The 113192-nt window shown below is 65.9% G+C and carries 110 protein-coding genes and 1 other RNA gene (2 of these 111 only partly in view); 70 read left to right on the top strand and 41 right to left on the bottom strand.

The window, feature by feature from the left end; genetic code table 11:
• Positions 1-254 carry the 3' end of a DNA-3-methyladenine glycosylase I gene (locus DYQ94_RS05855; protein WP_126965875.1) on the top strand. 292 nt of this gene lie to the left of the window's left edge, so 254 of the gene's 546 nt are visible here — the last part of the coding sequence; its start codon lies off the left edge, out of view; its stop codon occupies positions 252-254.
• Positions 255-390: 136 nt separating this feature from the next.
• Here DYQ94_RS05855 and DYQ94_RS05850 read toward each other — a convergent pair whose 3' ends face one another.
• The 3 genes from DYQ94_RS05850 to DYQ94_RS05840 form a co-directional block, all read right to left on the bottom strand.
• On the bottom strand, positions 391-1065 hold the full coding sequence (locus tag DYQ94_RS05850) for a YitT family protein (RefSeq protein WP_054591432.1): 675 nt from the start codon (positions 1063-1065) through the stop codon (positions 391-393).
• Between the two features lie 285 nt (positions 1066-1350).
• Positions 1351-2481, bottom strand: coding sequence for a PilT/PilU family type 4a pilus ATPase (locus tag DYQ94_RS05845; protein ID WP_016902355.1), 1131 nt, complete (start codon positions 2479-2481; stop codon positions 1351-1353).
• A gap of 112 nt (positions 2482-2593) precedes the next feature.
• Entirely contained in the window at positions 2594-3631 is a 1038-nt protein-coding gene (locus DYQ94_RS05840) for a type IV pilus twitching motility protein PilT (protein ID WP_003489919.1), read from the bottom strand.
• A 322-nt stretch (positions 3632-3953) separates the two neighbouring features.
• Here DYQ94_RS05840 and DYQ94_RS05835 point away from each other — a divergent pair, with 322 nt between their 5' ends.
• The 7 genes from DYQ94_RS05835 to DYQ94_RS05805 all read left to right on the top strand — a co-directional run bounded on the left by DYQ94_RS05835 (position 3954) and on the right by DYQ94_RS05805 (position 8952).
• A complete protein-coding gene (locus tag DYQ94_RS05835) occupies positions 3954-4646 on the top strand; it encodes a YggS family pyridoxal phosphate-dependent enzyme (RefSeq protein WP_126965874.1) in 693 nt (230 codons plus the stop codon).
• Positions 4647-4707: 61 nt separating this feature from the next.
• Entirely contained in the window at positions 4708-5553 is an 846-nt protein-coding gene (gene proC / locus DYQ94_RS05830) for a pyrroline-5-carboxylate reductase (protein ID WP_102251600.1), read from the top strand.
• Positions 5554-6128: 575 nt separating this feature from the next.
• The gene (locus DYQ94_RS05825; protein WP_026064288.1) at positions 6129-6554 is read left to right on the top strand and encodes an HU family DNA-binding protein; all 426 of its coding nucleotides are present in this window, start codon (positions 6129-6131) and stop codon (positions 6552-6554) included.
• Between the two features lie 133 nt (positions 6555-6687).
• Positions 6688-7308, top strand: a complete 621-nt coding sequence (locus DYQ94_RS05820; protein ID WP_160954510.1) for a M23 family metallopeptidase — start codon at positions 6688-6690, stop codon at positions 7306-7308.
• 92 nt (positions 7309-7400) lie between these two features.
• On the top strand, positions 7401-7709 hold the full coding sequence (locus DYQ94_RS05815; protein ID WP_024940752.1) for a DUF3861 family protein: 309 nt from the start codon (positions 7401-7403) through the stop codon (positions 7707-7709).
• A 270-nt stretch (positions 7710-7979) separates the two neighbouring features.
• Positions 7980-8300 carry a hypothetical protein gene (locus DYQ94_RS05810; RefSeq protein WP_080639692.1) on the top strand — a complete coding sequence of 107 codons (321 nt, stop codon included), beginning with the start codon at positions 7980-7982 and terminating at the stop codon, positions 8298-8300.
• Between the two features lie 55 nt (positions 8301-8355).
• A complete protein-coding gene (locus tag DYQ94_RS05805) occupies positions 8356-8952 on the top strand; it encodes a YceB family lipoprotein (protein WP_104568185.1) in 597 nt (198 codons plus the stop codon).
• 144 nt (positions 8953-9096) lie between these two features.
• Here the strand turns inward: DYQ94_RS05805 and DYQ94_RS05800 are convergent, their stop codons facing one another.
• Both DYQ94_RS05800 and DYQ94_RS05795 read right to left on the bottom strand, forming a co-directional pair.
• Positions 9097-9639 (bottom strand): type 1 glutamine amidotransferase domain-containing protein, encoded by a 543-nt coding sequence (locus DYQ94_RS05800; protein ID WP_046343621.1) that lies wholly within the window; start codon positions 9637-9639, stop codon positions 9097-9099.
• Between the two features lie 106 nt (positions 9640-9745).
• The gene (locus tag DYQ94_RS05795) at positions 9746-10213 is read right to left on the bottom strand and encodes an SET domain-containing protein (protein WP_016902346.1); all 468 of its coding nucleotides are present in this window, start codon (positions 10211-10213) and stop codon (positions 9746-9748) included.
• Between the two features lie 174 nt (positions 10214-10387).
• Here DYQ94_RS05795 and DYQ94_RS05790 point away from each other — a divergent pair, with 174 nt between their 5' ends.
• The 15 genes from DYQ94_RS05790 (at position 10388) to DYQ94_RS05720 (ending at position 26105) form a co-directional block, all read left to right on the top strand.
• Positions 10388-10846 (top strand): SUF system Fe-S cluster assembly regulator, encoded by a 459-nt coding sequence (locus DYQ94_RS05790; protein WP_016902345.1) that lies wholly within the window; start codon positions 10388-10390, stop codon positions 10844-10846.
• A gap of 16 nt (positions 10847-10862) precedes the next feature.
• The gene (sufB, locus tag DYQ94_RS05785; RefSeq protein WP_024938771.1) at positions 10863-12320 is read left to right on the top strand and encodes a Fe-S cluster assembly protein SufB; all 1458 of its coding nucleotides are present in this window, start codon (positions 10863-10865) and stop codon (positions 12318-12320) included.
• A gap of 109 nt (positions 12321-12429) precedes the next feature.
• A complete protein-coding gene (gene sufC, locus DYQ94_RS05780; RefSeq protein ID WP_039519836.1) occupies positions 12430-13194 on the top strand; it encodes a Fe-S cluster assembly ATPase SufC in 765 nt (254 codons plus the stop codon).
• Positions 13194-14456: a Fe-S cluster assembly protein SufD gene (gene sufD, locus DYQ94_RS05775; RefSeq protein ID WP_126965872.1), complete on the top strand. Its 1263-nt coding sequence runs from the start codon at positions 13194-13196 to the stop codon at positions 14454-14456. Before sufC ends, sufD begins: the two co-directional genes overlap by 1 nt.
• Positions 14453-15697, top strand: coding sequence for a cysteine desulfurase (locus tag DYQ94_RS05770; RefSeq protein ID WP_102253733.1), 1245 nt, complete (start codon positions 14453-14455; stop codon positions 15695-15697). The genes sufD and DYQ94_RS05770 overlap by 4 nt, the downstream gene beginning before the upstream one ends.
• Before the next feature lie 206 nt (positions 15698-15903).
• A complete protein-coding gene (locus tag DYQ94_RS05765; RefSeq protein WP_102581297.1) occupies positions 15904-16443 on the top strand; it encodes a GNAT family N-acetyltransferase in 540 nt (179 codons plus the stop codon).
• The gene (locus DYQ94_RS05760) at positions 16440-16769 is read left to right on the top strand and encodes a non-heme iron oxygenase ferredoxin subunit (protein WP_024938766.1); all 330 of its coding nucleotides are present in this window, start codon (positions 16440-16442) and stop codon (positions 16767-16769) included. The genes DYQ94_RS05765 and DYQ94_RS05760 overlap by 4 nt, the downstream gene beginning before the upstream one ends.
• 563 nt (positions 16770-17332) lie before the next feature.
• Positions 17333-19651, top strand: coding sequence for a TonB-dependent receptor (locus tag DYQ94_RS05755; RefSeq protein ID WP_126965871.1), 2319 nt, complete (start codon positions 17333-17335; stop codon positions 19649-19651).
• Between the two features lie 48 nt (positions 19652-19699).
• On the top strand, positions 19700-20386 hold the full coding sequence (locus DYQ94_RS05750) for a Fe2+-dependent dioxygenase (protein ID WP_104561035.1): 687 nt from the start codon (positions 19700-19702) through the stop codon (positions 20384-20386).
• Positions 20379-21137 carry a tetratricopeptide repeat protein gene (locus DYQ94_RS05745; protein WP_126965870.1) on the top strand — a complete coding sequence of 253 codons (759 nt, stop codon included), beginning with the start codon at positions 20379-20381 and terminating at the stop codon, positions 21135-21137. The genes DYQ94_RS05750 and DYQ94_RS05745 overlap by 8 nt, the downstream gene beginning before the upstream one ends.
• Before the next feature lie 5 nt (positions 21138-21142).
• On the top strand, positions 21143-21781 hold the full coding sequence (locus tag DYQ94_RS05740) for a PepSY-associated TM helix domain-containing protein (RefSeq protein ID WP_104646065.1): 639 nt from the start codon (positions 21143-21145) through the stop codon (positions 21779-21781).
• Positions 21782-21803: 22 nt separating this feature from the next.
• Positions 21804-22319, top strand: coding sequence for a DUF2271 domain-containing protein (locus tag DYQ94_RS05735; protein WP_039519819.1), 516 nt, complete (start codon positions 21804-21806; stop codon positions 22317-22319).
• A gap of 171 nt (positions 22320-22490) precedes the next feature.
• Entirely contained in the window at positions 22491-23294 is an 804-nt protein-coding gene (locus DYQ94_RS05730) for a DUF4198 domain-containing protein (RefSeq protein WP_126965869.1), read from the top strand.
• Positions 23295-23361: 67 nt separating this feature from the next.
• Complete coding sequence (locus DYQ94_RS05725; protein ID WP_160954511.1) at positions 23362-24336, top strand: FAD:protein FMN transferase; 975 nt, start codon at positions 23362-23364, stop codon at positions 24334-24336.
• Complete coding sequence (locus tag DYQ94_RS05720; protein ID WP_184429065.1) at positions 24333-26105, top strand: flavodoxin domain-containing protein; 1773 nt, start codon at positions 24333-24335, stop codon at positions 26103-26105. Before DYQ94_RS05725 ends, DYQ94_RS05720 begins: the two co-directional genes overlap by 4 nt.
• 170 nt (positions 26106-26275) lie before the next feature.
• Here DYQ94_RS05720 and xopAW read toward each other — a convergent pair whose 3' ends face one another.
• The 3 genes from xopAW to DYQ94_RS05705 form a co-directional block, all read right to left on the bottom strand.
• Complete coding sequence (xopAW, locus tag DYQ94_RS05715; protein WP_102251588.1) at positions 26276-26941, bottom strand: EF-hand domain-containing protein; 666 nt, start codon at positions 26939-26941, stop codon at positions 26276-26278.
• Positions 26942-27093: 152 nt separating this feature from the next.
• On the bottom strand, positions 27094-27936 hold the full coding sequence (locus DYQ94_RS05710) for a HutD/Ves family protein (RefSeq protein ID WP_184429067.1): 843 nt from the start codon (positions 27934-27936) through the stop codon (positions 27094-27096).
• A gap of 362 nt (positions 27937-28298) precedes the next feature.
• Positions 28299-28673 carry a ComEA family DNA-binding protein gene (locus DYQ94_RS05705; RefSeq protein ID WP_308409822.1) on the bottom strand — a complete coding sequence of 125 codons (375 nt, stop codon included), beginning with the start codon at positions 28671-28673 and terminating at the stop codon, positions 28299-28301.
• A gap of 157 nt (positions 28674-28830) precedes the next feature.
• On the opposite strand from DYQ94_RS05705, the gene DYQ94_RS05700 reads away from it, so the two are divergent.
• The 4 genes from DYQ94_RS05700 (at position 28831) to murU (ending at position 32551) form a co-directional block, all read left to right on the top strand.
• Complete coding sequence (locus DYQ94_RS05700; protein WP_126965866.1) at positions 28831-30324, top strand: M20 family metallopeptidase; 1494 nt, start codon at positions 28831-28833, stop codon at positions 30322-30324.
• A 169-nt stretch (positions 30325-30493) separates the two neighbouring features.
• Positions 30494-30766 (top strand): GlsB/YeaQ/YmgE family stress response membrane protein, encoded by a 273-nt coding sequence (locus tag DYQ94_RS05695; RefSeq protein WP_006452367.1) that lies wholly within the window; start codon positions 30494-30496, stop codon positions 30764-30766.
• A gap of 55 nt (positions 30767-30821) precedes the next feature.
• Positions 30822-31844 carry an aminoglycoside phosphotransferase family protein gene (locus tag DYQ94_RS05690; RefSeq protein ID WP_126965865.1) on the top strand — a complete coding sequence of 341 codons (1023 nt, stop codon included), beginning with the start codon at positions 30822-30824 and terminating at the stop codon, positions 31842-31844.
• Positions 31841-32551 (top strand): N-acetylmuramate alpha-1-phosphate uridylyltransferase MurU, encoded by a 711-nt coding sequence (murU, locus tag DYQ94_RS05685; RefSeq protein WP_126965864.1) that lies wholly within the window; start codon positions 31841-31843, stop codon positions 32549-32551. Before DYQ94_RS05690 ends, murU begins: the two co-directional genes overlap by 4 nt.
• A gap of 381 nt (positions 32552-32932) precedes the next feature.
• Here murU and hda read toward each other — a convergent pair whose 3' ends face one another.
• Genes hda through DYQ94_RS05670 form a run of 3 tightly spaced genes read right to left on the bottom strand, consistent with a single transcriptional unit; the run spans position 32933 to position 35915 of the window.
• Positions 32933-33643: a DnaA regulatory inactivator Hda gene (gene hda, locus DYQ94_RS05680; protein WP_102581288.1), complete on the bottom strand. Its 711-nt coding sequence runs from the start codon at positions 33641-33643 to the stop codon at positions 32933-32935.
• Complete coding sequence (locus DYQ94_RS05675; RefSeq protein ID WP_016904627.1) at positions 33640-34806, bottom strand: AI-2E family transporter; 1167 nt, start codon at positions 34804-34806, stop codon at positions 33640-33642. Before DYQ94_RS05675 ends, hda begins: the two co-directional genes overlap by 4 nt.
• The gene (locus DYQ94_RS05670; RefSeq protein ID WP_046343651.1) at positions 34803-35915 is read right to left on the bottom strand and encodes a DUF2066 domain-containing protein; all 1113 of its coding nucleotides are present in this window, start codon (positions 35913-35915) and stop codon (positions 34803-34805) included. The genes DYQ94_RS05675 and DYQ94_RS05670 overlap by 4 nt, the downstream gene beginning before the upstream one ends.
• Positions 35916-35937: 22 nt before the next feature.
• Here DYQ94_RS05670 and purM point away from each other — a divergent pair, with 22 nt between their 5' ends.
• The 5 genes from purM to DYQ94_RS05645 all read left to right on the top strand — a co-directional run bounded on the left by purM (position 35938) and on the right by DYQ94_RS05645 (position 39802).
• Positions 35938-37071 (top strand): phosphoribosylformylglycinamidine cyclo-ligase, encoded by a 1134-nt coding sequence (gene purM / locus DYQ94_RS05665; RefSeq protein WP_179465435.1) that lies wholly within the window; start codon positions 35938-35940, stop codon positions 37069-37071.
• Positions 37072-37085: 14 nt separating this feature from the next.
• Positions 37086-37544 carry a hypothetical protein gene (locus DYQ94_RS05660; RefSeq protein WP_160954516.1) on the top strand — a complete coding sequence of 153 codons (459 nt, stop codon included), beginning with the start codon at positions 37086-37088 and terminating at the stop codon, positions 37542-37544.
• A gap of 36 nt (positions 37545-37580) precedes the next feature.
• Positions 37581-38234 (top strand): phosphoribosylglycinamide formyltransferase, encoded by a 654-nt coding sequence (gene purN, locus DYQ94_RS05655; protein ID WP_126965863.1) that lies wholly within the window; start codon positions 37581-37583, stop codon positions 38232-38234.
• 65 nt (positions 38235-38299) lie between these two features.
• Entirely contained in the window at positions 38300-39115 is an 816-nt protein-coding gene (locus DYQ94_RS05650) for a DUF3108 domain-containing protein (protein ID WP_126965862.1), read from the top strand.
• 3 nt (positions 39116-39118) lie between these two features.
• The gene (locus DYQ94_RS05645) at positions 39119-39802 is read left to right on the top strand and encodes a DUF3108 domain-containing protein (RefSeq protein ID WP_016904621.1); all 684 of its coding nucleotides are present in this window, start codon (positions 39119-39121) and stop codon (positions 39800-39802) included.
• A gap of 210 nt (positions 39803-40012) precedes the next feature.
• On the opposite strand, the gene DYQ94_RS05640 is transcribed toward DYQ94_RS05645, so the two are convergent.
• From DYQ94_RS05640 to DYQ94_RS05630, 3 genes are all read right to left on the bottom strand, one after another.
• The gene (locus DYQ94_RS05640) at positions 40013-40336 is read right to left on the bottom strand and encodes an EF-hand domain-containing protein (RefSeq protein WP_126965861.1); all 324 of its coding nucleotides are present in this window, start codon (positions 40334-40336) and stop codon (positions 40013-40015) included.
• Complete coding sequence (gene murA, locus DYQ94_RS05635; protein WP_039526178.1) at positions 40333-41607, bottom strand: UDP-N-acetylglucosamine 1-carboxyvinyltransferase; 1275 nt, start codon at positions 41605-41607, stop codon at positions 40333-40335. Before murA ends, DYQ94_RS05640 begins: the two co-directional genes overlap by 4 nt.
• A 119-nt stretch (positions 41608-41726) precedes the next feature.
• On the bottom strand, positions 41727-41954 hold the full coding sequence (locus tag DYQ94_RS05630) for a BolA family protein (RefSeq protein ID WP_016905061.1): 228 nt from the start codon (positions 41952-41954) through the stop codon (positions 41727-41729).
• Positions 41955-42007: 53 nt separating this feature from the next.
• Here DYQ94_RS05630 and DYQ94_RS05625 point away from each other — a divergent pair, with 53 nt between their 5' ends.
• The 15 genes from DYQ94_RS05625 to DYQ94_RS05555 all read left to right on the top strand — a co-directional run bounded on the left by DYQ94_RS05625 (position 42008) and on the right by DYQ94_RS05555 (position 55035).
• On the top strand, positions 42008-43009 hold the full coding sequence (locus DYQ94_RS05625; RefSeq protein WP_024938742.1) for a KpsF/GutQ family sugar-phosphate isomerase: 1002 nt from the start codon (positions 42008-42010) through the stop codon (positions 43007-43009).
• Between the two features lie 49 nt (positions 43010-43058).
• Positions 43059-43607 carry a KdsC family phosphatase gene (locus DYQ94_RS05620; RefSeq protein WP_160954517.1) on the top strand — a complete coding sequence of 183 codons (549 nt, stop codon included), beginning with the start codon at positions 43059-43061 and terminating at the stop codon, positions 43605-43607.
• Entirely contained in the window at positions 43604-44179 is a 576-nt protein-coding gene (gene lptC / locus DYQ94_RS05615) for an LPS export ABC transporter periplasmic protein LptC (protein ID WP_039526175.1), read from the top strand. The genes DYQ94_RS05620 and lptC overlap by 4 nt, the downstream gene beginning before the upstream one ends.
• Positions 44157-44717 (top strand): lipopolysaccharide transport periplasmic protein LptA, encoded by a 561-nt coding sequence (lptA, locus tag DYQ94_RS05610; protein WP_102251576.1) that lies wholly within the window; start codon positions 44157-44159, stop codon positions 44715-44717. The genes lptC and lptA overlap by 23 nt, the downstream gene beginning before the upstream one ends.
• The gene (gene lptB / locus DYQ94_RS05605) at positions 44717-45436 is read left to right on the top strand and encodes an LPS export ABC transporter ATP-binding protein (protein ID WP_126965860.1); all 720 of its coding nucleotides are present in this window, start codon (positions 44717-44719) and stop codon (positions 45434-45436) included. Before lptA ends, lptB begins: the two co-directional genes overlap by 1 nt.
• Before the next feature lie 40 nt (positions 45437-45476).
• Complete coding sequence (locus DYQ94_RS05600) at positions 45477-46916, top strand: RNA polymerase factor sigma-54 (protein ID WP_039519777.1); 1440 nt, start codon at positions 45477-45479, stop codon at positions 46914-46916.
• Between the two features lie 87 nt (positions 46917-47003).
• The gene (gene hpf / locus DYQ94_RS05595) at positions 47004-47321 is read left to right on the top strand and encodes a ribosome hibernation-promoting factor, HPF/YfiA family (protein WP_016904608.1); all 318 of its coding nucleotides are present in this window, start codon (positions 47004-47006) and stop codon (positions 47319-47321) included.
• Positions 47322-47342: 21 nt separating this feature from the next.
• The gene (locus DYQ94_RS05590) at positions 47343-47801 is read left to right on the top strand and encodes a PTS sugar transporter subunit IIA (protein WP_026064839.1); all 459 of its coding nucleotides are present in this window, start codon (positions 47343-47345) and stop codon (positions 47799-47801) included.
• Positions 47798-48748, top strand: a complete 951-nt coding sequence (gene hprK / locus DYQ94_RS05585; RefSeq protein WP_016904610.1) for an HPr(Ser) kinase/phosphatase — start codon at positions 47798-47800, stop codon at positions 48746-48748. The genes DYQ94_RS05590 and hprK overlap by 4 nt, the downstream gene beginning before the upstream one ends.
• Positions 48745-49617: an RNase adapter RapZ gene (gene rapZ, locus DYQ94_RS05580; RefSeq protein ID WP_024938736.1), complete on the top strand. Its 873-nt coding sequence runs from the start codon at positions 48745-48747 to the stop codon at positions 49615-49617. Before hprK ends, rapZ begins: the two co-directional genes overlap by 4 nt.
• Before the next feature lie 522 nt (positions 49618-50139).
• Positions 50140-50532 (top strand): PTS sugar transporter subunit IIA, encoded by a 393-nt coding sequence (locus DYQ94_RS05575; RefSeq protein ID WP_016904612.1) that lies wholly within the window; start codon positions 50140-50142, stop codon positions 50530-50532.
• Positions 50525-50794, top strand: coding sequence for an HPr family phosphocarrier protein (locus DYQ94_RS05570; RefSeq protein ID WP_016904613.1), 270 nt, complete (start codon positions 50525-50527; stop codon positions 50792-50794). Before DYQ94_RS05575 ends, DYQ94_RS05570 begins: the two co-directional genes overlap by 8 nt.
• A gap of 58 nt (positions 50795-50852) precedes the next feature.
• Positions 50853-52583 carry a phosphoenolpyruvate--protein phosphotransferase gene (ptsP, locus tag DYQ94_RS05565; protein ID WP_054591463.1) on the top strand — a complete coding sequence of 577 codons (1731 nt, stop codon included), beginning with the start codon at positions 50853-50855 and terminating at the stop codon, positions 52581-52583.
• A 143-nt stretch (positions 52584-52726) separates the two neighbouring features.
• The gene (mgtE, locus tag DYQ94_RS05560; RefSeq protein WP_024938734.1) at positions 52727-54088 is read left to right on the top strand and encodes a magnesium transporter; all 1362 of its coding nucleotides are present in this window, start codon (positions 52727-52729) and stop codon (positions 54086-54088) included.
• A 107-nt stretch (positions 54089-54195) separates the two neighbouring features.
• A complete protein-coding gene (locus DYQ94_RS05555) occupies positions 54196-55035 on the top strand; it encodes a carboxylesterase family protein (protein ID WP_160954518.1) in 840 nt (279 codons plus the stop codon).
• A gap of 37 nt (positions 55036-55072) precedes the next feature.
• Here the strand turns inward: DYQ94_RS05555 and cydB are convergent, their stop codons facing one another.
• The 9 genes from cydB to DYQ94_RS05510 form a co-directional block, all read right to left on the bottom strand.
• The gene (cydB, locus tag DYQ94_RS05550) at positions 55073-56089 is read right to left on the bottom strand and encodes a cytochrome d ubiquinol oxidase subunit II (RefSeq protein WP_039519768.1); all 1017 of its coding nucleotides are present in this window, start codon (positions 56087-56089) and stop codon (positions 55073-55075) included.
• Entirely contained in the window at positions 56089-57486 is a 1398-nt protein-coding gene (locus DYQ94_RS05545; RefSeq protein WP_024938732.1) for a cytochrome ubiquinol oxidase subunit I, read from the bottom strand. The genes cydB and DYQ94_RS05545 overlap by 1 nt, the downstream gene beginning before the upstream one ends.
• Before the next feature lie 185 nt (positions 57487-57671).
• A non-coding RNA gene (locus tag DYQ94_RS05540) (sX9 sRNA) lies at positions 57672-57748 on the bottom strand.
• A 210-nt stretch (positions 57749-57958) separates the two neighbouring features.
• A complete protein-coding gene (locus tag DYQ94_RS05535; RefSeq protein ID WP_241235247.1) occupies positions 57959-59128 on the bottom strand; it encodes a dipeptidase in 1170 nt (389 codons plus the stop codon).
• A complete protein-coding gene (locus DYQ94_RS05530) occupies positions 59017-59448 on the bottom strand; it encodes a hypothetical protein (RefSeq protein ID WP_241235250.1) in 432 nt (143 codons plus the stop codon). The genes DYQ94_RS05535 and DYQ94_RS05530 overlap by 112 nt, the downstream gene beginning before the upstream one ends.
• Before the next feature lie 26 nt (positions 59449-59474).
• A complete protein-coding gene (locus DYQ94_RS05525) occupies positions 59475-60863 on the bottom strand; it encodes an amino acid permease (protein WP_024938730.1) in 1389 nt (462 codons plus the stop codon).
• 257 nt (positions 60864-61120) lie between these two features.
• Positions 61121-62182 carry a pectate lyase family protein gene (locus DYQ94_RS05520; RefSeq protein WP_046343682.1) on the bottom strand — a complete coding sequence of 354 codons (1062 nt, stop codon included), beginning with the start codon at positions 62180-62182 and terminating at the stop codon, positions 61121-61123.
• 823 nt (positions 62183-63005) lie between these two features.
• Positions 63006-63947, bottom strand: coding sequence for a proline iminopeptidase-family hydrolase (locus DYQ94_RS05515; protein WP_039813374.1), 942 nt, complete (start codon positions 63945-63947; stop codon positions 63006-63008).
• 246 nt (positions 63948-64193) lie between these two features.
• Positions 64194-64958, bottom strand: coding sequence for a LuxR family transcriptional regulator (locus DYQ94_RS05510; RefSeq protein ID WP_016904441.1), 765 nt, complete (start codon positions 64956-64958; stop codon positions 64194-64196).
• Positions 64959-65153: 195 nt separating this feature from the next.
• Between DYQ94_RS05510 and DYQ94_RS05505 the strand changes: the two genes are divergently transcribed.
• From DYQ94_RS05505 to DYQ94_RS05490, 4 genes are all read left to right on the top strand, one after another.
• The gene (locus DYQ94_RS05505; protein ID WP_126965857.1) at positions 65154-66539 is read left to right on the top strand and encodes an APC family permease; all 1386 of its coding nucleotides are present in this window, start codon (positions 65154-65156) and stop codon (positions 66537-66539) included.
• 450 nt (positions 66540-66989) lie between these two features.
• A complete protein-coding gene (locus tag DYQ94_RS05500) occupies positions 66990-68387 on the top strand; it encodes a trypsin-like serine peptidase (RefSeq protein WP_024938725.1) in 1398 nt (465 codons plus the stop codon).
• Positions 68388-68614: 227 nt separating this feature from the next.
• Positions 68615-69019: a hypothetical protein gene (locus DYQ94_RS05495; RefSeq protein ID WP_054591468.1), complete on the top strand. Its 405-nt coding sequence runs from the start codon at positions 68615-68617 to the stop codon at positions 69017-69019.
• A gap of 248 nt (positions 69020-69267) precedes the next feature.
• Positions 69268-70275, top strand: coding sequence for an MBL fold metallo-hydrolase (locus tag DYQ94_RS05490; RefSeq protein ID WP_126965856.1), 1008 nt, complete (start codon positions 69268-69270; stop codon positions 70273-70275).
• A 468-nt stretch (positions 70276-70743) separates the two neighbouring features.
• On the opposite strand, the gene DYQ94_RS05485 is transcribed toward DYQ94_RS05490, so the two are convergent.
• From DYQ94_RS05485 to soxR, 6 genes are all read right to left on the bottom strand, one after another.
• Positions 70744-72261 (bottom strand): tryptophan halogenase family protein, encoded by a 1518-nt coding sequence (locus DYQ94_RS05485; protein ID WP_126965855.1) that lies wholly within the window; start codon positions 72259-72261, stop codon positions 70744-70746.
• Between the two features lie 175 nt (positions 72262-72436).
• On the bottom strand, positions 72437-73474 hold the full coding sequence (locus DYQ94_RS05480) for a cupin-like domain-containing protein (protein ID WP_160954519.1): 1038 nt from the start codon (positions 73472-73474) through the stop codon (positions 72437-72439).
• Between the two features lie 4 nt (positions 73475-73478).
• Positions 73479-74240: a SapC family protein gene (locus tag DYQ94_RS05475; protein WP_126965853.1), complete on the bottom strand. Its 762-nt coding sequence runs from the start codon at positions 74238-74240 to the stop codon at positions 73479-73481.
• A 445-nt stretch (positions 74241-74685) separates the two neighbouring features.
• Positions 74686-77844: a TonB-dependent receptor gene (locus DYQ94_RS05470; RefSeq protein ID WP_024938719.1), complete on the bottom strand. Its 3159-nt coding sequence runs from the start codon at positions 77842-77844 to the stop codon at positions 74686-74688.
• Between the two features lie 793 nt (positions 77845-78637).
• Positions 78638-80629 carry a M1 family metallopeptidase gene (locus DYQ94_RS05465; protein WP_160954520.1) on the bottom strand — a complete coding sequence of 664 codons (1992 nt, stop codon included), beginning with the start codon at positions 80627-80629 and terminating at the stop codon, positions 78638-78640.
• A 201-nt stretch (positions 80630-80830) separates the two neighbouring features.
• On the bottom strand, positions 80831-81277 hold the full coding sequence (gene soxR / locus DYQ94_RS05460) for a redox-sensitive transcriptional activator SoxR (RefSeq protein WP_065032607.1): 447 nt from the start codon (positions 81275-81277) through the stop codon (positions 80831-80833).
• Between the two features lie 100 nt (positions 81278-81377).
• Between soxR and DYQ94_RS05455 the strand changes: the two genes are divergently transcribed.
• Positions 81378-82748 (top strand): MFS transporter, encoded by a 1371-nt coding sequence (locus DYQ94_RS05455; RefSeq protein WP_126965852.1) that lies wholly within the window; start codon positions 81378-81380, stop codon positions 82746-82748.
• A gap of 571 nt (positions 82749-83319) precedes the next feature.
• Here the strand turns inward: DYQ94_RS05455 and DYQ94_RS05450 are convergent.
• The 9 genes from DYQ94_RS05450 to pdxH form a co-directional block, all read right to left on the bottom strand.
• Positions 83320-84486, bottom strand: coding sequence for a glutathionylspermidine synthase family protein (locus tag DYQ94_RS05450; protein WP_126965850.1), 1167 nt, complete (start codon positions 84484-84486; stop codon positions 83320-83322).
• A 1-nt stretch (position 84487) separates the two neighbouring features.
• Complete coding sequence (locus DYQ94_RS05445) at positions 84488-85063, bottom strand: DUF1190 domain-containing protein (protein ID WP_016904951.1); 576 nt, start codon at positions 85061-85063, stop codon at positions 84488-84490.
• A 12-nt stretch (positions 85064-85075) separates the two neighbouring features.
• Positions 85076-85480, bottom strand: coding sequence for a DUF350 domain-containing protein (locus DYQ94_RS05440; protein WP_005995053.1), 405 nt, complete (start codon positions 85478-85480; stop codon positions 85076-85078).
• A 37-nt stretch (positions 85481-85517) separates the two neighbouring features.
• Positions 85518-86195: a YjfK family protein gene (locus DYQ94_RS05435; protein ID WP_039813384.1), complete on the bottom strand. Its 678-nt coding sequence runs from the start codon at positions 86193-86195 to the stop codon at positions 85518-85520.
• The gene (locus tag DYQ94_RS05430; protein ID WP_126965849.1) at positions 86192-87274 is read right to left on the bottom strand and encodes a potassium channel family protein; all 1083 of its coding nucleotides are present in this window, start codon (positions 87272-87274) and stop codon (positions 86192-86194) included. The genes DYQ94_RS05435 and DYQ94_RS05430 overlap by 4 nt, the downstream gene beginning before the upstream one ends.
• Positions 87275-87299: 25 nt before the next feature.
• Positions 87300-88070: a PspA/IM30 family protein gene (locus tag DYQ94_RS05425; RefSeq protein ID WP_005995047.1), complete on the bottom strand. Its 771-nt coding sequence runs from the start codon at positions 88068-88070 to the stop codon at positions 87300-87302.
• A gap of 12 nt (positions 88071-88082) precedes the next feature.
• Positions 88083-88499, bottom strand: coding sequence for a YjfI family protein (locus DYQ94_RS05420; RefSeq protein WP_005995044.1), 417 nt, complete (start codon positions 88497-88499; stop codon positions 88083-88085).
• Positions 88500-88631: 132 nt separating this feature from the next.
• Entirely contained in the window at positions 88632-89087 is a 456-nt protein-coding gene (gene aac(6') / locus DYQ94_RS05415) for an aminoglycoside 6'-N-acetyltransferase (RefSeq protein ID WP_054591477.1), read from the bottom strand.
• The gene (pdxH, locus tag DYQ94_RS05410) at positions 89084-89683 is read right to left on the bottom strand and encodes a pyridoxamine 5'-phosphate oxidase (RefSeq protein ID WP_005995039.1); all 600 of its coding nucleotides are present in this window, start codon (positions 89681-89683) and stop codon (positions 89084-89086) included. The genes aac(6') and pdxH overlap by 4 nt, the downstream gene beginning before the upstream one ends.
• 340 nt (positions 89684-90023) lie before the next feature.
• Here pdxH and DYQ94_RS05405 point away from each other — a divergent pair, with 340 nt between their 5' ends.
• The 17 genes from DYQ94_RS05405 (at position 90024) to DYQ94_RS05325 (ending at position 102244) form a co-directional block, all read left to right on the top strand.
• Positions 90024-90566 carry a shikimate kinase gene (locus DYQ94_RS05405; RefSeq protein ID WP_005995037.1) on the top strand — a complete coding sequence of 181 codons (543 nt, stop codon included), beginning with the start codon at positions 90024-90026 and terminating at the stop codon, positions 90564-90566.
• Positions 90563-91675 (top strand): 3-dehydroquinate synthase, encoded by a 1113-nt coding sequence (gene aroB / locus DYQ94_RS05400; RefSeq protein ID WP_126965848.1) that lies wholly within the window; start codon positions 90563-90565, stop codon positions 91673-91675. The genes DYQ94_RS05405 and aroB overlap by 4 nt, the downstream gene beginning before the upstream one ends.
• A gap of 188 nt (positions 91676-91863) precedes the next feature.
• Positions 91864-92115, top strand: coding sequence for a WGR domain-containing protein (locus tag DYQ94_RS05395; protein ID WP_006449079.1), 252 nt, complete (start codon positions 91864-91866; stop codon positions 92113-92115).
• 13 nt (positions 92116-92128) lie between these two features.
• Positions 92129-93193, top strand: a complete 1065-nt coding sequence (gene hemE, locus DYQ94_RS05390; RefSeq protein ID WP_024938707.1) for a uroporphyrinogen decarboxylase — start codon at positions 92129-92131, stop codon at positions 93191-93193.
• 792 nt (positions 93194-93985) lie between these two features.
• On the top strand, positions 93986-94273 hold the full coding sequence (locus DYQ94_RS05385; protein ID WP_024938706.1) for a RebB family R body protein: 288 nt from the start codon (positions 93986-93988) through the stop codon (positions 94271-94273).
• 35 nt (positions 94274-94308) lie between these two features.
• Positions 94309-94578 carry a RebB family R body protein gene (locus DYQ94_RS05380; RefSeq protein ID WP_024938705.1) on the top strand — a complete coding sequence of 90 codons (270 nt, stop codon included), beginning with the start codon at positions 94309-94311 and terminating at the stop codon, positions 94576-94578.
• Positions 94579-94608: 30 nt separating this feature from the next.
• Positions 94609-94875 carry a RebB family R body protein gene (locus tag DYQ94_RS05375; protein ID WP_054591479.1) on the top strand — a complete coding sequence of 89 codons (267 nt, stop codon included), beginning with the start codon at positions 94609-94611 and terminating at the stop codon, positions 94873-94875.
• Between the two features lie 52 nt (positions 94876-94927).
• The gene (locus DYQ94_RS05370) at positions 94928-95206 is read left to right on the top strand and encodes a RebB family R body protein (RefSeq protein WP_022973268.1); all 279 of its coding nucleotides are present in this window, start codon (positions 94928-94930) and stop codon (positions 95204-95206) included.
• 106 nt (positions 95207-95312) lie between these two features.
• Positions 95313-95648, top strand: coding sequence for a hypothetical protein (locus DYQ94_RS05365; RefSeq protein WP_024939222.1), 336 nt, complete (start codon positions 95313-95315; stop codon positions 95646-95648).
• 23 nt (positions 95649-95671) lie between these two features.
• Positions 95672-95917 carry a RebB family R body protein gene (locus DYQ94_RS05360; RefSeq protein WP_024939223.1) on the top strand — a complete coding sequence of 82 codons (246 nt, stop codon included), beginning with the start codon at positions 95672-95674 and terminating at the stop codon, positions 95915-95917.
• Positions 95914-96576, top strand: a complete 663-nt coding sequence (locus DYQ94_RS05355) for a RebB family R body protein (protein WP_080689427.1) — start codon at positions 95914-95916, stop codon at positions 96574-96576. Before DYQ94_RS05360 ends, DYQ94_RS05355 begins: the two co-directional genes overlap by 4 nt.
• Before the next feature lie 79 nt (positions 96577-96655).
• Positions 96656-97003 (top strand): hypothetical protein, encoded by a 348-nt coding sequence (locus tag DYQ94_RS05350; protein ID WP_054591492.1) that lies wholly within the window; start codon positions 96656-96658, stop codon positions 97001-97003.
• Positions 97004-97022: 19 nt separating this feature from the next.
• Positions 97023-98093, top strand: coding sequence for a hypothetical protein (locus DYQ94_RS05345; RefSeq protein WP_104553730.1), 1071 nt, complete (start codon positions 97023-97025; stop codon positions 98091-98093).
• Between the two features lie 275 nt (positions 98094-98368).
• Positions 98369-98710 (top strand): hypothetical protein, encoded by a 342-nt coding sequence (locus tag DYQ94_RS05340; protein WP_226427262.1) that lies wholly within the window; start codon positions 98369-98371, stop codon positions 98708-98710.
• A 173-nt stretch (positions 98711-98883) separates the two neighbouring features.
• Positions 98884-99570, top strand: a complete 687-nt coding sequence (locus DYQ94_RS05335; RefSeq protein WP_054591483.1) for a glycoside hydrolase domain-containing protein — start codon at positions 98884-98886, stop codon at positions 99568-99570.
• Between the two features lie 609 nt (positions 99571-100179).
• Positions 100180-100803: a hypothetical protein gene (locus DYQ94_RS05330; RefSeq protein WP_223293132.1), complete on the top strand. Its 624-nt coding sequence runs from the start codon at positions 100180-100182 to the stop codon at positions 100801-100803.
• Positions 100804-101026: 223 nt separating this feature from the next.
• A complete protein-coding gene (locus DYQ94_RS05325; protein ID WP_065032612.1) occupies positions 101027-102244 on the top strand; it encodes a hypothetical protein in 1218 nt (405 codons plus the stop codon).
• A gap of 402 nt (positions 102245-102646) precedes the next feature.
• On the opposite strand, the gene DYQ94_RS05320 is transcribed toward DYQ94_RS05325, so the two are convergent.
• Positions 102647-104170, bottom strand: a complete 1524-nt coding sequence (locus DYQ94_RS05320; RefSeq protein ID WP_126966162.1) for an AraC family transcriptional regulator — start codon at positions 104168-104170, stop codon at positions 102647-102649.
• Between the two features lie 445 nt (positions 104171-104615).
• Here DYQ94_RS05320 and mdtD point away from each other — a divergent pair, with 445 nt between their 5' ends.
• On the top strand, positions 104616-106037 hold the full coding sequence (gene mdtD / locus DYQ94_RS05315) for a multidrug transporter subunit MdtD (RefSeq protein WP_102580883.1): 1422 nt from the start codon (positions 104616-104618) through the stop codon (positions 106035-106037).
• A gap of 75 nt (positions 106038-106112) precedes the next feature.
• On the opposite strand, the gene DYQ94_RS05310 is transcribed toward mdtD, so the two are convergent.
• Both DYQ94_RS05310 and DYQ94_RS05305 read right to left on the bottom strand, forming a co-directional pair.
• The gene (locus tag DYQ94_RS05310) at positions 106113-109655 is read right to left on the bottom strand and encodes a hybrid sensor histidine kinase/response regulator (protein ID WP_425519001.1); all 3543 of its coding nucleotides are present in this window, start codon (positions 109653-109655) and stop codon (positions 106113-106115) included.
• Between the two features lie 237 nt (positions 109656-109892).
• On the bottom strand, positions 109893-113192 hold the 3' portion of the coding sequence (locus DYQ94_RS05305) for a hybrid sensor histidine kinase/response regulator (protein WP_126966165.1). The gene runs 267 nt beyond the window's last position; the window shows 3300 of its 3567 coding nt (coding positions 268-3567); its start codon lies off the right edge, out of view — the gene reads right to left on this strand; it ends in the stop codon at positions 109893-109895.

Here is a 113192-nt window from a genome sequence, read left to right as displayed (position 1 = left end):
ACAATGCGCAGGTCATCCAGCAGTTACGCGCTTCGCACGGCAGTTTCGCGCAATGGCTGGATGCACAGCATCCGCTCGACAAAACCGCCTGGGTCAAGCTGTTCAAGAAGACCTTCCGCTTCACCGGCGGCGAGATCACCGGCGAATTCCTGATGAGCCTGGGCTACCTGCTAGGCGCGCACCATGCCGATTGCCCGGTGTTTAAGCGCATCCAGGCGCTGTCGCCGCCGTGGATGCGCAACGGCACCGTCTAGCGGCAACGTCGGCGCGCACACGCCGGCAAGCAGCCGCACGGCGCATGGCGGCAGCGGCAATGCGCAACATGCCGCCTCGACGTGCCGCGTAGCGGCCGAGCGCAGCTAGATCAACGGCGCCCGATAACGCGCTGGATCACACGCCCATATAACGATGCGGGCGGTGATTGAACATCAGCACCAGGCTCAGCATCAACGCACCCAGCGCCGAATACAGCACCTTGTCCGGGGTGAGGACACTGAAGGCGACCAGCATCAGCATCGCATCGAAACTCATCTGCACCTTGCCGGCGCTCCAGCCGCGCTCGCGCTGCAGGTACACCGCCAGAATGCCGATGCCGCCCAGGCTGCCGCGATGGCGAATGAAGAACAGGATGCCCAGGCCCGCCAGCGCGCCGCCGACGATCGCCGAAAACAGCGTGCTGATGTGCGCGTAATCGGCCCAGCGCGGCAGCAGGTCGGTGAGCGCACCGCAGGCGCCTACCGCGGCAAAGGTCTTCAGGGTGAATTCCCAGCCCATGCGGCGCACGCTCAGCCAATAGAACGGCAGGTTGACCAGCACGAACACCAGGCCGAAGTTCCAGTGCAGCGCGTAATGCAGCAAAAACGCCACGCCGGCCATGCCGCCGATCATCAGGCCGCCCTTGGCGAAGATCGCCAGGCCCAGCGAAGCCACCAGCGTCGCCAGCACCATGCCCTGCACATCCTCGGCCACCGAGTGATGAAACGCGTGGTCGTCGGCCGAAGTGCCGGCCGAATCCGGTGGCGGCGTCAACGGACCGGAAGTCATCACTGTGCCGTCGTCGGGCAACGGCTGTTGCTCCGGACGGAGATCGGAATCGGGAAGGCTCACGGGCTGGGCACTGCGGTGGGGTGCGGATATTAGACACTATCGGCCCGCCTGGTTACATCTGAAACATCACCCCACGCGCGCGTTGCGCCGCTGCACGTTCATCGGCCATGGCGGCGCCCGCCGCCGGCATCGCGCGCGAAACAGCTGCAAGCAGCACGCTGGATCGGATTCAGCGCAGACCATCCCGCTTCCTTCCATGCACGCCTGGCCATCCGCCACGGCGTGCAGCGCTCCTGCAGGCGCTCAGCGAACCTCGGCGATCTCCACGCCATCCAGGCCCTGCGCCAGGGTCTTGGCGTCGCCACCCTGCGACAGCTTGATGCGCAGGCGCACCTCGTTCTGCGAGTCGGCGTAGCGCAGCGCGTCTTCGTAGCTGATCTCGCCGGCCTGGTACAGCTCGAACAGGCTCTGGTCGAAGGTGCGCATGCCCAGGTTGGTGGACTCCTTCATGATCTCCTTGAGCTTGTGGATCTCGCCGTCGCGGATGTAGTCCTGCACCAGCGGCGTGCCCAGCATGATCTCCATGGCCACGCGGCGGCCGCGCCCATCCGGGGTCGGAATCAACTGCTGCGCGACCACGCCCTTGAGATTGAGCGACAGGTCCATCAACAGCTGGTTGCGCCGGTCTTCCGGGAAGAAGTTGATGATGCGGTCCATCGCCTGGTTGGCGTTGTTGGCGTGCAGGGTGCACAACACCAGATGGCCGGTTTCGGCGAAGGCCACGGCATGATCCATGCCTTCGCGGGTGCGCACCTCGCCGATCATGATCACGTCCGGCGCCTGGCGCAGGGTGTTTTTCAGCGCGTTTTCCCAGCTGTCGGTATCGATGCCGACTTCGCGCTGGGTGATGATGCAGCCCTCGTGCTTGTGCACGAATTCGATCGGGTCTTCGATGGTGATGATGTGCCCGGTGGAATTCTGGTTGCGGTAACCGATCATCGCCGCCAGCGAGGTGGACTTGCCGGTGCCGGTGGCGCCGACGAAGATGATGATGCCGCGCTTGGTCATCGCCAGCGTCTTGATCACCGGCGGCAGGCTCAACTCTTCCACCGTGGGGATGCGCGTTTCGATCCGGCGCAGCACCATGCCGACCTGGTTGCGCTGGTAGAAGCAGCTCACGCGAAAGCGCCCGACCCCGGACACGCCAATGGCGAAATTGCACTCGTGGGTCTTTTCGAATTCTTCGCGCTGCGACGGCGTCATCACGTTCAACACCAGATCGCGGCTCTGTTGCGCGGTCAGCGGGGTCTGGGTGATCGGACTGATCTTGCCGTGCACCTTGATCGCCGGCGGCATCCCAGAGGTGATGAACAGATCCGACGCCTTCTGGTGCGCCATCAGCTTGAGGAAGGAGGTGAAGTCGATGGTGCTCATGGCGTGCTCCTCGGGAGCAGGGATTCGGGATGGGAGATTCGGGATTCGCAAGAGCGGGGTCCGGTCCGGGAGCCGCCGTTGCGAATCCCCGATCCCGAATCCCGAATCCCGGCTACTCGAATATCCGCTTGTCCTTGGCGTACTCGCGTGCCTGGTTGCGCGTGATCAGGCTGCGCTTGACCAGGTCCTGCAGATGCTGGTCCAGCGTCTGCATGCCGTACTGCTGGCCGGTCTGGATCGAGGAATACATCTGCGCCACCTTGTCCTCGCGGATCAGGTTGCGGATGGCCGGGGTGCCGACCATGATTTCCCAGGCTGCGGTGCGTCCGCCGCCGACCTTCTTCAGCAGCGCCTGCGAAATCACCGCACGCAGCGACTCGGACAGCATCGAGCGCACCATCGGCTTTTCGCCGGCCGGGAACACGTCGATGATGCGGTCGATGGTCTTGGCCGCCGAGCTGGTGTGCAGGGTGCCGAACACCAGGTGGCCGGTTTCGGCGGCGGTCAGCGCCAGGCGGATGGTCTCCAGATCGCGTAATTCGCCGACCAGGATGATGTCCGGATCTTCGCGCAGCGCCGAGCGCAGCGCCTCGTTGAAGCCGTGCGTATCGCGGTGCACTTCGCGCTGGTTGATCAGGCACTTTTGCGAGGTATGCACGAATTCGATCGGATCCTCGACCGTGAGGATGTGGCCGTATTCGTTCTTGTTGATGTAGTCGATCATGCCGGCGAGCGTGGTCGACTTGCCCGAACCGGTCGGGCCGGTGACCAGGATCAAACCCTGCGGCTGGTCGATCAACTGGCGGAAGATCGGCGGGCAGCCCAGGTCTTCCAGCGTCAGCACTTCGGAAGGAATGGTACGGAACACCGCACCGGCGCCGCGGTTCTGGTTGAACGCATTGACGCGGAAGCGCGCCAGCGACGGAATCTCGAACGAGAAGTCGACCTCGAGGAATTCCTCGTAATCGCGACGCTGCTTGTCCGACATGATGTCGTAGACCAGCGCGTGCACCTGCTTGTGGTCCAGGGCCGGAATATTGATGCGACGGACATCGCCATCGACACGGATCATCGGCGGCAAGCCGGCCGACAGGTGCAGGTCCGATGCCTTGTTTTTGACGGAAAACGCCAATAGTTCAGCGATATCCATGCGCTGCTTTTCCCCTAGGCTGCGATTGGAAGGTACTCCCCGAGCGGCAGTATAGCGTTCTGGCTGCTGGCGGGAAGCGGCGCGCGGCCGGTTCAGGCCGGCGCCGTCGGGCGCGCCTGAAGGCGTTGGTTTGGGCACGCGGTGCGGGCACGGTCCTTGCCTGGGCCAGCGCCGCGCCGATCGCCAGCTCGCCCCGCCTGTGGGCAGGCTCGCCGCGGGCTGGCGCCACTGCAGCGTCATCGCCGGCCCGATCCGGCGCGCCGGCTGGAAGGACGCAGCCGGGGGCGGCACTATAGCGTTCCTTTCCCGCCTGGATTGCCACGTGCCGGCTTCGTCGCTGCAGCAGATTCTCGATGCCATCCACGCCGCCGCGGCTCGGCACGCGCGCGCCGATGTGCGCCTGCTGGCGGTGTCCAAGACCCGGCCGGCAGATGCGGTTGCCGCGCTGGCGGCGCAGGGCCAGCGCGCATTCGGCGAAAACTACGTGCAGGAAGCGCAAAGCAAGATTGCCCAACTGCAGACGCTGGGACTGGAGTGGCACCTGATCGGCCACCTGCAATCCAACAAGGCCGAACTGGCCAGCCAGTGGTTCGACTGGGTGCAGACCGTGGACCGCGCCAAGCTGATCGCGCCGCTGGCCAACCACCGGCCGGCCGGTCGCGCACCATTGAATGTGCTGATCCAGGTCAACATCGACGACGAGGACAGCAAGCACGGTTGCGCGCCGGCGGCGGTCGACGGCCTGGCCACGGCCATCGCGCTGCAGCCGCGGCTGCAACTGCGCGGCCTGATGGCGATCCCCGCGCCATTCCCCGAGCAGGCGCGCCGCATGGCAGCGTTTACCCGCATGCAGGCACTGTTCGAAGAACTCAAGCGCGGCTACCCGCAGGTGGATACCTTGTCGATGGGCATGAGCTCGGATTTTGCCGAAGCGATCGCGGCCGGCGCGACCATGGTGCGGGTCGGGACTGCGTTGTTCGGCGAACGCGGCTCGTCGGCTGCCGCGGCGTCCTGACCCCCGGTCCCGATCGGCCTCGCGTAGCACATCGCCGTTTCCTCTTACTTAAGGTGTCGCAATGACTCTGCCCTCTTCGCCCGCGCCTTCCACTGCAATCACCGCATTCGTCGGCGGCGGCAACATGGCGCGCAGCCTGATTGCCGGGCTGATCCGCCAAGGTGTGCCCGCGGCCAGCATCCGCGTCGCCGAGCCGGTGGCCGAACTGCGCGATGCGCTGTCGCGCGACTTCGGCGTGCATGCGGTGGAGCAGGCGCGCAGCGCCGTGGAAGGCGCAGCCATCTGGGTGCTGGCGGTCAAGCCGCAGGTGCTGCCAGCGGTATGCGCGCAGCTGGCCGATCTTGCGCAGGCGCAGCAGCCGCTGCTGCTGTCCATCGCCGCCGGCATCACCGCTCCGCAGCTGGAGCGCTGGTCCGGCGGCGAGCTTGCGGTGGTGCGCGCAATGCCCAACACGCCCGCCCTGCTCGGTGCCGGCGTCACCGGCTTGTATGCCAATCCACGCGTCTCCGACGCGCAACGCGCGCAGGCAACCGGCCTGCTGGAGAGCGCCGGCGTCACCGTCTGGATCGACGACGAGGCGCAGATGGATGCGGTGACCGCGGTCTCCGGCAGCGGGCCGGCCTATGTGTTTCTGCTGGCCGAAGCGATGGAAGCCGCCGCGCAGGCGCAAGGCCTGCCAGCCGACACCGCACGCACGCTGGTGCTGCAGACCCTGCTCGGTGCCTCGCGCATGCTGACCGAATCGGGCGAAGCACCGGAGCTGCTCCGCCGCCGGGTGACCTCGCCCAACGGCACCACGCAGGCGGCAATCGAGACATTTCAGGCCGGCCAGTTCGAAGCGCTCACCGCCAAGGCGATTGCCGCAGCGACCGAGCGCGGCCGTAGCCTGTCGGCGGCCAATGATTAGTCGACCGGTGACGGGACATCGTCCAAAGCAGGAAGGTCTCGCAGCGGCCAGCCGTGCCGCGCGCGGGAGTACCACGGCGACCGTGCAGTGGAACCGTCACGACACGTCGCGCATCGGCGCCTGCCAGGTGCAGGAAAAAACCCGGCTCACGTGACTGGCGCAGATGGCAGCAACAGCGCGAACGCAGCGGGTCGACGGATCGAAGCCGGCAACGCCAGACGTCTCCTGCAAGGCGTAGCCACGCAGCAACGCTGATCGCGGCAGCGAACGCCACCGCCAGCTGCACGCCGTAGCCACTCCTCAGCGGCGAGCGCGATGCAAAACGCACACAGGGCTTCGCGCAAACGATCTGCTGCTATGCGTCAGACACCGCATCGCCCTGCGCCTCGCAGCCGTGTCGACAGCGCTTTCGCGGAGGTTTTCTGCCGCCGGTGAACGAATCCCCGTCAAAAGACGCTTTTTTTCGGTTGTTTCATCGTTTCCCTATTGGCGGCGCGCAGCAGTTGCCCTACATTTCGCGTTGCCGACTGGGTCGGCAGACCCAACACCACCAACGATCACGGAACACATAACTCATGGCAAAAACCGCCGCTAAGAAGGCTGCCCCCAAGAAGGCAGTGAAAAAGGTCGCCGCGACCAAGACCGCAAAGCCGGCCAAGGCCGCTGCTGCCAAGTCCGCTGCGCCGAAGCCGATCAAGGAAGCGCTGAGCAAGACCGGCCTGGTCGCGCACATTGCCGAATCCACCCAGCTGGCTCCGAAGGACGTCCGCGCTGTTCTGGCCACGCTGGAATCGGCCGCTCATTCGTCGCTGAGCAAGAAGGGCGCCGGCTCGTTCACCCTGCCGGGCATGCTGAAGCTGACCAGCGTCCATGTGCCGGCCAAGCCGAAGCGCAAGGGCATCAACCCGTTCACCAAGGAAGAGCAGACCTTTGCAGCGAAGCCGGCCAGCTTCAAGGTCAAGGCTCGCCTGCTGAAGAAGTTGAAGGACGCCGCGCTCTAATCGAGCACGCCTGCGTTGTCACGAAGGCGGCCTGCGGGCCGTCTTTTTTGTGCGCGCGTGACCGCCCGCATCACTCCCCACATGCCGCTCATCGCCGCTTGCCTACCCTGTACGCTGATTTGCAACGCAGCAGGTGCATGTGACCGATCCGTCGTCTCCTCGCCCACCCACACCGCCGTCATCGGCAACCCGCAGCCCCGCGCGCCGCCTGCGCCGGCTGCTGGTGTCGATTGCGCTGCTGTGCGCCCTGGGTGTGGCCGCGCGCTGGGCATGGCAGTTGCCGGTCGCCGAACAACTGCGTACCAGTTGGGAGCTGTCGCGCATGCCGCCACCCGTGCAATTGTCGGTTCCGGTCGAAGGCGTGCAGGCGCGCCGCATCGCCGACACCTTCGGCGCACCGCGCGGTCGCGACCGACGCCATGCCGGCGTGGATATCTTCGCGCCGCGCGGCACGCCGGTGCTGTCCGCAACACGCGGGGTGGTCAGCGCCATCCGCGATCAAGGCCTGGGCGGCAAGCAGGTCTGGGTGCTCGGGCCGGCGATGGAGCGCCATTACTACGCGCACATGGACGATTGGGCCGCCGGGCTGGCCGTTGGCGATGTCGTCGAGCCCGGCACACCGCTCGGCATGGTCGGCACCACCGGCAACGCGCGCGGCACGCCGCCACATCTGCACTATGGTGTCTATGGGCGCAACGGTGCGTACGATCCACTGCCGCTGCTGCGCAAACCCGTGCCACAGCCGGCACAGTGAGCATGCTGGAACACTGCGTCATGGCCTGAGCTATCGAGGCCGTTGCTGGCTACGCCTATGGTGGAGTCAGCCCAAGGAACGACGCCCCCTCCATGTCCCGAAAACGCTATCGCATTACGGTCACGCCCATCGAGAGCGATGGCCGCCCCTGCAGCGATCGCTGCACCATCGAATTCGAACAGCGCTCGCGGGCCGACTGGATGCGGCTGCTCGAGGAGCTGCACCTGCGACGCGATCTGAGCAGCGACGAATGTGCGGCGCTCACGGTCGGCTCGCAGCTGCTGGAAGACCTGGCCGCCCGCCCGCGCGCGCAGCCAAGCGATGCACTGGAGGCCTTGCGGCCAAAACTGCAGTTGCTGCTGGAACGCCTGCAACGCGTGCAGCCGGCCGCCGGCACCTGAGACCGGCGTCGCGGCGACCGCTACACTGCGCGCATCGGGGAAGGGAGATGCGCCATGCGTGGGTTGGGGATCGTCATGCTGGCAACGGCAATTGCCGGTTGCAGTTGCCATCGCAGCGCTGACAAAGAAACGGGCAACGCGGCAGCGTCCTCGCACGTTGCAGCGGCGACGCAAACGCCGACTACCGCCACCACAGACAACACGCCCGCACGCGATGCCACTCCTGACGATGCGGTTGCGCGCGCCAACTTCGCCAAAGCAAGCGCGACCGTGCAGCGATACCTGGGCGCGTTGCCAGGTGCGGCACGTGGTGATGCCGATGCACTGTGGAGCGGCGGTCGTCCTGCCCCGGTGCCGGACGATGCGGCGCTGCGCGGTATCGGCAATATCCAGTCGATGCGTATCAATAACGACGCGCCCATCGCACTGGATCAGGAACAGCCCCCGCGCCGGATCGAAGTGCCGGTGCAACTGATCGTGCGCACCGACACCGGCACCCAACGCCTGGTCGGCGCCTACCGGCTGCAGCCGCGCAGCGGCAGCGACGACTGGGAGATCTACTCGGCCACCCTGCACCCGGTATTGCGCTAACCCACGGTTCACCGGCAACGACTAAGGTGATCGCACCTGTTGCCGGAGTCACCCGATGAAACTGCGTTCGCTTGTCGGATCCATGCTTGCCCTCGCTCTGGCGCTACCCACGACCAGCGCGTGGGCAACGCCGCAGATCCAGGGACACCAGATCAGCGTACAGGGCAGCGACCTGCAGCAATTCCTGGGTGGCCGCTTCCCGCAGACGCACGATGCGCTGGGCGGCCTGGTCGAGATGACGGTCAGCAATCCGGCACTGTCGCTGCCGCCGGGCGACCGGCTCAAGATGGCCTTCGACCTGGCGCTTGCCACTGCCGGCGGCGCGCCAGCACCGGTCGGCAATGTGACCTTGACCAGCGCACTGCGCTACGACACGGCCAAGCAGGGCTTTTATCTCGACCAACCCACCATCGATGATTTCCGCCCGGCCAACGCCGGTGCAAAACTCGACCACAGCACCCGCCAGCTGCTCAATGCCTGGCTGGCCGATTACGCGCGCAAGGAGCCGATCTATCGCATCGATCCGGCCATCGCAGCGGTGATGGGCAATGTGCAGGTGGAGTCGGTCGGCATCCAGAACGGCCGCGTCGCGGTGAATTTCAACCAGAACATCGAGCAACTGGTGCCGGCCGCTGCACTGTCCGGGAAATAGGCTGACGCGCCAGTTGCGACGCATGGCTTGAAACACGCCGTCATGCCGTCGCGCCGATCTGCGCAAGCGGCCATCGGATCAAGATAAAGGCCCGGCGTCACCACGCCGGGCCTTTGTTTTCATCTCAACGTTGCAGGGGACCGATCAGGCCACCAGAGCCTTGGCCACTGCAGCGGTAAAGGCCGGGATATCGTCGGGCTTGCGGCTGGTGATCAGCGACCCGTCGACAACCACCTCCGCATCCTGCCAGCGTGCGCCGGCATTGCGCAGGTCGGTCTTGACCGACGACCACGAGGTGACGTCACGGTCGCGAACCAGATCGCTTTCCACCAGCAGCCACGGGCCGTGGCAGATCGCGGCGACCGGCTTGTCGGCACTGGCAAAGGCCTGGATGAATGCGATCGCCTTGGCGTCACCGCGCAAGGTGTCGGGGTTGAGCACCCCGCCAGGCAGCACCAGCGCGTCGTAGCTGTCGACCTTGGCCTGATCCAGCCGCTGGTCCACCGGCACCGAATCGCCCCAATCGGTTTTGTTCCAGGCGCGAATCTGCGCAGCGTCGCCGGGCGCAATCACATCGACCTTGGCGCCCCAGGATTCCAGCAGGCGCTTGGGCTCAATGAGTTCGGATTGTTCGAAGCCATCGGTGGCCAGCACTGCGATGGTCTTGCCGGAGAGCGAATACGACATGCGGGAGCTCCTTACTGAAAAGAAGCACGCACGCTAGGCGCGTACCTGTTGCGCACGAGTGAATCGATGTGTGCGCCGCGTCAGTGCGGCGCCAGGACACTGCTGCTCAGCGCTTGGGCTGCAGCATCGTACCTGTGCAGTTCTTCGACCCGCAGCGGCATGCCCAGATCTTCTTCAGACGCGGCGTGTGCCGCTCGGCTAGGGTGATGCCGTAGTTGTAGGTGAGCTCTTCGCCGGCCTTGATCGCGCGCTTGGCCTCGATGAAGATCTTGTCCTTGCTGCGGTCGTCGCCCTCGGCCTCTTCGATCACCGCTTCGCAATTGGGATTGCAACTGTGGTTGATCCAGCGCGCGACATTGCCTTCGTAATTGGCATCCAGCACGTAGTCGTCGCTGAGCGTGAACAGGAAGGTGTGGCCGCTCTCCACATCGCCGGTGTCATCGGCATCCACTTCCGCGTGCGTGCGCAGGCGCCCCTTGTACTGGATGATGCGCTCGCCCTTGCGGAGCGCGGCGAGGGCGAACATGCCATTGCCGTGGATACGTGACTTGCGGGCGGCAACTTTGCGCGACATGAAGGGGTCCAGTGATGGGGCCGCTCATTGTGACTGCAGTGCGACGATGCGCCAAGCACAAGCGCAGCGGTACCCGCAACGGCTGCTGCTTGCCGGCGGCTGAACCAGGCAGGTGGCCCTGCCCCGGCTAAAAGCGTACAATTTCGGTCCGCTTTCGGATTTATCGCCTTCCTCATGTTGCGCGTCACCAAACTCACCGATTACGCCACCGTCGTGCTGACCGTGCTGGCAGCGCGCTGCGGCCAGGTGCTCAGCGCCAGCGAACTTGCCGAGCAGGCCGGCCTGGAAGCGCCGACCGTGAGCAAGATCCTCAAGCCGCTGTCGCAGGCGGGCCTGGTCGAAGGGCTGCGCGGCGTGCACGGCGGCTATCGGCTGGCACGCGCGGCCAGCGAGATCACGCTGGTGGAAATCGTCGAGGCGATGGAAGGCCCGCTGGCGATCACCGAATGCAGCCAGGACCACAGCCAGTGCGGCATCGCGCAGACATGCGGGGTGCGTTCCAACTGGCGCCTGATCAACGACGTGGTCGGCGATGCATTGCGTCGCGTCACGCTCGCACAGATGTTGCAGCCCCTCTCTCTCCCTGGCGACAGCCGTCGGCGTTCCATCGCCGCACGCGTCGCGACCACCTGACCCTGTAGGCAGCCCGATGGCCACCGAACTTGCACCCCCGCAGAATGCCGAAATTATCGAACGGCTGGGCCGACGCTACGACGCCGGCTTCATCACCGAGATCGAATCGGACTCGCTCCCGCCCGGCCTGGACGAGGACGTCATCCGTGCCTTGTCGGCCAAGAAGGACGAGCCGCAATGGATGACCGACTGGCGTCTTGAGGCGTATCGCCACTGGCTGAAGATGCCGATGCCGGAATGGGCGAAGCTGAAGGTCTCGCCGATCGACTTCCAGGCGCTGAGCTATTACTCCGCGCCCAAGGGCCCGAAGTACGCCTCGCTGGACGACGTACCCAAGGAACTGCTCGACACCTACGACAAGCTCGGCGTGCCGTTGCACGAGCGCGCCCGGCTGGCCGGCGTGGCGGTGGATGCGGTGTTCGACTCGGTCTCGGTCGGCACCACCTTCCGCAAGGAACTGGCCGAAAAGGGCGTGATCTTCTGCTCGATGTCCGAGGCGATCAAGGAACATCCGGAGATCGTCAAACAGTATCTGGGCAGCGTGGTGCCGGTCGGCGACAACTATTTCGCCGCGCTCAACTCGGCGGTGTTCTCCGACGGCAGCTTCGTGTTCATTCCTGCGGGCGTGCGTTGCCCGATGGAACTGAGCACCTACTTCCGCATCAATGCCGGCCATACCGGGCAGTTCGAGCGCACCCTGATCGTGTGCGAGGACAAGGCCTATGTGTCGTATCTGGAAGGCTGCACCGCACCGATGCGCGATGAAAACCAGCTGCATGCGGCGGTGGTCGAGCTGGTGGCGCTGGAAGATGCCGAGATCAAGTATTCGACCGTGCAGAACTGGTATCCGGGTGACGAGGAAGGCCGCGGCGGCATCTACAACTTCGTCACCAAGCGTGCCGAATGCCGGGGCGCGCGCAGCAAGGTCACCTGGACCCAGGTCGAAACCGGCTCGGCGATCACCTGGAAGTATCCGTCCTGCGTGCTGATCGGCGACGACTCGGTCGGCGAGTTCCACTCGGTGGCGCTGACCCACCACCGTCAGCAGGCCGACACCGGCACCAAGATGATCCACATCGGCAAGCGCACCAAGAGCAAGATCGTCAGCAAGGGCATCAGTGCAGGCCGCGGGCAGAACACCTATCGCGGTCTGGTCAAGGTGGACCGCAATGCCGACGGCGCGCGCAACTACACCCAGTGCGACTCGTTGTTGATCGGCAAGCAGTGCGGCGCGCACACCTTCCCCTATATCGAGGTGAAGAATCCCGGCGCCACCGTCGAGCACGAGGCCACCACCTCCAAGATCAGCGACGACCAGCTGTTCTATTGCCGCGCGCGCGGGATCAGCCAGGAAGACGCGGTGTCGCTGATCGTCGACGGCTTCTGCAAGCAGGTGTTCCGCGAGCTGCCGATGGAGTTCGCGGTGGAAGCCAAGAAGCTGCTGGAAGTCTCGCTGGAAGGCAGCGTCGGCTGACGCTGCCTGCAGGGATTCGGCATTGGAGATTGGAGATTCGCAACGTCCCGCTCCCTGCCATCCCGGCTCTTCTGCTGTTACCAATCCCAAATTTCGAATAACCAATCCCATGCTTACGATCAACAACCTCCACGCCAGCATTGCCGGCAAAGACATCCTCAAGGGCCTGTCGCTGGACATCCAGCCGGGCCAGGTGCACGCCATCATGGGGCCCAATGGCGCGGGCAAATCCACGCTAGGCAACGTGCTGGCCGGGCGCGACGGCTATGAGGTCAGCGCCGGCACCGTGCAGTTCGAAGGCAAGGACCTGCTCGAGCTGCCGCCGGAAGAACGCGCGGCCGCCGGCCTGTTCCTGGCCTTCCAGTACCCGGTGGAAATCCCCGGCGTCAACAACACCTACTTCCTGCGTGCCGCACTCAATGCACAGCGCAAGGCGCGTGGCGAGGACGAGCTGGATTCGATGCAGTTCCTCAAGCTGGTGCGGCAGAAGCTGGCCGTGCTGCATCTGAAGGACGAGCTGCTACATCGCGGCGTCAACGAAGGCTTCTCCGGTGGCGAAAAGAAGCGCAACGAGATCTTCCAGCTGGCCGTGCTTGAGCCCAAGCTCGCCATCCTGGACGAGACCGATTCGGGCCTGGACATCGATGCGCTCAAGAGCGTGGCCGACGGCGTCAACGCGCTGCGCTCGCCGGAGCGTTCGTTCCTGGTGATCACCCATTATCAGCGCCTGCTCGACTACATCACCCCGGACGTGGTGCATGTGCTGGCCGAAGGCCGCATCGTGCAGAGCGGCGGCCCGGAACTGGCGCTGGAGCTGGAAAAGCACGGCTATCACTTCCTGAAGGACCGCGTGGTGCCCGAGGCGGCTGCCTGATGAGCGCCCTGCTGGAATCCCTCGCCCGCGGCTTCTGCGGTAACGATGCGCGCCGGGTCGAACTCGATGCCGCGCTGCAGGCCGGCCTGCCCGGCCCGCGCGCCGAAGCCTGGAAATACACCTCGCTGCGGCAGCTGGAGCGGCGCAGCTTCCAGCCCGCGCCGCTGGTGCCGACGCTGATCGACGCCGCGCTGCTGGACGAGATCCCGTCCCCGCGGCTGGTGTTCGTCAACGGCCGCCCGTCCGACGCATTGAGCGACCTGTCGACACTGCCGGACGGCGTGCAGCTGGACACCTTGTCAGCGTCGCTGGCCGCAGGCGACGAGGCGCAGCAGTTGCTCGGCCGCCGTTTCGAAGGCAGCGATGAAATCTTTGCGCGCCTCAACGCTGCGCTTGCCGACGAAGGCGTACTGGTGCGCGTACAGGAAGGCGCGCAGATCGAGGCGCCGCTGCATCTGGTCTTCATCGGCGTGGCCGGCGAGCACGACCTGTCCTGGCACCACCGTCACCTGATCGAACTGCGTGCCGGCGCGGCACTGAACGTGGTCGAGCACCACCTGCATGTCGGCGATGCCGCGCATCTGCACAACAGTCTGATGCATGTGCATCTGGCCCAGGATGCGGTGCTGTCGCATGCGCGCGTGCAGGCCGACAGCGCGCACGCAACGTCGCTGCTACGCACCGATGCGGTGCTGGCGCGCAATGCGCGCTACCAGCGCGTGGACCTGGAACTGGGTGCCAACCTGTCGCGCCACGAGCTCAACGTGCGCCTGGAAGGCAACAACGCCCAGCTCACCGCCAATGGCGTGCTGCTCGGCAACGGCCGCCGACATGTCGATACACGTCTGGGCATCGCGCACATCGCACGCGACACCACCTGCGAGCTGGTCTGGCGCGGCGTGGGTGCCGATCGCAGCCGGGTGGTCTTCCACGGCGGCATCAACATCCGCCCGGGCGCCGATGGCACCGACGCGCGGCTGTCGAACAAGAATCTGCTGCTGTCGGCCAATGCCGAGATCGACACCCAGCCGGTGTTGGTGATCGATGCCGAAGAAGTGCAGGCCGCGCATGGCGCCACCGTCGGCCAGCTCGACGACAATGCCTTGTTCTATCTGCGCTCGCGTGGTCTGCCGCAGGCCGAGGCGCAGCGTTTGTTGAGCGCGGCGTTCTGCCACGAGCCGCTGCGCGTGCTCCCCGCCGCGCTGACTGCGGTGCTGGCGCTGCAGTTGGACCGCGCACTGGCCTCGGCAGGCGTGGCATGAACGCGCCCGCCGCCACGCAACTGGCCGCGCCGGACTGGGAGCGCGTGCGCTCGGATTTCCCGCTGCTGATGCGGCAGGTGCATGGCAAGCCGCTGATCTATTTCGACAACGCCAACACCGGGCAGAAGCCGCTGCAGGTCATCGCCGCAACCGACGAGTTCTATCGCCGTCAGAACGCCAATGTGAGCCGCGCGGTGCATGCGCTGGGCACCGAGGCCACCGACGCCTTCGAAGGCGCGCGCAGCAAGCTCGCCCGCTTTCTCAACGTGCGTGCCGACGAACTGGTGCTGTGCAGCGGCACGACCTTTGCGATCAATCTGGTCGCCTATTCCTGGGCGCTGCCACGCCTGGGCGCCGGCGATGTGATCCTGATCTCGCGCATGGAGCACCACGCCAACATCGTGCCGTGGCAGTTGGTAGCACAACGCACCGGCGCGAGCATCCGCGTGGCCGAGATCACCCCGGACGGCGCGCTGGATCTGGACGCCTTGCGCAAGGCGATGACGCCGGAGGTCAAGCTGCTGGCGATCACGCATGTGTCCAATGTGCTGGGCACGGTCAATCCGGTGCGCGAGATCTGCCGCGAGGCGCGCAAGCGTGGCATCGTCACCGTGGTGGATGGCTCGCAGGCGGCGCCGCATCGGCGTATCGACGTGGCCGGCATCGGCTGCGATTTCTACGCCATCACCGGCCACAAGATGTGCGGGCCCACCGGCACCGGCGCGCTGTGGGCACGGCGCGAACACCTGCAGGCGATGCCGCCGTTCCTGGGCGGCGGCGAGATGATCAAGGAGGTCAGTTTCGAGGGCACGGTGTTCAACGATGCCCCGCACAAGTTCGAAGCCGGCACCCCCAACATCGCCGGGTTCATCGGCCTGGGCGCGGCAGTCGATTACCTGGAGTCGGTCGGGCTGGCGCACGTGGAAGCGCGCGAAGCCGAGCTGTTGGCACATTTCACCGAAGAACTGCAGCGCATCGACGGCCTGCGCATCTTCGGCACCACGCCGGACAAGGCCGCGGTGGTGTCGTTCCTGATCGAAGGCGCGCATGCCCACGACCTGGCCACCCTGCTCGACCTGGAAGGCGTCGCGGTCCGCTCGGGCCAGCACTGCGCGCACCCGCTGCTGCAGTACTACGGCGTCGCCGCCACCTGCCGTGCCTCGCTGGCGTTCTACAACACGCATGACGAGATCGAGCGCTTCGTTGCTGCGTTGGTGAAGGTGCGTCGCCTGCTGGGTTGACGGCGGTGATTGGGGATTCGGCATTGGGGATTCGGAAGACCCCTTCGCCGCCTTGCAGCGCGTGCGCCAGACCTCTGTGCGTTGGCGCACGTGCCCATGGCAAGACACAGAGCAACGCCCCAATCCGGACATCCGACACGGTGCAAGAAACAGCGTTCTCGCGCTTTTACGAATCCCCAATCACGACTCCCGCTAAACTGCTCCCCATGCAGACCACCACCTTCCGTACCGCTACCGTCGACGACATCGACGCCCTTGTGTCGCTGGTGACCTCGGCCTATCGCGGCGATGTCAGCCGCGTTGGCTGGACCACCGAGGCCGATTTTCTCGACGGCGCGCGGATCGATCCTGCGGTGCTGCGCGAGGACCTGTTGCGCGACCGCAGCCTGGTGCTGCTGGTCGAACAGGACGGGCGCCTGCGGGCCTGCGCGCATATCGCCGACGACCACGGTGCCGGCTACTTCGGCATGTTTGCGGTGGATCCCTCGCTGCAGGGCGGCGGGCTGGGCAAGACGCTGCTGGCCGAGGCCGAGCGTATCGCCTACACCGAGTGGCAGCTGCCGGTGATGCGCATGACGGTGATCGACATCCGCGATGAGCTGATCGCGTTCTACGAGCGACGCGGGTATCGCCGCACCGGCGTCTTCAAACCGTTCCCGTATGGCGACGCGCGTTTCGGCGTGCCGCTGCGCCAGGACCTGCGCTTCGAGGTGCTGGAAAAACCGCTTGGCGGCGCAGCGCCGTGAGCGACACCTGGACCTTCGTCTGCGCCAGCGAGGCGCTGCTGCCCGGCGAACTGCAGACCGTCTGGGATGAGGTGACCGACACCCCGATCGTCATCTTCAACCTCGACGGCGAGCTGTACGCGCTGGAAGACCGCTGCAGCCACGAAGACTACGAATTGTCGCCGGGTACGTTCGACCCGGCAGAAGGCAGCATCGAGTGCCTGCTGCACAGCGCCCGCTTCGACATCCGCGACGGCCGCCCGCTGTGCGCACCAGCCTACACCGCGGTGCCCAAGTTCCCGGTCAAGCGCGAACACGGCGGCATCTGGACCCGCGACGACCGCTGACACCGGCCGGACCCGTGGGTGACACGGTCGCCATGAGCGCAGACCGCTCAGGACGCTGATCCGCAGTCTCTGCCCCGTCCGGCGCGTGCCCGGCGTGCGTAGATCCGCGCCCCGCAGGACGAAGACGTGCTGCCACGCCAGCGAGCGACCAGTCGTGCAAGCGACACCTCGGCCCACCACCAGGCGCAAACCGCGCGGTGCCCCATGCAACCCGCATCGATCGCCGCAACGGCCTGACACCTCAGCCAGCGTGATTGCCCGGTGCATGGCGCCAGCCGACAAAGATTGCAAAGAAGAATGATTTGCATTTAAGATCGCAACCCTTCAGGCCTTCTTAACAACTGGCCTGCCCTGCGATCCCATGCGCCCAGCTCTGCTCGACACCTTTTTCCCGTTCCTGCCCCGCATGCGCCTTGCTGCGCAGCGCCTGTGCGTGTCCGGAGACTGGTCGGGCCAACTGGCCGCCTCGGGCTAGCGGGCGCGCATTCCCCGATCCACTTCCCATCCCGCATCCGCCGAGCCATCGCCAGGCCGGAGCCTCTCTTTCTTCTTCGAGACGCCTCATGACTCCCAGGATTTCCCCGCTCACCTCGGCCGTGTTGCTGACGCTGTCCGCTCCTGCCCTCGCCCAGCCTGGCGATGCGCCGGCGCCTCCGGGCGCGGTCGATCTGGACGCCATCCGGGTGCAGCAGGAACGCGCGCAGAAACCGTCCTCGCCCAAGTACACCGAGGTGCTGCGCGACACGCCGCAGACGATCACCGTAGTGACCAAGCAGACCATGGACCAGCAGAACCTGCTGTCGCTGCGCGATGTGCTGAGCACCCTGCCCGGTATCACCTTCGGCGCCGGCGAAGGCGGCGGTGGCTATGGCGACAGCATCAACCTGCGCGGCTTCACCGCCAGCAGCGACATCACCACCGATGGCGTGCGCGACAGCGCGCAGTACAGCCGCAGCGACACCTTCAACCTGGAAGCGGTGGAGCTGATCAACGGCGCCAACTCGGCCATGTCCGGCGCCGGCTCGGTCGGCGGCAACATCAATCTGGTCACCAAGACCGCCGGCCAGGGCGACTTCACCCACGTCGTGGTCGGTGGCGGCAGCGACCGCTATGGCCGGCTGACCGCCGACAGCAATTACGACTTCGAAAACGGCACCGCCGTGCGCCTGAACGCGATGGGCCACACCCAGGACGTGCCGGGGCGCGACGAGGAGTTCCGTCATCGCTGGGGCTTTGCGCCGTCGGTGGCGTTTGGCCTGGGCTCGGATACCCGCTTCACCCTGAGCTACCTGCACCAGCACGACAACAACCTGCCGCAGTACGGCGTGCCGTTCGCACTCAGCCCGTTCAACGACGGCCCGCTGCCGGGCGTGGACCCGGAAACCTTCTTCGGTTACCGCAATACCTCGCGTCAGGAAATCGACGTGGACATGCTGACCGGCGTGCTGGAAATGGATTTCGACGACAACGTCAAACTGCGCAGCCTGGCGCGCGTGCAGCGCGTCGACCAGACCACCAATGCCACCGCACTGCAGGGCACCTGGTGCCTGCCCAACGGCACCGACCCGTACACCGGCCGCGCCTGCGTCGGCCAGCCGGCGGCCAGCTGGAACCCCAACAGCGGCCCCCGCGGCCTGGTCCGCGAGACGGAAAACTTCATCGCGCACAGCCAGACCGACCTGACCGCCACCTTGCATACCGGCGCCATCGAGCACCGTGTGGTCGCAGGCGTGGCCTTCAGCAAGGAAGACTTTGAACTCAATAGCGGCACCACCTTCCGCAATGCCGATGGCTCCACCACCGGCATCACCTACCCGGTGCAGTCCTTCGACAATCCCTACAACATCTGGACCGGCCCGCAGAATTATTTCCGCACCGGGCGCAGCAAGGGCAGCCTGACCAATCAGGCGGTGTACCTGTTCGACACGCTGCAGTTCAACGAACAATGGATGCTCAACCTGGGCGGCCGCTACGAGCACAACGAAGGCGACAGCACCACCTACACCGTCAACGCCGCCGGCAACGTCACTGGTGTGAGCGCGGGCTTCCCGGCCGGCAGCGAAGAGGACCTGTTCTCGTATCGCGCCGGTCTGGTGTTCAAGCCGGCCGAGAACGCCAGCCTGTATCTGTCCTACGCCAACAGCAAGACGCCGTCCAAGGCCTCGGTCAACGGCTCGTGCACGCCGATCGCCACGGCCACCGCCGGCGCCAACTGCAATGTCGAGCCGGAGACGGCGGTCAACATCGAACTGGGCGGCAAGTGGGACGTGCTGGACCAGCGTCTGGCACTGACCGCTGCGCTGTTCCGCAACGAGCGCGAAAACTACAAGGTCAACAGCGGCGATCCGCTGATCCCCGAGCAGGTGCTGGACGGCAAGGCACGGGTGGACGGCATCGCGCTCGGCGCCGCCGGTTACCTGACCGACCGCTGGTCGATCTTCGCCAACTACACCTTCCTGGACAGCGAAGTGCTGCAGAGCGTGTCCAACCGCACCGAGAGCCTCACCGGCGACCCGGTGGCCGGACGCGACCTGGTGCAGACCCCGCGCAATGCCGGCAACATCTGGACCACCTATACGCTCAACCAGTGGACCTTCGGCTACGGCGTCACCTACCAGGGCGGTTTCTATCCCAACAACGCCTCGGCCGCGGCCTACATCAAGACCGACGACTATTGGGTGCACCGCGCGATGGTCGGCCTGCGCGTCAACGACTGGCTCAGCCTGCAATTGAACGTCAACAACCTGTTCGACGAGGAGTACTACACCAGCGTGCGCAACAACCTCACCGTCAATGCGGCCGGCACCGTCACCGCCGGCAGTGGCTGGGCGCTTCCGGGCGAAGGCCGCTCGGCGGTGTTGAGCGCCACCTTCAGTTTCTGACCCACTGACACGCCGCCCGCACAAAGCGGGCGGCGTGGAGACCACCGCATGTTGCTGCCCATTCCCGATGTTCTCAGCACCGCCCAGCTCGCCGAGCTGCGCGCGCGGCTGGACGCGGCCGACTGGGCAGACGGCCGCATCACCGCCGGCCATCAGTCGGCGCAGGCCAAGGACAATGCACAACTGCCCGAAGACAGCGCCGTCGCACGCGAGGCCAGCGCGCTGGTGCTGGACGCACTCTCGCGCAGCAGCACGTTCTTTTCGGCGGTCTTGCCGCGGCGCATCTATCCGCCGCTGTTCAATCGCTACAGCGGCGGGCAATCGTTCGGCTACCACGTCGACAACGCGATCCGCTACGACCGCAGTCGCGGCGGCGCAGATCCCGTGCGCACCGATGTTTCGGCCACCTTGTTTCTCAGCGACCCGGACAGCTACGACGGCGGCGAGCTGGTGATCGAAGACACCTACGGCACGCAGTCGGTAAAGCTGCCGGCCGGGCACCTGGTGATCTATCCCGGCACCAGCCTGCATCGGGTGATGCCGGTGACCCGCGGCGCCCGTGTCGCCTGTTTCTTCTGGACGCAAAGCATGCTGCGCGACGATGCGCAGCGTCGCCTGCTGTTCGAACTGGATGTGTCGATCCGGCGGCTCACCCAGGACACCCCCGGCCATCCGTCGCTGATCCAGCTCACCGGCGTGTATCACAACCTGCTGCGGCAGTGGGCCGATGTCTGAGCCCGCACTGGACCCGGCGCAGTTGATCGAGCTGCTGCACACGCAACCCGATCGCGCGGTCGCGCTGCTGCGCAAGGCCGCCGAGCGCCAGGATCTGGCGGCGCAACTGCTGCTCGCCCAGCTCTACGCCGAAGGCCGCGGCATCCCCGCCGATCCGGCCATGGCGATGCTGTGGTACGAGGTCGCCGCCAATGCCGGGCATGCGGAAGCGATGAACCAGTTGGGGCGCTGCCACGAACTGGGCTTCGGCACCGCGTGCAATGAGGTGCTGGCGGCGCTGTGGTACCGCCGCGCCGCCGAGCATGGGCTGGATTGGGGCATGTACAACCTCGCCCATCTGTACGGCTCCGGCCGCGGCGTGGCGCAGGACCACGCGCAGGCGTTGGCGCTGTATCGCACCGCCGCCGATCGCGGGCATGCCAAATCGATGAACTTCGTGGCGCGCTATCTCGACCAAGGCCTGGCCTGCGCTGCCGATCCGGTCGCCGCGCGCCACTGGTACCGCCGCTCCGCCGAAGCAGGCGATTTCCGTGGCCAGGCCGGTTACGCCACCTTGCTCGCAGACGCCGGCGACATCGATCAGGCCGAGCGATGGATGCGCCGTGCGATCGCCGGCGGGCATGCCGGCTTCCTGCAACAACTCACGCCATTGCTGGCGGGTGCAACGCAGCCACGTCTGCGCGCGTTGCTGGGCGAAGTGGCCACGCGGCAATTGCACCTGCAGCCGTCACTTGCGGCGGATGTGGCCTGAGCGCCATGACGACCTCCAACGACACTCTTGCCACCACCCAGCAACGCCGCGGTTTCTGGCTGCGCATGCTGCATCAATGGCATTGGATCAGTTCGGCGCTGTGCCTGATCGGCATGCTGCTGTTCGCCATCACCGGGCTGACCTTGAACCATGCCGCGCGCATCGAAGCCAGCCCTTCGACCGAACACCGCACGCTCACGCTGCCGCCGGCCCTGCTCAAGTCCCTGGGCAGCCGCCAAGAAGGCGATGCCCCGCTGCCGCCACGCGTGGCGCAATGGCTGGGGCGTGAGCTGGATATCAGCATCGGCACGCGTGCCGGCGAATGGTCGGCCGACGAGGTGTATCTGGCGCTGCCGCGTCCTGGCGGCGATGCCTGGCTGAGCCTGGACCGCAGCACCGGCGCGATCGAATACGAGCGTACCGGGCGCGGCGCCATCGCCTATCTCAACGATCTGCACAAGGGACGCAATGCCGGGCCGGCCTGGGGCTGGTTCATCGACGTGTTCGCCATCGCCTGCCTGGTGTTCTGCATCACCGGGCTGTTCCTGCTGCATCTGCATGCCCGCCAGCGCCGCATGACCTGGCCATTGGTCGGCCTGGGTCTGCTGATTCCGTTGCTGCTCGCCCTGCTGTTGATCCACTGACTTTTTCCTACCGGAGACGATCATGCGCGCCACCCTGACCATCGCCCTGAGCGGCCTGCTCGCCATGCCGGCATACGCCGCCACGCTCGACATCAACGTCGAGATCCCCAAGCTCAACGTCGCCGAATATCACCGCCCGTACGTGGCGATCTGGCTGGAAGGTGCGGACCAGAAGGTCGCTGCCAATCTGGCGGTCTGGTATCAATCCAAGGACACCGCCGAAGGCCACGGCACCAAGTGGCTGCCGGACCTGCGCCAGTGGTGGCGCAAGAGCGGGCGCACCCTCGAGGTGCCGGTCGACGGCGTCACCGGCCCCACCCGTCCGGCCGGCGCGCATGCGTTGTCGTTCTCCGACACCAAGGGCGCGTTGAAGTCGCTGCCGCCCGGCCAGTACACGCTGGTGGTGGAAGCCGCGCGCGAGGTCGGCGGCCGCGAGCTGGTCAAGGTGCCCTTCACCTGGCCGGCAAAGTCTGCGCAGACCGCCAAGGCCAGCGGCAGCAGCGAGCTCGGCGCCATCAGCCTGGTCGCCAAACCCTGAGCATTGCCTGCTGATGGCGGCCGCGCGCAGCACACGCGGCCGGCCACGGCGCAGCTGCGCAATGCATCGCGTTGCCAGACACATTCGCTTCCCACGCATCCACGCAGCGCCATACCTGCGCGCTGATCAGACACGTGACCCACTGTCCTCATCGTCCTTCAAGGAGTTGTCATGAAACGTTCGCTCGTCCTGATCGCCATGCTCGCCGCACTGCCGCTCAGCGCACTCGCCCACAAGGCCTGGTTGCTGCCGTCGCAGACCGTCATCGCCGGTGAGGCGCCGTGGATCACCGTGGATGCAGCGGTGTCCAACGACCTGTTCTACTTCAACCACGTGCCGCTGCGCCTGGACAACCTGAGCATCACCGCGCCCGATGGCAGCGCGCTCAAGCCGGAAAATCCGGCCACCGGCAAGTACCGCAGCGTGTTCGACCTGCAGCTCACCCAGCCCGGCACCTACAAGCTGAGCATCGTCAATGCCGGCCTGTTCGCCAGCTGGAAGGAAGACGGCAAGCCCAAGCGCTGGCGTGGCGACGAAGCACGCTTCGCCACCGAGGTGCCGAAGAACGCGCAGGATCTACAGGTCTCGCAGTCCTTCAACCGGGTGGAGACCTTCGTCACCCGCGGTGCGCCGACCACCACGGTCTTCAAGCCCGCCGGCAAGGGCATCGAGTTGATTCCGGTGACTCATCCCAACGATCTGGTCGCCGGCGAAGCGGCGCAATTCACGCTGCAGCTGGATGGCAAACCGGCCGCCGGGCTGGAGGTAGAGATCGTGCGCGGCGGCACCCGCTATCGCGATGCGCAGAACGAGATCAAGCTCAAAACCGATGCCAAGGGCGGCTTCAGCGTGACCTGGCCGGAACCGGGCATGTACTGGCTGGAAACCACCACCGAAGACACCAAGACCTCGCTGCCGCAGGCCAAGCAGCGCCGCCTGGGCTATGTCGCCACTCTGGAAGTGTTGCCGCAGTAATCTGCCGGCACGCGGCAGGAGTGCACGCAGCGTGCACCCTGCCGCCCCATCTTCATAAGGTCCGTCCATGTCCGCATCGTCTTCCGCCGACCACGCCATTGCCACGCTCGGCGGCCGCAGCATGGGCACCACCTGGAGCGTGAAGCTGGTGGCGCCGCGCGGACGCGATCTGCACCCCTTGCATGCGTGCATCCAGGCTGCGCTGGATCGCGTGGTCGCGCAGATGAGTACCTGGGAGGCCGATTCGGATATCAGCCATTACAACCGCGCACCGGCGGGCAGCTGGCATCACCTGCCCGACGAATTCCACGCAGTGCTGAGCGCAGCATTGGAGACCGCACAGGCCAGCGAGGGTGCCTTCGATCCCACGGTTGGCCCGATGGTCGAGCTATGGGGCTTCGGCGCCGCCGGCACGCGCCGGCGTGTGCCGGAAGCGCAGGCGATCGCATTGGCGAGCCTGCGTTGCGGCTGGCAACGCCTGCAGCTGGATGGCAAGCGGGTGCTGCAGCCGGGCGCAGCGGCGCTGGATCTGTCCGGCATCGCCAAGGGCTTCGGTGTGGACTGCGTGCATCGCGCATTGCTGCAGTCGGGTATCGACAGTGCATTGATCGAGGTCGGCGGCGAATTGTTCGGCTACGGACGCAAGCCCGATGCCAGCGCGTGGCGCGTGCTGGTCGAATCCGCCCCCGACGAAGATGCCGGCAGCGCGCTGCCGGCACGCGTGCTGGTGCTGGACGGTCTGGCGGTCGCCACCTCCGGCGATCGCTGGCACCGCTTCGATGCCGACGGCACACGCTATACGCACACCTTCGACCCACGCACCGGCGCGCCCGTTCCGCATGCCCCTGCGGCGGTCACCGTACTCGCGCCCGATGCGATGCAGGCCGATGCCTGGGCCACCGCGATGACCGTGCTTGGCGTCGATGCCGGTCTTGCCCATGCACGCAAGGCGGACCTGGCCGTGCGATTCCTTGCACGCAAGGACGGCATCCTGCTCGAATCCATGAGCCCGGCATTCGAACGCCACCTGTCCGCGTCATGAGCAACACCACCTCACGCGTGTGGCTGGGCAACGGGCTGGCTCTGCTGGCGCTTGCGGTCATCGTTGGCTGGCTGGCCGGCCTGCATGAGGGCGCATGGTGGAGCCCACCCACGCCGCATCGCTGGCAACTGGCAGCGCTCGGCCTGGCAATGTATCTGGGCCTGTGCGCGGTCGTGCTGCTGCGTGCCCGCAAGCGCGTCGGCGCACAACGCGCAGACGCCAGCGGCGTGTTGATCGTCTGGGCAAGCCAGACCGGATTTGCGCGTGAGCTGGCGCAACGCAGCGTTGCCGCGCTGCAATCGGCCGGCGTCGGTGCGCATGCGCTGCCGATCGAAGCCGTCGATAGCGATCAACTCGCACGCGTGCCGCGGCTGCTGTGCATCGTCAGCACCACCGGCGAAGGCGATGCGCCCGACCATGCGCAGGCCGCCGAGCGCGCCTGGCGTGCCGACCACGCGCAGGATCTGACGGCGGTGCAGTACGCAGTGCTGGCGCTTGGCGACCGTGGTTACGCGCACTACTGCGCGTTCGGCCGGCGCCTCGACGATCGCCTGCAGGCGCGCGGCGCCACTCGCCTGTTCGAACGCATCGAGGTCGATAACGCTGACCCCAACGCCCTGCAGCACTGGCAACGCCGTCTGGCGGAACTGGCACCCGCACTGGCGACGCAACCCGACTGGAGCCTGCCCACCTACACCACCTGGCAGCTACGCGAACGTGTCCACGTCAATCCCGGCAGTGCGGGTACGCCGATTTACCGGCTGCGCCTGACGCCATGCGATGGCGCATTGCTGCAGTGGAGCGCAGGCGATATCGCGGAGATCGCACCGCGTCACGCCCCGGATGCGGTCGAGTCCTGGCTGCGGCGTAACCACTACGATGGCGCGCAGCAGATCGACGGCCGCCCCCTGCGCGACTGGCTCGGCGGCGCGCAACTTCCCGTCGATACCGATGCCGCTCTCGGTATCGATGTGGATGCTGGTGCCAGTCTCAGCGATGGTGCTGGTGCTGGTGCTGGTACTGGCGCCGATGCCGATGCCGATGCCGAAGTCAAAATCGACCTAATTACGGACATAGGTAAAGGCACTGATACAGCTACGGGAACAGCCACAGGTACAACTTCACCACTGGACGCAGATGTGTTGGTGCGCAGTTTGGCCGCCCTGCCCCATCGCGACTATTCGCTTGCCTCCATCCCCGAGGAAGGCCATGCAGAACTGCTGGTGCGCGAGCATCGGCACGCCGACGGCAGCCTGGGGCTGGGTAGCGGCTGGCTCTGCGTCCATGCACCGATCGGCGCAGCCATCGCGCTGCGCTTGCGCAGCAACCCCGGCTTCCACCCACCCGCACCCGACCAGCCGATGCTGCTGATCGGCAACGGCACCGGCATCGCCGGTCTGCGCGCGCATCTACGTGCACGCATCGCAGCCGGCGCGCGGCGCAACTGGCTGCTGTTCGGCGAACGCAATGCCGCGCACGACGCGCTGTATGCCGACGAGTTGCAGCAGTGGCATCAGGACGGCTGGATCGAACGCCTGGAGCTTATCTACTCGCGCGATCAACCACAGCCACCGCATTACGTCCAACACGCACTGGCCGCAGCCGCCGATCGCCTGCGTCATTGGATCGATCAAGGTGCCTGCATCTACGTCTGCGGCAGCCTGCGCGGCATGGCACCCGAACTCGACCGCACGCTGGATTGCATCCTCGGAGCCGATGTCAGACAGGAACTGCTGGGCAGCGGGCGCTATCGCCGCGACGTGTACTGAACCATCGCACGCGGCACCGCCAAAAGCGCTCAACAAAGCGATTACGCAGATACTCACAGCGCGTCTGCTGCTGAAATCCGCAACATCCCTGCTTGCGGTGGCTGCGCGCTAGACGCACCGGCTGATCCAGGACCGCGCTCCGGCTTCCCCATTCTCTCTCGATCACCGCATTACGCTGCCAGATCGACCAGATTGCTCGTTGTCGCGCTGCCGCCAATGCTGCGGTACTGCCCCACGGCCATCTGCATCAACGCTGCATAGGCCTGCTGTGTGCCGTCGCTGCTGGATGCATCGGCCGATGACGGCGGTCGCGGCGGCGGATCGCGTGGCTGCATCGCCTCCTGCAGTTCCTGCAGACTCAGCGCCCCGCTCTTGTCGCTGTCGAGCAGGTCCAGCAGCTGCGTGCTCGACGCACTGTCGCCATTGACCAGCGTGCTCAATTCACCGCTGCTGACACTGTCGTCGCCATCGCTGTCCAGGCCGGCAAACAACGACTGCACATCCTGTCCTTGCTCACCCGGCGGTGGCGGAGGCGGCGGCAAGGCCTGCGCCAGTTCGCTCTCGCTGACGGTGCCGCCACCATCCTGATCGAGCATGCTCAGCAGCCCGTCGATGTCGATCTTGCTGTCGTCATCGCTATTGGACGACAGCGCGGTCGATAGCTCGGACGCGGTCAGGCTGCCATCGCTGTCGCTATCGATGGATTTGAACAACTGCGTCAGCGGATTGGTTTTTTCCGCCTGTGCGGCGGATGCGGCGTTGCCGGTGGTCGCACTGCGGCTTGCATAGGACGTGTAGGCGGCATAGCCGGCTCCGACCGAGCTGATGGTACTCATTGGTTTCCCCCTGGAATTGCCGGAACCACTCCCGGCGCCTGCACTGTTCCCTAGCCAGGTGGCACAGCGATGCCGTCGCTTGTCTGCGTTGACACGAATGCATCCGGGCGCGTGCCAGGAGGCGCGCCCTGCTCGCAGATACGTGAAAGGCCCTAGACCGGGCTCACCCGGATCGCCAGCAGCTCGCCGCCGCCGTCGAGCACATGGCGCGTGCGTGTGGAGGCGCTCAGCCACGCAGTATCGCCGGCAGCCAGCGGTGGCAGGCCACTCTCGCGCCCGAAGCTGGCCTGGCCTGCCAGCAGGTGGATCGCCCAGGCGCTGCGCGGGTCGGCGAAAAACAGCATGGTGCCGACCAGCGGCCGGTGCAGCAGTTCGGTCTGCAGCCGATCGCGCCGCCACATCAGGTTGAAATCCTGGGTCGGCCCGTCGAGCAGCGTGGCATGTACCGTTTCCTCGCCTGCAAATCGGACGCGCTGGTGCGGCGGCAGCAACTCGCAGCTGCGATGACTGCTGCCAGGGGCGTCGGTACGGCCATTGGTGCCGACGTCATGGCCGCCGTGATCAGAGCCACTGCCCTCATTGCCACTGCCGCTATCGCTTTTGCTGACACCGCCGCTAGTAGCCGTGCCGATGCCAATGCCTGCACCGGTGCCTGTGCCTGTGCCTGTGCCTGTGCCTGTGCCTGTGCGGGTGTCGGTGCCGGTGCGGTTGTCGTTGTCGGTGCTGGTGCTGGCGTCGCTGCCCATACCGCTGGCAGCATCGCCAAACTGCAGCCGCATGCCATTGCCTTGCAACAGCACCAGCTCGCGATCAATGCCCGGGAATGCGGAAAACGCCGCGTCCTGCTCGATCTCTGCGATCGACAGGCGTAGCGACCACGCATCGGCGTCGCCGAGGCGCAGGATCTCGCGCGTCCAGCCCAGTTGATTGCGCCACCGCTCACGGCGGTACTCGGTGGCCGGAATCACCCGGCTGCTCAGGTCTGTCAGCTGCATGGGCGCATTGTGCCGCAAGCGCGGCGCCCGGGCAGTCATGCTGTGACTTAAGCCTGCTGCCGACCCTCAGGCTTGCTACCTAGCCTCAAACTCGAGGATGGGGCCGACAGCTACAAAACGATTGACGCCTCACGATGTAACCGGCGCTTCATGCTGTGACTGCCTCTTTCCTGCAGTCGCAGACGCTTGCGTGCGCTCGCAACCCACGCGGACCCAAAACGAAAAACGCCCGGCTGCACATCCAAGTGCAACACCGGGCGATTCCACGTCCTTGTCGGCTTCCAGCCATCCCCCAGACATCCTGTCCAGTTAGGTTGCGGCCACGCATCCTCGCGTCGAACCGTATCTCGGATCCTTTCCCGTTAACGCCGTCCCACCGGTTTCACCGCCGCCCCCTTGGCAGCCTTCTTGGCGGGAGCCATCGTGGCTCCCACTTCGATCAGGTCTCGATTCCGTTCGACCGTCTTGAGTCCGATGCCCTTGACCAGTGCCAGTTCCTCGGCACTCTTGAAGGGACCGTTTGCCTGTCGGTGCTCGACGATTGCCTCGGCTTTTGATCGCCCGACGTTCGTCAGCACCTTGTCCAATTCCTCAGCAGACGCGGTGTTGATATCGACCTTGTCGAGTGCATACGCATTCGAGGACAACAGCAACACCAGTAGCAGGGACTTCAGGGCTACGGTAAATGACTTCATTGCAACGCTCCTTGTGGCTTGGGTGATGGTCCTAGCCAGCATTCCTGCCGGCCGAGCCAGTGTCCCGCGCCACATGCAGCAATCCTATCGCCAACGAACTTTTCACACAGCCGGTGAACTGCGCGCCGCCTTGTAGGGAAATACCTACCCCCAGGCACGGGCGTAGAATGTGCCATTACGTCACGTATTCGGAGCCTCCATGGACAGCGCCAAGATCGACCAATTCATCAGCGACACCTGGGACCGCGAGATCGTCCCGCAATTGGTCGATTACATTCGCATCCCCAATAAATCGCCGATGTTCGACGCCGATTGGGTCGCGCACGGCTACATGGAGCAGGCGGTCACCCTGATGGAAACCTGGGCGCGCGCGCAGGCCATCGAGGGCATGCAGGTCGAGGTGGTGCGCCTGGAAGGCCGCACGCCGTTGATCTTCATCGAGATTCCGGCAACCGGTGCCGAATCGGGCGACGATACCGTGCTGCTGTACGGCCACCTGGACAAGCAGCCGGAAATGACCGGCTGGGATGCGGACCTCGGCCCATGGGAGCCGGTGCTGCGCGACGACAAGCTGTACGGCCGCGGTGGCGCCGACGATGGTTACGCGATCTTCGGTTCGCTGGCGGCGGTACTGGCGCTGCGCACCCAGGGCCTGCCGCATGCGCGCTGCGTGGTGCTGATCGAGGCCTGCGAGGAATCCGGCAGCTACGACCTGCCGGCCTACGTCGACCATCTGGCCGCACGCATCGGCAAGCCATCGCTGGTAGTGTGCCTGGATTCGGGCTGCGGCAACTATGAGCAGCTGTGGTGCACCACCTCGCTGCGCGGGCTGACCGGCGGCAACCTGAGCGTGAAGGTGCTGGAGGAAGGCGTGCATTCGGGCGATGCCTCCGGCGTGGTGCCGTCCAGCTTCCGCCTGCTGCGCCAGTTGCTGTCGCGGATCGAGGACGAAGCCAGCGGCCGCATCCTGCTGGAGGGATTGCATGTGCAGGTGCCGGCCGAACGGCTGGCGCAGGCCAAGGCCGCGGCGGCGACGCTGGATAGCGCCATCTTCGACAAATTCCCGATGGTCGAGGGCCTGGTGCCGATGCACGACGACCTCACCGAGCTGGTGTTGAACCGCACCTGGCGCCCGGCGCTGTCGATCACCGGTGTGGATGGCATGCCGCCGCTGGCGTCGGCCGGCAACGTGCTGCGTCCGCAGACCGCGGTGAAGCTGTCGCTGCGCCTGCCGCCGACCGCCGACGGCAAGGCCTGTGGCGAACTGCTGAAAGAGGCCTTGCTGCGCGACCCACCCAACGGCGCACAGGTGACCCTGGAACTGGAAAAGGCCTCATCGGGCTGGAATGCGCCCGAGATGGCGCCATGGCTGGCAAAAGCCATCGACGACGCCAGCCTGGCGTTCTTCGACAAGCCGGCGATGTACATGGGCGAAGGCGGCTCGATCCCGTTCATGGGCATGCTGGGCGAGAAGTTCCCCGGCGCGCAGTTCATGATCACCGGCGTGCTCGGCCCGCATTCCAATGCGCATGGCCCCAACGAGTTCCTGCATATCCCGATGGGCAAGCGGGTCACGGCCTGCGTGTCCAAGGTGATCGCCGAGCACCACGCCGCCTGCCTGCGCGGCGAGACCAGCGGCTCGCCGGTGGCGGCCGACAGCGGCACCCGTCATGGTGGGCATGGCTGCTGCTGATTGACCCCTGGACCGCCCCGCCCATGCCGGGGCGGCCCAGTGGCATTGCCGTGCGCTGCGGCATGCGCATGGACGCAGCCCCAACACCGTCGCGGCAATCGGCGCTGCACATGTGGTTGCCGCGGCGGCGAATGCTAGTCTGCCGCTCCCACTTCCCTCGGTGCCTGCGATGAACAATCTCTTCGGTAGCGACAGCTGGCTTTACATCATTCTGGTCGGCTTCGTGGTCGGGCTGCTGGCGCGTTTCATCACGCCCGGCACGCAGCGACTGGGTTGCCTGCTGACCATCGTGCTGGGCATCGCCGGTGCAGTGGTGGCCAGTTGGTTCGGCCGCTACATGGGCTGGTACCACGCTGGCGAACCGGCCGGTTTCCTCGGTGCGTTGCTGGGTGCGATCGCGATCCTGGCGCTGCTGCGGCTGTTCAGTGGCAGCAAGCGTTGATCGACCCGGCGTGGCTGCCGACCTGGCGCCTCACTTCACGACACAGCATTCACACATGACGTCATCGTTGACTCCCGATACCGCGCGCGCTGCGCTTCGTCTGCAATGGGCGCGGCAGGCGTTGAACGACCCTGAGGTCACGCTGCAGCGTGCCTCGGTCGATGCGGGATTCCGCAGTTACTGGCGTACCCAAGGACGCGGCGTGGACCGCATCCTGATGGATGCGCCACCTGCATTGGAAAACGTGGCGCCCTGGTTGCGCATGCACGCCCTGCTCGGCACCCACGGCGTGCGGGTGCCGCAGGTGCTTGCGCAGGATCTTGAAACAGGCTTCCTGCTGCTGGAAGACCTGGGCGTGCCGACCCTGGCGCAGGTGCTGACCGACGCCAATGCCGACGCGTTGCTGGATGCTGCGATCAGCCAGTTGCTGCTGCTGCAGCGCATTGCGCCGCCTGCTGACAGCGGCGTGTTCGGCGAGGCGCTGCTGCAACGCGATGCAGGCCTGTTCGAAGAATGGTTTCTTGGTCGCCACCTGGGCCTGCAGCTGGATTGCGGCCAGGCCGAACAACTGCAGTTGGTGCAGCGCCGCTTGATGGACAACGCACTGGCGCAGCCGCGCGCCTTTACCCACCGCGATTTCATGCCGCGCAATCTGATGCCGGTCGGCGACGGGCCGGCGGTGCTCGACTTCCAGGATTGCGTGATCGGGCCGATCGCCTACGACCCGATCAGTCTGTTCAAGGACACCTCGGTGAGTTGGCCGCTGGCGCGCGTGGATGGCTGGCTGGAGCGCTACCACGCGCGTGCCGCAGCGGCTGGATTACCGGTGCCGCCGCTGGCGCAATTCCTGCGCGATGCGGACTGGATGGGCGTGCAGCGGCACCTGAAGAATCTCGGCATCTTCTCGCGCCTGAGCCATCGCGACGGCAAGCACTGGTATCTGGATAACGTGCCGCGTTTCATTGTCTATCTGGACGAAGTGTTGCCGCGTCATCCCGAGCTTGCGCCGCTGATCGGCCTGCTGGAAGACCTGGTCAAACCTGCCCTGGCGGCACGCTCCGCGCAGGCCGGCGCATGAAGGCACTGATCTTCGCCGCCGGTTTCGGCGAGCGCATGCGTCCGTTGACCGAGCGCACGCCCAAGCCCCTGCTGTCGGTCGGCGGCACACCGCTGATCGTCTGGCATCTGCGCAAGCTGGCCGCGCTGGGCGTGGACGAGGTGGTGATCAATACCTCGTGGCTGGCCGAGCAGCTTCCACAGGGACTGGGCGATGGCAGCGCGTTCGGGCTGCGGCTGACGTACTCCTTCGAGGGCGCCACCCCGCTGGAAACCGGCGGCGGCATGCTGCATGCGTTGCCGTTGCTGGGCGAGGCCCCGTTTCTGCTGGTCAACGGCGATATCTGGACCGATTTCGATTTTGCGCGGCTGTCGGCCGCACCGGCGGGCCTGGCGCAGTTGGTGCTGGTCGATCAACCCGCCTATGCCGCGCACGCAGACTTTGCGCTGGATGCCGATGGCAAGGTGCGCGCAGATCTGCCCGCGACGCTGACCTACGCCGGCATCGGCATGTATCGACCGGCGTTGCTGCGCGATTGGCAGTCGGTCATCGGCCAGCTCCCGGAGCACCCCGGCACCGCGCCGCGCTTCGCGCTGGCGCCGATCCTGCGCGCGCAAATGGCAGCAGGCCTGATCGATGGCATCCACCACGCCGGGCGCTGGACCGATGTCGGCACGCCGCAGCGATTGGCGGAGCTGGATGCCCGGTTGCTGCGCGACGGCGGCTGATCGCAACCACGCCGCTGCAAATGCCTGGCCGCGCGTCGCGCATTGCTCGAACCCCAAACACCGACCATCTCGACGGACTTGCAGCCAAACCGCCGGCGCCGCTCCTGCTCTTGTCCATGCGCACCGACCATCCCGACAGGTCCTTGCCCGCCTACCGTCGCGGGACCTTGAGCGGCATGGATGCCGCGCCAGAGCCCACAAGGACGTACTTGCGGCGTGTCCTGCGATGGTGGGCGGACAAGGGCCCTGCAGCCAACCCGCAGATCGGCCGCTCTGCAAGCTTCAGGCGATGTGCCTCGAATGCCTGGACACTGCGATAGATGTGCAGATGAGAAGCGCGAAGCAACCTGCGCCTACCTAGCGCTGAGCGCACTACTTACGTCAGCCGCTCGAAGAGCCGCGATCCTCCAGCACCCGCCGCAGGAACGGCACGGTGATGCGGCGCTTGGCAGCCAGCGATTCGCGATCCAGCCGGTCCAGCAATGCCACCAGTCCTGCCAGTTCGCGTTCGCTATGGGTCAGCAGCCAGTCGATTGCCGCCTCGTCCAGTGCCAGTCCGCGCCGTTGCGCACGATCGCGCAACACCGCCGCGCGCCCTGCGTCGTCGAGCACGGGCAGGCTGATGCGGATGCATTGCGACAGCCGCGAGCGCAGATCCGGCAACACCAAGGCCAGGCCGTCGGGCATGTGCCGCGCGGTGTACAGCAAGGTGGTGCCGGCAGCGCGCGCGCGGTTGTGGAAATCGAACAGCGCCACTTCGTCGTCGCGCTGCCCGGCAATGCTTTCCACGCCGTCCAGTGCGACCAGGCTGCGCCCTTCCAGCGCTTCCAACGCGTCGCGCAGCCGGCCAGTGGCGGCGTGCAGAGGCAGGTACGCCGGGGCGCGTCCGGCCTGCTCGGCGGCCGCGCACACCGACAACGCCAGATGCGTCTTGCCGGTGCCGGCGGGGCCGGCCAGATACAGCCAGTCGCTCACCTGCCCGACCGCCAACGCCTGCAGTTGCGACAGCAGGCCGTCGGGCGCAGCGATGTAACTATCGAATCGCTGATCGGGCGGCGCGCGTAGCGCCAGTGGCAACTGCGGAACGCTCACAGCCGATCGGTGTCCTTGCCTGGGTCGATGATCACGCTGCGCTCGTTGGTGGACTGCAGCACGATGCCGGCACGTTCGCCCGCATACAGATCGCTGCGCGTGTACTGCTCATGCGCATAGCGCAGCAGCACATTGGCCACCGCCGCCACCGGCAGCGCCAGCAGCATGCCGAGGAAGCCGAACAACTGGCCGCCCGCCATCACCGCGAAGATCACCGCCACCGGATGCAGGCCGATCTTGTCGCCGACGATGCGCGGCGTCAGCACATAGCTTTCCAGCAGCTGGCCGACGGTGAACACCACGCCGACGCCGATCAGCAGCTTCAGGTCGAAACCCTGCGCCTGCACCACCGCCGCCAGCAGGGCGAGCACGATGCCGGTGGTGGCGCCCAGATACGGAATGAAGCTGATCAGGCCGGCAATGATGCCGATCAACAGGCCCAGATTGAGCCCGATGATGGACAGGCCGGCGGCATAGATCGCCCCCAGCGCCAGCATCACCAGGAACTGGCCACGGATGAAGCCACCCAGCACGTCGTTGGATTCCTGCGCCAGCCGGCTCACGGTGCCGATGTAGGCGCGCGGAATGACCGCGGCCACACGCTCGACCAGGCGGTCCCAGTCGCGCAGGAAATAGAACGCCAGGATCGGCAGCAACGCCAGGTTGATCACCCAGGTCACCATCGCAAAGCCCGACCGCTGCACGTAGCCGAAGAAGGTCTTGGCGGCGCCACCGGCCTGCTCCCAGTGGCTGCGGATCCAGTCGATCAGACGTTCCGGGTCCAGCCAGCCCATCAGCTCCACGCCGGTCTTGGCTTCCAGCCACGGGATCGCGGTACTGATCGCCCAGGCACGCATCTGCGGCAGCGCGTCGATCAGAGTCATGATCTGGCGCTCGATCATCGGCACCAGGATCATCAGCGCCAGCACGAACAGCAGCAGTGCCAGCACGAATACAAGCACCACCGCGATGTTGCGGGAGCGGCCGGCGCGCTCGATACGGTCCACCAGCGGGTCGCCCAGCCAGGCCAGCAGCAGCGCCAGCACGAACGGCGTCAGGATCGGCGACAGCAGCGATACCACCCACAGCACGCCGACAGTCACCGCCACCCATTTCAGGCGACGCAGAAACAGGGCGATCTCGGCTTCGGGAGTCAAAGTCATTTCAGGCGGTACTCGGCGTGCTCGTTTTCGAGAATGATCGGGCCCTCGGTCGGCACCGACACGGGCACCAACGGGCTGTTGTCGCCGAGCATACGGTTGAGGCCGGAAATGCCCGTGAGCAATTCCAGGTCCACTTCCATGCGGTCGCCATTGGCGCTGACCGGGCGGATGCTGCGCACCACCGAAACACCTTGCAGTGCGGCAGAGACGCGCAGGTAATCGTCGGCGCTGCCGATCCCGGTGATCACCGCGCGGTAAACCCCGGGCACCCCCGAATCCACCCGCTTGGCGTAGCGCTTGACCAGCGCATCGGCCGCGCCGTCGGCACCGGCAGCCATCGCGCGACGCGCGTCGGCGTCGCTGCTGGTCCAGCTGGACAGCACGTTGCCGTTGTCGACGAAGACCCAGTCGGCGGTCCAGCCGGCGTCGTTGCGGTAGAGCTTGCCGATCAACTGCATCGGCGGGCTGTACTTGGCCGATGCGCGTGCCACCGTGGCGGTGTCCTTGCGCCAGATCGCGCCGGCCAGCACCTGCTCGGCGGCCGCACCGCCGGGCAGGCCGAGCCGGTAGCCGCGCTCGATCGCCCGGTCCAGCACGCTGCGCGCGGCATTGGCCTGGCCCACGCCGACCAGGCGCGGGCCGCTGCCGTCGTCGATGGCCAGCCACAGCACCGGCTTGGGCCGCGGCAGCGGCCACACCGGCAGGCCCAGTGCGGCGATCAGGCCATCCACGTCCGATTGCCGGAAGCGCGCCACCAGCACGGTGCGAAAGGTCGGCGCGCCGGTGCGCGAGGTGCCCTGGTCCTGACGGTAGTCGTAGTTTTCGACATAGCCCGGCGCGCCGCGCAATGCCTGCGAGACGCCGGGGCGGCTCATCACGCCGCGGTCGCCGGACACCTTGCCCAGCACCGCACCGAGCGCGCGCGCCAGCGCACCGGGGCGATCGGACTCGCTCTGGCTGTTGACCGGCACTTCGGCCTCGTAGGCACTTTGCGCCTTGGCGACGTCGCCTTCGGTGCGTAGATCGGCCTGCGCAAAGGCTGGCGCGAGGGGCATGGCGACCACGAGGGCGAGAAAGAAAGCGAGACTGCGGCGCATCGACGGTTCCATGACGTAAGCGTATCCGGGTGAATTGTTGCCCGAATGGGACGCCAGCGCCAACGTGGCTGCTAAAATCGCCGCCTTTACAGCCGAGCCCTCCCCGCCCGTGACCAGCCCAACGCCTTCCAATCCCTCGCCCATGACCTACCGTGAGGCAGGTGTCGACATCGATGCCGGCAATGCATTGGTCGAACGCATCAAGCCGCTGGTCAAGCGCAGCTTCCGGCCGGAGGTGATGGGCGGCCTGGGTGGTTTTGGCGCCTTGTTCGACCTGTCCGGCAAGTACCGGGAGCCGGTGCTGGTGTCCGGCACCGACGGCGTCGGCACCAAGCTCAAGCTGGCGCAGCAGCTGGGCCGGCACGACACCATCGGCATCGACCTGGTCGGCATGTGCGTCAACGACGTGCTGGTGCAGGGCGCCGAGCCGTTGTTCTTCCTGGATTATTTCGCCACCGGCAAGCTGGACGTGGACACCGCCGCGGCGGTGGTCGGCGGCATCGCGCGTGGCTGCGAGCTGTCCGGCTGCGCCCTGATCGGCGGCGAAACCGCCGAGATGCCCGACATGTATCCGCCGGGCGAGTACGACCTGGCCGGCTTCACCGTCGGCGCGGTGGAAAAATCACAGCTGCTGGACGGCGCGCAGGTGCGCGCGGGCGATGTGTTGATCGGCATCGCCTCGTCCGGCCCGCATTCCAATGGCTACTCACTGATCCGCAAGATCTACGAACGTGCCGGCTCACCGGCCGAGCTGGTGCTGGACGACGGCGTCAAGCTGATCGATGCGCTGATGGCGCCGACCGCGCTGTACGTCAAGCCGATCCTGGCGCTGCTCAAGTCGCAGGGCGACAGCATCCACGCCATGGCGCACATCACCGGCGGCGGGCTGACCGAAAACATCATTCGGGTAATCCCCGACGGCCTGGGCCTGGACATCGACGCCAAGGCCTGGACGCTGCCGCCGGTGTTCGCCTGGCTGCAGCGCGAAGGCGCGGTGGCCGATGCCGAAATGTGGCGCACCTTCAACTGCGGCATCGGCTTCGTGCTGATCGCCGCCCCCGAGCAGGCTGCCGCGCTGGAACAGGCGCTGGATGCGCAGTCGCTGGCGCATTGGCGCATCGGCCAGGTGGTCCCGGCACAGGGCGACGAGCGCGTGCGGATCGGTTGATCGAGGAGAGCTGCATGGACGCTTCCCCGCGCGCACTGCCGGCATCGGCCAGCGCTGACGATCTCCAGCACCTGAAACTGCTGTCGGTCTTTCACTATGTGCTGGCCGCGATCACTGCGCTGTTTTCGCTTTTCCCGTTGATCCATCTGTTCATGGGCATTGCAATCATCTCCGGGCACCTGCCCATGACACATGCCAATGCGGACGCACCATCGATGGATCCGCGATTGTTCGGCTGGTTCTTCGTGGTGTTCGCGGCTGTGTTCATTGGCTGCGGCCTGACGCTGGCGGCGTTCATGGCCTACGCGGGCCGCTGCATCGCCCAGCGCAGACGGCATCTGCTGTGCCTGATCGTGGCCGGCATTTCCTGCTCCTTCATGCCGTTCGGTACCGTCGTCGGCGTGTTTACGCTGGTGGTGCTGCTGCGCCCACAGGTCAAGGCCTTGTTCGCGCCGACCGCCACCGCCGCGTGACGCGCCCTGCCCCATGACTTCAGCGAATCCAGCCCCATGAGCCTGCGTCTGGCCGTCCTGGCCTCCGGCCGTGGCAGCAACCTGCAGGCCATCCTCGATGCCATCGGCAGCGGCCGGCTGCCGGCCGAGGTCGTCGGCGTGTTTTCCGATCGCCCGCAGGCGCCGGCACTGCACAAGGTCGATGAGGCATTGCGCTGGAGCGCCAGCCCGCGCGACTTCGCCGACCGTGCGGCCTTCGACGCTGCGCTGGGCGATGCAATCGCCGCCGCGCAGCCGGACTGGGTGATCTGCGCCGGCTACATGCGCATCCTCGGCGAACCGCTGGTGCGTCGCTTCGCCGGGCGCATGCTCAACATCCACCCCTCGCTGCTACCTAAATATCGCGGCCTGCATACCCATGCCCGCGCACTGGAAGCCGGCGATACCGAACATGGCGCCAGCGTGCACCTGGTGGTGCCGGAGCTGGATGCCGGCACGGTGATCGCGCAGGCGCACGTGCCGGTGCTGCCCGACGACAGCGCCGAGCAGCTGGCCGCTCGCGTGCTGGCGCGCGAACACCCGCTGCTGCTGGCCACGCTGGACCTGCTCGCCAGCGGGCGTGTGGAGGTGCGTGGCGATGGCGTCCATATCGACGGTCAGTGCCTGTTTACGCCACTGCGACTAGAGTCCGCTGACACCGCACTCGTCTGAATGCGGATACGCCCTCCTCATCCTGTCTTGGACATCCTGGCGGCCCCGTGCCTCCCTCCCAGCGCATGAAACTCCTCCCGATCGCGACCGCGCTGTTGACCACTGCCCTGCTCGCCCCGGCCGGTGCCGGCCGTGCGCAACAGGCGCCTGCCGTGCCTGCGCCAGCGGCCCCTGCTCCAGCTGCGGCGCCGGCCTCTGCAGCGGCCCTGCCTGCCAGCACCTGGACGCCGCCGCCACTGCAACCCTTCGTGGCCACCTACCAGGCGTTCTACCGCGGCAAGGAAGCCGGCGATGCCACCATGCAGGTCAGCAACGGCGAAGGCAGCCAGTGGCGTATCGACATGTCGGTGCGCGGCCGCAAGGGCTTTGCCAGCATCCTGGGACTCAATCTGGAACAGAGCACGGTCTTCCGTGTCGATGGCGACACCTATGTGCCGTTGAGCCAGAGCACGGTGCGCAAGGCAATGTTCTTCGGCAAGAAGGTCACCGGCGTCTACAACTGGCAGACCGCCAGCGCCCAGTGGGACGGCGATTTGAAGAAGGAGCGCCAGCAGGCGATTCCCCTGCAGCGCGGCGACCAGAGCGCGCTGTCGCTGAACCTGTCGCTGATGCGCGACGCGCAACCCGGACGCAGCCTGAGCTATCGCTACGTCGATGTCGGCCGGGTGCGCAAGTACGACTACAAGGTCGCCGATGCCACCGAAGTGGTACAGGTCGGCGACCTGAGCTACGACGCGTTGCGCGTGTACCGCGTCAACAGCGGCGACAACGAAACCATCCTCTGGATCGCCAACGGCGTTCCCACGCCGGTGCGCATCCTGCAACGTGACAAAGGTGAGGATCAGGTCGATCTACGCCTGGTCGAATACCAAGGAGCCTGACCCATGCACACTGTTTCCCGCACCTGTTCGCTGATCGCCGCCGCCGCACTGGCCGTGGCCAGCCTGCCCGCGTTCGCCATGCAGCCGTTCCAGGCCGATTATTCGGCCAACTACATGGGCATGCAGGCCAACGGCACCATGACCCTGGCCGCCGCCGGCGCCAATCAGTGGCGCTATACGCTCACCATCCAGAACCAGCTGGCCAACCTGACCCAGAGCACGGTGTTCGAAGAGAGCAACGGACAACTGCGTCCGGTCAGCAGCAACGACACCTCGTCGATGATGGTCAAGCGCCGCAACGTCACCGCCAACTACGACTGGAAAACCAGCCAGGCGACCTGGGGCGGCGACATCAAGCCGGACCGTCGTGGCCCGGTGAAGTTGCAGCCCGGCGACATGGATGCGCTGCTGATCAACCTGGCCATTACCCGCGACCTGGCCGCCGGCAAGCCGCTGAACTACCGCATGGTCGACGAAGGCCGCATCAAGCCGATGAGCTACAAGGTGGTCGGCAAGGAAACCATCACCGTCAACGGTAAGCAGGAACAGGCGACCAAGGTGTCGCGCGTCGACGGCGACAAGGAATTGATCGCCTGGGTGGTCAAGGACCTGCCGGTGCCGGCGCGCCTGCTGCAGAAGGAAAAAGGCCAGGACGCGCTGGATCTGACCATCAAGGGCCTGCGCTAAGCGCCAGGCACGCCTGGTAGGAGCGTGCCTGCGCGCGACGGGGCTTTATCGGTAACGCCCCGTCGCGCGCGGGCACGCTCCTACCAGGGCATGGGACTTGCTCTCCCGGCATCCTGCCTCCCACAGCGATGAAGAGCCCGGCTGCGAGCCGGGCTTCTTCCTTCCGATCGGCGTGCGGCGGACGCTGCGCAGCACGCAGAAACGCTCGACTCAGGACTTGGCCGCCGCCTTGTCGTTGCCGCTGGAGAACACCGTGCGGCAGTCCACGCGGATCTGCTCGCCGGTGCTGCGCCAGTAGAACAGGTCGCAATGGCGCTTGCCTTCGACGGTCTTCTTGACCGCCACTGCATAGAACGACTGCGCGATCTCGTCGCGGCTGGCAGTTCCGTCGTTGTTCCAGTCCATGTCCTTGAACTCGACGCCCTGGGTGATCGCCATGCCCACCGACCAGGCATAGGCCAGCCACGCCAGGATCAGCACGATCACGCCGAGCAGGATCTTGCGCCGGGTGGTGAAGCGCCCGCGCAGGATCATGCGATGCGCCGGATGGTCGCGCCCAGCGCCCCCAGCTTCTCCTCGATGTTTTCGTAGCCACGGTCCAGGTGGTAGATGCGATCGATGGTGGTGTCGCCGTCGGCGACCAGGCCGGCCAGGATCAACGATGCCGACGCGCGCAGGTCGGTCGCCATCACCGGCGCGCCGCTGAGGCGCTCGGTGCCGCGCACGATCGCGGTATGGCCTTCGACCTGGATATCCGCGCCCAGGCGCAGCAGTTCGTTGACGTGCATGAAGCGGTTTTCGAAGATGGTTTCGTTGATCACGCCCACCCCGTCGGCCACGCAGTTGAGCGCCATGAATTGCGCCTGCATGTCGGTGGGGAACGCCGGATACGGCGCAGTGGTCAGGTTGACCGCACGCGGGCGCTTGCCGTGCATGTCCAGCGTGATGCTGTCGGCAGTGGTGGTGATGCTGGCACCGGCTTCGGTGAGCTTGTCCAGCACCGCGTCCAGGGTGTCCGGACGGGCGCGGCGCACGGTGACGCTGCCGCCGGTCATCGCCGCGGCGACCAGGAAGGTGCCGGTCTCGATGCGATCCGGCAGCACCGCATGGTGTCCGCCGCCCAGGCGCTCCACGCCCTGCACCACGATGCGCGGCGTACCGGCGCCTTCGATCTGCGCACCGAGTGCGATCAGGCAGTCGGCCAAGTCGGTGACTTCCGGCTCCATCGCCGCATTTTCCAGCACGGTGGTGCCTTCGGCCAGCACGGCGGCCATCAGCACGTTCTCGGTGCCGGTGACGCTGACCATATCGAACACGTAGCGGCCGCCCTTCAGGCGCCCGTTGCTGGTGGCCTTGATGTAGCCGTTCTCCACGCTGATCTCCGCACCCAGCGCCTGCAGGCCCTTGATGTGCTGATCGACCGGGCGTGAGCCGATCGCGCAGCCGCCGGGCAGCGACACCTCGGCGGTGCCGTAGCGCGCCAGCAGCGGGCCGAGCACCAGGATCGAAGCGCGCATGGTCTTGACCAGCTCATACGGCGCGACCTGGTGGGTGACCGAGCGCGGGTCGACCAGGATCGAGCGGCCCTTGGCCAGCGTGCCTTCGTCGATGGTGACCTCGGCGCCCAGTTCGCTGAGCAGTTTCACCGTGGTGATCACATCGTGCAGATGCGGCACGTTGCTGATCTCCACCGGCGCATCGGCCAGCAGGGTCGCACACAGGATCGGCAGCACCGCGTTCTTGGCGCCGGAAATATTGACCTCACCGTGCAGCGCTTGGCCGCCGGTCACTACGATTTTTGCCATGGGAGCTTGGGGAATCCGAAAAGGGATGTCGGGGGAATGGGAAGCGTCGCCAGGAGCCGGCCGGGCCGCTGGCAGTCGGGGCGCAGGCGCAGCCCGACCGGCCAGGACCCGGCTGACGCTCAGCCTTCGTCGGGCGTCAGCGTCTTGAGCTGCAGCGCGTGGATCGCGCCGCCCATCAGTTCGCCCAGGGTCGCGTAGACCATGCGGTGGCGCGCCAATGGGGCCTTGCCGGCGAATGCGGGGCTGATCACGGTCGCCTCGAAGTGCACGCCGTCGTCGCCGTGCACGTCGACGCGGGCTTCGGGCAAGCCGGATTCGATGAGTTTACGGATGGTTTCGGCGTCCAAAGGGCGTTTCCTCATAAAATGAGCGCACATTCTACTCTTCACCCGAGTCCCGCATGGCCGTCTCGCACCTGCCCTCCGCCACCGTCAGCGACGCCAGCCTGGTCGCCAGCGGCCAGCGCGTGCTCGAGATCGAGCGCGAGGCGCTGGCCAGCGTGGGCGCGCGGATCGGCAGCGACTTCGCCGCGGCCTGCCGGCTGGTGCTGGCCTCGCGCGGGCGCGTGGTGGCCACCGGCATGGGCAAGTCCGGGCATATCGCGCGCAAGATCGCCGCCACCCTGGCCTCCACCGGCACGCCGGCGTTCTTCGTGCATCCGGGCGAGGCCGGGCACGGCGACCTGGGCATGATCACCGAGGCCGACATCGTGCTGGCGCTGTCCTATTCCGGCGAATCGGACGAGGTGCGCATGCTGCTGCCGGTGCTCAAGCGCCAGGGCAACCCGATCATCGCCATGACCGGGCGCCCGAACTCCTCGCTGGCGCAGGCCGCCGACGTGCACCTGGACGTGAGCGTGTCGGCCGAAGCCTGCCCGCTGCATCTGGCGCCCACCTCCAGCACCACCGCCTCGCTGGCGATGGGCGACGCGCTGGCCGTGGCGCTGCTGGACGCGCGCGGCTTCACCGCCGACGATTTTGCGCGCTCGCACCCGGCCGGCAGCCTGGGCCGGCGCCTGCTGCTGCACATCACCGACGTGATGCACAGCGGCGATGACCTGCCGCGCGTGCGCGAGGACGCCAGCCTGAGCGAGGCGCTGATGGAAATGAGCCGCAAGCGGCTGGGCATGACTGCCGTGGTGGACGCGGACGGGCGCCTGATCGGCCTGTTCACCGACGGCGACCTGCGCCGTGCGCTGGACAGCGACATCGACGTGCGCAGCGCCGGCATTGCCCAGGTGATGACGCGCAACCCGCGCACCATCGGCGCAGACCAGCTGGCCGCCGAAGCCGCACGGCTGATGGAGGATTACAAGATCAACGGTTTGATCGTGGTCGACGCGCAGCAGCGCGCGGTGGGCGCATTGAACATTCACGACCTGTTGCGCGCCAAAGTGGTTTAACAGGTTCAGTTTTCTACCGTTGGAACCCCGTCCTCACCGATTCGTGCCGATGCCCTATTCCCCTCTGCAACACCTGCCCGCCGACATCACCGACCGCGCTGCGCGTATCCGCCTGGCCTGTTTCGACGTCGACGGCACCCTGACCGACGGCCGTCTTTATTACGACCATGCCGGTAACGAGAGCAAGTCGTTCAATGTGCTCGACGGTCAGGGGCTCAAGCAGCTCGACCATGCCGGCATCCATGTCGCGCTGATCACTGCGCGCGCCAGCCTGTCGGCGGAAAAGCGCGGCCAGGATCTGGGCCTGCACATGCAGATCGGGGTCAAGAACAAGCGCCTGGCAGTGCTGGCCCTGTGCCAGGAGCATGGCCTGTCGCTGGACCAGGTGTTGTTCATGGGCGACGACCTGCCGGACCTGCCGGCCCTGCTGGCGGTCGGCCTGCCGGTGGCACCGGCCAATGCGCACCCGTGGATCGCCGAGCGCGTGCAGTGGCATACCCAGGCACGCGGCGGCGAAGGCGCCGCGCGCGAGGTCTGCGATGTGGTGCTGGCCGCGCAGGGTCAGGTCGAGGGCATCATCGAAAGGTTCTCCGCATGAGCTGGAACTGGCGCACCACCCTGGGCGTGGCGCTGTTTGCCGCTGCGGTGATCTCCGGCTGGTCGGCGTGGCAGCAGCGCGCGCGCCCCGTCGCCGCAGCGACGGACGATGCGCGCGCCGACTACGTGCTGCGCGATTTCGAACTGATTGCGCTGGACAAGGAAACCGGCAAGGAATCGATGACGCTGCGCGCGCCGGAGATGCATCGCAACCGCGCCGATCGCACTTCCGAGGTCACCACCCCGGTGTTCCTGCTGCCTGACAACACCAATCAACCGTGGACGCTGCGCTCCAAGACCGGCTGGATCAGCCCCACGGGCGACGAGCTGCGCCTGCGCGGCGATGTCGAGGGCGACAGCCCCACCGGCGGCGCGACCCCGCCGACCACCTTCCGCACCCAGAGCCTGGACGTGTTCCCGAAGCAGAACCTCGCCAAGACCGCGGCCCCGGTGAGCATGAGCCGGCCGGGTATCATGCAGAGCGGGGTCGGCTTCGAGGCCGATCTCAAATCACGCCAGTACAAGCTCCTTTCCCAGGTCAAGACCCGCTATGAACCGAATGCTGCCCGCTAAACTGGCGTTTGCCGCGCTGCTGCTGCCCGCCCTTGCGATGGCCAAGACCAGCGACCGCAATCAGCCGATGGCGATCGACTCCAATGCCAACGATTGCAACATGCTCGACGACAGCGGCAAGTGCCGCTTCAGCGGCAATGTGGTGATCACCCAGGGCACGCTGGAAATCCACGCCGACACCGCCGACATCTTCCAGAAGAACGGCCAGACCGACCGCGTCGTGCTGACCGGCAAGCAGGCCACGCTGAAGCAGCAGATGGACGATGGCGCGATGATGAATGGCCAGGCCGACAACATCGAGTACCAGGTCGCCAACGAAGTCATCGTGCTGACCGGCAACTACAAGGTCGACTCGCCCAAGGGCACCAACGCCGGCCAGCGCATGGTCTACAACACCAAGACCGGCAATATGCAGAGCGGCGGCGACGGCAGCCGCGTGCGCACGATCATCCAGCCCAAGACCGCAGCGCCGGCCGCAGCAGCGCCTGCGGCGACGCCGGCCGCCAAGCCCGCGGCCAAGCCGCAGGGGAAGAAGTAATGCTGGTCGCCACCGGTCTGCGCAAGAAGTACAAGCAACGCGAAGTGGTCAAGGAATTCGGCCTCACGCTCGAGGCCGGCGAGGTGGTCGGCCTGCTCGGCCCCAACGGTGCCGGCAAGACCACCTGCTTCTACATGATCGTCGGCCTGGTCGAGGCCGATGCCGGGCGTATCGAGCTGGACGGCCGCGACCTCACCGCCGAACCGATGTACGCCCGCGCCAAGCTCGGTGTCGGCTATCTGCCGCAGGAGCCGTCGATCTTCCGCAAGCTCACCGTGGCCGACAACATCCGCCTGGTGCTGGAGCTGCGCGAAGAGCTGGATGGCGCCGGCCGCGAGAAGGAACTGATCTCGCTGCTGGAAGAACTGCAGATCACCCATGTGGCCGACCAGCTCGGCGCCAGCCTGTCCGGCGGCGAGCGGCGGCGCTGCGAGATCGCGCGGGCGCTGGCGGCCAAGCCGCGCATGATGCTGCTCGACGAACCCTTTGCCGGTGTCGATCCGATTTCGGTCGGCGAGATCCAGCGCATCATCATCCACCTCAAGGAACGCGGCATCGGCGTGCTGATCACCGATCACAACGTGCGCGAAACCTTGGGAATCTGCGACCGCGCGTATATTCTCGCCGAGGGGGGCGTGCTGGCGCAGGGGGCACCAGATGCGCTGCTAGCCAATCCCGACGTCCGTCGCGTGTATCTGGGGGAAACTTTCCGCCTTTGAGCGCGTCGCCGCGCCATCGATTCTTCCAGTCAGTGCCCGCATGAAAGCCCGGCTCCAGACATCGCTAGGACAGCAGTTGGTCATGACGCCGCAGTTGCGTCAGGCGATCAAGCTATTGCAGATGTCCACCACCGAGCTGGAACTGGAAATCGCCGAAGCGGTGGAGACCAATCCGCTGCTGGAATGGGCCGACGAGGCCGCGCATGCGGCCAACGAGCTGCCGGTGGACGCGTCGTCGGCCGCCTCCACCGACGACACCCCGCGTGAGGAACCGGCACCGGCCGAGCGCGATGACGACTGGTCACAGGACGAACTGCAGTGGACCGGGTCGGGCAGCGGCGGCAGCTTCGACGACGACGAGTCCGGCGATGCGGCCGAGCGCGTAGCCGAATCAGAAACCCTGGCCGACCACCTGCTGTGGCAGCTGCACCTGTCCCCGCTGTCGCCGCGCGACCGCCAGATCGGCGCGCTGCTGATCGATGCGCTGGATGAGGACGGCTACCTGCGCGAGCCGCTGTCGGCGATTCTGGAAACGCTGGCGCTCGGTGCGGCGGTGGACGAGGCCGAAGTGCTGACCGTGCTGCACCAGATCCAGCGCTTCGACCCGGTCGGCGTGGGTGCGCGCACGCTGGGCGAATGCCTGGCACTGCAGCTGGCGGTGCTCGACCCGGCCACTCCGGGGCGCGAGCTGGCGCTGCAGATCGTCGCCGGCCCGCTGGAGCGCCTGCCGCGCAGCGGCGTGGCCGGCCTGGCGCACGAACTCAAGCGCTCCACCGCCGATGTCGAGCAGGCGGTCCAGCTGGTGCGCTCGCTGGACCCGCGCCCGGGTAAGCAGATCGGCGACCTGTCGCAGGACACCTACGTGGTACCGGACTGCGTGATCTGGCGCCAGCGTGGCGTGTGGCGGGCCTCGCTGGCCGGCCGCGCGCAGCCCAAGGTCACCATCCACCGCGGCTACGAGAACCTGATCCGCAGTTGCGGCGAGTCCGACGCCGGCTACCTGCGCGGCCAGCTGCAGGAGGCGCGCTGGTTGCTCAAGAGCCTGGAGGCGCGCGGCGAGACCCTGCTGCGGGTGGTGCGCTGCCTGCTGCAGCACCAGGCCGGGTTCCTGGAATTCGGCGCGCAGGCCCTGCGCCCGCTGACCCTGCGCGAGATCGCCGGCGAGCTCGGCCTGCACGAATCCACCATTTCCCGCGCGATCGCGCGCAAATACGTGCGCACCCCGCGCGGCACCATCGCGCTGCGCTCGTTCTTCGCCTCCGGCATCGACACCGACAGCGGCGGCGAGGCTTCCAGCACCGCCATCCAGGCCATGATCCGGCGCCTGATCGAGGCGGAAAACCCGCGCAAACCGCTGTCCGACGCCAAGTTGGCCGATCTGCTGAAAACTTCCGGCGTACCAGTGGCACGGCGCACCGTTGCGAAGTATCGTGAGGCCATGAACATTTCCGCCTCCCACGAACGCGTCCGTATCGCCTGACGTTGCACCCACCGCAACGCCGGCCTGCGCCGGGTAAGTCGGAGCACCGGAAAGGTTCATTGGCCCACCGACCAATGGAGGTATCCGATGCGTATCGAGACGTATGGCCACCAGCTTGAAGTGACCCCCGCGCTGCGGGAGTACGTGGCAAGCAAGCTGCAGCGACTGCAGCGCCATTTCGACCAGCACTGTGAAGTCCGAACCCAGCTGGCCGTTCGCAAGCCAGACCATCACGTGGTCGCCACCGTCAACCTCCCCGGTCGCACCCTGCATGCAGATGCCAGCGGCTCCAGCATGTATGCGGCCATCGACCTGCTGGTCGACAAGCTCGACCGCCTGGTGCTCAAGCACAAGGAAAAGAAATGTAACCACCATGCACGCGAGGTGCGCGACAATCCCGCATGACGCTTCCCGCTTGATGCCCTCATGCCTTTAACCGATCTGATGGCGGCCGTGCGCACCGTGGTGTCGCCGGCCGCCGATCGCGACACCGTCCTGCATGCCGCCGCCGACCTGCTGTCCTGCCGCCAGGCCGGTGCCGACGAGCTCTACGCCAACCTTTGCGAACGCGAGGCCCTGGGCAGCACCGCCATCGGCCACGGCATCGCCATCCCGCACGGGCGCTGCCCCAACCTCACCGAGCCGCGTGGCGCATTGCTGCGCTTGGACACCCCGGTGGCCTTCGGTGGCGACGAGCCGGTGGACCTGATCTTTGCGATGGCGGTGCCTGCGCACTACACCCACCAGCATCTGATGCTGCTGTCGGAACTGGCCGAGCGGTTTTCCGACGCGGACTTCCGTCAGCAGTTGCGCGCCGCCCCCAATGCCGACGCCTTGATGGCGCTGCTCACCGACGCACCGCCAGCACAGGCCAGCGCCGCATGAATACCAGCATCACCGCACGCGAACTGTTCGACCAGCAACGCGACAAGCTGGCGCTGCGCTGGGTGGCGGGCCAGAAAGGCGAGCACCGCGAGATCGAGGCCGGCAGCAACAACGCACGCCGCCCGTCGCTGGCCGGCTATCTCAACGTGATCTATCCCAACAAGGTGCAGATCCTGGGCACCGAAGAGCTGGCCTGGCTGGACTCGCTGGATGCGCGGCAACGCTGGGAAACCATCGAGAAGATCATCCAGGTGCAGCCGCTGGCACTGGCGATCAGCAAGAACCAGTCCTGCCCGGAAGACCTGCGCGCGGCCGCCGACGAATCCAACACGCCGCTGTGGATCTCGCCCAAGCGCGGCCACGAGTTGCTCAATCACCTCTCCTACCACCTGGCGCGCACGCTGGCGCCGCGGGTCACGCTGCATGGCGTGTTCATGGAGATCTATTCGATCGGCGTGCTGATCACCGGCGAGGCCGGTTCGGGCAAGAGCGAGCTGGCGCTGGAACTGCTCAGCCGCGGTCACCGGCTGGTGGCCGACGACGCGCCCGAGTTCACCCAGATCGCCCCCGACGTACTCGACGGCACCTGCCCGGAACTGCTGCAGGACCTGCTGGAAGTGCGCGGCCTGGGCGTATTGAACGTGCGCGACATGTTCGGCGACACCGCGGTGAAGAAGAACAAGTACCTGCGCCTGATCGTGCACCTGACCCGCCCGATGACCGAGCCCACCCCGTCCGGCTACGAACGCCTGACCGGCGATTCCGGCAGCCGGCACGTGCTGGATCTGGACGTGCCGCTGATCACCCTGCCGGTGATGCCCGGGCGCAATCTGGCGGTGCTGACCGAAGCGGCCACGCGCCTGCATATCCTGCGCACCAAGGGCATCGACCCGGCGGCGATGTTCATCGCCCGCCACAGCAACCTGCTGGAGCGACGCACGCCATGAGTACCGCGCCCTCCACGTTGATGATCGTGAGCGGGCTGTCCGGCTCGGGCAAATCGGTCGCGTTGAAGACCTTCGAGGATCTGGACTACTACTGTTCGGACAACCTGCCGGTGGAGCTGCTGCCGGATTTCGTGCGCAGCCGCCTGCGCGGCAATCCGCTCGGCGACCAGCGCCTGGCGGTGGGCATCGATGTACGCAGCCGCAGCGACCTGACCCAGCTGGCGCAATGGCGCCAGGCCGCGCAGGAATACGGCATCGAGGCGCGGCTGCTGTTTTTCGAGGCCGGCGACGAGGCGCTGATCAAGCGCTACGCCGATACCCGCCGCCGCCACCCGCTCAGCCATCTGGGCCTGGCCTTGCCGGAAGCGATCACCCGCGAGCGGCAGTTGACCGAACCGCTGCGCACGCAGGCCGATGCCATCATCGACACCAGCGCGCTCAATGTGCACCAGCTGCGTCGCCGCGTGGTCACCGAGTTCGCGCTCGGCAGCAGCGACCGGCTGTCGCTGCTGTTCGAATCGTTCGCCTACAAACGCGGCGTGCCGGCCGAGGCCGACTTCGTGTTCGATGCGCGCGTCCTGCCCAATCCGCACTGGGACCCGGAACTGCGCCCGCTGACCGGCCGCGATGCCGGCGTGCGCGAGTATCTGGACAAGGAACCGGACGTGGTGCGCTACAGCGCGCAGATCGTGGACCTGCTCGATACCTGGCTGCCACGGCTGCGCAACGACACCCGCAGCTACGTGACCATCGCCTTCGGCTGCACCGGCGGCAAGCACCGCTCGGTGTATCTGGCCGAACGCATGGCGCGGCATGCGCGCGAGCAGGGCTGGCCGGAGGTGGCGACGTTTCACCGTGAGCAGGATTGAAGGGCTGGGATTGGGGAATCGGGATTGGGGAATCGTCAAAGCGGTGTCATGCGGCTTGGAATGTGCGAACGGTCGGTGACAGCTGTGCTTTGAAGCTTGGCCTTGCGGGTTGGCCTCGGCATCGGGTCCCTGCCCCGCGCTTGCTGTCGAGGCTTTGATCTTGGTGGCTCATTTGGAGCTGCAGGCCGTCCTTGTCACTGCTGCTTCCCTGTCTTGCTGCGGGCGCAGATTGTTCGGCCTGGCGCAGGCAGTGGGTCTGCGGGAAAAACTTTGATCGGTGCATTTTGTCGGCGCGTTCTGATCGGGGACTGCCTGGCAAGCGCGCGCTGCAGCGTTCGCTTGTGATGCGGTTCGCATTGGCAGACTGCGGGCGTCGCGATCATTGCCATGCGGGCAGCGGCGCGCTTGCTGCGTGCGCTGCACGCGACACGCTGCAGCGGTCCTAAACGGCTATTCATTTCGCAACACATCGGTGCCGGCAAACGCTATCGCGCGGTCATGCCGACCTGTTAACGTTTCGGCATGGCCTGTGGCATTCTCCTCATTACTCATCCCGGCATCGGCGCGGCGTTGTTGAACGTGGCGACGGGGCTGTTGCGGCAGTTGCCGCTGAAGACCGAAGCGTTCGATGTGCCGCTCGATGCAGACCTGGACGCCTTGCTGCCCCAGGCCTCGTCGGCGATGCGACGGGTCGACAGCGGCGACGGCGTGCTGGTCATGACCGACCTGTACGGCGCCAGCCCCAGCAATCTCGCCAGCCGGTTGGCAAAGCTCGGCACGCCGGTTCGCCGGGTGTCCGCGCTCAGCCTGCCGATGCTGCTGCGGGTGATGAACTACCCCGAACAAGGATTGCAGGAGCTGCCCGCCACCGCGGCGGCAGGCACCCGCAACGGAGCGATCATCGACGATGCTTGAACGCGAACTCATAGTTTCCAACCGACTCGGACTGCATGCGCGGGCAACCGCCAAGCTGGTGCAGACGCTGTCGTCCTATCGCAGCAACGCCACCCTGGCGGCCAAGGGCCGCGAGGTGAATGCCAAGAGCATCATGGGCGTGATGCTGCTGGCCGCCGGCCAGGGCACCAGCGTGGTGGTGCGGCTGGATGGCGAGGACGAAGCGCAAGCGCTGCAGGCGCTGGTGGACCTGTTCGAGCGTCGTTTCGACGAGGACAGCTGAGCATGCGCCGCGTCGGTGCGGGGCTGACCGACAGGGCGCGTCCGCGCCAGGGCCGCACATGAGCCTGCGTTTGCGTGGACATGCCGCCTCGCGCGGCAACGCACTCGGACGCGCGCGCGTGCGCCAGAGCCACACGCTGGAAGTGGCCGAGCAACGCGTGCCCGCCAGCCAGGTGGAAACCCAGCTGCAGCGTCTGCACGTGGCGATCGAGGCAGCACGCACCGAGATGCAGCAGCTGCGCGACCGCCTGCATGGCGCGCTTGCGCGCGAGGTTGGCGAGTTCCTCGAACTGCATGCGCTGCTGCTCGACGACCCGGAGCTGTTGCAAGGCCTGGACGAGTTGATCCGCACCCACCGCTACAGCGCCGACTACGCCTTGCGCGTGCAGCGCGACCGGTTGGCGGCGGTGTTCGACGGCATGGAGGACGCCTACCTCAAGAGCCGCATGGACGACCTGGATCACGTCATCGGCCGCATCCATGCGTTCTTGCACAAGCGCGCGCCCGACCTCAAGGGCGTGGCCGGCGAGATCCTGGTCTGCGACAACGTGGCGCCGTCGGAGCTGGCGCAGCTGCAGGCGCAAGGGGTGGTCGGCATCGTCACCACCGCCGGCAGCGCGCTGTCGCACAGCGCGATCCTGGCGCGCAGCCTGCACCTGCCGCTGGTGGTGGGGGTGAGCGATGCGGTCCAGCGGATCGACGATGGCGACGTATTGATCGTCGATGCCGGCTCCGGCCAGGTGATCGTCGACCCCAAGCCCGAGCATCTGCGCGACTACCGCGAGCGCCTGCGCGCGCTGGCCAAGGAACAGCGCGAACTGGGACGACTGCGCTCCAAACCCACGCGCACACGCGACAACGTCGATATCACGCTGCTGGCCAATGCCGAATCGCTGGAGGACGTGGCCAGGGCGCACGCGCTCGGCGCCAGCGGCCTTGGCCTGTATCGCACCGAGTTCCTGTTCCTGCAGCGCAGCGAGTTGCCGGACGAAGAAGAACAGTTCCACACCTATCGCGACACCGTGCTGGGCATGAGCGGGCGACCGGTCACCATCCGCACCCTGGATCTGGGCGCCGACAAGGCCGACCGCACCGGCCTGACCTTGAGCGATGAGGACAACCCGGCGCTGGGCTTGCGCGGGGTGCGGTTGTCGCTGGCCCGCCCTGCGGTGGCGCAGGCGCAGTTGCGCGCGATCCTGCGCGCCTCCGGCTACGGACCGGTGCGCATCCTGGTGCCGATGGTCAGCGGCCGCGAGGAGGTCCAGTTGCTGCGCCGGCAGATCAAGAAGCTGGCCGCGCAATTGCGCGAACAAGGCCACGAGATCGCCGAGCACATTCCGCTGGGCGCGATGATCGAAGTGCCGGCTGCGGCCCTGGCGCTGGACTGCTTTATCGACGACATCGATTTCCTGTCGATCGGTACCAACGATCTGGTGCAGTACCTGCTGGCGGTGGATCGCAACAACGAGGCATTGGGCGAGCTGTATTCGCCGTTGCATCCGGCGGTGCTGCGCCTGATCGCGCAGGTGATCGCCACCGGGCGCGCCTACGCCAAGCCGGTGGCGGTGTGCGGCGAGATCGCGGGCGACCCGCGCTTCGTGCCGATGCTGCTGGCGCTGGGGCTCACCGAGTTCAGCCTGCATCCGGCCACGCTGCTGGAAGTGCGCCGTGCGGTGCGCGACATCCACCTGGGCGAGTTGCGCGTGCAGGGCGACAAGCTGCTGCGCGCGCGCGACCGCAAAGGCATCGAGAAGTGGCTGGCTACTGTCGCGCAGGGCCTGGCGCGCTGAGCGATCGCGTCATCGCGCAGGCGATGTTCTAACGCGTTGCGAGCGGCACTGTATGTTTCGTCACCGTGCGCAAGCGATAATGCCGTGCTGACTCAGCAGCGCGTCTTCCATCGGGACGTGTCCACTCTTCCAGGGAGCCGCGCATGGCCGAAGCCGTCCGCCACGACAAGACCGCGCGCCAGCTGCGATTGCTGTCCGATGCGCTCGATAGCGGACGCCTGGGCCCGGTACGCCGGCTGGTCAATACGCTGGCGCCGGCGGAGATCGGCAACCTGCTGGAGTCGCTGCCGCCCGGCAAGCGCGAAGTGGTGTGGGGGCTGGTCGACCCGGAAGACGACGGCGAAGTGCTGCTGCATGTCGGCGATGAAGTGCGCGAAAGCCTGCTGGCCGACATGGACACCGACGAGATCGTCGCCGCGGTCGAAGACCTCGACATCGACGATCTGGCCAATCTGGTCGAAGACCTGCCCGACACCGTCATCGACGAAGTGCTCAAGTCGATGGACCGCGAGAACCGCGAGCGGCTCGAACAGGTGCTGTCGTACCCGGAGGACACTGCCGGCCGCCTGATGAATCCGGACGTGGTGACGGTGCGCGCCGACGTCAATGTCGATGTGGTGCTGCGCTATCTGCGCCTGCGCGGCGAGCTGCCCGACCACACCGATCACCTGTATGTGGTGAGCCGGCGCCATCAGTACCTGGGCCGGGTGTCGCTGGCCGCGCTGGTCACCCATGAGGACAGCACGCCGGTCAATCGCCTGATCGACGACGAACAACCGGCGATCGATGTCGGCGATGGCTCCGACGAGGTCGCACGGCGCTTCTCGGACCACGACTGGATCTCCGCGCCGGTGGTGGACGACAACAACATCCTGCTCGGCCGCATCACCATCGACGACGTGGTCGACATCATCCGCGAACAGGCCGAACACCAGGCCATGAGCGCGGCCGGTCTGGACGAGGACGAGGACATGTTCAGCCCGGCGCGGCGCGCCTTCCGCCGCCGCCTGATCTGGCTGGGCATCAACCTGTGTACCGCGTTCATTGCATCCAGTGTGGTCAGCCGCTTCGAAGGCACGATCGAGAAGCTGGTGGCGCTGGCGGCGTTGATGCCGATCGTCGCCGGCATGGGCGGCAACGCCGGCACCCAGGTGCTGGCCCTGATGGTGCGCGGCCTGGCGCTGGGCCAGATCGGCTCTTCCAACGTGATGACCCTGCTCAAGAAGGAGCTCACCGTCGCGCTGATCAACGGCCTGGTGCTGGGCGTGGGCCTGGGCCTGATCGTGCTGGCCTGGTTCCAGCAGCCGATGCTGTCGCTGGTGATCGGCACCGCGCTGACCTTGAACATGCTCACCGCCGCATTCGGCGGGGTGCTGGTCCCGGTGACGCTGAAACGCCTTGGCTTCGATCCGGCATTGGCCGGCGGGGTGATCCTGACCACGCTGACCGACGTGATGGGGTTCCTGAGCTTCCTCGGCCTGGCGACGCTGATCCTGCTGCCGTAGTCGCCGTGTCGGGCCATGACGATCAACGTTGCACCGAGCACACCGCAGCGACAATCAGATGAATATTCGACAGAAATCGCCGCAGCGCGACATGCCAGCACAGCTGCATGCGGCGATACTGCGGGTATGTCATCGGTCTGGGGGTGTGCGTGATCCGTCGTTGTCTTGTTCTTGCGATTCTTGCGCTGCTGCTGGCCGGCTGTTCCAGCATGGCTGAGCGCCACCACGACGGGCGCCGCGGCCATTTCGTCACCCGCACGCTGCAGCTGGAAGGACGGCTCTACCGCTATCAGGTGTTCGTGCCGACCTCCAAGGCGCCGCAACCACGCCCCATCGTGCTGTTCCTGCATGGCTCGGGCGAACGCGGCGACAACGGGCGCGATCAGGCCGAAGTGGGCGTCGGGCCTTACCTGAGCGAACACACCGCCGAGTTCCCGGCGCTGGTGGTGCTGCCGCAGGTGCCCGATGACGAGGAGTGGCTGGGCATCAATGCACGCATGGCGATCGCCGCGCTGGATGCGGCCAGCGCCGAATTCGGTGCCGACCCGCAGCGCACCTATCTCACCGGCATCTCGATGGGCGGCTATGGCGCCTGGGAAATCGGCCTGATGCAGCCGCAGCGCTTTGCCGCGATCGTGCCGATCTGCGGTGCGCTCAAGGCGCCACGCGATGAGCGTCGCACGCTCTACGTCAGCCTGGTGGCCAAGGAGGCCGACCCGTATACCGCTGCGGTCACCCAGCTCAAACACGTGCCGATCTGGATGTTCCATGGCGCCAAGGACGACTCGGTGCCACCGCATGACGACCGTGCGCTGTACCGCGCCGCCAAGGGCATCGGCGCCAACGTGCGCTACAGCGAATATCCAGACGGCAACCATAACGCCTGGGACGCGACCTACGCAGACCCGGCGATGTGGGAGTGGATGTTCAGGCAACGCCTGCGCTAAGCGGGCGGCGCACCGCGCCGATGCGGTCTGCGCCCGCTCAGTGGTGATAGCCGGTATCGGCGGTGATCTTGCCGCGGAACACGCGGTACGACCACACCGTGTAGCCCAGGATCAGCGGCAGCAGCACCACCAAACCGATCAGTGCGAACAGCTGCGACGACGGCGGCGCGGCGGCCTGCCAGATGGTGTAGACCGGCGGCACCAGATACGGCCACATGCCCAGCACCAGGCCGAGGAAACCGAGCACGAACAGGCCCATCGCCAGCAGGAACGGCGGCGTATCCGGCCGCCCCGCTTCGGTGCAACGCCAGAGCGCGAAGCCGACGATGGCGACCAGCACCGGCACCGGCATCAGCCACAGGTAGTGCGCGCCGCTGAACCAGCGGTCCATCACATGCGATTGCAGCGACGGCAACCACGCGCTGACCAGGCCGATGAAGATCAGCACGCTGATGGTCAGCGGCCGGCTCAACTGCCGCGCGAGCTGCTGCACATGACCTTCGGTCTTGAGGATCAGCCAGGTGCTGCCGAGCAGCGCGTAGCCGAACACCAGCGCCGCGCCGGTCAGCATCGCGAACGGACTGAACCAACCCCAGATGCCGCCGACATAGCGGTCGTCTTCGATCGGCAGGCCCTGCACCAGCGCGCCCAGGATCACGCCCTGCGCAAACGTGGCCAGGATCGAGCCGGCAGCGAAGGCATTGCTCCACAGCCGCCGCGAGCGATGCGCCTTGAAGCGGAACTCGAACGCCACGCCGCGGAACACCAGCGCCATCACCATCAACAGCACCGGCAGATACAGCGCCGACAGGATCACCGCATACGCCTTGGGAAACGCCGCCAGCAGCCCTGCCCCGCCCAGCACCAGCCAGGTCTCGTTGCCGTCCCAGATCGGCGCGGCGGTATTCATCATCAGATCCAGCTGCGCTTCGTCCTTGCGGAACGGCGCCAGGATGCCGATGCCGAGCACGAAGCCGTCCAGCACCACGTACATCAGCACCCCGAAGCCGATCACCGCGAACCACGCCACCGGCAATACGCTGCTCATGTCCATCATGCGGCTCCGTCGATCGGTTCGTCGGCCGCCGACAGCGGCCGCGCCGGGGTGTGTTCGCCGTGGTCCAGCTGCGGCGCGTCATGTGGGGTCGGGCCGATCTTGCCGATCTTGACCAGGTACCAGATGCCCCAGCCGAACACGAACGCATAGCCGACCACGTACACCGCCAGCGAGATTGCGGTCATCAGCGTCGATTGCGGGCCCACGGCATCGGCAGTGCGCAACAGGCCATAGACCACATACGGCTGCCGCCCCATCTCGGTGACGAACCAGCCCGACACCAGCGCGATGAAGCCGCTTGGCAACATCCAGCGCCAGGTCGCCAGCAACCAGCGCCACTGCAGCAACTTGCCGCGCCACCAGGCGAACGCCGAGACCCAGGCCACCAGCAGCATCAACGAGCCCAGCCCGACCATGATGCGGAAGGCGAAGAACACCGGCAGCACCGGCGGGCGATCGGCCGCCGGCACCGAGGTCAACGGCGCAATGCTGCCTTCCGCACTGTGGGTCAGGATCAGGCTGCCCAGGCGCGGGATCGCCACCTCGTAATCGTTGCGCTCGGCCTGCGCATTGGGCAGGGCGAACAGCACCAGCGGAAACCCCTTGCCCTGGCCTTCGTCATGCCAGTGCGCTTCCATCGCCGCGATCTTCATCGGCTGGTGCTTGAGCGTGTTCAAGCCATGCATGTCGCCGACGAAGATCTGCAGCGGCACGGTGATCGCCGCGAAAGCCACCGCCAGCTTGAGCATGCGCAGCCCGGCCTCGCGGTGCACGCCGCGATGCAGATACCACGCCCCCACCGCACCGACCACAAAGCAGGTGGTGATGAACGAGCCCAGCGCCATATGCGCAAGCCGGTACGGGAACGAGGGGTTGAAGATGATCTTCAGCCACGCCACCGGATGCACGATGCCGTTGACCACCTCATAGCCGGCCGGGGTCTGCAGCCAGCTGTTGGACGACAGGATCCAGAACGTGGAAAACAGCGTGCCCAGCGCCACCATGCAGGTCGCCAGGAAATGCAGGCGCTCGGAAATACGCCCCCAGCCGAACATCATCACGCCCAGGAAGCTGGCTTCGAGGAAGAACGCGGTCAGCACCTCGTAGCTCAACAAGGGGCCGATCACGCTGCCGGCGATCCGGCTCAGCTCCGGCCAGTTGGCCCCGAACTGGAAGGCCATCACGATGCCGCTGACCACGCCCATGCCGAACGACACCGCGAAGATCTTCTGCCAGAAGAAATACAGCTCGCGCCACACCGGCAGCCGGGTGCGCAGCCAGCGCCACTCGAGAAATGCCAGCAGGCTGGACAGCCCGATGGTGAATGCGGGAAACAGCACGTGGAATGCGATGACGAATCCGAACTGGATCCGCGATAACAGCAAGGCATCCATGGAGAATCCTCCAGGAAAAAGATGGGGCAGCATCAGCGCACAGGTTGCAGGTCGATTGCCGAACACCAGTGCCGGTCGATCGCGACCTCTGCGCTACGGGATCATGATAAGGACGGTCGTGCTCGTTCCCGATGCGACACGGCGTCGCATCTGCGGCAAATTGCCGCGCTTGTGCAGCCAGCAGCGACCCACAACCCGCCGCGGGTGGTCGTCAGGTGGGTGCGGACGGCGCGCCCGGAACCGCAGCGCAGGCGTGGCTCATGCCGATTCGTAGCACCGGCCGCGCCTGCCTGACGTTGTAGCCTTGTGGGCCCTCCCGGCGATGCTACACCCGGTGTGCAATGCAGCGCGCATTCCTTGCACGCAGACGCGTTACGCACAGCGATGCACCCGGCTATCCCAGGTACACCGGCACGCGATGGAGGGTCGCCGCGCTCCCCCACCGCACCCGCACGCAGGTCGCCGGAAAACGCTACGGCCGCACCCGCCCCCAGACCCGCAGGAAATTGCCGCTATACACATCGACGATGCGTTGCGTGGGCCAGCCGGCATCCAGCATCGCCTGCGTGAGCCTGGGCAGATCCGCGCCGCTGCGCATACCGGTCGGCAGGCTGGAAATGCCCCCATCGAAATCGCTGCCGAAACTCAGGTGCTTCCACGGATCCTCGACGATCCCCATGGCGGCGATCTGTCGGGCGAAGGCTTCGTAGTAGCCAATGACAAAGGCGAGATCGGCATCCATGTTCGGCTTGCCGTCGGCCAGATAGGCGTGTTGCAGAAAGTACGGCGCCAGGATGACGCTGATGCAGCCACCGGTCTGGACGATGGCGCGGATCGCCGCGTCGTCGAGCCCGCGGTCGAGATGACGCGACGGCCGCGTCTCGGCGCCACGGGTAACACTGCGCGAGGCGGCATGCGAGGCGAAGGCCGGCACGTTGCGACGGACGCAGATGGCGCAGGCATCGAGGACGCCCTGGCTGGAGGTGTGCGAAAGATCCACCAGCAGTCCGGCATCGATGCAGCGCTCCACGACTTTGCGGCCGAATTCCGACAGCCCCGCCCCTTCGATCCCGCGCCACGGATTGAGCGGCGCATAGCCGGCCTGGGAGATGTCGGTATGGCTGAAATGGTTGAGCGTCACATAGGCGGCGCCGGCCCTGGCAGCGATGTCCAGGCGCTCCAGCCGCAGCGCCTGGCTGCGGACTCCGCGTGGGCCGAGCATATGCGCGCCCTCCAGCGACAGGATGGCGCAGCAAAGACCTTCGGCCCGAACCGCGCGCAGCTCGGCGGCGCTGCGTGCCAGCCGCATCCGACCCTTGCTCGCGGCCACCATCTCCTCGACATAGCGCTGATGCTCCACCCAGTTGTTCCAGGGGTCGAGAAACGGCGCGCCGAAGAGGTTCTCCCACAACGCGTGGGCGCTGAAGCAGGCAGCGCCGTAGCCGCCGGCCAGAAAGTCCGGTCCGCTGACGTGGTACATCAGCGGTTGGTTGCGACCTCTTGGCGAGGTCTTGGACATCAGCCAGAGGATCAGCGAGCGTCGATGCGCTTTCCAGTCGCCCTTCCAGAAATCGAAGCCACCCAGGCGCGACAGATACAGCGAGTCCAGATGCGTATCGACCGGATAGGCCAGCGCATGCACTGCCTCCAGTGTGCGGGCGGCAGGCAAGGCAGCAGAATTCTCGGACGAAACGGCACGCATGCACGAACCCCGGCAATGACTGCTGAAACACTCACGGAATGAAGCGATGCATTTTCATCGTCGCGCGCTGGCGCGCCGATGTTTTCCAGCCAACCGATGCAACGAACAGAATCGGCCGAATGACAGTAGCCGAGCTGGATCGGCAGATCCAGCCACTCGCCTGTCTGATGGAGAAGGAAACCGCAAGACTGCTTGCGTGTTCTCGCTTCGACGGTGTGCAACAGCGCATTGCAGCCGCATTTGCGCAGCTGGACGATCACGCACTCAGCCGCGTTGACCTATACGCTCATGTCCGCGCACGCACGCGTCGCGCCACTTCGCTGACCACGGCGATGAAGACAGTCAGACCGACCATCGACAGGAACTGCGCGCGGGTGTCCGCCGAAGACGCCAGCAGCACGAAGATCACCGCCAGGATCGCCAGGGCCAGCAGGGTCAGAAACGGATAACCCCGCATGCGGAACGGCAACGCGATGCCGGCGCGGTCGGCGCGTGCGCGCAAGATCAGCTGCGACAGCAGCGAGATCGTCCACACCAGCAGGCAGGTGGCGCCGACGATGTTGAGCAGCATCGGCAACACCTTGTTGGGGTACAGCAGTTCCAGCGCGGCTGCGGCAAATCCGAACAGCACGCTGGCGATCACCGCCACCAGCGGCACCTGCTCGCCGCTGGTCCTGCCAAGCAGCCGTGGCGCTTCGCCGCGCTGGGCTAACGAGAAGATCATCCGCGAGGCGCCGTACAGATTGGCATTGAGCGCCGACAGCAAGGCCACCACGGCGACCAGGGTGATGGCGGTGGCCGCGCCGGGAATGCGCGCCACCTCCAGCACGGCGGCAAACGGCGAGCTGAGCGCCGCGCTGGTCCACGGCACCACCGCCACGATCACGCTGATCGAGCCGATGTAGAACACCAGGATGCGCCAGGCCACGGTGCGAATCGTGCGTGCTAGGCTGCGGCCCGGGTCGGCGGTTTCCGCCGCGGCCACTGCGACGATTTCGGTGCCGCCGAAGGCGAAGACCACCACCAGCAATGCCGAGCCGATGCCGGCCAGCCCCTTGGGCGCGAATCCGCCGTTCTGGATGAAGTTGGACAGCCCCGGCGACACCACGCCGGGCAACCAGCCGGCCAGCAAGGCCACACCGATCAGCAGGAACACCACGATCGCAACGACCTTGAGGATGGCGAACCAGAATTCGAACTCGCCGAAATTGCGCACGCCGAGCAGATTGATCGCCGTAAAGGTGGCCATGAACACCACCGCCAGCAACGGCACCGACAATGCCGGCCATACCGAGGCGAGCAGGCCTGCCGCGCCGACCGCTTCGGCGGCGATCACCACCACGATCTGCAGCCACCACAACCAGCCCACCGTCGCACCGGCGGTCGGCCCCATCGCGTCGGCTGCGTATACCGAAAACGCACCGCTGGCCGGCTTGGACGCGGCCATTTCGCCCAGCGCGTTCATCACGATGATCACCAGCGCTCCGGCGATCAGGTACGACACCAGCACTGCCGGCCCCGCCGCGTGGATCCCCACGCCCGAGCCCAGGAACAGCCCGGCGCCGATCGCCGTGCCCAGGCCCATCATCATCAATTGCCGCGGTTTCAGCGCGTGGCGCAAGGTAGGCGCGGCGGACGGAGCGTGCTCAGCAACGGGATCGGTTGGAAGCGGCATGGACGGGCTTGCATGGATGGGATCGCGACACGATACCGCGTCGCGGCGCCCGCCGCGCCTCTTGACGCCGGCGCCGGAGCGAGGTCGATCAACCTTGGGGGCGCTTGGCTGCATTCACCGCCAGGGATTCACTGCCACGTGCAACCACCGGTGGCCGCCGTGCCTGGCCGCGAACCGGCCAGGCGCGAACCAGCTGCACCCAAAGACAAGAATCCCCGGCCAGGCCGGGGATCCATGTGACCGCACCCTGTTGCCGCCTACTCGGCCAGGTTGGTGCCCGCACCGGCGGTGGCGATCACCTTGGCCTTGACCTGTGCGGCCGGGGTGATGCTGTAGGTGTAGCCCAGCGGTTCGGGGAACACCTTGGTGGTGATCCAGTTGGTGGCGTTGGCGTACGGCTTGCTGCCATCCGGGGTGCCCCAGGTGATGCCGCTGCCGACGTAGTTGTTGATCAGGTCCCAGTAGCCGATCTCGCTGCTGTCGCGCGAGGTCACCGGGTTCTTGATGTTCTCGAAGTAGTTGGACTCGATCTTGGCCACCCCGCCCATGCGCACGTTGATGCCCGAGGTGGTGACGTTGTTGAAGTAGTTGTTGTAGATGTGGCTCAGCCCACGCCGTTGCAACGGCACGCGCGATTCGACGTTCTCGAAGCGGTTGTGGTGATAGGTGGTGCGCGCAGCCGAATTCTTGGTGTCGCTGTCGCTGTATCCGTTGAGCGCGACCTTCTGGTAGTTGTAGACGTGGTTGTAGGACACGGTGACGTGATGGACGCCCTTCTTCATGTCGATGCCGCCATCGAAAGACGCATCGCCGGCGCCCGAGCACTTGGTCAAGGAGGCGAACACGGTGTTGTGGTCGACCCAGATCTTGGACGGCGAGCCGCTGGAATTGCCTTCCAGCGAGATCGAGTCGGCATCTTCACCGCCCTGCAGCAGGCCGATGGTCATGTTCTGGATGATGACGTTGCTGGAGTTGCCCACCACCCAAAGCCCGAAGTTGGCCGACGAGCCGTTGGCCCCCTTGATGGTGATGTTGCTCTTGTTCTTGATCTGCACGGTCTTGGCCGGCAACTTCCACTGCGCGCAGACGTCCTTGATGCTGCTGAAGTCGAACTTGCCGGTGTAGTTGAGCACCAACCCGCCGCTGCCGGAATAACTGTCGATCGCAGCCTGCATCGCCTCGAAGGTGGTCACGGTGACCGGTGTTTTGTTGCCGCCGCCGGTGGTGCCGGCACCGTACCCGACCGGGCCGGCGATGGCGCCCGCAGCGCAGGCGGACAGGGCAAGCGCAACTGCGCCCTGGAATGTCTTGATGATCATGCAGCCTCTCCCAAAGTGTGGAAAAGCGATGCGTGCTGCCTGCGCCGGAGCGACGACAACAGCAAAGCGGTGCGTGGGGGCCGCATTCTTCGCGCGATTTAACACATAAAACAATTATCCATCACTGAAACTTTGACGCACCACGGTGTTCTCCGTGCAGGACATGCAAAAGAGACAGCACGAGACACCCGGGACAGGACACCATTGTGGCGTGCACGGTGTTTTGCTCTGTATGCAGATGTGTTTTTCATGCATGCAAACGCAGGCCGATGCCGGTTTACTCACGCGCGCGTTCGACCGCAGTTGCTGGTGGCAAATGCGTTTTCTAGGCATCGAAGTGCGACACGCAATGCTGCGCGGCGGTCACTGCACACGAACGTGTGTTGTGAGCATCATTGGTGCGTAGCAGCAGCGCCATCGCAGACACATGCGGTCTGCGAGGTTTGTGTGGTTTACACCGCATTTGATGCCGCGTTGCAGAAGACGATGCGTGCTTGCGCTTTTGGCGCAATCGCGACAGTGGGCGAGCACTGGCGCGACGACCAGCCTCTCTCGACATGGTCAGGCCGCGTAGGTCCGACCACGTGGTGCGTCAGGTGGTGTTCGACCGTAGCTGGCAATCCGCATTGGATGTGTCGGCTCAACGACACGCGGTTGAGGCACAGCTGCGTGTATCGACAGGGGGACTCTTCAATCATTGCTCGCGCTGACGCATGTAATGCGCAAGCAAGGCAGCGCACGCTCAATCGCGACGCGTCGCAGCTGCGCACCGCAGCCGGGCACGCTCTGCTTCACGTGCACTCATACACCCCACCCCATCCGCTCAAACAGCGCGGCTGGCCTGCAGGGAGGCATGCACCAGCTGCTCGCCGGGCCACGGCGTCTGGTCGTCGAGGAAGTTGCCGACCAGGCGCATGCACGCCGGGCGTTCTTCCACATGTGGCATATGGCTGGAATTGGCGAACACATGCCACCGCGCGTCCGGGATCAGGCGTGCGTACGGCTCCACCGTTTCCGGTGTGGCCTCGTCGTACTTGCCCGACAGCACCAGCGTGGGGGCGTTGATGCGGTGCAGGCGCTCGATGATGCTCCAGTTGCGCAGGCTGCCGACCACGTGGAATTCGGTCGGGCCGTTCATGGCGTGATACACGGTCGGGTCGGCATCGATGGCGGCGAAGGTGCGCGCCACTTCGGCAGGCCACGGCAGCACGCGGCAGACGTGCTGGGCGTAGAACACCTGGCTTGCGGCGCGATAGGCCGGGTCGTCCAGGGTGCCGGCCGCTTCGTGCGCGTCCAGCGCCGCCTGGATGTCCTCGGGCAGGCGCGCACGCAGCCGCAGCGCCGCAGCGCGCCACAAGCCCATCGATGCCGGGGAGTTGGCGATCACCAGCGCACGCAAGCCAGCCGGCCGCCGCACCGCATGCTCGGCCGCCAGCATCCCGCCCCAGGACTGCCCGAGCAGCGCGTACTGCGACAGCCCCAACTGCGTGATCAAGGCCTGCAACTCGTCCAGAAACAGCCCCACCGTCCAGAAACCGGGGTCTGCATCGGGAAGATGGGTGGACTTGCCGTTACCGAGCTGGTCGTAATGGATCACCGCGCGGCCATTGGCCGCCAGGTCCTTGAAGCTGTCCACATAGTCGTGGGTGCAGCCGGGGCCGCCGTGCAGCACGATCAGCGGGCAGGCGTCGCTGCGCAGATCGCCGGTGATGCGGTACCAGGTCCGGTACCCACGGAATTCGACGTAACCCTCGGTGGACTGCATGACCTGCGCCTGCTAACGGCAAGAATGAGCGCCGAGCCTAGCGAGGCAACCGCCGCGCGTTAACTGGCAAAACTCCCAGGTTCGTGGCGCGTTCGAAGCTTGGGGCCGGCTGCGCGCGCGGCCGGGCGCATCATCGGTCGCCAGGACGGGCACCAACCCGTGCAGCGATTGCACCTGCCGATCGCAAACTTTCGCTGCAGGGAAATCGCCTATCGCGGCGTGCCGCCGCAGCCGAGTACGCCGGGCTTACGGCTCCAGCAATCGATAATGCATGCCGCGCACGACGGCCTCGACGCGATTGCGCGCACCCAGCTTGCGCGCTGCCGAGTTCAGATGCAGGTTCACCGTGGCGGTGGAACGGTTGAGCGCAGCGGCGATGCTCTTGGCTGTCAGCCCCTTGGCCGAATACTGCAGGCATTCGCGCTCGCGGCGGGTCAGCGCGATGTGGTGGCAGCGGCGTTCCTGCGGATCGAGCAGTTCCTGCGCGCGTGCCTGGAAGGTATGCGCCAGCAGCAGGAATGGCGACAGCTGCGCTTCGGCCAGCCGTGGCGCCTCGGCCGCGACCGCATCGACCGCAGCGCTGAATGTCGCGAACGCGCCACCCGGCAGGTGCAGGGGCACGGTGACACCGGTTCCCATACCGCTATCGCACAGATAACGCGTGACCTGCCGATGCTGGCTGCCGACGTATTCCACGCCCTCCATCTCGCCGTCGCTGCGGTAGGACCACACAAATGGCGTGGTGCGGCGCGTCGCACGCTGCTGCACCGGGTCGTGCTGGTAATAGCCGTGCTCGCACCAGATGTGCTGCATGTCGCCCGGCGCATTGCGCTGCATGAACACCGACGGGGTGATCAATGCCCCTTCCAGACTCAGCGGGACCGGCGCGTAGTCGTAGACCAGTGACTGGAAGCCCAGCCCGCAGACGTCGGAAAACACCCGGTCCAGGCAGGCATTGAGCGTGTGCAGCGCCTGCAGGTCGCGGCCCAGGCTGGCCAGAGTGTCGAACATGTGGGGTCCTTCGGTGTCGACGTACGCCGCTGGATGACATCCGGCATGGAAAACCTAGCATTTTTACCAATGGATGGGCTTGGCGGCCACATTATCGTCACAATGCCAGTCAGCTGGCTGCACTGCAGCATCGACGTGCAGACGCTCCCACGGCGCCTGCGTCGCGACTCGGCATCCCTTTCAGCGGACACCTGCATGACCGACACCCTCCGCCGCAACGATGCGGCCGCGCTGGAACGCTTTGGCTACACCCAGGAGCTCAAGCGGCAGCTGACGCTCAAGGACCTGCTGATCTACGGGCTGGTATTCATGGTGCCGACCGCGCCGTTCTCCATTTTCGGCGGCGTGTTCGACATCAGCGCCGGGATGGTGCCGCTGACCTACCTGCTCGGCTTCGTGGCGATGCTGTTCACCGCGTTGAGCTACCAGCAGATGTCGCAGGCGTTTCCGGTCGCCGGCTCGGTGTATGCGTATGTGGGACGCGGCCTGAGCAGCGGCATGGGCTTTCTGGCCGGCTGGGCGATCCTGCTGGATTATCTGCTGGTGCCCACCCTGCTCTACGTGGTCGGCGCCAACGCCATGCACAACGTATTGCCGGCGCTGCCGCAGCCGGCGTGGATCGCCTTCTTCGTGGTGCTCAACACGCTGGTCAACCTGCGCGGCATTGAAACCACCGCGCGTGCCAATCGCTTCTTCCTCTACGCGCAGCTGGTGGTGCTGGCGGTGTTCGTGGTGCTGGCCAGCCTGGCCATCCAGCGTGGCGTCAATGGTGCGCACTGGAACCTGCGTCCGTTCTACAACCCGCAGGCCTTTTCGCCGCAGCTGATCTTCAGCGCCTTGTCGGTGGCGGTGGTGTCGTTCCTGGGCTTCGATGCGATCTCCACGCTGTCCGAAGAAGCCCGTGGCGGCAATCGCGTGGTCGGGCGCGCGACCCTGCTGGCGCTGTTGCTGGTGGCGGGCTTGTTCGTGCTGCAGACCTGGCTGGCCGCGCTGCTGCAGCCCACCCTGCAACGCTATCCCGACGCGCAGGCCTCCAACGATGCGTTCTTCGAGATCGGGCGCCTGATCGCCGGGCCGTGGTTGCAGATCGTCATTGCACTCACGGTCGCGATCAGTGCGGCGATCGCCAACGCGTTGGTGGCGCAGGCCGCCACCTCGCGCCTGTTGTTCGCCATGGCGCGCGACCGCCAGCTGCCGGCCTTTCTGCGCTACATCCATCCACGCACCGGCGTGCCGCAGCGCGCCATCCTGCTGGTGGCAGGCCTGAGCATGGTGCTGGGCGAAGTCTTCGTCGGACAGATCGCGCTGCTGTCCTCGTTGTGCAATGTCGGCGCACTGACCGCCTTCATCCTGTTGCACGTGGCGGTGCTGTGGCATTTCCGCGGGCAGGTCCGCCGCGTGCTGTTGCATGTCGCCACGCCGTTGATCGGCATCGTGATCCTGGCCTATGTGCTGATCAATGCCGACCGGCATGCGCAACTCGGCGGCACAGCCTGGATGGTGGTCGGGCTTGCAGTGTTGGCGTTTTTGAAAGCCAGCGGTCGCTCGACCGACTTCCGCGCCAGCGACGCGTTGGAGTAATCCGTCGCGAGCCGATATGCAGCCTTGCTGCTGGCTGCCGGCGTGCGGCGACATGCCTGCTTGCAGGAACGTTGAGCGCACCTTGTTAAAGCCCGCCAAGGTTATGCGCGCTCGCCATCCCGCATGCAGCGTATCTACCTGCATCGCCTGACAGCTTGATCAAGGCAGCGCTGCCGGTGCGCTGCGCGACCGCAGTCGCCGCAGGTAGAGCGTCATACGTGTTGCAGATATGCGGCGTCATGCGCATGCGCCAGGCCACTGGCAGGGCGTGCACACGTCGACTCTGTGTGCAAAACACGATTATCTTTTTATCGACCGCCAATCTCTGAACGAGATTTTCAGCACATATTCAGCTTGAAACATTCGCTAGTCTCGTTCGGCGCCAACGATGGCGCCCGCTCGCTGTGGCCCCCGCTGCAGCCTGTCGTTCCCTGATGAGAAGGACTACCCATGAATCGCAAGAATGCCTTGTACCTGGCGCTGTTTTCCGCCGTTTCCGGCGCTGCACTGGCAACGCCGCCGACCGAAATGGATGCGGCGCCGGTGAGTACCGCGCCGCAGGCGGCCAAGCTCGGCGCGGCGACGTTGCAGTCGGCAAGTCTGCGTGGCGGCATCCTGCCCACGCGTGTGGTGCAACTCACTGCGCCCACCAGCACCGAGATCGGTCGCGTGCGTGAGCGTCGCATCGCACAGGTCAAACATGGGCAGCCCCTGCAGATCGGGTTTTCGCGCGCGGTGGCCAAGCCCCTGGTGAATCTGGCCACGCTCGATTGGCAGATGGCCAAAGATGGCTCACGCGTGGCGACCCTGAAGGTCGGCTCCGCGCAGGCGGCCTCGCTGCGTGCATCGCTGATCCTGCGTGGTGCCGGCGCCACGCCGGGCGATCCGTCCAAGGTGACGCTGCGCTTTGCCGGCGACGATGGCCGGGTATTCGAGCAATCCGGTGCCAGCTTCGCCGCCAGCGGCGACGCCATCGGCTGGTCGCCCACCGTCAGCGGCGAGAATCTGTTGGTGGAGCTGTCGCTGCCGGCCGGCCAGTATCCGGAGAACTTCAGCCTGAGCATCCCGCAGCTGTCGCACCTGGACATCAGCCCCACCGCCAGCGCGCGCGACATGATGACCATTGCCATCGGCGAGAGCGATTCCTGCCAGAACGATATCGTCTGCCGCGCCAATCCCACCGCCGGCTTCACCAATGCCGCAAAGGCGGTGGCGCGCATGGTGTTCACCACCAGCCAGGGCTCGTTCCTGTGCACCGGCACGCTGCTCAACAACACCAACTCGCCCAAGCGCAACCTGTTCTGGACTGCAGCGCATTGCATCAGTACGCAGACGGTCGCCAACACACTGCAGACCTACTGGTTCTACGACGCGGCCAGCTGCAATGGCAATACCGCCAGCTCGCAGGCCACCACCTTGACCGGCGGTGCATTCCTGCGCCACGCCAACACCACGCGCGATACCGCGTTGCTGGAGCTGAAGACCGCACCGCCAAGCGGCGCATTCTATGCGGCATGGAACAGCGCGGCGATCGGCGCGACCGGCACATCGATCGTCGGCATCCACCACCCGTCCGGCGACGTCAAGAAGTATTCGCTGGGCACCGTCAACGGGCTGAGCACCAGCATCGACGGCAAGAGCCCGCTGTACCGTGTGGTCTGGAACGATGGCGTCACCGAGGGCGGCTCGTCCGGCTCGGGCCTGTTCACCGTCGCCAGCGGTGGCGCCTACCAGCTGCGCGGCGGCCTGTATGGCGGCTACTCGTTCTGCACCGCGCAGACCGATCCGGATTACTACTCGCGCTTCTCGGACGTGTATTCCAGCATTTCCACCTACTTCGGCCCGTAAGCGGGTGATGCGCGTGGCAGGCGGTTAGCGCCTGCCACGTGCGACTGCGCCTGGCCTGTGCATAGTGTGGTGGATTGTTTGATGTGCTGTGTGGATCGATCTGTGCGGGTTGATGTTTTCTGCACTGACCCTTGGACCTTATCGGCCACGCGCGTCAGTCGTCATGCACTTCATCTGCAGTGCCCGGATGATGCAGACTTGGCAGCTCGTCCTTCACCTGGATCGGCATGCCCGTTCAACGCACTCCTTGTGTCATCGCCGTAGCTGCCCTCCTGGCCTTGTCGCTACAGGTCACCGCCCATGCAGCCGGCAAACCCGCCAATCGCGACGACGTCAAGGCCTACGCGCTGCAGCTGTGCCTGGACAACAACTATGAGCGTAGCGGCAAATACACCGCCGACCAGCTGCGCGATCGCTCGTATCTGCTGACGACCTATGCGCTCGACAATGCCAAGACCGGTGCCACCGACCGCCTGCATCGCTTCGTGGCCGAGCAGACGGCAGACTTCCATCGCGCCGAAGTGCCGATGAAGGACGAAGCCCGCCGCGGTCCGTTCAACAGGATCTTCGCGCAATGCATGGCGTTTTATCGTTCGCCTGCGTTGAACGCGTTCATTGCACAGGAACTCTGAAGGCAATCGATGCAAGCCCACCGTTGGAAGGCAACGGATGGATCGGCGTGGCCGATTCGGTGCGGGCCATCGGATCGAGCAGTACACGCACCGCGTGCGTCGCAGTTGCTGCTCTCCTGCATCGGGCGCGAGCATGCCAGTGCCGAGGTTTGCGTGAGCCATTCGCAAACCCGGCAGCCCCACGCTAGTCTGAGGCACTTCCACGCCCCGCCTGGCACATCCTCTTCCCCGCTTCGACAGGAGCCGTCATGTCCGCCACTTCGCCACGCCCTTCCCGTCGCCAGGTGCTGCGCATCGCGCTGGCAGCGGCCACGCTGAGCGTGACGAGCCAGCTCGGTGCCGCACTACGGCGCGCACCGAAGGAAGACCCTGCGCCGTCGGACCCGGCGTCACCGGCGCCCTTCCCGGCCAACGGCAGCGTGCTGGTGCTGCTCGGCACCAAGGGCGGCCCCACGCCATCACCGCTGCGCGCCGCGGCCGCCAATGCGCTGGTCATCGACGGGCAGCCCTACCTGATCGACTGCGGCAATGGCGTTGCACAGCAACTGGCCAAAGCCGGCATCCGCCTGCCTGCGCTGCGCGACATCTTCCTGACCCATCACCACTCCGACCACAACGCCGACCTGCTCAACGTGGTCTGGCTGGCGTGGGCCAGCGGACTGCAGACGCCGGTGCATTTGTACGGCCCGCCCGGTATCGCCAGGATGGTGGATGCCTTTGTCGAGATGAATGCCATCGACATCGATGCGCGCATCCGCGAAGAAGGCCGCCCGCCGTTCAAGCAGCTGATCCATGTGCACGAGTTCGACCAGCCCGGCACGGTGCTGCAGAACGACCAGGTCACCGTCACCGCGACGCTGGTGGATCACTACACGCTCAAGCCGGCGTTCGCCTATCGTTTTGCCGCGCGCGACCGCACGGTGGTGTTCTCCGGCGATACGCGTTACCTGCCTGCACTGGCCGAATTCGCGAGGGACACCGACATCCTGGTGCACGAGGTGATGTATCTGCCCGCGCTGGAAAAGATGCTCAAGACCAACGACAACGCACCGACCTTGCTCGACCATCTGCTCAAGAGCCATTCCACCAGCGAGGAAGTCGGCAGGATCGCTTCAGCGGCCAACGCAAGGATGCTGGTGCTCAATCACTTTGTGCCTGGCGGCGACCCCACGATCACCGATGCGATGTGGAGCGAGGGCGCGCGCAAGCACTATGCCGGGCCGATTGTGGTCGGCAAGGATCTGATGCATTTGTAGCGAAGCAGTTGGGCACTGTAGCGATGGATCCGGCTGCGCACTGTCATCAGCGCATTCGACCTGTAGCCGGCGGTGATGTCGCCAACCGCTATCAAAGCGGCACGCAATCTCCAAACACCGCGTAGAGCGGGCATGGCACAGCAGGCGACACTGCATCTGTGGTCTCGTGTGTCCAAGAGCGGCTAACACGTAGCAAGCAGTCGCCAGGTGGACGTGGACGGCGCGCTCGGAACCGGGGTGGAAGGGCGCGACGAGCGTTTCCGGTGACGCTCAATTGCGCGCGGGCGCGCTCCTACATTGGTCTGGCCCGTGCCGACTGCCCGTACCGGCCTGCCTTACCGACTGCACGGAGCAAGCCGCCCGTGCCGCGTCGCGTTGCCGAGCCGGGCCAGGACCTGCTGGCGCCGTGCCGGTTGTGGGCAGCGGCTGCGCCTGCCTGCCGGCGGCGCCCCAGCGTTGCCAGCCGCTCTACGTCACCACCGGACTGCGCAGGCCCCACACGCCCGCACCTGCCTTGCAATACGCGTCGATAAACGCCTGCTGCGACGGCATCTGCTCCACCGCGTGCCGGATCGGCTGGGCGATGCCGTCGAGCAGGCGACGCAGATCGCGATCGGACAGCGCGCGCGCCAGCGGATGATGCTGCTCGGGCACGATGCCCTGCCCCATCAGCACATGGGTCCAGGAGTCGACGCGGAACAGTTCATCGGCCGCTTGCCAGGCGTGTGCGCGTTCGCGCCAGGCGCGCAGGCGCAGCGCCAGCGATTCGGGCAACTCCATCGCGCGGCATTGCCGCCATAGCGGTTCCTCGCGCTGGGTGGCGTGGTAATGCAGGATGATGAAGTCGCGCACATGTTCCATTTCGGCGCGGCTGATGTCGTTGAACAGCTCCACCTGCGAGGGCGCAATGCCATCCGCCGGGAACAAGCTGATCAGGCGCACCACGGCGGCGATGGTGAGATGGATGCTGGTGGATTCCAGCGGCTCGATAAAGCCGCTGGCCAGGCCCAGCGACACCACGTTCTTGTTCCAGGCCTTGAGGCGGCGGCCGGTGCGGAACGGCACCAGCCAGGGGTCTTTCAGCGCAGGCGCGGCCACATCGCGTAGCAACTTGGCATGTGCCTCGTCGTCGGACAGGTGTTTGCTGGAAAAGACCAGGCCATTCCCAACGCGATGCTGCAGCGGGATATGCCAGCGCCATCCGGCTTCGTGCGCGATGGCGCGGGTGTACGGCACCGGCGGGCCAAGCGCTTCGGTCTGCACCGCAACGGCGCGATCGCACGGCAACCAATGGCTCCAGTCTTCGTAACCGGTGTGCAATGCCTGCTCGATCACCAGGCCGCGAAAACCGCTGCAATCGATGAACAGGTCGCCCTCGAGCACCTGCCCGTCTTCCAGCAGCAGGCTGGCGACATCGCCACTGTCCGGCTGCAAGGTCACCTGCTGGATCCTGCCTTCGATACGCCTGACGCCACAGGCTTCGCTGCGCGTGCGCAGGAACCTGGCATACAGCGCGGCATCCAGGTGATAGGCATAGTTGACCGCAGGCTCGCGCAGCAAGGCGAAACGGTCGACGCGCGAAGCCACGGTTTCCAGGCAGTAATCGCCAAAGCTGCCTGGCATGCTGCGGCGCTGGCTCTCCAGCCACAGATGGTGGAAGGCGCACACCAGCGTGCTTTGCCCGGTGATGCCGAACGGATGAATATAGCGCTCGCCCTGGTGGCGCCAATGCTCGAAGGAGATCGACAACTTGAAGGTGCCGGCCACCGCGCGCAGGAACTCCTGCTCGTCGATCTGCAGGAAGCGATGGAAGCGGCGGATCGGCGGCACCGTGGATTCGCCCACACCCACGGTACCGATCTGCTCGGACTCGACCAGCGTGATCTCCAGCAGCTCGCGGAATTGATGCGACAGTGCGCAGGCGGCGATCCAGCCAGCGGTGCCGCCGCCGGCGATGACGACCTTGCGAATCGGGGCCTGGCTCACTGCGCGCTCCTGGGTGATGGATCCGGGGTGAGGTCTTGATTGATCGTCTGGACAACGCGGGTGGACCGCAGGGAGCGGAACGCGCGCGTGGCACCTGCCAATGCCGCACATCGGCCCTTCCCTCCCGGCAGCTGCGCAGTTGTCCGGCCAGTGGCCTTGGAGCCGATCGCGCGCATCACCGGTTGAGCCTGCCGAGCAACAGCGCGCGCAGCTGTCGCGCCAGCGTGGGGTCGATCGGGCCCAGCGCATGCCGTGCCTGCTCGGGCAGGTGCTCGCCCGCGCGCTCGGCAGGGCCGAACACGTAGTAGTCGAACAGGGCGCGCCAGGCTTCCTTCTCCGCTGCCGGGCGGTCGCGGATGGCCCACAGCGCGTGATACAGCGCGGGCATCGGCGCCGGCAGATGCGCGGGCACGCTGCTCCACCAGTAGTTGACCAGCACGTTGAATGGCTGCAGCGATTGCACGTGATGCCACCACATGCCGGGAATGAATACTGCATCGCCCGGCTCCAGCACAACGGTGCGCGCCTGCGCCAGCGCCTGGGCGAAGCGTGGATACCGCAGCAGATCCGGATTGGCGATATCCACCATGCTCACGACCTGCCCACCCGGCGTGGGATCCAGCGGGCCGGGATACAGGTTGGCCACCTGCTCGGGCGGAAACAGCGTGAAGCGACGTTGCCCCACCGTGCAGCAGGCCAGGTTGTTGGGCGCATCGTAGTGGCAGGAAGCAGTGACGCGATTGCCGATCCAGATACTCGGCTGCACCGCGATGCCGCTGGCGGCGAAATCCAGATCATTGCCTGCGCGCAAGCCCGGGAGATTGTCGTCAATAGGCAACGACGCCAGATAATACGTGGGCGGCTGCGGGTCGTCGCGATGCGTCACGATCGCTTCCAGCAAGCTGCACAAGCTGCCGCGCTGCACCTCGAAATTCAGCGCACTGCAATCGTCGGTATAGAACGGCCGGCCGGCGATCTCCGGGCCGCCGCGGGAATACTGCAGGGGGCGTCCACTATCGTGCGCGCGCAGCAGCGCCATCGCCTCCTCGGGGCTGCGCAACCCGGCCTGCACCAGCGACCAGTCGCGTGCGACGCCACGCAGCACCACCGGCTCGGCGGCATCGCACAGCGCGGCAAGCGGCAGCGCGTCGGGGTGGCAATCGCTGCGCTCGGCGACGGCCGCGAGGGAGGAGAAGGCTGCGCCGGTCGTCATGCGCTCAGGCGAACGCAGCAGTCGCAGACGCAGTGTGCGCCTGCTGCAGGCGGCGCTGCTTCTCGGCCATCAGCCGACGCACGTTGTGCAGCGAGGCCAGCATCAGGAACGCAGCCTCCAGATAGCCGGCCCGATGCAGTTGCTGCAACGAGGACGCATCGAGTGCGGCAAGCCGCTCGCGGTCGATGGCGAACAGGCCTTCCAGCTTGGTGGCGTGCGTGGCATCCAGCGTGACATCCAGCTGCACCGGCTGGATCAGCCCCAACGCATCCAGCGCGGCCGCCATCGCCTGGCCGGCATCCACACCGTCGCGGATGCCGCGCAATACACCGATGATGTGCTCCAGGTACGGGCTATGGCCGCCCTGCGGAAGAAATACCGCCTCGCCTTCGTGACGGCTGATGCGCGGGTGCTCCAGATCGACGTGGATCACCGGCTCCTGCACCAAGGCGCCCTCGATGCGCTGCTCCTGGAAGCCGATCAGAAACGGTCCCTTGGCGACGATGCCGGGCAGATAGCTGGCAGTCCAATGGCCGTCCTGCAGGAACAGATTCTCGTCCTGTGCAAAGCCCAGCAGCGCCACCGACTGGTAGCCGCCGGTGGCTGGATCCTTGCGAAAGAACAGCGGGTACTCGCGCTGCAGCTCGGCGTATTCGGTGACGAACGCCGGCACCAGGCCCAGCGCATCACCGAACTCGGCACCGAAGCGCAGCACGACGCGCAGATCGTGATGCGCCACATTATTGAGCACTGCGTATCGCGTCATCTGAAACTCCAACGGTGCTCCGCCACGGAGCACCGCATTGCGTGGAATGCGTCGATCGCGCGGCCAGGTACCGCACTTGCTGGTGGCGAGCATTGCCAAAAAGCGGCAGACCGGCAAGCGGCACAGCAGCATCGGGACCTGGCCTGCAGCAACCTATATCGCCGGTGTGACCCGGCGGCGGCCGTGTGTGGGTGCAAGCAAGCGCCGCGTGTGCCGGCGAAACCAAGGGATGCGCGGCGGCATCCAGCTCGCGCCTGCGGTTGCGGCCGCCGGACCGGTGCCACGCAGGCTGACGACTCGATGCGGCCACGTGGCGCAGCCAGCGAACGCTCGCCGGCCGCCTTCGAAAAAGCGCGCGACTGGCCCGCACCAGCCCGCACGTCGGCATCGGCCACACCAGGCACCGGCTGCGCTCACCGGGAGGGAAGTGAGCGCAGCCGGTGGGTCAGAACGCGTAACGCACACCCAGCGTGTAGCGTGGCTGCTGGTCGATCAGGCGGATGATCTGCTTGTCCGAGCGCCCATGCCAACGCACGTCTTCGCCGGTGAGGTTGATCGCCTCAAAGCCCACGGAAAGTTGCTTGCTGAAGCTGTAGCTGACGCTGAGGTCCCACTGCTGATACGCCTCGACGTAGTACGGATTGCGGTTGGCATTGTCCTGGTTGGCGGCGATCAGATACTCGTCGCGCCAGTTCCAGGCCAGGCGCGCGCTCCAGCCGTATTTTTCGTACATCAGCATCACGTTGGCGGTGTCGCTGAGGCCAAGCAGCGCAAACTGGTCGCGATCGATCACGGTGTTGTCGAAGCCCACATCGCCTTCGACGATGGTGTAGTTGGCGTAGATGCCGAAGCCGGTGCTGTCGAAGAAGTACTGCCCGCCCAATTCCCAGCCGTGGATGTTGGCCTTGTTCTGGTTGACCGGGCGCGACACGTCGAACTGATACAGCGGATCGGAGGCATTGCCGACGATATCGTAGGCGTTCTCCAGTGCCAGGCTCTGCGCGGAGCTGCCGTTGTAGGCGGCCAGCCCGCCGGTGGCCGCGGCATTACGCAGCAGCGCCATCGCCGCAAAAAGCGAGGTGTCGTTGGCCGAGCACGCCGCCGCGACGTCGTTGCCGGAGGCGCCCACCTGCGCCGCACAGGCGCCGCTCTGCAGGAACGCCAGCGCGGCCTGCGCGTCAGGACCGGAGGTGGGATCGCTCAGCCCGTACAGGGATTCGCGCGAGACCGTGTTGCCGATGAAGTTGCTGACGCGTTTGTTCCAGAACGTGGCCGACACGTAGCTGGCATCGGCGAAGTACCACTCCAGCGCCAGATCGAGGTTGTCCGATTCCAGCGGGTCCAGTTGCGGGTTCTGCGAGCTGCCGCCGGCACGGTTGGACGGATTGATCAGGATCGAGCCATTGGGCGTATTCGGCGTCGGGCCGGCAATCAGGTTGTTGTAGGGCGCGCGTGCGATGGTCTGGCCGAACGAGGCGCGCCCCTTCAGCTGATCGGAGATGTCGATGCTGAAGTCCAGATTGGGCAGGATGTAGTTGTAGCTGGTCTTCTCGCTGAAGGGCTGCTGCTCGGTGGAGCGCAACAGCTGGAAGTCATTGTTGGCCTGCCACAACAACGCCGTGGGCGTGGCCACCTGCGAGGTGGATTCCACATCGGTGCGCTCGTAGCGCAAGCCCAGCCGCGTATTGGTGGTCATGCCGGAGATGTCGCCCTTCAGTTCCAGCTGCACGTAGGCAGCGCGGGTCTTCTCTTCCACCTGGTTGTCGGCGCTGTATTGCGGGTTGTAGCGGGTGGTGGCGCCGTACTGGCTGCCACCCCACAGCGCCAGCTGATCGGCATCGCCGCGCCATGCATTGGGCGCGGCGCCATTGGCGTTGAAGTCCTTGAACATGCCGGTGATGCTCACCGGCCGCAGCAGCGCCTGCATGCCGGGCTCGTTGCCGGCGTTGGCCACGCCCCAGTCACCCAGCGTGGAATTGGTGTCGCTGGTGAGCCGGTTCATGGTGGTATTGGCGGTACTCACGCCGAACTGGAAGCGCCCGTCCTCGAAATCGAAGGTACCGTCCATGCGGCCTTCCTTGATCTCGGTGACCTGCGATTGATAGAAGATGCGCAGGACCTGCGAGCCAAGCTCGGCGGGGGTGAAGTCCGGGTTGAGCACGCCGTTGGTGCCGGCCAGGGAATCGGCAGCGGTGGGATACCAGGTGCGTGCGCCAATCGGCAGGCCATTGTTGAAGCGCAGCTCCTGCCCCCATTGACCGCCGCAGGACGGGCCGTTGCTGCAGTTGTTGGTGCCGGCGAAGCTGAAGTACGTGGCGCTGCCGCCGGTGACCGGGTCGTTGGGCAGGCTCTTGGTCTTGGAGTTGTGCGCATCGAAGGACAGCTGGAAGCGGTCGCTCACCTGCCAGTCGGCATTGAAGCCGAGCGAGCCGAGCGTGTACTTCTGCTCGTTGCGCTGCTGCTCCATACCGAAGTCCTTGGCGCCGTTGGGCACGTCGCGCAGATACACCGGGGTGGCCACCGCCTGGCCGGTGTCGAAGGTCAGATCGGTGAAGCTGTTGGCGCGCTGCAGCCAGATGCCCTGCTCGCCGCGCTCTTCGCGGATTTCGTTGGACGAATAGGTGTAGTCCAGGGTCAGGGTCAGGCTGTCGCTGGGCGCGAACTGCATCACCGCCTGGCCATTGGTGCGCTCGCGCTGGAAGTCGGCGAAGGCATAGCGCAGATCGTTGGGCATGCCGTAGAGCTGACCGATCGCCGGTGCATTGGTCACCACCGCATCCGGGCGCAGGGCCGGGTCGGTACCGGTCCAGCGCTGGATGTTCCAGGTGTTTTCGGTGGCCTGCACCGAGCCGCCATGGCGCTTCTGGTAACTGCCGCTCAGGCCGATGCCGAAGGTCTTGTCGGGATTGGTATAGCTGAAGATGCCGGAGACTTCAGGAGTGAGCGAATCGCCGAACGGCTGCGAACGATCCGACACCATCTTGGCGCCGGCATTGGCCACCACGCCTTCGTGATTGAACGGCTTGTCGGTCTGGATGTTGATGGTGGCGCCGATGCCGCCGCTGGGCGCGGTGGCACGGCTGGTCTTGAACACCTCGATGCCGGTGATGGCTTCGGAGGCGAGCTGGGCGAAGTTGAACGCGCGCGTGCCCACATCCACACCACCGATCGGGGTCTGGCCCGGCGCGCCGAACGCATCGGCACCGGGAATCAGGCGGCCGTTGAGGGTGACGGTATTGAACTGCGGGCCGAAGCCGCGCGCGGTGACCTGCGCGCCTTCGCCATCGCGGCGCTCGATCGAGATACCGGTGATGCGTTGCAGCGACTCGGCCAGATTGGTATCGGGAAATTTGCCGATGTCTTCGGCGCTGATCGCATCCACCACGCCGGCAGCATCGCGCTTGATGCCCATCGACTGATCCAGGCTGCTGCGGATGCCGGTGACATTGACCGCATCCAGGGTGGTGGCGGTTTGGGCGCCGGACTGCGGTGGCGGCACCTGCTGCGCGGCAACGTCCTGCGCAAAGGCGGGGTTGATCACCAGGATGCCACCGACGAAGGTAAACATGGCCTTCGACTTGAACTTGCTCAACGTACGACGCATCGATCTATCCTCGGGTCTGGAGTCCAACACCCACGGCCGTGGTCGCGGAATGCGACGCGGCGCTTGCCTGGCCACGGGCCTGGACGGCACGTGACATACATCCCTGCACAGCACTTGCTCTGATCCGCCGCCTCGACTGCCGGCGCATCCCCCCTGATGCAAGCCATGTGCGTGCCACGTCCTCACGGACGCGCCGTGCACCTGGCGCTCTACCGCACCTGCGACTGCCTTCCCAACCAGTACGCCTGCACCACGTGTCTCGCCCTGCGCCTCTGCATGCAACCGCGTACCAGCGGTCAATGCAGGACTGATAGCGCTAACACGGGGCGCAGCCTAGTCACGCGTGGCGGGGCTTGTCACCGTGCGTTGCAGCAAACACACCAAGCCACATGCAGGCACAAAACACCGCGTGCGCTTGAGTCCGCAGTGCGAAAGCAGGCGCAGCGTGGCTGTAAGCGTTACCAGCCAGTGGTGGCGATAACTACGCCGCAACGGCGCAGTTGCATGTCGTCGCTTGGCCGCAGCAACACCATACGAAGCAGTTGCGCAAAACAGCGCGAGAATCGCAGCGCGGCCGCCTTCAACGGCGATGTGCTGAGGCGCACACGCGTGGCAGTGGACGCCGATGCGAGCACGTCATTGCGCGCTTGCGCGCGACATCGGACTGCAGGGCGCAACGAAAAAACGGCGCAATCGCTGCAATCGATTGCGCCGCTGGTGACGGTGAACCGCGTGGGCGGAACGCTCGCAGCATCTGCGCCATTGCAGCGCAGACGCCAGCGATCGGCAGCCGCTAGCCGATCGTATCGACCTGGTTGTCGCCACGCTGGGCATCGGGCAATGCATGGTCCGGATCCAGCGTCACGTGCAGCACTTTCTGCGTGGTCGGCAGCGTCAGCGTGGGCGCGGTGTTCTGCAGCCAGGTTTCCACCGGCACGCGGCGGTCCAGATGGCTGCCGTCGGCCAGGTCCACCCGCACGGTGACCGGCATCACCAGTTTCTGGCGGCTGCGCAGCGTGAGTTGCAGGCCCTTGGCAGGATCGTGATCGACGTAATGGGCCTCGCTGATGCCCATGTCCAGCTGCCAGTTGTTGAGATACCAGCCGCGCCACCACCAGGCCAGATTCTCGCCACTCTCGCTTTCCATCAGCCGGAAGAAATCCGACGGCGTCGGATGCTTGTAGGCCCAGGTCGCGATATATTTGCGGAAGGCCGGATCGAAGCGCTCCGGCCCCAGGATCTGCTCGCGCAACAACACCAGCCCCAACGCGCCCTTGAAATAGGTCAGCGAATGCCGGTAGGTCTCGCTGGTGGAATCGGCGTTGTCCATCAATGTCGGCGCACCGGCATCGGCCAGCAGCGGCAGGATTTCGTCGACCGGGTTGCCGCCCTTGGGCGCATATTCCGAATCGCGCTTGGGCGCGTACTCGCCCTTGTTGAAGGCATCGGATGCATAGACGTCGATGAAGGTGTTGAAGCCTTCGTCCATGAACGCGTGGCGGCGCTCGTTGGAGCCGACGATCATCGGGAACCAGGTGTGTCCGATCTCGTGCGCGGTGATCCAGAACAACTCCTTGCCGCTGTCCTCGAAACCATCGAAGACGATGCCCGGATATTCCATGCCCGCACCGTACCCGCCCAGGTTGATCGCGGCCGGCCACGGATACGGGTACCACTGCGAGAAATGTTCGATCGCGCCCTTGACGTATTCGGTGGAGCGGTTCCACTTGTCCGCGCCCACGCCCTCCAGCGGATACACCGACATCGCCAGCGACTGCTTGCCGCCCGGCAGCTTGATGCGCGCGGCATCCCACACGAACGCAGGCGAGGCGGCAAACGCAACATCGCGGGTGTTGTCCATATGGAAGCGCCAGGTGCGCGTGGTGTTTCCCGCAGGTTTGGCAGCGCGCGCGCTCACTTCCTCGGGCGTGCGGATCAGCACCGTACGATCGCTGCTGCGTGCCTGCTGCAGGCGTTGCTGCTCGCTGCGGCTGAGCACCTCGGCCGGATTGGTCAGCGCGCCCGAACCGGCGACCAGGAAGCCCTCCGGCACGGTCACCGCGTAGTCGAAGTCGCCGTACTCCAGATAGAACTCCGAGCCCAGATACGGCTGCGTGTCCCAGCCGCGCAGATCGTCGTAGACGGCCATGCGCGGATACCACTGTGCAATCTCGTAGATCTCGCCCTGCTTGCTGGCACTGACCGCAGTGCGCCCGCCCCAGGTGCCCGGAATCGTGTAGCGGTAGCGGACATGCACGGTCAGCGCCTTGCCCTGCCCGGCCAACGGCTGCGGCAGGTCCACCCGCATGCGGGTGTCGTCGACGACGAAATGCGCAGGCTGGCGACGCCCTCCATCGTCGATCTCGACACTGGCGATCTGCATGCCGTCGGTGAACTGGGTGCGGCGCGACGGCCGGCTGGCGGCAGCGCGCGCATCGGCGCGGTAGATGTTCTGGTCCAGCTGCAGCCACAGCACGTCCAGCGTGTCCGGGCTGCGGTTGGTGTAGTGGATCGCCGCCTCGCCCGTGAGCGTGTGGGTCGCCGGGTCGATGCTGGCGTTGAGGCTGTAGTCGGCACGGTTCTGCCAGAACAGCGGGCCGGGGACGCCGCTGCCGCTGCGGTAGGCGTTGGGTGCATCGGGCAGTTGCAGCGGTGCGAACAAGGCCAGCGGATCGAAGACGCTTGCCGGCGCGGCGGCACTGGCGGCGGGCGCGGCATGCGCGGACGAGGTGATGCATGCCAGCGACAGCGCAACGGCGAGCGATCGGCGCAAGGTGGGGAACATGCGTGAAATCCTGCGGCGGAGGGGATCCCCATCCTACGGTCGCCTTCGCCAGGCACGGCACTGCCATTGGTCCCGGTTGCGGCATCAAACTTCTCGACGGTGACAGGCTGTCCGGGGCGCAGCAGCCGCGGCCCGCGCGCGATCTGCAGATGCCGATCGCACCAGCCCTGCCCTGGCGGCGGCTAGCCCGCGCTTGCCACCTCAATCGGCAGCAAGCCGCGACAAGCGCAACGCGCCATCCCCACCCTCGGCCAGCGCATCGCCCGGATTGCTCAGCCGGCAGCGGCGCAGCGACAGACAGCCGCAGCCGATGCAGTCGGTGAGCTGGTCGCGCAGGGCCTGCAGCTCGGCGATGCGCGCATCCAGTTGCGCGCGCCAACGTGCCGACATGCGTGCCCATTCCGCACGCGTGGGCGTGCGCTGGTCCGGCAGCACCGAGAACGCATCCAGCACCTGCTGCAACGGCACGCCGAGCCGTTGCGCCACGCGAATCACGGCGATGCGCCGCAACACGTCGCGCGCATAGCGGCGTTGATTTCCGGCAGTGCGCAGGCTGCGGATCAGCCCCTTGCGCTCGTAAAAATGCAAAGCCGACACCGCCACGCCACTGCGCTTGGCCACTTCGCCCACGGACAACTCACGCTGCATTGCCTTGACCTCAACCTTGGTTGAGGCAGGATGCTGCGCGGCCATGACCGGTGCAAGCCCCGTGGTCATGGCTCTACACACTTCAGTTTCTGGATGCTCGATGCCCGCCGATACCGCCCTGCCCGCCACGCCACTCAATGCGGCCCAACCCACTTCCATCCTGGCCGCGCCGTATCGCGCCGCAACGCTGGGCATGGTGGCACTGGTATCGCTCAATGCCTTCGAATCGCTGGCGGTGGCCGCCGCCATGCCGACCGTCGCGCGCGAATTGAATGGCTTGCCGCTGTATGCGCTGGCGTTCGGCGGCACCCTGGCGACCAGCGTGGTCGGCATGACCGCCGCCGGGCGCTGGAGCGACCGGCGTGGCCCCGGCGGGGCGCTGGCCTACGGCCTGCTGTGCTTCGTGATCGGCCTGCTGGTGGCAGGGCTGGCGCCGAGCATGCCGGTGCTGATTGCCGGCCGCCTGCTGCAAGGCCTGGGGGCTGGCGCGTATTCGGTGGCGCTGTATGTGATCGTCGGGCGCCTGTATCCGGAAGCCTTGCGGCCCCGCGTGTTTGCTGCGTTTTCGGCCGGCTGGGTGGTGCCGTCGTTGGTCGGGCCGGGCATCAGCGGATTGATCGTGCAGCACGTGGGCTGGCGCTGGGTGTTCCTGTCGGTGCCGCTGCTGGCGATACCGGCCGGGCTGATGCTGTGGCCGGCGATCCGCGGGCGCACCTGGTCCAGCGACACAGCCGGCGCGTCGCGTTCCGCGTTGCGCTGGGCGGTGGGTGCGGCCTTGGGCGTGCTCGGCGTGTATCTGGGCGGACAGCTGCACGGCACGAGCGCGTTGCTGGCGATGCTGCCGGCACTGGCGATCACCGTGTGCTGCGCCTGGCAGCTGTTGCCGGCCGGCACGCTGCGGCTTGCGCGCGGGCTGCCTAGCGTGATCGCGCTGCGCGGCATCGCGGCGGCGGCCTTCTTCGGCTTCGAGGCGTTCCTGCCGTTGCTGCTGTCGCGCGAGCGCGGCCTGTCGCCGCTGCTGGCCGGCGTGGCGCTGAGCGTCGGCGCGCTGGGCTGGTTCAGTGGCTCCTGGTACCAGGGCCATAGCCGCGCCGGCTGGTCGCGCTCACGCCTGCTCAAGACCGGTGCGTGCTTCATGTCGCTGGGCATCGTGATCAGCGCGGGAGCGGTGTGGCCGGTCATCCCGGTGCCGGTGGCGATTGCCGGCTGGGCGCTGACCGGCCTGGGCATGGGCCTGCTGTATCCGAGCCTGTCGGTGTTGACGTTGTCGCTGTCGCCGCCGGCGCAGCAAGGCGCCAACAGTTCGGCGCTGCAGTTAAGCGAGGCGATTGCGGTGGCCGGCATGCTGGCGCTGGCCGGCGCCTTGTTCGCCGCGCTGCTGGCCTCGGCGACTGCGGCCGCCTACCTGAGCGTGTTCGCCCTGGCATGGCTGCTGGCGGTGGCGGGCCTGTTGGTGGCGCGGCGGGTGTAATGGGTGTGCGGTGTGCGCGGTGTATCGAAGCAAGAGAACACTGATCGCGAGGCTGACGTGTCGCGCTCAGTCGATGTGTATCGCCCGCATCGCATGCAGCGCGCGTACGGTCTGCACGACTTGCTGGATCCGCCTGCTCGGCACGTCACGTTGGCATGACGCAACCCAGGCCGGCACATCCCATCGCCGATAGCGCAACCGACTTTGCCGATCCTGTCGAGATCGCTGCGATCGGGACCGGAAAAACGTATCCGCGAGCGGCTGGTCATTTTTTCGCCACCCATCTTGACAGCGTTGCAGGCCGGGGCCTGCACCCACTTGTCCACAGCCTTGTGCAAGTTCCATCCACAGGGGGTGTGGAAAACCTGCGCTGCGCGGCAGGCAGCGCAGGGCTTGCGCGTCACTGCAGCATGTGTCACGCGATACGGGGCAACAGCTGCCTCATACAGCGCGAGCCGTTACGTACAACCCGGCCATGCGGAAGCAGCGCTTTACTCACGACCACATGCAAGGGCGATCGCGCCACACGGCAGCGCCGCGTCGCAGCGGCGCTGCCTCACCCACTGCTGCATCAGTTCACGATCACGTGAGGCACGAAGCGCGAGGTGTCGCGGGTGATCGGACCATCGTCGTCGCGCATGCCCAGCCCGGCCGGACGATCGGCCACCACCCAGCTGCCGACCAGCGCATGCCGGCCATCGAACACCGGTAATGGATGATGCGCCTGCAGGATCGCCGGCCCGTCCACATACGGGCCATCGGTCTGCGCAGCGTCGCCCTGTGCGCTGACCAGGGAAATATTGGCACCCTCGCGCGACAGCAGCGGCTTGCGTACCCAGCCTGCCGTGGGCGCTTCGCCGGTTTGCGCAAAGCGCGCCGGCAGCAGGTTGGGATGGCCCTGATGCCGCTCCCACAACAGCGGCAGGATGCCCTTGTTGCTCAGCACCGATTTCCACGCCGGCTCGATCAGGCGCACGCGGTTGGCGCACAATGCCGGGCCGAAGCGTTCTTCCATCATGAATTCCAGCGGATACAGCTTGAACAGCGTGTGGATCACCCGGTCCTGCTCATCGGTGAACCAGCCGTCGGCACTGAGGCCGATGTCTTCGATGGCCACTTCCTCGGTGCTGATGCCCACCTGATGCGCGCAGTCGCGCAGGTAGCGCACCGTGGCGCGGTCTTCCAGCGAATCGCGCACCGCGGAGAAATGCATCTGCGCACCGATCGCGTCATCCACCGCCAGCGCGCCCAGGGTTTCGCACAGCAGGTCCTGGATCAGGTTGTACTGATCGGTGCCCTTGGGCAGCGCACCGGCGGCGATCTGCTGTTCCAGCCACAGCCACTGGAAATATGCCGATTCGTACAGCGAGGTCGGCGTGTCGTAGTTGAGCTCATACAGCTTGGCCGGGCCGTTGCCGGCATAGGCTAGGTCCATGCGGCCGTACAGATGCGGGTCGCGGTTCTTCCACGAGGTGGCGATCCAGTCCCAGTAGAACGGCGGGATCGCCAGCTGCGTCATCAGCTGCTCCGAGCCCACCACCTCGTCCACCAACTGCATCGCCATGTCATGCAGTTCCTGCGTGGGCGCTTCGATGTCGTCTTCGATCTGTTGCAGCGTAAACGCGTAATACGCGCTTTCGTCCCAGTACCGCTCGCCGTCGATGGTGTGGAAATGGAAGCCGAGCGACTCGGCCTGCTCGCGCCAGTCCGGGCGCTCGGCAATTGCGATCCGTTGCATGTCAGCCGCCGTAACCGGAGCTGCGCCCGCCGCTGCCGAACGAACTGCGCGCCGCCGCACTGGAGCCGAAACCCGAGCGCGACACGGTGATCGCCCGCGACGGCATGTCGATGGCGCCGCTGCGCCCGCGGACGGTGCCGACGCGGTTGCTGGCCAGATCACCGTTGGGCTTGTAATACCCACCGCTGCGGTAATCGCGGTACAGCGGAATCGAGCCGCCATAGCGGTAGCCGCCGCCACCGGTCATGTTGCCCAACGCATAGCCCAGCAGGAACCCGCCCATCGGCGGGATCCAGCTCTGCTGGCCCTGCGCCGTCTGCACCGCCGTGCAACTGCCGAACTGCTCGTCGCACTCGTAGCGCGTACTGAAGCGCGGCGCGGCCTGCTGGTGCTTGGTCACCGCCTCGTCATAGGCCTTGAGGCATTGCTGGATGTCGGTCTGTTCCTGCTTGATCTGGTAGCAGTCGGAGGCCGACTGCAGTACCACGCCGGTTTCCGGTTCGGAGCCGCAGCCGGTGACGAGGGCGGCCGGCAATGCGGCCATCAGGGTGAGCTTGAGATTGCGTGATCGCTTCATGCCTGCGCTCCGTTACGGCGTGATCGCCGCGGCATTGATCAGCCCGACCGCGATCGACACGCCGGCCGAGAAGATGCCGGCGGCGGTGACGTTGTCGGTGATCTGCCGCGAGATGCGCCCGGCCACCAGGTTGGCCAGCAGATACGCCACGACCTGGATGCCGCAGGCGACCGCGCCCCAGATCAGCGCATCGACCAGGCTCACCGAATGGGTGATGGCCGAATGCAGCGGCAATGCCACACCGATCAGGTTGCCGGCCAAGGCGGTGGCCGCAGCCACGTTGCCCTGCCGCAGCAGGGTGAAATCCTTGTGCGGGGTGACCAGGGTCACCAGCACCACCGCCACGATCAACACGCCCAGGCCGGTGCCGAAGTAGGAAAGAAACGCGAGAAAACTCTGCAGGTTGATCGGGTTCATGACAGGACCAGGGTAAGTGGAAGACGAGCGCGCACGCTCAGGTGATATCCAGATCGGCGACGGTGACATCGATGCCGACCGCATAGGTGACGCAGAACTCGTTGGGGCCGGAATCTTCGCCGGTGACCAGCAGGAATTCCTCGCGCTGCAGCTCCGGCACATCGCGGCTGTAGAGCATGGCGTAGTGGGTCAGATCGCCATCGCGGCGCGGCGGCTGATAGCGATATAGCACCTCGTCGTAGGCGATCGGCGGGATGCGCGCGGCGCCGTCGGTGGACTGCGTGGCGCGTTGCCAGCGCTTGCCGGCGTACTCGATCTGCGCCGCACCCAGATGCGGATGCTGCATCACGAACTCCTGAAACGCCTGCTTGCTGGGCGGATTGACCGTCTCGCAATACACGAAGGCCTTCATCGCCTCCAGATCGCCGCCAACCGTGGTGACCTGCAGGAACGCGTCGTCGTCCAGATAGAAACGATGCAGGGCATAGCCATCGCCCAGATTGACGTGGCCGTAGCACGGAATGCCTTGATGCCCGCCCGGCAACTCGGCGGTCATGGCCTCCGGTGCCATGCGGTACAGCGTGGTATCGATCTCCAGCTGCCCACCCACGCGCAAGCCCAGCGGCAGCGCGTGACCGATGGCGCCAGTGCCGGAGCTGGGCAACGGCGGTGGTTGTGGTTGACCGAACAACTTGCTGAAAAAACTCATCGTCATGCACCTTGTGGCGATGGGGAACGGGACACCGGCTCAGCGCGCAGGGCCTGCCAGGCGATGGCAGGCACGGGAACGCGCTGTTGGGCCAGGTAATACAGCATGGCACCGGCCGGCACCGCGGTGTGTGCGGGCGGGTTCAAGCGCAGCGCGCCATCGGGCGCGCGCAGGCCCAGCAACAGGGCGCCGCGCTGGCCGAAATCGGCGGCCAGCAGGCGGTAATCCAGCGGGTCGACATCGGCAGGAACCGCCAGGCTGAACTGGGTCGGGCCATCGTCCACCGACAGCAGTTCGGCCGTGATCGCCGCGCTGCCCGGATCCTGCGCCGCGCGGGCCAGGATCTCGGCGGTCATCGGCCGCGTGCATTCGATCGCCGGATAGTGGCAATTGACCAGCCGCGCGGCGCTGCCCGAATCGAAGTGCGCCACGATGTGCGCACGCGGCGCATGCGCCATCAGCGCGAACACCGCCGCCAGGGTCTGGTCGTCCGAGCGCGGGTTGACGATCACCCGCGCCGCACCGGCGATGCCGGCACGCAGGTAGACCTCGGTATGCGTGTAGGACTCGGCGGCGATGAAGCGCATATGGTCGGGCATCGGGTTCTCGGCCACGCCCTCGGCGATCAGCACCACGCCTTCGTCGTCGGTAGCGGTATCGGACAGCAGCAGTTCCAGCAAGCGTGTGGACGCGGCGCCCTGCCAGCCGATCAGGATGGTGTGCCCGCGCAGATCGGCGTAAGCCATCTTGCCCATGTGGTGGCGCCTCCAGAAGGTGATGAGCACGCCGCTGGTCTTGGCCAGCACCGTGGCGAACAGCGCCACCGCGCCCGGCATCAGCACGAACGCGGCGATATAGCGCCCGGCCACCGAACCCGGCGACAGGTCGCCGTAGCCGATGGTGGTGGCGGTGGTCATGTAGTAGTACGGAAACGCGTCCAGGCCAACGAGCTTTTGCTCGCCGGCCAGCAGCAGCAACACCCAGCTCAGCCCCATGTGCGCCAGCAATGCCAGCGCCACCATGCCCCAGCTGACGCGGCGCACGTGGCGCCGCACTATCCGCAACAGCTTTCCGACGATGATCATGGCGCGTCCTGTGCCGTGCGGCGGATCAGCTGTCGCTGCGCGGAACCTGCTGCACGTCGCGCACCTGGCCGATCAGCGGCGCGCTGCCGTCGGCGGTGTCGTGGCCGAGCTGGGCCGGCTTCTTGAAGCGTGCCAGCACTGCGGCGGCGTTGGACTCGCCTTCCATCAGGCCGGCCGCAGCCAGACGCCGATTCAGATCGCCGTCGCCACTGGCTGCCTCCAGCTCTTCGGCCGATTCGATGCGTGCGGAGGTCTCGGCCTGACGCGCCTTGATTCGCTCCAGCGATTCCAGTGCCGAGCCCATCTTGCTGCTGGCACCGGAATGGCGCGCGGCAATCGCCGCCTGTGCCTTCTGCACCGCATCGGTGGCCTTGACGGTGTCGATCTGCTGGCGCATGCCGCGCAGCTGGTTCTCGGTCTTCTGGATGGTGGCCTTGAGCGTCACCACCGACTGGTCCAGCGAGCTCTTGGAGGCCTTGTCGCCGGCGTCCTCGCTTTCCAGCGCCGCCAGCTTGACCGCCACGTCGTGCGCCAGTGCCTCGTCGTTCTTGGCCAGCGCACCTTCGATATAACGCGTGTATTCGGCCATCTTGCCGGCGCGCGCGTCGATCTTCTGCTGGGCGAGCTTGCTCTGCGCCATCAGCTTGGTCAGCTCCTCGCGCGAGCGCGTGAGCTGGGCGCCGGCATCGCGCATTTCCTGGTCCAGGATGCGCAGTGCGTTGGCGTCGACCGCCTTCTGGCCGGTTTCGTGTGCAGTGCCACGCAGCAGCGTGATCAGCTTTGAAAAGATACTCATGACAACACGCCTTTAGGAAAAGAACGGCTTGAGAGATTCGGCGGCATCCAGCGTATTGGCCGCCAGGGTCTGGATTTCCTCGTCGATCTGGTCGAGCGTGGACGACGCCGACAGTTCGCCGAAGACCACATAGCTATCCTTGCCGTCGACCTGCACCAGGCCCAGGTTGGACAGGGGATTGAGCGGGTTGAGCCGCAGGCAGGCGTCGTTGAACGCCGCGCGGTCGCTGACCTGGTCGGCATTGGCCAGCAGCGTGGAAACGAACACCTGCGAGCCGGAGGCGGCGACCTGGATCTGCATGTCGCCGTGGTCGGCCAGGGTGAGGTTGATGGCCGGCTCCAGCCCGTCGATCAGCTCGACCTCGATCGGCTGGTCGCGGTAGCGCTCGGCCAGCAGGCCGTGCAATTCGACAGTGGTGTACTGCGTCATACGATGTCCTGTCCTTTGGTCATGCAGCGGTGGTGATGCAGTTGCCGCTGCGGTGATGCAGCAGCGGCCGTGCAATGGGCGGACATACTACAGACTGTCCGCGACCGGCAGAAAGGGCCAGAAGTCAGCCGGTCAGGCCAGCTGCAGGCGGTAGTAGACCACCCGTTCAGTTGGCTCGAAGCCGCATGCCGCATGCGCCGCCTGGGCGCCGCTGTCGTCCAGCCGCGCATCGGAGGCCAGCTCCGCGCAGCCCTGCTCCCGCGTCCACTCCACTGCCGCGGCCACCAGCGCGCGACCGAGCCCGCGGCCGCGCCAGGCCGGACTCACATACCAGCCTTCCAGAAAGCCCACCGGCGTGCTCTCGGTGCCATTGACGTAGTCGTGGCGCACCGACACCTCGGCAAACCCCAGCGCCGCATCCGCGTCGTCCACCGCCAGCAGGTGGCTGGCGTCTGCCTGCGCCAGCGCGGCCCGCAGCTCGGCGAGGCCAGCGTCGGCATCGGGCCACAAGGCCAGGCGCAGGGCCAGCAAGGCCTGCGCATCGGCGCCCACCGCCGCGCGCACCCGCCAGCCGGCCTGCGCGCTCACGGATACAGCATCCGCTTGCTCCAGTGGCTGGCCGCATCGGCCTCGTAACGCCAGCGCTCGTGCAGGCGGAACTTGGCGCCGTACCAGAACTCGAATGCCTGCGGCACCACCCGGAACCCGCCCCAGCCCTCCGGGCGCGGCACCGCGCGGCCTTCGAAGGTGGCTTCGACCTTGGCGATGGCCGCGTCGAACTCCTCACGCGAGCCCAGCGTCTGCGACTGCAGCGAGGCCCAGGCGCCGATCTGGCTCATGCGCGGGCGCGAGGCGAAGTAGGCATCCGATTCCTCCGCGCCGACCAGTTGCACGCCGCCCTCGATGCGCACCTGGATGCCGGCCTCGCGCAGGCTGCGCCACAGAAACAGCAGGGCGGCCTGCGGATGGGTCTGCAGGTCGCGGCCCTTCGCGCTGTCCAGGTGGGTATAGAACACGAACCCGCGCGCATCGAAGGCCTTGAGCAGCACGGTGCGCGCGCTCGGCCGGCCGTCCACGTTGGCGGTGGCCACGGTCATTGCGCTGGCTTCGAGTTCGGCGCCGGCCTGCGCCTCGGCGTACAGCGCGGTAAAGGTGGCAAGGGCTTCTGCGTACAGATCGGTCATGACGGTGCGAGGGCAGCAAGATTGACGCCTATTGTGGGCGCATCGGGCCTGCTTCGCCTATGCGCAGCGGTCGACAGACCTGCGCCCGCTGTAAGAACCTGCCGCTGATGCCTGAAAGCAGGTCGTGCGCATTGGGGCGTCTTCGCGCCACTGACGCTGGCTGCCAAGCATTCGCCACGGGTTGCGTGCAGCCACTCCATCTTCAGCGGTCGTCCCAGCCGTTGTCCGCGCAGCGTGGGTGTCGATGCTGCTGCGCGCAGCCGGCGGTCGCCGCGCCGGAATGGTTTCAGTCCATGCCGATCGGCCCGATGCGCGGGCCCGAATGCTACGATCCCTGCGCATGAACCCCGCTTCCAATCTCGTGATGGTCGGCCCGATGGGCGCCGGAAAAAGCTGCATCGGCCGCCGTCTGGCCGAGCGCTTCGGGCTGGAGTTCGTCGACGTGGACCAGGCCATCGTCGAGCAGGTCGGCAGCAGCATCCCGGCCATTTTCGAACAGCACGGCGAAGCGCGGTTCCGGCAGCACGAGGTCCAGACCCTGCAGACGCTGCTGGAGCAGGACAACAAGCTGATTTCCACCGGCGGTGGCGCGGTGCTGGATCCGCTCAACCGCCAGCGCATCCGCGCGCGCGGCTTCGTGGTGTACCTGCACGTCAGCGTGCCGGCCCAGCTCACCCGGCTGGCGCGCGACCGCAACCGGCCGCTGTTGCAACGCGCCGACCGCGAGCAGGTGCTGCATGCGATGGCCGCGCAACGCACCCCGCTGTACCAGGAGGTCGCCGACCTCAGCCTGGAAACCGATCACTTCTCCCCCGCCGAGGCCACCGCGCAGCTGGTGCTGCGCCTGGCCGCGCAATGGCGCATGTCGAGTCCCCCCGCATGACACTTCCCCGTTCCTCGCGCAGCGTCGATGTCGACGGTGCGCAGCCGTACACCATCACCATTGCGCCCGGCCTGCTGGCCGATGGCACGCGCCTGGCCAGCCATGTGCGCGGCCGCCACGTATTGCTGCTCAGCGACTCGCAGGTGGCCCCGCAGTACGCCGCCGGCGTGCGCAAGGCGCTGCTGCAGGCGCGCCCGGACCTGCAACTGGGCGAGCTGGTGATTGCCGCCGGCGAAGCCTCCAAGACGCTGGACAATTTCGGCGCCGCGATCACGGCATTGGCCGAGCTGGGCGCCACCCGCGACGCCTGCGTGTTCGCACTCGGCGGCGGCGTGGTCGGCGACCTGGCCGGATTCGCGGCGGCGTGCTGGATGCGCGGGGTGGACTGCGTGCAACTGCCCACCAGCCTGCTGGCGATGGTGGATTCCTCGGTCGGCGGCAAGACCGCGGTGGACATCCCGCAGGGCAAGAACCTGGTCGGCGCGTTCCATCCGCCACGCGCAGTGATCGCCGATACCGACACCTTGCATACCCTGCCCGCGCGCGAGCTGCGCGCCGGGCTGGCCGAGGTGATCAAGTACGGCGCCATCCGCGACCCGCTGTTCTTCCAGTGGCTGCATGCCGAACGCCGCGCGCTGCTGGAGCGCGATGCCGACGCCCTGGCGCAGGCGATCGCGCGCAGCTGCGAGCACAAGGCCGACATCGTCGCGCGCGACCCGCTGGAAAAGGGCGAGCGTGCCCTGCTCAACCTGGGCCACACCTTCGGCCATGCGATCGAGACCGAACAGGGCTATGGCGCGCCAGGCAACGACAACCTCAACCATGGCGAAGCGGTCGCGGTGGGCATGGTGCTGGCCGCGCGGCTGTCGGCCGCGCTGGGCATGAGCGATGCGCAGGACACCGAGGCGCTGCGCGCGCTGCTGCATGACTTCGACCTGCCCACCGACATTCCGCCCGGCCTGTCCCCGCAGGCCCTGCTGGGGCGCATGCGGCTGGACAAGAAGAACATCGCCGGCCGCCTGCGGCTGGTGTTATGGCGCGGCATCGGCAAGGCCGAGGTGGTACCCGATGTCGACGAGGCGGCAGTGCTGGAGATCCTGGCGGGCTGAGCAACGCCGCTTGTCTCCGGCACATTCGTAGGAGCGCCCCCGGGCGCGACAGGGCTTGCCGGTAAATCCCGTCGCGCCCAGGTGCGCTCCTACGCAATGCCTGCTTGCCGACGCTCCCTTCGCAAGCGGAGCAACCCGGCGCGCCCATTGCCCCCAGCCTTCAGCACCGCCCGGCTACAATCGGCGCCATGCGCATCCACTTGCAACACGATCCTGGCGGCAACGCGCCGCTCCGCTACGTCCAGCTGACCCTGCAACCGGATCTGTTCGGCGGCTGGGAGCTGCTGCGCGAAAGCGGCGAGATCGGTGGACGCTCGCAGTTGCGACGCGACCAATACCTGCTGCAGGACGAAGCGGACCGGGCCTTCGACAAGGCGCGCGACACCCACCTCAAACGCGGCTTCCAACTCATCACCGGCGGCGCCGACGCGCCGCGCTGAGGACACACCTCCCATGCTCAAGAACGATCGCCTGCTGCGCGCACTGAACCGTCAGCCTGTGGACCGCACCCCCGTGTGGCTGATGCGCCAGGCCGGCCGCTACCTGCCGGAATACCGCGCCACCCGCGCGCGCGCCGGCAGCTTCCTCGGCATGGCCAAGAATCCCGAAATCGCCTGCGAAGTGACGCTGCAGCCGCTGCAACGCTTTCCGCTGGACGCGGCGATCCTGTTCTCCGACATCCTGACCATTCCCGATGCGATGGGCCTGGAGCTGTATTTCGTCGAAGGCGAAGGCCCCAAGTTCCGCCACCCGGTGCGCGATGCCGCCGCGATCCATCGGCTGGGCGTGCCGGACATGGAGACCGAGCTGCGTTACGTGATGGATGCGGTGCGCCTGATCCGCCGTGAGCTGGATGGCGCGGTGCCGCTGATCGGCTTCTCCGGCAGCCCGTGGACACTGGCCTGCTACATGATCGAAGGCGGCGGCAGCAAGGAATACGCGCGCATCAAGGCCATGGCCTTCAACGCGCCGGAGGTGCTGCATCACCTGCTCGGCACCGTCACCGATGCGGTGATCGCCTACCTGTCCGCGCAACGCGCGGCCGGTGCACAGGCGTTGCAGGTGTTCGACACCTGGGGCGGCGTGTTGTCGCCGGCGATGTACCGCGAATTCTCGCTACCCTACCTCACCCGTATCGCGCGCGAGCTGGAACGCGGCGACGGCGCCGAGCGTACCCCGCTGGTGTTGTTCGGCAAGGGCAACGGTGCCTACGTGAGCGAGCTGGCCGCCAGCGGCGCCGAGGCGGTAGGCGTGGACTGGACCATCGCGCTGGCCGACGCCGCCCAGCGCGCCGGCGGCCGCGTCGCGCTGCAAGGCAACCTGGACCCGGCCACCCTGTACGGCTCGCCCGAAGCGATCCGCGCCGAGGTCGGCAAGACCCTGGACAGCTACGCCCAGGGCAACGGCGGCTCGCGCGAAGGCCATGTCTTCAACCTCGGCCACGGCATGTCGCCCGACATGAATCCCGACCACGTGGGCGTGCTGGTGGAAGCGGTGCAGACGCTGAGCAAGCGGTAATCCAAGGCACGGGTCGATAGCGCACCGGTGTGCTGTCGACCGCCGCTCAGCGCGCGCGCCCGGGGAGTGCACGCTGAGCGTGATGACGGGCGGTGGCTGCATCAGCAATAGATCGGCAGCACCGCCGATACGTATGGGATGCTGCCAGGCCGCGCCAGGCACGCGGCACAGTGACGAAGGCAGTCTTCAGCGATAGCAAGACCAGCCTCCATGCCGTCACCCGGATCACGTCTGCATCCGCTCCAAACACGGCCCTCGCGCCTCGTTCCGTTGAACGTGATCTCGCCACTCCAGTGATGTGCGCAGTGAGCGCCCTGCCGACGTCACTGCGACGTGATGCGCGCCGAGCTCAGCCGCAACGCGGTCAATCATCGATGCGCGTGGGCTCCGGTTTCGCGGGGTACCGACAGCGTACCGGCCGGCCATTGACTTGCCGCAGAGAGTCGCCAAGCGGACGCGAGCTTTGCTGCCTTGCGTCAGCAGCAGCCTGTGCTCGCCTGTTCTGCATGGTCCTTCTGTTACTCCCTTTGCGATTCACCACGACATTCCCCGCACGCGGTTCCAAAACGCGTCATTACATCGCATGCCGCCCTAAAGCGGATCGGCTTCACGTCGATAAGCCCGGCATTGCCGTCGTTTAAACCAATTTTCCCGGAGCAAGGAGATTTACTGTTTCTCCACGGTGATGCGGTGCCACTGCAACACATCTCCGGACAGGCAGGCCGCCTGCCGAACCTCGACATCGTCACGTTTGTTCAAACGCTCCACTCATTCGAGAACAGGGAGAAACGCATGGCATTTCCAACCGCCGTCAACGACCAGATCACCGACTCCGTCACACAAGCCAATACCAAGGTGCTGGGCGATGCCCCCGCCATCGCCATGGGCAATCTGTACCAGGCCACCGCGCAGGCACTGGCCAATGCCGCCCATAACGCGACCAATGCGCAGCAGCAGAGTTATGTCACTGCGCAGTCGGCCACCACCATGGGCGTGGCCACCCTCTATTCCATCGACACCGCCACCACCGGGGTTGCGACCAAGCAGGTTCTGAGCACCGGCATAAAGGGCCTGGGCTAAGCCGACCGTGATTTCTGGCACATAAGGAGCAAGCAATGGCATTTCCGACCGCAGTCAATAATCAGATCACCGATTCCGTCACCCAGGTAAATACCAAGGTCCTGGGCGACGCACCGGCGATCGCGATGGGCAATCTGTATCAGGCAACCGCGCAAGCGCTGGCCAATGCCGCCCACAACGCCACCAACGCGCAGCAGCAGAGCTACGTCACTGCGCAGTCGGCTACCACGATGGGCGTGGCGACGCTGTACTCCATCGACACCGCCACCACCGGCGTCGTCAGCAAGCAGATCCTGGGCGTCTGACGGCCCGGCTAACGCCAAGGACATTCGCCAATGGCATTTCCCACCGCCGTCAACGACCAGATCACCGACTCGGTTACCCAGGCCAATCTGCAGGTATTGGGAAGCGCTCCAGCCGCAGCCATGGGCAATCTGTACCAGGCCACCGCGCAGGCGCTGGCCAACGCGGCCCACAACGCAACCCTCGCGCAACAGCAGATGTATGTCACCGCACAGGCAGCAACCACGATGGGCGTTTCGCTGCTGTATTCGCTCGATACCGGCACCACGGGTGCCGCCACCAGGAAGATCCTCGGCTAACCGCTAACGCCGCAGCGTCTTCGTTGTTTCCCTACCTCAAGGAGCTATCACCATGGCCTTTCCGACCGCCGTCAACAGCCAGATCACCGATTCCGTTTCCCAGGTCAACACCAAGGTCCTCGGCGATGCGCCGGCGATTGCAATGGGCAACCTGTTTGTTGCCACCAGCCAAGCGCTGTCCAATGCCGCCCACAACGCCACCAACAACCAGCAGCAGTCCTACGTGACGATGCAGGCGTCGACGACCCAGGGCGTGTCCACGCTGTATTCGATCGATACCGCGTCCGATGGCGTCGCCACCCGGGAAATCCTGAGCGCCGGTCTCCGGTAATCGGCAGCCAGGCGCCGCTGTCACAGCGAGAGCGGCGCCTGGTTCGATACGCGAAGCCTTTGCAACCACCACGCAGTTCGCTGGCCGAATCGAGAAAGGACGCCTCATGCTGCAACTACGTCATATCCCTACGTCCAACACCCTGGATGTCGTCGTCAGACTGATCCGGGGCCGCACCATCGTGGCGACATTCGCGCCGCATCAAAAGGCAGTGATCAACGTCGAGTTCGACGGCATCCTGCCTGTGATTCCCGGAGCGCAGCCGTTGGTCTATCGCCGGAAGCTGGACAACATGATCGACGTGCCGCAGGGCAATTTTGCATTCCTGGAACGCGTGCCCGATGGCGTAGCCTTGCAGTACGCGTGCAGACACGAACCACAGAACACCGTGCTGTTCTCGGCGTCGGCTGGCGTTGAACAGCGCAGGCCGTCGTTGGCCTAGGACACTGATGCCAGTGCCCCGTCATGGAGCCAAGCGCGCAGGCTGCAAGCGTCGCCAACCTGATCGGTACCGCCGCTACAGGTGCGGCGATGGCGATCGGCCAAGCGCCGGCCTTCGCGATGGGGGCGACCTATCTGGCGCTGTCGGATTCCATCGCCCTCGCAATGGAAAACGCAGTCGCCAACCAGCAGCGCGGACAGGTGCTTGCCGATGCAGCCCTTACTCAAATCCTTGCCTTAATCATCCAGAAGGGAGCGACTTCGTCATGATCGACGACAGTAGCGTGAACAGCCAGGTCGTCGATGCGGTGAGCAGCATCGTGACGCTGACCACCGGTCAGGCGCCCGCACAGGCGCTCGGCATGCTCGATGCCGTGATGCTGGAGACGCTGGGCATGGCGATGCACAACGCCGTCAACCGGCAGCAAGGCGCCGGCATGATCAATGCAGCAGCGATCACCGCCGCCTGCGCCAAGATGATCTCGGCACCGTTCCCGGTGGCGCCGCCACCACCGCCTGCACCACCCGGACCACCACCGACGGTCGCGCCGTTGCCCGGCCCGCCCCCCGTACCGCCCCCGCCTGCAGCGCTCATCGCCGCCGCAGCGGCGGAGGCCAAGGTGGCCGTCGACGTGCTGAAAACGCAAGCGCAAGGCGCCTCGGCAGATGCCGCGACCGCAACCGCCGACCTCTTGGAAGTGCATGCGCTGAGCGTACCGCCGCCCCTGCCCGCTACTCCCCCCGCCTCCGGTGCCGGCCCCGATGATGCTGCCACTTCTGATGCTCCTGCTGCTGCAGCCGCAACTTCACCCGCAGCTGCAGCTACAGGCACACCCCCTGTCGTTGCTGCATCTGCATCTGCTGCTCCTGTTGCACCTGCATCTGCATCTATCCCTGCACCTGCACCTGCGCCGCCTGCTCAGTCATAGGGCGTCCGCAGAGATGAGGTCAGCCCCCCCTACCACCAGGCCTCATTGAAAGGCGGCCGATCATTCCATGGGAATCAAGATGGAACCGACAAAGGTCAATGCGCAGGTCATCGATGTCATCAACCAGGTGCAGCTGGCGACCATGAGCCCGCAGGTCGTGCTGACCAGCGGAGCCGGCAAAGCCTACCAATCGGTGGCGCAGTCCACTGCCATTGCGGTGCAGGACGCCACCGACGCGTTGCGCAATGTCTCCACGATCGCCACCACGGCCGTTGGCGTCGCGATGGCGCAGTACCTGGCCACCGGCGATGACAAGTACGTCACTGCACTTAGCAAGGCGCAGGAGCTGATGCAAGGCGCCACCGACGACTTCGCCAGGATCGGTTCGGCGGCCGGGCTGGTGCTGAAGAATTTCCCCGCTGGTTGAACTCACAAGGAGTCATGCAATGTCCGTTTCAATCGCAGGCCGCCTGATCTCAATGCCGACGATGCTCTCGACGCTGGGAAGGCAGTGCCTGGCCTTCATCGATGGAGGCACCCAGTGGCTGGCCTGGGCGATCCAGTCGCCCGGTGTGCGCTACGATTTTCCCGACGAGAGCAGCCTGCTCGACGAAGTGCAGCAAGGCCTGCACGGCTCGCGCCTGGCCTTGTTGCCGCAGCTGGAGCTGAGGGTCAGCCCGGTCAAGCTGATGACCTTGAGTCCGACCGACCTGGGCACGCTGGCGCAGGCCGAAGCAGGCGACACCGGCTCGGTGGTCAAGGCGCAGCTGCAGCGCATCTTTCGCGACAACGCCCTGTACACCGCAAGCGACCTGGCCGCAGGCCGCAGCCTGCTGACCCAGTTGAAGGTCGATGGCGCCGGCGTGTTCCAGTCGCTGGACCTTGAAGAAAGCCTGGCGCTACGCCAACTGGCCGCCGAAGCGCCGCCAGCCGACGTCACGCCAGCACTGCAGCAGGAGGCAGCAGCATTCGCTGTCGAGCAGGCGCGCACACCGCTGGAATTCTGTGACTACTACCGCTTCTACCTGGCCTGCACCGCCACCATCGCCGCTGAGGACGAACGTGCGCATGCGGCGGCCTCGGCACTGCAGACGCTGTTGCCGCAGCTGTTCACCACCCTGGATTGCCCACAGGTGCAGGGGCTGCCTTCGCCCAACGAGGTCGAACGCAGCGTTGCCGAATGGCTGGCACGCGGTCGCCAGATCGGCTTCGCGCGGCTATCGCTGGCGGCCCAGCAGATCGTCCAGCACACCCGCTACCGAGGCGACGGCGACGACCAGGCGGCGAGCGATGCGATCCGCCTCTACCTGCAGTCGGCGCAGGCCTTCCTGGCGGCCAACCGGCCCAGCCGTGGGGTGCTGGGCCAGGATGGCAGCAGCTGCGTGTTCACTATGCAGAACGACGCCCTGGCTGCACTGCTGCAGGTCAACGGCGGCATCATCTCGCTCCGCGACTTCGGTGCCGCACCTGCATCACCCACCACCTCGCAAGACACGGATGCGGAGGCCACGCAGTGAGCGCACCGCCCCCGCCTGCTGCGGCCGGCGACCAGGCCCCGCTTGCGACCAGCGTCGCCGACGCGGCGCGCGAAGCGGTGCATGCAGGTCGCGCCGCTGCCCTAGCGGCCGCACGCCAGGGTATGGCGCAGGCCGAAAACGCACTCGGTGAGAGGCTGCGCGCGCTTGCAGCGCAGCACCCAACCGAAACCGCACCACTCGCCGCGCCGATGCGACCATCGCGTGCCGATGCCGTCACCCCGCTCCATTCCGCGTCCACTTCAGGAGATACCAGCATGTCCGACGATACTCAGCCCACGCCCCCGTACCAGACACCAGCCTCCATTGCGCAATCGTCAGGATCCTCGCAGATCGAAGCGGCGCTGAAAGCGGCGCAAGCCCAGATCGATCAGGCGATGGCGGCCAGCGATAGGGCAGTACGGGCGGCCATGCAGGCCGCAACCGCCGCGACCGCCGCAGCTGGCAATGACCAGGCGATCGATAGCGCCAACCAGGCACTGCAGCAGGCCGAACAAGCCGCCGCTGCGGCGGTGACCGCCGCGCAGCAGCAGACCGAGCAGGCAATGGCGGCGACGTCGCCGGCCACTCCGAACGCCGACGACGGAACAGCCAGCTGACGGAGCGATGCGTTTCGGCGTTGCGATGAAGCCGGTCTCGCGATGAACCCGTCCGGTCTCATTGGCGCCGGTCTGCCGGCTCCCCGCCGCCACGTTGATCCAGCAGCGCAGCCCCACTTGCCGCGGCCATCTAGCCCCGGCCCAGCCAACGCCCGATCCGAAGGAATTCCGACATGACCTTCTACACAGGCTTCGACACCGATCAATTCCCCGGATTGCCCGCCCTTGACTGGCTCAAGACCCAGGCCGAGCTGGCGTGGTGCGGCTACTACCTGGCACCGGCGCCAAGCCATGCCGACACCGGCTGGATGGGCCAACGCGCTGCGTTGATCGCACAAGGCTGGGGCCTGGCGCCCGTCTACCTTGGTCAGCAGACGATCGGCCCCGGTTCGCACGACGTCACCGCCCGGCAGGGCAGCCTCGATGGTGCACAGGCCGCAGCGCTGGCACGCGCCGAAGGCTTTCCCGATGGCGCGGTGGTCTATCTCGACTGGGAAGATGGCGGCAGCCCGCCACAGGCAGCCATCGACTACATCCGTATGTGGATCGCCGCGCTGTTGGGCAATGGTTTTTCGCCCGGCCTGTACTGCTCGCACGCGCGCGCAGTGGAACTGCTGTCGCGGATAGGCCCCTGCCCCTCCCCGCGCGTCTGGGCCTGGCGGGTCTCCACGGCAGGGCGTCACCTCTACGCCGGCGACATCCGGCACGTCCAGCCCTCCGATCCGGCCGGCTGCGGCTATTCCCAGGCCATGCTCTGGCAATACGAACAGGATGCGGTGCTGTCGCTTCCTGGTACGCCGTGCGATGGACTGGAAGTTGACCTCAGTTATTCGAGTTTAGCCGATCCGAGCTCGGCGTGATTGCGCGTATTTCCTGCATCGGGAAAAAGCAGGAACCCATAAACTCCAGCAATGCATGAAGATCCCTTGCAACCAACCCGACACTCCCTGCATCGATAGACGACACCACGCGTCACCCCACTTTCCCCCGCACTGATTCAATGCATTAAACGACCGGATAAGCGCATCACCTGCGTCAATCAATCCGCCAACGCACTCGTCGAAACCAGGCCAAAGCCGAATCCGGATTAACGCCTGGTGCGGACCTAGCTCCATGGAATCACATCATTATTCCATAGCAACCCTCGCCCAAAGGGCCCTTCAACGATTGGCTAGCGCCCTCGGAAAGAATAATAACTGTGGATTTTCCCCAATAAAGCATAGCGAAATCGGCGGTATTACCAAACGCTCCGACACCCCTGTCCAAGAGCCCACGTCTGTATCGAGCGTGCATACGCGTATCCCCGCAGACCGGGATCATGCCGATCTCACCGCATAAAACCTAGCGCCTGCAGCAGCCAGCCCACGAGTACGCATTACCGCAGCGGCAAGAGAACTCCGCCATCAGGTCGCTCGATCTCGGTACGGCATATGCCGGCCTGCACCTTCCGCCTCGAAAGGAGATGTGAAATGACAGTAATAGTTGATTTGATGTCAGAACAAACCAATTCCGTCGGCATCGCAGGCATCTCACGACATCAAGGACGTTGGAGGCACCGGCCAGACATGCGCTATGAAGTCGACCCCGACCCGACCTTGATCGCTTGGACCGAGCAAAACATGGGAATCGGATCCTCAAGATTATCGCGCTCTCCCCTGTTACAGCAATTTACAGGTCATACGGCCGTTCTGTCTCGTCTTCGCGGGCGGGTCCAGTTCGTCAGGGGACTGGTACCGAATGTGTCGGGTTATCCATGGGCGTTCTTTGGCCAAGGCGGTGGAGGCCACTGGCAAGATGATAGCGCCATGCTTGACGACCCGACCTGCGTCAGTTTCGAGATACCTGTAACAGAGGAGGATGCCGGAAATTTCCCGCGATGGTTCCGTGCTGTGGCTCCGGAAATCAATGTCTTCGCACTGAAGAATGGTGACGGATTCAATAGCTTCAATTGCGTCCTAGCTTCTCTCACGCTGCTCATCAACTACCTTCTCGAGTCGGAGAACGACTATTCCTCCTATGTCATCCAACTGACAAAAGTACGCGACTCGCTTCAAGGCCATTTGATGCAAAACATCATGGGTGGATTTATATAAATCCACCACATGACACGTCCGCCGCAATCACAACCCCGGCCAACAGCAGTGCATTGAATAATCACGCAACTCGACTACAGCGAAAGTTTAGCAGAAAAAGCCACATTTCACTCCATGAATGCATCAAAAGTTCACCCTCATACCACCGTAGTGCACGAGCCCCGTAATCCACACATAGATTAATACAGCGACCCAACCAGCCGAGATTCTGGAGACATCAAGAATGTCAACATTCACAGTATTTTTTTGCGGGACAGGATCGAACAGCCTGGATTACGACAGTGCAAACTACAGCGAAGGACAGCTTATCTCCACATTGGCACGCAACCATCTCGGGGTGGAGTTCGATGATTGGCTCATAGCAGATGGACCGGGCAGCGGGAATCAACAAGAAAACGATAAATGGACACTCCCGGGGAACTACACTGATGCTCGGGGTACTACTTTTGGCTCGGGCTGGGAGGAGAACGTCAAGCACGCGATTGCGGTGATCAAGAAGGACCCCAGCCATATGAGGACCTTGATGACAGATGCGGAAATACGCATCCTACAAAGGGAAAAGGCAGCTGCCGAAGCAGCTGGACTTGAGCCGCAGAACACTTTTGGTGGCTGGACCCCTGCCAATAAGCACCGAAAAATCGTTCCCCAAGCCTTACAAAAGGCGCGAGCAAAAGTCCTGCGAACACCACTGCCTGACCGCGTCAACCTCATTGGCTGGAGCCGTGGCGCAGTTACCTGCCACATGATGGCCAATGCAATGTATGCCGACCCGCAGCTCCGCCACATCTGCGTCAACATTTTTGCGATAGACCCGGTACCCGGTCCTTTGAATTTCCAGTTAAACAGGACAACACTGAATACCAACGTGCTGGAATACCGCGCCGTATACGCACGCGATGAGAGGGCGCGCGGCTTTACTCCGATCATCCCGGACGTAAAAGTAAAGAAGGAACTAATCCTCATGCCTGGTGCCCATGCGACCCTTGTCGGAAACGCATCCAAGAATGGCAAGGGCGGCGGCAACCAGATCTTTCCGGAACCAGGACAAATGGTGCGGCATCTTGCGGAGACATTCCTGCGGGATAATGGGACGCAGCTCGGCTCATGCCTGAATCTGAAGGATACCGGCTTATTGGAACTCTACGAACAAATTCTCAAGGACGATAGAAGCTACATCGCAATGCGGCAACTGGGCTACGGCATGGGATGTGTGGAAACGGAAAGCGGAGACCGATGGGCAGCCGTGGGTTCCGGTGCGGTTGTTGCGGGCCTGACATCGCTACCGATGCTGCACCCCGATCCGATCTTTGTAAATTGGCACCATCGCAGTGTTTACATCAAGCACTATGCCGATCTGACAGGAAGGCCGGAGGCCATTGAAAGGGACTTGCTGGCTCAGTGGTTCCCGGTAACCACAGGGCGGTTTATTAGTCGTCCCTGAAAGACGTCACTCGCCCGACCGCCCCAATGCGTTACAGGCAGCCCAACCGTGCCACAACTGCGCTTTTTCGCTACGCTGGACCTGATCGCTAGCAATCCGGGACCATCCTTGCACTGCCGTACCCGTGGCCGAATGATGCCAGCTCGTTGTCGGCAGCGCAGGAGTGAAGCGGGATTGGACGGGTTGCTGACGCACGCGATCGATGCCGCGCATGTAGTAGAGGTAGAGACAGCCGATGGGCACGACCCGGCGCGGGCGATCTTTTCGGGCGCCGCAAGTCGGCCACCCCAACCAATCGGTGCTTGAATAGAATTTTTTCTGAGAGGCGGCGCATTTGTAAGCAACCGCATGCTGGGCCCAGCCGATGAACCCAGCACGAAGTTGGGGCCTCATATCTGACGGTCAATCCTGGCCATAGACCCTACGGAACTCACGCGGGCTCACCCCAACCAGCCGTCGGAAGCTCTTTTCGAAATGGCTCAGGTCGCCGAAACCGACCTTTAGCGCGACTTCGGTGATGCGCAGCTTGCGCTGCTGATGCAAAAGCTCCTTGGCCTTTTCGATCCGTAGCTGCTGCAACATCGGTTTGAACGGGGTGCCGAGTTCGTCGCGGAACAGAAAGCCCAGATGCGACTGGCTGACATGCGCCTGCCGGGCCAGATCGCCCAGGGTCAGCGGCTCGGCATAGTGCTCGCCCAGATGCACCAGGGCGCGCCGCAGTGCGTCGTGCAGGGTGGCGAGACGTTGCCCGGGGCGATGCGGAAGGCCGTCGATCCAGTCGACAGGCGTTTCCGGCGGCGTGGGCTCAGCCGGAAGATCGGCCGGTTGCGACACCGTGGCGCATGCATCGCGCTGCGCTTCTTGCGTCCGGCCTTCCAACAGACGCGGTGCGTGGCGCTGGATGTCGGCGCTGCCGATCGGCCTGCCGGCTGTCATGACCGCCAGGCGCAGCACCACCCGCTCCAGCTCCTGGAGGTTTTCCGGCCATGGGTAGTGAGTCAGGGCGTCCATCAACACCTCGGTGACCACCTGATCGTGATCCAGGCCATGCCGGTCCAGCACATGCTCGACGTGAAAGCCGATATCTGTCCGTCGCTTGCGCAACGGGGTAAGTTCGATCGACAGGACATCCAGTTGCGACAGCAGCGTTCGCGAGAAGCGTCCGGCACGTACGCGGCGCGACAGATCAGCGGTCGTGGAGGCGACCACGCGTGGCGAGTCCTCGCCGTCCACGGCGGACCATGGCCCGCCGAGGCCACAAAGCTGCCCGGCCAACTGGCGCTGTAGCGCGTCGTCGAGCTCGTCCACGCTCTGCAGGAACAGCGTTCCCCCGGCCCCGCGCTTGAACCATGCCGCCGGTGCGTCGCCGGGAGCGGCGCAGTCGATCGCAACGAACGGCCCCTCCCGCCAGGGTGCAGCTGCATGCAGCAAAACGGCCACCGTTTCCTTCTCGGTTCCGAACTCGCCGCGCACGATGACCGGCAAGCGACTGTATGCGCCGTGCTCGACAAATTCGTCGATCGTCAAGACCTCTTCGCTCACGCCCACGATCGACAGCGCGCGACCAAACCGGTCTTGCGCGATTGCCCGCGCGGCATCGCGCTTGATCAGGTACGCACAATACTTTGCGATCTGCTGGCACAGCGTCATCGCCTCCGGGGTCATTCGTTCTTGAGCCGGCATGACATTCAGTGTGCCGAGCACTTGCCGGCCGTGCTGGACGGGAAAACACTGCGTGGGCGGGGGCTGGGTTTCTGCCAGAACCGGACCCGGTGGACCGTGATGCTCCACCGCGACAAACTTACATGCCGCGCCGTTCGTGATCGCGCTCTGCGACAGTTGTGCAGCGATCTTTCCCAGCATTTTCTCCAAGGGATCGCCTGGGAAATAGGCGCGCTGCACTACATCAAAGACTTGCTTTTCCATGGATGCTTTCGACCTGATCTACTGGCGCGCTCGGAAGGCGGCCAGACCCAAGTCGCGCCATCCCTGACCAGACCGTCGGCAAAGCTCCAAGCGTGCATTCCGCTTTTTCTACGAACGCTCCCCTCGCCCGCCCTCGGTCGATCCACCCTGATGTGAGACAACGCTCGCTTGCGGTGACTGGACGGTGGCAGGCGCAAAACGATTCGCCAGCAAAGCAACCGCTTGGTGCAAGCCAGATCTGGCATTAGCACGCCGCCACAGCCCGTTCCCGACGATTCGTAGCATCGGGCTTGTCCGCAATTGGATTGGGTGCGGCGCGTCTCACTCGTTGCCGCTGCGGCGATGCGACGCTGCGACGGGCTCAAGCAATGGCGTCGTATATAGTGTTGCGACGTTCTGCACGCGCGCGCAGGGATAATGCGCTGTCTTCCCGATGGCGATGCTCATGTCCCAACCCGTGCCCACCTTGCGCGCCTACGACACCATCAAGCCGCTGCTGTGGCTGGTGTCGCTGGCGATCTTCATGCAGATGCTGGATGCGACCATCGTCAATACGGCGCTGCCGTCGATGGCGCGCAGCCTGCACGAAAGCCCGCTGCAGATGCAGTCGGTGGTCTTCAGTTACGCGTTGGCGGTGGCGATGTTCATTCCCGCATCGGGCTGGATTGCGGACCGCTTCGGCACCCGGCGCACCTTCCTGGCGGCGATCATCGTGTTCACGCTGGGCTCGCTGCTGTGCGCCGCCGCGCAGCAGCTGCCGCAGCTGGTGGCGGCGCGCGTGGTGCAAGGCATTGGCGGGGCGATGCTGCTGCCGGTGGGCCGGCTGGCAGTGCTCAAGACCGTGGCGCGCGCCGACTTCCTGCGCGCGATGAGTTTCATCGCGATTCCCGCATTGATCGGCCCACTCGTCGGCCCCACGCTGGGCGGCTGGCTGGTGGAAGTCGCCTCGTGGCACTGGGTGTTCCTGATCAACCTGCCGATCGGCGTGATCGGGTTCATCGCCGCGCTGAAGATCATGCCCGACCACTACGGCGATGCACGCCAGCGCTTCGATTTGATCGGCTATCTGATGCTGGCGTTCGGCATGGTGGCACTGTCGCTGGCGCTGGACGGCATCTCCGAGCTCGGCCTGCGCCATGCCTTTGTCATGCTGCTGGCCATCGGCGGGCTGGCCGCGTTGGCCGGTTACTGGCTGCATGCGGCCAGCACGCCGGCGGCGTTGTTTCCACTGGCCTTATTCAAGGTGGCCAGTTATCGCATCGGCATCCTGGGCAACCTGTTTGCGCGGGTGGGCAGCGGCTCGATGCCGTTCCTGATTCCCCTGTTGTTGCAGGTTGGCCTGGGCATGAGCCCGATGAATGCCGGGCTGATGATGGTGCCGGTGGCGCTGGCCGGCATGGCGGCCAAACGTGCAGCGGTGAAGCTGGTCGGTCGCTTCGGCTATCGCCGCGTATTGATGCTCAATACCGTGCTGGTGGGCCTGGCGATGGCGAGCTTCGCGCTGGTCGATGTCGGCCAGCCGCTATGGCTGCGGCTGGTGCAGCTGGCCTGCTTCGGCGCGGTGAACTCGCTGCAGTTCACCGTCATGAACACCGTGACCTTGCGCGACCTGGATCGTGAGCAGGCCAGCCCCGGCAACAGCCTGCTATCGATGGTGATGATGTTGGCCACCGGGTTCGGCGCGGCGGCAGCGGGCAGTCTGCTGGCCGCCTTCAACACACATCTGGGCGACAGCCACGGCGCCACTGCCGCATTGCATGCGACCTTCCTGTGCGTCGGTGGCATCACCTTGTCGTCGACGCTGATCTTCTGGCAGTTGGCCGAGACGCGGCCACATCCCAAGCAGGTGGAAGAAGTCGCCGAATGACGCAGCCGCTGCGCCATTGACCAGCGCCGCGCGCCAGCGCAGCGCCGTGTGCGATTTCAACTGCGGTGCACGGCTCTAGATCTGCTCGCGCGGGCGTTCGCGCCGCAATGCCTCGGCGATGGTGTCGGCCAGCATGTCGCCGGTGAGCGGCTTGCGCAGGAAACTGTCGAACCCGGCTTCCTGCGCGGTGGGCTCGGCCTCTTCGTCCGAGCGTGCGGTCACCGCCACCAGCGGCATGTCGTAACCGAACACGCGCAGCTGCCGCGCCAGGGCGAAGCCGTCCAGCCCGGGTAGGTCCAGATCGAGCAAGGCCAGGTCGAAAGGGTTGTCGGCCGCTTCGGTCAGCGCGGCCAGCCCGTGCGGTGCATGCACCACCGAGTGCCCTTGCGAACGCAGCAGGCCAACGATGACCTCGGCGATGGTGGGGTCGTCTTCCACCAGCAGGATACGCTGCGGGGCGACCGTGCCGCCGGTGCGCGCCACCTCGCCACCGAGCGTGGCGTTGGAAGCGACCCAGCGCAGCGGCAGATCCACCACGAAGCGCGTGCCCGCGCCGAGCCGGCTGATCACTTCGATATGCCCACCCATCGCCATCGCCAGTTCCTGGCAGATGGCCAGGCCCAGGCCGCTGCCGCCATAGCGCGAAGTGGTCTTGGCGCCGTCGCCCTGTTCGAAGCGCTGGAACAGGCGCGCTTTCTGATCGGCGTTGATGCCCGGGCCGGTATCGGCCACTTCGAAACGCAGCCCCTGATACGACCCGAGCGTGGTCAGCTTGAGCCCGACCACACCGCGCTCGGTGAACTTGATCGCATTGCTGAGCAGGTTGAGCAGAATCTGGCGAATGCGGGTGACATCGCCACTGGCGGTGATGTCGCCAAGCAGCCCTACCTCCAGGCTGAAACGCAGGCCGCGCTCCTGCGCCAGGGGCGCCATCAGGCCTTCCACCTCGGCCACCAGCTGGCGTACCGAGAACGGCTCCAGATCCAGTTCCAGACGACCGGATTCGATCCGCGCCAGGTCCAGCGCATCGTTGACCAGGCGCAGCAGATGCGCGCCGGCACGACGGATCGATTCGGTATAGCTGCGCTGCTTGTTGTCCAGCGAGGTCTTGAGCAACAGCTCGCTCATGCCCAGCACGCCGGTCATCGGGGTACGTACCTCGTGGCCGAGCGTGGCCAGAAAGCGCGTCTTGGCCAGCGACGCCTGCTCGGCCAGCTCCTGCTTGTGCACGGCCAGCTGCCAGGCGTTCAAACGCCGCAGGCGGCGGCGATACAACAACACCGCTGCGGCGATGGCACAGAGCGCGAGCACGCCCAGAAACACCAGTCCCCATGGCGACAACCACCAGGGCGGCAGCACCTGAAAACGTAGCGTCTGGCTGGCCGACCAGATGCCGTCGGCGGTGCGCCCCTGCACTTCCAGCGTGTAATGCCCCGCGGGCAGCCGCGAGAACTGCCGCTCGCCGCTGGGACCGACATCGATCCAGTCCGGATCGTAGCCACTCAACCGAAATCGGTAGCTGTTGGATTCGGAATCGGCCAGGCTGAGCAGGCGCGCGACGATATGCAGATCGCGGTCGCCATCCTGCATCGTCAGCGGCTCTTGCCCGGTGATATCCAGACCACGCTCCCCGCGCCGCAGGCCCACGCGTTCGATGATCAACGGCGGCCTGCGGGTGCTGGGGCGCATCGTGGCCGGGTCGAACACCACCACGCCGTCGGGCGATGCGGCGACGATGCGCCCGCTGCCGGCCTGCACCAGCGTGTTGATCTGCAACTGCTGGTTGGGCAGCCCATCGTGCACCCCGTACACCCGCACCAACCTGCTGCCGGGATCGATCCGGATCAGCCCGCGTTGACTGGACACCCACGCCACGCCCCTGGCGTCGACCACCAGGCCGTTGGGTGCCACCAACGGAAACTCCTGCTCCTTTCCGACCGTGTCCAGGTGCTTGAGCCGCTTTCCGTCCCACAGATACCGCCGGATCTCGCCGGCCAACCCGGTCCAGACCACGCCCCCCTCTCCCAGCCGGAACAGATAGGTCGGCAGGGACGGTGTACCGTCGACGGGGACAAATCGGTCGGCGGCGGGGTCCCAACGCCGCAGGCCGGCGTTATTGCTCAGCCATATCTGACCATCCGGGCCGAGGCGTAGGTCCAGGATGGTCAACACCTCCAGTCCATGACTGCCATTGACGATGGTCCGCAGCAGTTGCCCGTCCTGGTTGCGGATTTGCAGGCCATATTCCAGCACTGTCACCCACAGGCGGCCCTGCGCGTCCTCAGCCATCCAGCCCGGACGGTCCGCCGCACCGTCCGGATCAGGCTCGACGTCCTCACGGAGCTGCAAGCGTTTGACCTGCCCGCTCTGCGGGTCATACCGGACCAGTTTTCCTTCGACGCCGATCCAGACCAACCCGCGCCGGCTTTCGAGCATGGAGTCGGGCGGACGGGCATCGATTTGCGTCAGATGCGTCTGCAATTGGCCGGTCGCCGCATCGAGATACTCCAGCGCATGCCGCGAGCCAGCCAGCCAGACACCGCCCGCAGCCGAAGACGCCGTCGCCAGCACCGACGGATTGGTCAGCGACTGTGGATCAGCACCGTGGTGGGCCAGTACCGCAAAGGTGTCCCAATGCGGAGGCAGGTGCCACAGGCCACCTTCAAGCGCCGCAAACCACAGCCCGCCCTCGCGATCCTCGTAAGCGGTAATCCAGTTGCGCCTGACCAGGCCATGCGCCGACAGGCTGTAGACCGGCACGCTGCTGATGTCGGTTCCTGCGGTGGACAGGCCCAGGCCGCTCTCGGTGTCCAGCCAATAGCGCCCGCTGCGGTCGTGCAGCAACACTCCCATCACCCGCCGCTTGCTCACGGCCTTCTGCCACGGCTGGGGCCGCGCCTGGCCGTCGGCGTCCACGCGAAACGCATCGCCGACCACATCCGAGACCCATAAGGTGTTGCCGCTGCGCTCCATGTGCAGCCGGTTGACCGCCTGCGTGGTTCCGGGCAACGACACCCGCTGAAAATGCGCGCCGTCCCAGCGTGCGAGCCCGCCATGGGTCCCGATCCACAATGTTCCGTCGGGCGCGACCTCGAACCCGATCACGCTGTCGGACGGCAGGCTGGTCGGGTCGCTGGGCACGTTGGAAAAGCGCTGCATGCTGCCGTCGGGACGTCGCCGATACAGCCCGTGGGCCGCAGTACCAAGCCAGATATCGCCGTTCGGGGTGTAGGCCAGCGCCCACACCGTGATTTCGCGCAGCTCCGGAAACTGCGGGTTCTCCAGCCGCCTGAACGCGCGCGTCTTGGGCTCCAGAAAACCGGCTCCGCCGTTCTCGAATCCCATCCACACGCGATTGTCGCGATCGACGCAGATGGTCCAGATCGCGTTGCTGGTCAAGCCGTCTTCCATCCGCCAGATGCGGTAGTTGCGCCCGTCGAATCTGGCCAGGCCGTCATCGCTGGCGATCCAGAGATAGCCCTGCTGATCTTCGGCCAGCTCACTGACGGTGTCCGAGGGCAGCCCGTCGGCGACCGTGACCTGGCTGGGCACCGGCGTGAGCAGCGCGCCCGTGGCCGCCCGTGCAGGTGGCACCGTGACGTACACACACAGCGACACCGCTGCGATCAACCAGTAGGAAAAACACGAAAAAAGGCGCACGGGACAGGTTTCACGACAAGTCGCCGCATAGTGCGGGCCGCACGCGGTGCGAGCAAGCCCGAGCGGGCTTGTCGCGTCGCTCGTCCGTTTTCAGTCCCCGGCCCGAACCAGCGCATGCAGGGGGGCCTCGATCCGGTTCAACGCTGTTGCATCGGCGCCAGGCGGCAACCGTACGACCGGGCAAGCGATGACAGCTCAGCCGACGGCCGGGACGTCATGCGCAGCGGCGGCATCGGCCAGCACGCGTGCCAATGCCTGTGCAAGGAGCTCGCCGGTGACCGGCTTGCGCAGGAAGCCATTGCAGCCGGCGGCCATCGCCTGCGGTTCTGCGTCGGCATCGGCACGTGCGGTGACCGCGACGATCGGAAAGCGCACGCCGCGCGCGCGCAACTGCGCCACCAGCGCCGCACCGTCGATGCCCGGCAGGTCCAGATCGCACAGCCCCCCGTCGAAGCGGCGCGTACTCACCTCGGCCAACGCCGCCAGACCATGCAGGACATGGGTGACCTGATGGCCACGCGTCTGCAACAGGCCAACGATCACCTGCGCCACGGTCGGGTCGTCTTCGACCAGCAGCAACTGCAATGGCGCCTGTGCCTGCGGCGAGCTTGCCCGTGCAGGCGCAGGCACTGCGGGGAGCGCACTCACCCAGCGCAGCGGCAGCTCCACCACAAAACACGCCCCTTGCCCCAGTTCGCTGCTGACCGTCACCGCACCGCCCATCGCCGCTGCCAGTTCGCGGCAGATCGCCAGGCCCAGGCCGCTGCCGCCATGCCGGGCCAGCGTCACGGCGCCTTCGGCCTGCTCGAAGCGCTGGAACAGGCGCCCGCGCTGTTCTGCACTCATGCCCGGGCCGGTGTCGCACACTTCGATCCGGATGCCTTGCCCGTGGCTTTGCGGCACCACCCCCACACGCAGGCTGACGCTGCCACGCTCGGTGAACTTGACCGCGTTGAACAACAGGTTGAGCAGGATCTGTTGCACCCGGCTGGCATCGCCATGCAATGCAGGCGGCAGCGCGTCATCCAGCTCGCAGGCGAAGGCCAGCCGCTTCTGCTCGGCGCTCGGGCGCACCAGCTCCGCCACCTGCCCGATCAGCTGACGCAGATCGAAGTCGCGGTAATCCAGCGGCAGCTTGCCGGCCTCGATCCGCGCCAGGTCCAATGCATCGTTGACCAGCCGCAGCAGATGCTTGCCGGCCAGCTGGATCGCGCTGGCATAACCCTGCTGGCGTCCGTCCAAGGGCGTCTGCAGCAGCAACTCGCTCATGCCCAGCACACCGGTCATCGGCGTTCGCACTTCGTGCCCCAGGGTCGCAAGAAAGCGTGTCTTGGCCAACGATGCCTGCTCGGCCAGCTCGCGTTTGTGCTGGGCCAGCTGCCACTGCGCGCGCATGCGCACACGGCGGCGGTAGGCTGCCGCAAGCAATGCGCCCAGCAGCAGCACAAGCAGGCAAATGAGCGCGATGCCTGCGTCACTGCGCCACCACGGTGGATTGACCGAGAACCGCAGCGAGCGCATCTGTGAGCGATTGCCCAGCGGATCCACCCCTTGCAGCGTGAGTTCGTAGCTACCGGCAGGCAAGCTGGCGAATTCCCGGATTCCCGCGTTGCCTGAGGTCTGCCATTCGGTGTCGAAGCCTTTCAAGAAACTGCGATAACGATTGGACAGCGGGTCGCTGTACGACAGCAGACGGCTGACGATCTGCAGCTGCCGATCTCCAGGGCCAAGCTGAAACGGGCGATCCATTGGCAGCGCGACGCGTGCACCATTGCGTAGCACACTGACATGTTCCAGCTGCAGTGCCGGAACAAACGGTGCGATATCAGGCATTGCGGTATCCAGCAGCACGGTGGAGCCATCGCTGGTCGCCCCGATCAGGCTATCGCCCGCCATCAGCAGACAATGCTGAATGAATTCCTGGCTGGTCAATCCATCGCGTGTACCGATATTGCGTAGGCGTGCCGGCGTCACCGAAGGGTCGATCCGCCATAGCCCGCGCAAGCTGGAAATCCAGACCCTGCCACGCAGATCGATCCGCATTGCGGACGCATCGAACCCGGTCAGGCCATCCGCCTGGCCCACCTGACGCACGCGCACCCAACGTGTTGCGGTTTTTTTCCATTGTTCTGCACCGACGGCCCGATACACCCACACCATCTCCGGCGATTGGCTGGCAAACGCCTGGATCTGCGTCCCTTCCAACCCTGGGACCGGCACGAACTGGTGTGACGCTTCGTCCCAGGCAAACATGCCGCCTTCGCCTGCAACCCAGACACGCCCGTCCGGGCCCTGTTCCAGCTGCTGTACGGCGATATCGCGCAAACCGTGCAAGTCCTGCTGCGTGATGCGCTGCAAGACACGACCGCTACGCAGATCGCGCTGCTGCAGCATGTCGATGAAGGCCATCCACACCGTATCGCCATGCTCGATGATCCAGTCAGGCGCCGATAGCGCCGACGCCGGTTCGGGGCCATCGGACGGCCAGTGGATGAATTCACCGGTCCGCAGGTCCATGCGGGAAAGGCCAAAGCTCAAATTGCCTAGCCAGACACGTTGCAGGCGATCCTCCAGCGCCGACACCAACTCCATGTCCTTGAGTTGCGACGACTGCAACCCTGTCTGAAACGTGTCGCCAGTGCTTGGATCGACCCGCAACAAGCGACCTTCCGCATCGACTTGCCACAGACCACCGGAACGTGTGGCAGGGGCCAGGTTGCAATAGATGGCATCACCCGTCGGCACCGCGGGTTTGAGCACGGCAGTGCGCTTCCAGTCTGCCGGCAAGTACCCAAGGCCGGTGCCATGCATCGGAACCCATAGCCCGCCATCAGCGGCTCCAAGCAGGCCAATGACATTCCGGCGTGACAAAGCCCCCTCTCCGCTGAAGGCTGGGACCGGTGGACGCTCGCCGCGGGTCCGCCACAGACCGCGTCCGCTTCCCAACCAGAATTCGCCGTCCGGGGCAGCCACTGCACCCCAGAATTCGTTGCCGGTGCCGAACATCGTCCCCCAGGGAAGCGGCTGCCATCGATCGTCGGATCCCATGACGTGCAGCCCCGACTCGCTGCCCAGCCACAGACGGTCCCCCGCCCATTGCAGACCGAAGATGGCAGACTGCCGGTTAGGCTCGTCCGGGACATAGACGCGATGCAGACGTTTTCCGTCGTAATACGCCAGTCCACTGGTGGTTCCGATCCACAGCCGCTGCCGGTTGTCTGCCGCAAGATTCATGACCATGGCCTGGTCAAGGTCGCCATCGAGCGTACCCAGATCCACCGACGACATCACGCCGGAAGTATCGATGCGAATCAGCGCGCCGGTCGTGGTTCCGGCCCAGATATCGCCGTCGAACGCAGTGATGCTGTAGATCTCGCCGTCCTTCATCGACGGATAGTCAACCGCGCGGTAGTGCCGAAAATAGCCTCGTCCGGCATCCATGACGCTCAGCGTCTTGCCGCAGCCGATCCATATCCTGTCAAGCGCGTCGATGTG

This window comes from Xanthomonas sp. LMG 8993, assembly GCF_009835065.2.
GTDB lineage: Bacteria > Pseudomonadota > Gammaproteobacteria > Xanthomonadales > Xanthomonadaceae > Xanthomonas > Xanthomonas arboricola.
This window is presented reverse-complemented; position numbering and strand designations above follow the sequence as displayed.

Bases quoted from the DNA above. Each gene is read 5' to 3' on its own strand.
- DYQ94_RS05745 (WP_126965870.1), top strand. From the start codon at position 20,379: ATGTCTGAGCCCGCACTGGACCCGGCGCAGTTGATCGAGCTGCTGCAC.
- mdtD (WP_102580883.1), top strand. From the start codon at position 104,616: ATGTCCCAACCCGTGCCCACCTTGCGCGCCTACGACACCATCAAGCCG.
- DYQ94_RS05545 (WP_024938732.1), bottom strand. From the start codon at position 57,486: ATGGATGCCTTGCTGTTATCGCGGATCCAGTTCGGATTCGTCATCGCA.
- DYQ94_RS05490 (WP_126965856.1), top strand. From the start codon at position 69,268: ATGTCCGCCACTTCGCCACGCCCTTCCCGTCGCCAGGTGCTGCGCATC.
- DYQ94_RS05620 (WP_160954517.1), top strand. From the start codon at position 43,059: ATGCCCTATTCCCCTCTGCAACACCTGCCCGCCGACATCACCGACCGC.
- DYQ94_RS05350 (WP_054591492.1), top strand. From the start codon at position 96,656: ATGGAACCGACAAAGGTCAATGCGCAGGTCATCGATGTCATCAACCAG.
- lptC (WP_039526175.1), top strand. From the start codon at position 43,604: ATGAGCTGGAACTGGCGCACCACCCTGGGCGTGGCGCTGTTTGCCGCT.
- DYQ94_RS05645 (WP_016904621.1), top strand. From the start codon at position 39,119: ATGCACACTGTTTCCCGCACCTGTTCGCTGATCGCCGCCGCCGCACTG.
- DYQ94_RS05825 (WP_026064288.1), top strand. From the start codon at position 6,129: ATGGCAAAAACCGCCGCTAAGAAGGCTGCCCCCAAGAAGGCAGTGAAA.
- DYQ94_RS05670 (WP_046343651.1), bottom strand. From the start codon at position 35,915: ATGGAACCGTCGATGCGCCGCAGTCTCGCTTTCTTTCTCGCCCTCGTG.
- DYQ94_RS05365 (WP_024939222.1), top strand. From the start codon at position 95,313: ATGCTGCAACTACGTCATATCCCTACGTCCAACACCCTGGATGTCGTC.
- DYQ94_RS05520 (WP_046343682.1), bottom strand. From the start codon at position 62,182: ATGATCATCAAGACATTCCAGGGCGCAGTTGCGCTTGCCCTGTCCGCC.
- DYQ94_RS05845 (WP_016902355.1), bottom strand. From the start codon at position 2,481: ATGAGCACCATCGACTTCACCTCCTTCCTCAAGCTGATGGCGCACCAG.
- DYQ94_RS05455 (WP_126965852.1), top strand. From the start codon at position 81,378: ATGCCCGCCGATACCGCCCTGCCCGCCACGCCACTCAATGCGGCCCAA.
- DYQ94_RS05370 (WP_022973268.1), top strand. From the start codon at position 94,928: ATGGCCTTTCCGACCGCCGTCAACAGCCAGATCACCGATTCCGTTTCC.
- DYQ94_RS05735 (WP_039519819.1), top strand. From the start codon at position 21,804: ATGCGCGCCACCCTGACCATCGCCCTGAGCGGCCTGCTCGCCATGCCG.
- DYQ94_RS05690 (WP_126965865.1), top strand. From the start codon at position 30,822: ATGACGTCATCGTTGACTCCCGATACCGCGCGCGCTGCGCTTCGTCTG.
- DYQ94_RS05325 (WP_065032612.1), top strand. From the start codon at position 101,027: ATGTCAACATTCACAGTATTTTTTTGCGGGACAGGATCGAACAGCCTG.
- hemE (WP_024938707.1), top strand. From the start codon at position 92,129: ATGCTCAAGAACGATCGCCTGCTGCGCGCACTGAACCGTCAGCCTGTG.
- DYQ94_RS05795 (WP_016902346.1), bottom strand. From the start codon at position 10,213: ATGTCGCGCAAAGTTGCCGCCCGCAAGTCACGTATCCACGGCAATGGC.
- DYQ94_RS05815 (WP_024940752.1), top strand. From the start codon at position 7,401: ATGTCCCGAAAACGCTATCGCATTACGGTCACGCCCATCGAGAGCGAT.
- DYQ94_RS05570 (WP_016904613.1), top strand. From the start codon at position 50,525: ATGCTTGAACGCGAACTCATAGTTTCCAACCGACTCGGACTGCATGCG.
- DYQ94_RS05355 (WP_080689427.1), top strand. From the start codon at position 95,914: ATGATCGACGACAGTAGCGTGAACAGCCAGGTCGTCGATGCGGTGAGC.
- rapZ (WP_024938736.1), top strand. From the start codon at position 48,745: ATGAGTACCGCGCCCTCCACGTTGATGATCGTGAGCGGGCTGTCCGGC.
- sufB (WP_024938771.1), top strand. From the start codon at position 10,863: ATGGCCACCGAACTTGCACCCCCGCAGAATGCCGAAATTATCGAACGG.
- DYQ94_RS05495 (WP_054591468.1), top strand. From the start codon at position 68,615: ATGCCCGTTCAACGCACTCCTTGTGTCATCGCCGTAGCTGCCCTCCTG.
- pdxH (WP_005995039.1), bottom strand. From the start codon at position 89,683: ATGACCGATCTGTACGCAGAAGCCCTTGCCACCTTTACCGCGCTGTAC.
- soxR (WP_065032607.1), bottom strand. From the start codon at position 81,277: ATGCAGCGTGAGTTGTCCGTGGGCGAAGTGGCCAAGCGCAGTGGCGTG.
- lptB (WP_126965860.1), top strand. From the start codon at position 44,717: ATGCTGGTCGCCACCGGTCTGCGCAAGAAGTACAAGCAACGCGAAGTG.
- DYQ94_RS05445 (WP_016904951.1), bottom strand. From the start codon at position 85,063: ATGAAGCGATCACGCAATCTCAAGCTCACCCTGATGGCCGCATTGCCG.
- DYQ94_RS05705 (WP_308409822.1), bottom strand. From the start codon at position 28,673: ATGCTGGCTAGGACCATCACCCAAGCCACAAGGAGCGTTGCAATGAAG.
- DYQ94_RS05575 (WP_016904612.1), top strand. From the start codon at position 50,140: ATGGCCTGTGGCATTCTCCTCATTACTCATCCCGGCATCGGCGCGGCG.
- DYQ94_RS05510 (WP_016904441.1), bottom strand. From the start codon at position 64,958: ATGTTCGACACTCTGGCCAGCCTGGGCCGCGACCTGCAGGCGCTGCAC.
- DYQ94_RS05770 (WP_102253733.1), top strand. From the start codon at position 14,453: ATGAACGCGCCCGCCGCCACGCAACTGGCCGCGCCGGACTGGGAGCGC.
- sufD (WP_126965872.1), top strand. From the start codon at position 13,194: ATGAGCGCCCTGCTGGAATCCCTCGCCCGCGGCTTCTGCGGTAACGAT.
- DYQ94_RS05720 (WP_184429065.1), top strand. From the start codon at position 24,333: ATGAGCAACACCACCTCACGCGTGTGGCTGGGCAACGGGCTGGCTCTG.
- DYQ94_RS05750 (WP_104561035.1), top strand. From the start codon at position 19,700: ATGTTGCTGCCCATTCCCGATGTTCTCAGCACCGCCCAGCTCGCCGAG.
- DYQ94_RS05340 (WP_226427262.1), top strand. From the start codon at position 98,369: ATGTCCGACGATACTCAGCCCACGCCCCCGTACCAGACACCAGCCTCC.
- DYQ94_RS05480 (WP_160954519.1), bottom strand. From the start codon at position 73,474: ATGACGACCGGCGCAGCCTTCTCCTCCCTCGCGGCCGTCGCCGAGCGC.
- DYQ94_RS05430 (WP_126965849.1), bottom strand. From the start codon at position 87,274: ATGATCATCGTCGGAAAGCTGTTGCGGATAGTGCGGCGCCACGTGCGC.
- DYQ94_RS05700 (WP_126965866.1), top strand. From the start codon at position 28,831: ATGGACAGCGCCAAGATCGACCAATTCATCAGCGACACCTGGGACCGC.
- DYQ94_RS05525 (WP_024938730.1), bottom strand. From the start codon at position 60,863: ATGCCGCTTCCAACCGATCCCGTTGCTGAGCACGCTCCGTCCGCCGCG.
- DYQ94_RS05405 (WP_005995037.1), top strand. From the start codon at position 90,024: ATGAACCCCGCTTCCAATCTCGTGATGGTCGGCCCGATGGGCGCCGGA.
- DYQ94_RS05675 (WP_016904627.1), bottom strand. From the start codon at position 34,806: ATGACTTTGACTCCCGAAGCCGAGATCGCCCTGTTTCTGCGTCGCCTG.
- DYQ94_RS05790 (WP_016902345.1), top strand. From the start codon at position 10,388: ATGTTGCGCGTCACCAAACTCACCGATTACGCCACCGTCGTGCTGACC.
- purN (WP_126965863.1), top strand. From the start codon at position 37,581: ATGAGCCTGCGTCTGGCCGTCCTGGCCTCCGGCCGTGGCAGCAACCTG.
- DYQ94_RS05395 (WP_006449079.1), top strand. From the start codon at position 91,864: ATGCGCATCCACTTGCAACACGATCCTGGCGGCAACGCGCCGCTCCGC.
- aroB (WP_126965848.1), top strand. From the start codon at position 90,563: ATGACACTTCCCCGTTCCTCGCGCAGCGTCGATGTCGACGGTGCGCAG.
- xopAW (WP_102251588.1), bottom strand. From the start codon at position 26,941: ATGAGTACCATCAGCTCGGTCGGAGCCGGCTATGCCGCCTACACGTCC.
- murU (WP_126965864.1), top strand. From the start codon at position 31,841: ATGAAGGCACTGATCTTCGCCGCCGGTTTCGGCGAGCGCATGCGTCCG.
- ptsP (WP_054591463.1), top strand. From the start codon at position 50,853: ATGAGCCTGCGTTTGCGTGGACATGCCGCCTCGCGCGGCAACGCACTC.
- DYQ94_RS05725 (WP_160954511.1), top strand. From the start codon at position 23,362: ATGTCCGCATCGTCTTCCGCCGACCACGCCATTGCCACGCTCGGCGGC.
- DYQ94_RS05840 (WP_003489919.1), bottom strand. From the start codon at position 3,631: ATGGATATCGCTGAACTATTGGCGTTTTCCGTCAAAAACAAGGCATCG.
- DYQ94_RS05625 (WP_024938742.1), top strand. From the start codon at position 42,008: ATGGCCGTCTCGCACCTGCCCTCCGCCACCGTCAGCGACGCCAGCCTG.
- DYQ94_RS05320 (WP_126966162.1), bottom strand. From the start codon at position 104,170: ATGGAAAAGCAAGTCTTTGATGTAGTGCAGCGCGCCTATTTCCCAGGC.
- hpf (WP_016904608.1), top strand. From the start codon at position 47,004: ATGCGTATCGAGACGTATGGCCACCAGCTTGAAGTGACCCCCGCGCTG.
- DYQ94_RS05345 (WP_104553730.1), top strand. From the start codon at position 97,023: ATGTCCGTTTCAATCGCAGGCCGCCTGATCTCAATGCCGACGATGCTC.
- DYQ94_RS05730 (WP_126965869.1), top strand. From the start codon at position 22,491: ATGAAACGTTCGCTCGTCCTGATCGCCATGCTCGCCGCACTGCCGCTC.
- DYQ94_RS05380 (WP_024938705.1), top strand. From the start codon at position 94,309: ATGGCATTTCCGACCGCAGTCAATAATCAGATCACCGATTCCGTCACC.
- proC (WP_102251600.1), top strand. From the start codon at position 4,708: ATGACTCTGCCCTCTTCGCCCGCGCCTTCCACTGCAATCACCGCATTC.
- DYQ94_RS05470 (WP_024938719.1), bottom strand. From the start codon at position 77,844: ATGCGTCGTACGTTGAGCAAGTTCAAGTCGAAGGCCATGTTTACCTTC.
- DYQ94_RS05385 (WP_024938706.1), top strand. From the start codon at position 93,986: ATGGCATTTCCAACCGCCGTCAACGACCAGATCACCGACTCCGTCACA.
- DYQ94_RS05800 (WP_046343621.1), bottom strand. From the start codon at position 9,639: ATGTCGTATTCGCTCTCCGGCAAGACCATCGCAGTGCTGGCCACCGAT.
- DYQ94_RS05755 (WP_126965871.1), top strand. From the start codon at position 17,333: ATGACTCCCAGGATTTCCCCGCTCACCTCGGCCGTGTTGCTGACGCTG.
- DYQ94_RS05765 (WP_102581297.1), top strand. From the start codon at position 15,904: ATGCAGACCACCACCTTCCGTACCGCTACCGTCGACGACATCGACGCC.
- murA (WP_039526178.1), bottom strand. From the start codon at position 41,607: ATGGCAAAAATCGTAGTGACCGGCGGCCAAGCGCTGCACGGTGAGGTC.
- sufC (WP_039519836.1), top strand. From the start codon at position 12,430: ATGCTTACGATCAACAACCTCCACGCCAGCATTGCCGGCAAAGACATC.
- DYQ94_RS05500 (WP_024938725.1), top strand. From the start codon at position 66,990: ATGAATCGCAAGAATGCCTTGTACCTGGCGCTGTTTTCCGCCGTTTCC.
- DYQ94_RS05805 (WP_104568185.1), top strand. From the start codon at position 8,356: ATGAAACTGCGTTCGCTTGTCGGATCCATGCTTGCCCTCGCTCTGGCG.
- DYQ94_RS05650 (WP_126965862.1), top strand. From the start codon at position 38,300: ATGAAACTCCTCCCGATCGCGACCGCGCTGTTGACCACTGCCCTGCTC.
- DYQ94_RS05420 (WP_005995044.1), bottom strand. From the start codon at position 88,499: ATGACGCAGTACACCACTGTCGAATTGCACGGCCTGCTGGCCGAGCGC.
- DYQ94_RS05710 (WP_184429067.1), bottom strand. From the start codon at position 27,936: ATGCAGCTGACAGACCTGAGCAGCCGGGTGATTCCGGCCACCGAGTAC.
- DYQ94_RS05425 (WP_005995047.1), bottom strand. From the start codon at position 88,070: ATGAGTATCTTTTCAAAGCTGATCACGCTGCTGCGTGGCACTGCACAC.
- DYQ94_RS05590 (WP_026064839.1), top strand. From the start codon at position 47,343: ATGCCTTTAACCGATCTGATGGCGGCCGTGCGCACCGTGGTGTCGCCG.
- DYQ94_RS05740 (WP_104646065.1), top strand. From the start codon at position 21,143: ATGACGACCTCCAACGACACTCTTGCCACCACCCAGCAACGCCGCGGT.
- DYQ94_RS05440 (WP_005995053.1), bottom strand. From the start codon at position 85,480: ATGAACCCGATCAACCTGCAGAGTTTTCTCGCGTTTCTTTCCTACTTC.
- cydB (WP_039519768.1), bottom strand. From the start codon at position 56,089: ATGGACATGAGCAGCGTATTGCCGGTGGCGTGGTTCGCGGTGATCGGC.
- DYQ94_RS05640 (WP_126965861.1), bottom strand. From the start codon at position 40,336: ATGATCCTGCGCGGGCGCTTCACCACCCGGCGCAAGATCCTGCTCGGC.
- DYQ94_RS05600 (WP_039519777.1), top strand. From the start codon at position 45,477: ATGAAAGCCCGGCTCCAGACATCGCTAGGACAGCAGTTGGTCATGACG.
- DYQ94_RS05335 (WP_054591483.1), top strand. From the start codon at position 98,884: ATGACCTTCTACACAGGCTTCGACACCGATCAATTCCCCGGATTGCCC.
- lptA (WP_102251576.1), top strand. From the start codon at position 44,157: ATGAACCGAATGCTGCCCGCTAAACTGGCGTTTGCCGCGCTGCTGCTG.
- DYQ94_RS05505 (WP_126965857.1), top strand. From the start codon at position 65,154: ATGACCGACACCCTCCGCCGCAACGATGCGGCCGCGCTGGAACGCTTT.
- DYQ94_RS05435 (WP_039813384.1), bottom strand. From the start codon at position 86,195: ATGACGATGAGTTTTTTCAGCAAGTTGTTCGGTCAACCACAACCACCG.
- DYQ94_RS05660 (WP_160954516.1), top strand. From the start codon at position 37,086: ATGGACGCTTCCCCGCGCGCACTGCCGGCATCGGCCAGCGCTGACGAT.
- hprK (WP_016904610.1), top strand. From the start codon at position 47,798: ATGAATACCAGCATCACCGCACGCGAACTGTTCGACCAGCAACGCGAC.
- DYQ94_RS05695 (WP_006452367.1), top strand. From the start codon at position 30,494: ATGAACAATCTCTTCGGTAGCGACAGCTGGCTTTACATCATTCTGGTC.
- mgtE (WP_024938734.1), top strand. From the start codon at position 52,727: ATGGCCGAAGCCGTCCGCCACGACAAGACCGCGCGCCAGCTGCGATTG.
- DYQ94_RS05360 (WP_024939223.1), top strand. From the start codon at position 95,672: ATGGAGCCAAGCGCGCAGGCTGCAAGCGTCGCCAACCTGATCGGTACC.
- DYQ94_RS05465 (WP_160954520.1), bottom strand. From the start codon at position 80,629: ATGTTCCCCACCTTGCGCCGATCGCTCGCCGTTGCGCTGTCGCTGGCA.
- DYQ94_RS05450 (WP_126965850.1), bottom strand. From the start codon at position 84,486: ATGCAACGGATCGCAATTGCCGAGCGCCCGGACTGGCGCGAGCAGGCC.
- DYQ94_RS05330 (WP_223293132.1), top strand. From the start codon at position 100,180: ATGACAGTAATAGTTGATTTGATGTCAGAACAAACCAATTCCGTCGGC.
- DYQ94_RS05375 (WP_054591479.1), top strand. From the start codon at position 94,609: ATGGCATTTCCCACCGCCGTCAACGACCAGATCACCGACTCGGTTACC.
- DYQ94_RS05515 (WP_039813374.1), bottom strand. From the start codon at position 63,947: ATGCAGTCCACCGAGGGTTACGTCGAATTCCGTGGGTACCGGACCTGG.
- DYQ94_RS05475 (WP_126965853.1), bottom strand. From the start codon at position 74,240: ATGACGCGATACGCAGTGCTCAATAATGTGGCGCATCACGATCTGCGC.
- DYQ94_RS05555 (WP_160954518.1), top strand. From the start codon at position 54,196: ATGCGGCGATACTGCGGGTATGTCATCGGTCTGGGGGTGTGCGTGATC.